Raw genomic sequence first — 115,343 nt, forward strand, 5'->3', positions numbered from 1 at the left:
ACTCTGTTAGAAGACATTGACCTAGAGATGGCCTTGTCCTATCTTTCCTTACCCCGTACCCTAGGAGAACATCCAGAGACGGGAAAGCCTGTTAAAGCAAGTCTGGGGCGCTTTGGAGCTTATGTAGTTCATGATCAAGGTAAAGACGGTAAAGATTATCGCTCCCTCAAAAAAGAAGACGATCTTTTAACTATTTCTTTTGAAAGGGCTTTAGAACTTTTGGCTCAACCAAAAAGAGGTAGGGGACGCAGTGCAGGAAGTACAAAAAAACCATTAAGAGAATTGGGCAACCATCCCGATGATGAACAACCCATTAATATTTATGATGGCCCTTATGGGGTGTATTTCAAACATGGCAAAACCAACGTCAAGTTACCTGAAGGGGAAACTGCTGAAAGTATGAGTTTAGATAAGGCTTTGTTATTACTCAAGGATAAAGCCCCCGCCAAAAAGAAAACTACCACGAGGAAAAAGGCTACTACCAAAAAAACTACGGCGAAAAAAACCACTACCCGCAGAAAGAAAACAGAAGACAGTTAAAGAATATGATTCCTGACTGAATCCCCCAATTATGGGGGAAATAAATGGAAAAAATTCAAAAGTTCATAGATAAGGGCGATCGCACTTTATACTTTTACCAAAGGTGAGATCAATCTAAATCCTTCAATTATCCCTTGTGATAAGATGAGGTTAAATAGTCAATGCTGGAATGATGAGCAATATATATAAGCTACCACTAATCTTAGAACCGCAACCAGAAGGAGGTTATACCGTAACTTGCCCTTTGTTACCTGATTTAATCACCGAAGCCGATACATTAGATGAAGTTATTCCCCATGTTTCTGATGCTTTATCAGCATTAATTGAAGCCTATCAAGAGTTAAATAAACCTTTACCTTCTTTCTTAAATCCTATTATGGAATCTAGTCTTATTTGGACGGAAACTTTAATTCCGACTTCGGCTTGATGAAATATAAAGAAGTTATCAAAAAATTAAAACAGATGGGATGTGAAGAAATTCCCAGAAAGGGAGGAGGTTCTCATCGTAAATGGTACAATCCTAGTAATAAAGTCGTAGTATCAATTCCTGATTGGGGAAATAAAGATTTGAAATTAGGCACTTTAAGAAAAATTATTCGCCAACTTGATCTTGATTGGGAAGAGTTTAAAAATTTATAAATAAGGGCGATCGCACTTTATACTTGTAACAAAAGTGCAAAAAGATAAAAAACCCCGCCTATGATAGGTAAAACGGGGTAATTTACTTAAACAGAACCAAAACTAGCCTAAAACCACATTAGAGAACTGATACTCAGTAGTTACAGGCTCACCATTTTCCTCAGTGGTAATAGTGCGATTAGTTAAAACATAATAACCATCAACATTTTCAAAAGTATCATTAAAGATAGTTTTAGCCCCTCTTGGTTGTAAAGTTTCTGCATCTAAATAAACAGAATCATACCCAGTGGAAAGATAACCGTGATCGGTGTTTAATAAACCAAAGGTATTAATAGCAACAATGCCCTTACCCATGCGACGATACACAAAGCAAACATTGTTATCTTTTACCTTGTAGCGGTTGCCCTCGGATGCACCACCCACTAAAATTTCCACTGCACCATTTTCATCTTTTTCTCCAAAGGTGAAAGTATTGTCACCATGACTTTTTTCAAAACTATGGTTAACACGGTGAATGGTAATCTCCCATAACTGTTGTTCCATGGCTTTTTTGACAGTCTCATTTTCGATGCCAGAGATTTCAAATTTGAGATCTGCCCCAATCTTTGCCTGAGCGGTGAAAGTACCTTCTTTGGATTTTAAAGTAATATCACAGGTATATCCAGGGAAATCACTGTCCCAAGTGTAGCGGTTTTCATAAGCTGAACGAAAAAGATTTTCTGCAGTTAATGTCTGAGTCATTTTTTATTCTAAATGTGGTTTAAATTACTATTTTCTTTATTGTACTATAGCTATATTATTGAGATTATTTTTTATTAAAATCTAACAAAATAGCAAATATTACTCAATGGCTAATCATGTTATAAGTATAACAAGGGGTTTAAACCCCTTGCCGTGGAAATACAATTTACCTTTACCTCAGAAATATAACTTATCTTTGGTTTTAGGAAAGATTTTTAATAGTAGTTTCCTACTTTGCGATGGTGTACCGCTGTTAAAGCGTCAGATTTAGAAACCCTGCCTGTGGTCACTTTACTATAGACAATCCAATGATCTCCACAATCCATACGACTAACCACTTCACACTCAAGATATGCGAGCGCATCTACTAGAATAGGAGATTTGTTGGTGGCGACGGTGGTTTTCACCCCTTCAAAGCGATCTGCACCAGGGGGAAATCTTTTGAGAAAGTGTTTCATTAAGTTTTGATATTTACCTTCTTCAAGGATATTTAAAACAAAAGTATCTTCTACCTGTAATAAAGATTCGATCGCCCTGTCTTTTGCCACAGCAACGGTAAATCCGGGGGGTTCAAAACTGGCTTGACTCACCCACGATGCCAACATTGCCCCTTTGGTTTCTTCTCCTTTTTGGGCTGTGATAATGTATAACCCCCCGCTCAAACGTCCCATAGCCTTATCTAAATCAACGTCTAAGGCTTTTCTTTTACTAATTTTGGTCTTTTTAGTCAAAACTTGCCCTAAATCCACCCCTGACTCTTCACAGGTTTGATAAGTGATTTCGTGGGGAGTTTCTTTGATACGGATGGGTGCAAAAATTTGATTTAAGCCCAAGTCCGATAGTTTGGAGGAAAAGGTGTCAATGGGTTCGTCATCTCCGCCATAGGACTCGTATAAGCCAAAAATTTGCTTACTATTGATGGTGGCAAGGATAGCCCCCACTTTGTTGGCAATGTCGCCGTTGTCGCTGAGGGGAGGCATTCCGAGGACGATTCCCGCACTACGCCCCACTATTTCGGGTATTTCGTGGATGTCGGTGCCGTTGATGTCGATCATTTCTACGGTAACGCCTGTTTTGGTGATACCCTTAGCAATGGACTGGGAAAGGCGATCGCTATAACCGTAATCAGAGATATAGAATACAGCGACAGTTTTTTCTCCCTTGCTTTGTTCGCTACTCCAACGCTGATAACGATCTAATAATTCTTGAACGTTATGTTTTAAGATAGGTCCATGACCATTGGCGACCATTTTGATTTCCCCAAGGGCAGACATTCTTTTCATGGCAGAAAGAACAGACCTTGCATTAGGTCCCATCAAACATTCATAATAAAAACGATAGTCTGGGGAAATAGCATCTAAATCCTGATCGTATATATCAGCGCTGCAATAGTGCAAACCAAAGGCATCACAGGTAAAAAGAGTATTTGTACCATGATCATAGCTAAAAATAGTATCAGGCCAGTGAAGGTTAGGAGCGTTGATAAACTCAAAAATATGTCCGTTACCGATGTCTAACTGATCACCATTTTTAACAATTTGTCGTTTAAAGTCTTTGTGAACAAAGCCCTCTAAAAATTGGATGGCAACCTTGGAAGCAACGACGGTAATATCAGGGGCTATTTCTAATAAATCTTTGACTAAACCACTGTGATCTGGCTCGGTATGGGAGATAATTAAATAATCGATAGTTTGAGGATCAATTACTTTTTTTAGCTCATCAAAATAAAGATGTTTAAATTTGGCGTGAGAGGTATCTACTAAAGCGTTTTTTTCTCCTTTTACCACATAGGAGTTATAGGTAGTTCCATTTTGTAAACCAAATTCTATATCAAAACGATCTCTATCCCAATCAAGGGAGCGGATGGTAGTGGTGTCAGGGGCGATGTTTTCCACCTGAGTTGTTAAGCGTTTTGCGGTTTTTATGGGAGTTGCAACCATTAAGAAAATCCCCCTTAATAAATTTTTTATATTATGGCTCTCTCCATTATAGTCACCGACGGGAGTTCGTCGAGGGATGAACTATTTTTGCATTTCTTAACATAAAAAGTTTTATAAAAGGTTATAATAAGAAGTTGGTTATTTTTACCGTTAAATCTGCTATGCTTCCTATTGTTGCCGTAATCGGGCGCCCCAATGTGGGTAAGTCTGCCCTTGTGAATCGTTTATCGGGGGAACAAGATGCGATCGTCTTTGATGAGCCGGGTATTACTAGAGATCGTACCTATCGCCCCGGATTTTGGCAAGATAGAGAATTTCAGATTGTAGATACGGGAGGATTAGTATTTGATGATGATACGGAATTTTTACCCTACATCAGAGAACAAGCCCAAGCAGCCCTTAGTGAAGCTGTAGCGGCTATTTTTGTTGTTGATGGTAAGTTTGGTTTGACGGCAGGGGACGAGGAAATCGCTTCATGGTTAAGAACTCAAAATGTTCCTATTGTCTTGGTTGTTAATAAATGTGAATCGGAAAATCAGGGACTAGCCCAAGCGGCGGAGTTTTGGAATTTGGGATTAGGTGAGCCTTATCCTATCTCTGCAATCCATGGTAATGGTACAGGAGAAATGTTAGACCAGTTGATCAAACATATTCCCCCTGTGGATGAAATTGACCAAGAAGAAGAAATTAAGGTGGCGATTATTGGTCGTCCCAATGTGGGTAAGTCTAGTTTACTAAATGCTCTCACTGGAGAGAGTAGAGCCATTGTCAGCCCTGTATCTGGTACCACCCGAGATGCGATCGATATGATAGTACGTCGGGGCGAAACAACCTATCGTCTCATTGATACCGCAGGAGTCAGACGTAAGAAAAACGTTGATTATGGAGCAGAATTTTTCGGCATTAACCGAGCTTTTAAAGCCATCAAAAGGGCGGATGTGGTTCTTTTTGTCATTGATATATTAGATGGTGTCACCGAGCAAGATTTAAAGCTAGCAGGAAGAATCATTGAGGAAGGAAGAGCCGCTATTATCGTGGCGAATAAATGGGATGCGGTGGAAAAAGATTCCCATACCATCTATGAATATCAAAAAATGTTAGACGATCGCCTTTTCTTCATGGATTGGGCGGAAAGAATTTTTGTCTCTGCCATGACAGGAAAAAGGGTAGAAAATATCCTCGATTTGGTAGATAAAGCCGCCGAAGGACATCGTAAAAGGGTTAGTACCTCTGTTATTAATGAAGTCATTGAAGAAGCAGTTAAATGGCATTCTCCTCCCACTAGCCGACAAGGTAAGCAGGGCAGAATCTATTATGGTACTCAGGTAACGGTTAAGCCTCCCAGTATAGCTTTATTCGTCAATGATCCTAAACGTTTGGATGAAGGCTATCGTCGTTATATGGAGAAACAATTCCGTCAACAATTGGGCTTCAAAGGAACTCCCCTCAGATTATTTTGGCGTGGTAAACGTCTGCGGGAAGGGGAAAACATGGGTGCAAACAGAGCTACGAAAGTATAGGTCTATTAATAAGTATAGGTCTATTAATAAGTATAGGTCTATTAATAATAGTTACGCTTTAATGGAATACATTGTTTTTCCATCCCCAAAATATCCCCCAGACTCAGTTTTGATTAAATACCAATAATACAACCCCTCTGCCTGACGGCATCTCCCCTTAAAAGGGGAGAAAAGGGGAATTTTAACGTAGTTAATTATCCGAATTGTTCAGAAATTTCGAGGTTAAATAGGGTTTGTAAAGTGTTTAAAGCCTTCCGTCGGGCTTCAATGTCCTGTTGCGCTCTTAGTTGTACCATAGGATCATGGAGAATTTTATTAACAATACCTCTGGTAAGAGCTTCGATAACTTCTTGGTGTTTTTCTCCAAACTCACTACCCAAACGAGAAAGGGCTTTTTCTAATTCCTGTTCCCTGATACCTTCAATTTTGGTGCGTAAACAACTGATGGTAGGTACGGTTTCTAAGGATTGCCACCATAGTTCAAAAGATTCAATCTCTTCTTCTAATAAGGCTTCGGCTTCCCTTGCCATTTCTCGACGAGAAGCATGATTTTGGGCTACAACGGCTTTTAAGTCATCTACATTATAAGATTTAACAAAGTCCAATTCTTCTACATCGCCAGCGACATTCAAAGGCACGGAAATATCTACTAACATCAGAGAATTATTCACATTGAGGGGGGATAAATTCTCTTTGGTTAAAATAGGCTCAGTTGCCCCTGTGCTGGTAAATACTAAATCAGAAGTCTCTACCACTGCCATCATTTCATCAAGGTGATAAATAGCTAAATCCACTTGAGGGAACTTTTGGGCTAATTCTTTGGCTCGATTTGCCGAGCGATTAACAATATTGATGGCGTTGACACCTTTTGAAGCGAGATGTTGCACTAAAAGACGAGACATTTTACCAGCGCCTATGATGGTAATTTTAAAGTCTGCTAAATTGTCAACTTTGGTATCAACTAATTCTACCGCAGCCGAACTAATGGACACAGCCCCTGTACCGATGTTAGTTTCGGTGCGTACTCTTTTTCCGGCACTGATGGCTTGTTTAAATAGTCTATCGAGTAGTCGGCCCATGCCCTTGTATTTATTGGCAAGTTTGTGGGTAGTCTTAACTTGGGCAAGAATTTGTCCTTCACCTAGTACAAGACTTTCTAATCCTGCGGATACTCGCATTAGGTGACGAATAGCGTCTTGGTGTAACAAAATAAAGAGGTGACGGCGTAATTCTGGTAAGGATATATGTCCTGTTTCAGCGAGGAATTGAGTAATTTCTTTTACTCCTTGCTCTGTTTCTAATACCGTTGCATAGATTTCCATACGGTTACAGGTGCTGATAATAGCTACTTCCTCGATGTGAGGGTAACTCAGCAGTTGCTGTATGGATTCTTCAATTTTTGCTTCCGGAATACTCAATTTTTCTCTTATTTCTACGGCGGCTGTCTTGTGGGAAAGACCAACTACTACAATATTCATTTTTTGTTTATAAAATTTGAGAACGGATTAGTATAAATGCTTTTAAACACTATTGATCATTACTGAAGTTGCCGATTTTGGCAATTTATTCTTTACCTTTTGCAATAAAACTTTATTTTATGGATAGGGAAGAAGGTTGAGTAATTGATGGGAAATTTCAATATTAGGATGGTCTTGGGCTTATTCATTGTAGTCTTTTTTGGTTTGAGCGGTGGAATGGAGAATTTTTGATCTTCCCTAATCGGTTAAAATTGTGAAGGTAAAAAAATAGTTTGTGATGGAGCAGTTGAGCTTGGATATTGATGATTTAATTGAAATTGGCACTATTGTTGGTGTTTCTGGATTGAAAGGAGAGGTTAGGGTAAATATTACTACGGATTTTCCTGAAAGGTTTGAAAATCCCGGGCAAAGATGGTTAATTATAAATAGTCACTCATCTCCCCAAGCGGTTGAGTTAATTAAATCAAGAAAAGTTCCAGGTAAAAATATTTATGTAGTAAAACTCGAGGATATTAACGATCGCACTCAGGCGGAAAATTTAAAAGGTGCTATACTTTCGGTACATAAGGGCGATCGCCCCAAACTAAAAGAAAACGAATATCACGTTGCCGACTTAATCGGTATGGAAGTATATAACCAACAAGATGGCGAAAATATAGGGGTTGTCATCGATATTTTTAGTGCCGCCCACGAAATTTTAGAAGTCAGACTCCACAAACAACCAACCCCAGAAACCAAAGCCCCCGTTAATCCTGAAACCATTAGCCGCATTTCTCGGCGCAAAAAAGTAAAAGAGAAAAAACCCAAAGAATTAACCGTTTTAATTCCCTTTGTTTCAGAAATTGTCCCCATTGTGGACTTAACCCATAAAAAAATAGAAATTAATCCCCCCCTTGGGTTACTAGAGAATTAAAAATTAATTCCCCCATTGCCATATTTTTCTATCACTCCATCAACTTATCTCCATTACAATGTTCAAATCCCTTATAATTGCTGAAACTATTACCGAATTTGACATTGAATCCTTACCTGTCCAAAATGCTGACATTACGGGATTAGTAAATGCTCTAATTATCTTACTGCTCATTGCCACCGTTGTCGCCCTAGTGAGCAGAAAATTAAAAATCCCCTATGTGGTGGGATTAGTTTTAGCTGGTTTAATCGTCACTCAGGGGACATTACCCGATTTTGTCAGCCTAAATCCTGATGTTATTCTCAATCTATTTTTACCCATTCTCATTTTTGAGGCTGCCATCAATACTGATATTAGTCGTCTCAAAAGCACCATCAAACCTATTGCCGTCTTGGCAGTGCCAGGGGTGTTAATTGCTGCTACCATCACCGCTGTTTTTTATCAAGTAGCCATGGGTTTACCTTGGATTACCGTGGCAGCTATGGCGGTTATTCTCACTATTACCGATACAGTGTCGGTGATTGTCGCTTTTCGTACGGTATCTGTACCTTCTCGACTAGCCACTATCGTAGAGGGAGAAAGTTTATTTAATGATGGGGTTGCCCTTGTCTTACTAAATATTATCGCTGGAATACATTTACAGGGTTCTTTTTCTGTGGGGGATGGTATTACTCAAGTTTTAATTGCCTTCCTCGGTGGGGGTTTATTGGGTTGGGGTTTGGGTTATTTATGTGTGGGTTTATTTCAACAGTTGGATGATGCCCTTAGTGGTATATTATTGACGGTAGCAGTTTCTTTAGTTACTTTTCAAATTGGTCAACTGTTAGAGGTATCAAGTGCGATCGCAGTGGTAATTGCGGGACTGGTTATCGGCGATTCAGGATTCAAAAAAATATCTGCCACTACCAAAGTAACTTTGCTCAACTTTTGGGAATATGCTGGATTTGGAGTAAATACTTTTATTTTCCTTTTGGTGGGTATAGTCATCGAACCCCGAACCCTAATCTCCACCTTACCCCTAGCCATTCTAGCTATCATTGGCTATCAGATGGGGAGGGTGTTATCTATTTATCCTCTCCTATCTTTACTAAAAAGATTAGATCGTCCTATTCCGATAAAATGGCAACACGTCTTAATTTTAGGCAATGTCAAAGGCTCTTTATCCATGGCTCTTGCCATTAGTTTACCTTTCACCTTACCAGAAAGAACCCAAGTAATTGCCATTGTTTTTAGTACCGTATTAATATCCCTCATCGGGCAAGGTTTGAGTTTACCTTGGCTCGTGAATAAACTAGAACTTTCTAAACCTTCTCCCCTCAAAAAAACTATCGAAAATCTACAGCTAACTCTCATTGCCTCTAAAGCAGCTCAAAAGGAGTTAAATAATCTACTAGAATCGGGCAGTCTTTCTCGCTCTCTCTATGAAGAAATTTTTGCCAGTTATCAAGCCAAGATTGCCCAAGGGGAGAGGGAATTAAGGGATATTTACAACCAGCGTGGCAAAAGCATCACTGAGGATAAATATATTAATAGCTTGAAAAGAAGGCTCTATTTAGCTGAGCAAGGAGCCATAACGGATGCTCTGAGAAAGGGGATTTTGGAAGAAAATTCCGCTCAAGTATATCTTGCAACTATTAACGAACAATTGTTGTCTTTGAAGGACGAAAATTAAGTTTTTTTTGATAAAAATAGAGCGAATAGTAGTTTAATATTTACTTTTTCATGGCATGGATAAAATTTAAAACGAATTTTTCAAACTCAGGAACTGAAATCGGCATACTCAGCCATCGTCCCTGAATAATATCGCAGTGAAATTCTTTTAAAATATTAAGTTGTACTTCTGTTTCTACTCCTTCTGCCACTACTTGCATATTGTAGCCTTTACCAAGGGTAATTACCGCATCAATTAAAGCTCTATCTTGTTGATTGACTGTTAAATCTCGAATAAAAGATTGGTCAATTTTGATAGTATGAAAAGGGAATTTTTTCAAATAACTTAAAGATGAATAACCAGTGCCAAAGTCATCTAGGGAAAATTTTACTCCCAGTTCGGACAATTCATCGATAATTAAAGCTGTTTTACCCCTATCCTGCATTAAAATACTTTCGGTTACTTCTAACTCTAAATATTTTGCTTCTAGGTTGACATCTTCCAAGACATCTTTAACTACTTCCACAAAGTTTTCTTGCCGAAATTGCTTCACAGAAATATTTACGGCGATGGTGTCTAGTCCATAACCTGAGTCCATCCATTTTTTAGCTTGAAGACAAGCGGTTTTTAATACCCATTCCCCTATGGGGATAATTAGCCCTGTTTCTTCTGCTAGGGGAATAAATTTGCCGGGGGAGATAATGCCAAGGGTGGGATGTTTCCATCTTACAAGGGCTTCTGCACTGTCAATTTTGTTGGTGGCGAGGTTTAATTTTGGTTGATAGTTTAAGTATAATTCGTTATGGGCGATCGCATCATAAAGACTGGTTTCCAACTCAAACAAGAGCATTTGCTCTTCATTCAATCGAGTAGTATAAAATTGGGAATTATTTTTACCCATTTGTTTTGCCCGAGAAAGGGCAATATCAGCATTTTTGATCAGTTGCTCTTGATTATTTCCATCTTGGGGAAATACCGCAATGCCGATACTACAAGTAACATAGATGGTATAGTTATCGATCAAAAAAGGATTCTTGAGACTATCCATAATAACTTTGACCGTATCATTGATCATCTTAGTCTGATTTTCTGGATTTTTCAGAGGTACTCCCAAGATAAACTCATCTCCTCCCCACCGAGAAAAAATACAGTCCGTAGAAAGACAAGACAGAATACGAAAAGAAAAACTTTCTAATAATTTATCCCCCGTGGAATGATTAAGAGTATCATTAATATTTTTAAATCGATCTATGTCGATAAATAAAATTGCTAAATCTTCTCCCTTTTCCTTTACTTCCCTGAGACGATTATTTAGTTGCCAATGGAAATAGTCACGATTACCAATGCCCGTCAAAGAATCATGAAAGGCTTGATACTGTAACTTTGCTTCCGAGATTTTGCGCTCGGTAATATCAAAAATATAACTTCTAATCACATTATATTTAGAGAGATAATGAATATATTGTTCAAAGTGGCGATCGTTAGAACTAACTTCCCTTTGTTCTAATTGACTATAGGTTTTATCTTGAGGAATATTAATACCCATCATCAAAGGATGTTTCCCATTATTTTCATCATCATCATCTGATAAATCAGGAAAACTCAACTTAGCAGAAGGATTCATATAAGTAATCCTACTTTGAAAGTCTATTTCAATAATCGGATGGGGAGATAATTCAGGAAAAGAAGCTAATCTTTTAATCTCTTCACTCTGTAAATTACCTGATAAATTTTGCTCCGACAGAATCAGAGTATTTTGTAACTCCTCCCTTGCCGAATTAGTGCGATTTTTTTCTATGCGCCAATTATCATTTTTTTCTACATTACGATTAACTTGCGCCTCAGACTCCAAATAATATATTCCTTTAATATCCTCTCCACCAAATAAAATTTGATCTCCATCTTGAAGACGACGACGAATAATTTTTTTGCCATTGACTAGGATACCATTTTGACTTCTATGACCTTTAAAATCGCCATCAATTAGGGTGTAAGCATATTCATCATCCCCCAAGTGATCTCTGATAATGGTACCGTGATGTCGAGATACTGGGGCTGAGTTTAGTTTTATATCACTACTTGAATGTCTCCCAATAGAATAGACCTCGGATTCAAGGGTAAAAAATCTCTGAGTGTTGAGTTCTTCTACCACCAGAATGTGATTTAATTTGGTCTTATGATTACTCATTTAGTGGGGAATATGATAGATAAATGATGAATAATTTATGATAAAGTGAGACTTTGGGTTGGATTGGCGAGAAAATTGGTTGTATCACCCATTTTTAATGGTTCTGTCAACAAATTGCCCTGTATCTCCTCACATCCTAATTCTAATAAAAGAGCTAGTTGTTCTTTGGATTCTATTCCTTCAGCCACTACAGCTATATTAAAGTTTTTTCCTACCCCAATTATAGCTGATACAATGGCCAAGTCTTGAGAATTATTCTCTAGGTTTTGGACAATATCTTTATCAATTTTGATGGTATCAATTTGAAATTTCTTTAGATAGCCTAAAGCAGACATTCCTTTACCAAAATCATCTAAGCATATTTTTACTCCCATTTGCTTTAATTCTGAGATAGTTTTTTCTGCCAAATCTAGCTCTTGGGCAATGGTTTCTTCGGTGATTTCTAGTTCTAAAAAGTGTGCAGGTAAGTCTGTTTGTTCTAAGATATTGGCGATGGCATTTGTAAAGTTAGGTTGTTGGAATTGATAACCAGAAATGTTAATGCTAATGGGTTGTTTAATCACATTATTTTGTAACCAAATTTTATGTTGAAAACAGGCGGTTTCCAATACCCATTCTCCTATGTCCATAATTAATCCTGTCTCTTCGGCTAAGGGTAAAAATTGCCCGGGGTACATACATCCTAATTCGGGGTGATTCCACCGCAAAAAGGCTTCTACCCCCGTTATTTGTTTATTTTCTACTCTAATGCGGGGCTGGTAGTGGAGGGATAATTCCTTTTTTTCGAGGGCAGAGTTTAAAAGTTTTTCTAGCTTTAAAAGTCTTTCTATTTCTGCTTGAATGTTGGATTGGATAAATTTATAGTTATTACTGCCTAATTCTTGGCTTTTTTTTAATGCTTTTTGGGCATTTGCCAAAATTGTTTCTGTCGTATTATTTTCCTCATCATAAACCGCTATGCCCATGCTGGTTTTGATATGGATTTTTTGATGTTCTAAGAAAAAAGGTGGTTTTAAGGTTTCTAAAATTCGGTGACATACTTTGCCAATGTCTCGAATACTTCTGACTTGAGGTAATAAACACACAAATTGGTTTCCTTGCCACCTAGCAACGGTATCACCACCGCGCAAAGAGGATCTTAATCTTTTGGAAAAGCCTTCTAATAATGTTAATTGAATTTTATTATTTATTTTTTCTTTTAAGTTTTTCGGTAATTCTAGCTCTACGAAAATTACACATAACAGTTGTTCTAAACGATAACTATTGGCGATCGCAGTGTTCAACTGTTCCAAAAATAACTGACTATTAGGTAAATTTGTTTCCAAATCAAATAAACCCTGTTCCTGAATTATCGTCTCAGTCCCCACACTTTGACTAACAGGATGTACCGTAAAAGAAACAATTTTCTGATCCCCATAACTAATAATAGAATGACTAGACTCCAACTCCAATAAAAAACCATTTTTACGACGGTAACTTAAAGTTTCAGAGCCAGAATTAGGATTATTTAACCAAAAATCTATTTTCTGTTCCACTTCTCCAGGACTCAAAAATAATACATCATTCAAACTCAAACAATGCAAATCATCCAAACCATAACCCAAGAGATTAGCCAACGCACTGTTAGCTTCCAAAACTTTTTTACTTCCAGCATCCACCAGAAAAATTCCCTCTTGAATCTGATTTAAAACAGCTTTATATCTTTGCTCACTCTCATTAACCTGAGTTGCAGTAACTCTTCTCCCCGTAAAATCAAAAATATAACATCTAACTAATTTCTGCTCTGACAGGTAATGAATATACTGCTCAAAAACCTGATTTTTGATCGTTATTTCCCGAACAAATAAATTAGAACTAGCACTATTTTTCTTGATACCCTGAACTAAACCCTCTAAAACAGGATGACTCGAATTAGTTTCATTTAACCTCAGAGTAGGGAACTTAGTTGTCGCTGAAGGATTTAAATAAGTTACCCTTCCAGACCAATCAATCTCTATAATAGGATTAGGACTCCATTCTGGAAAGGAAGCTAAGCGACTCAACTCATCAGACTGAACCTCAGAGGCATCCGCAGAACTAGCATTACTGCTATTCTCCTCAAAAGACTCTACGGTGGGTTCCGATATAAACAAGGTATCAGAGCTACTAATGATTGTCGGAGTATTCTCCCGATCATAATCTATGGAATTATGAATTTTATTTTCATCTGACCTTTTAGTATTGGCAACCCCCCCACCTTGATGAGAATCAAAATCTTCCTCTCTCAAACTTTCTAATTGGTTGACATCAGAAAGAATATGATATTCTCCTTCCACTTCCATGCCCAATGTAATAACATCACCATGTTTTAATTCTTGAACCAAACATCTTTTATCATTAATAAATATCCCATTGGTACTACGATTACCCATCAAATCACCATCTAACAGCCAATAGGAAAAAGTTTTGTGTTGAGCATCTTCCCTACGAAGGATAGTCCCATGAATACGAGATACTTTTTTCGATTTGATAGGAATATTATTTCGGGGATCTCTGCCCAGAGTATATCTTTGATCTTCCAGTAGAATGGTATGACGAGAAGTTTTATCCTTCAGCACCAAAACATGGAGTAAATTTCGCAATTGACTATTAAAGACTGTGGCCGTGTAATCGCTATTCATAGTTAATAAAAAGTATTTTTATTTAATCATAAAAGACTATTATTTTATAGTTATCAAAATTATAAAGTTACTCTCATAACTGAAGAATAACCTTAACGGCTATTATTTTATTAATAAAGTGTAAACACATCTTCAAATACTCAAGAAGGAATATAAAAACTACCCTTTTCCAAGAATGCAGTAGCATCCTGAGTGGGTAAAGGACTACTAAATAAATTACCTTGAATTTGCAAACAGTTTAGACTTTTTAACAATTCTAATTGTGCAGGTTTTTCTACCCCCACAGCAATAACTTTCAAATTGTAACCTTCACTAAAGGAAACGATCGCCCTTATAAATGAATTAAAAGCCTGATTAGATTCTAACTTACTAATGACCGTTGGGCTAATTTTTACAGTATTAAAAGGAAATTGTTGCAAATGACCCAAAGACGAACCCCCCACCCCAAAATTATCAAGACATAAACGTACTTTTAACTCTGACAATTGCTGTAAACTTTGAGCCGCAAAACTAGGATTTTGTAATAAAGAATTTTCAGTAATTTCTAACTCCAACTGTTGAGGGGGTAAACCTGTTTCCTGAAGAATAGTAGCCACTAAATCCACAAAACTATCTTGATTAAACTGACGACTAGAAATATTAACTGTCACAGGAAATGTAGAGAAACCCTGACTTGTCCATTGTTTCATCTGAGCCACTGCCGTCTGTAAAATCCACACCCCCAAAGGCAACATAAAATCAGTTTCCTCCGCCAATCTCAAAAAATGTTTAGGGGTAATTTTGCCCAACTCAGGATGATTCCAACGAAGTAACGTCTCCATGCCCGTTAAACTATTAGTGGGAAGACTTAATTGAGGTTGATAACACAGATAAAACTGTTTTTCTTGGATAGCACTACCAATCAAATTTTCCAACCTAAGTAAACTAGCTGTTTTGGGGCTAATCTTAAATCCACTCCAACTAACAACTCCAGACTCATCATGACTAGATTGTTCTAAAGATACCAAAGCACTTTGGATTAAATGCTCAGTATTATCCCCATCGAGGGGATACACCACCATACCAATATTTAAATCTAAGTCAGTATTGCCCTTTTGTTGTTGAATATACTGCTCAAAAACCGTAGCCATCCTTTTCGCAATTTTAGCAGGATCTCTAGGTCCCCTAATACGGGAAAATAAAGCAATAAATCTATTATCATCCCATCTGGCGGCCAAATCAAAGCTACGTAAACAGGACTCAAAAGTTTGAGCAAAATTTTGTAAAAATTTATTAGTTTCCTCTTCTCCTCTGATTTTTTTAAATCCATCTAATCCTTTTATTTCTAATACAATTAGACCAAGAAAATGTTGGTAACGTTTAGCTGATAAAAGGGCAAAATCTAGTTGTTTTTCTAATAAAGTTTTATTAGCTAAATTGGTCAAACTATCATAAAAATGATAATAACTAGACTTGTTAGCAGTGTGGGTAGCTTCAGGAACATTTTTCACCACAATAGAAAAAATGTCTTTATTTTGATAACTAATAACACTAATATTAGATTCTAAATTAAGTAAAGTTCCATCTTTACAGCGATGGATATACTGAGCAAGGGTATCTTGTTTTCTTTCGGCGATTCTGGCCAAATCTTGGTTAAATAACTGTAAGTCACTAGCAATGAGATTATAAAGAGTCATCTCTTTCATTTCTTCTGTGCCATAGCCTATCATCTTGGCATAGGCTCCATTTACTTCAATAATTTTTTTATTGTGGGCATAGGCAAGAATGATACCCTCAGAAGTTTGGCGTAATATAGCCCTATAACGAGCCTCACTTTCTTTTAGTTGGGCTTCGGCTTGTTTTCTTTTAGTAAAGTCGAAAATATAACTTCTAATGAGTTTTTTTTCGGAAAGGTAGTGAACATATTGCTCAAATACTTCTGCCCCTATTTTTACTTCCCGTAGGAAAAGATTTCCCTGACGATTATTTGATTCTATTAATAAATCTGCAAGGATAGGATGACTTAGTTTTTCTTCATAAAGATTTTCAAATTTGATACTGGCAGCGGGGTTAAGATAAGTAATATTACCCTCCCAGTCCACCTCGATAATAGGATGGGGAGACAATTCAGGGAAGGATGCAAGACGTATTAATTCTTCTTGGTCTTGAGGATTTTCTGCTTCTTCCTGCTTGGAAATCATTGTTTGGGTAGTGGGGCTGGTGAGGGTACTTCTGGAGTTTAGATTTCCTAAGTCGTCGGGATTAAAAAGGTCAATACCTGATTCTGTGGCGATAATGTAATAGTTAGCTTTGGCTTCGTTAGCAAAACGAATTGAATCCCCATGTTTTAATTCATGGGAAAGGGTGGCGTGTCCATTTACTAAAATCCCGTTGGTGCTTCTTTTGCCCTGCAAGTCTCCGTCCACTATGCGATAGGTGCTTCCTTGGGCGTCTTCTTTTTTTTCTAAAGTTGCATGGGTGCGAGACACTTGATAGTCATAGATGACGATGGGGTTATTGGAGTCTCTTCCGAGGGTGTAGTTGTTGTCTTCTAAGGATATAATTCTTCTTCCTTTGCGATCTTCTATGACTAATATATGACGGAATTCTTGAGTTTCACTCATGGACTTGCACCTATACAGCTTTTCTATATGATAAACGAATTTTTGCACATAAAATTAAGGGGGAAATATGTATTTATATTAAAAATATTAAAAGGTTATTTCTATGGATACAAAATACTTTAATGGTGCAATAAAAAATACTCTGCTTAATGCGCATACTTTTTCATTAAGTAGGTAGGCGATGAAAAATCGAGTTAAATGAAGAAATATAAATAGGAAGACAAGGGAGGAAAATAGATGGGAGCAAGATTAAGAGTATTTCTGCTCAAAGAAGAAGAAAGAACTCTCAAAGAAATACAACAAGCACAAAATCTAAACAAAAGAGAAAGACAACGAGGAGAAGCAATCAGGTTAAGTCACCATGGTTGGTACGTAGAGAAAATAGCAGCTTATTTAGGTTGGACAGAAGAAACAGTGAGAAAAACCCTGAGAAATTGGCAAAGTAAAGGATTGGGAGCAATATATGAGAAAAAAAGACCAGGAAGAGAAAAAAAATGGGTTGAAGAAGACATGATATACATAGAAAAAACAATCAGAGAAGATGAACGACGATATAATAGTAAACAATTAGCACAGAAGTTAAAAAGAGAACGAAAAGTAAACTTAAGTAGCGACCGTTTGCGTCGAATACTAAAAAAAAGGGAATCGTCTGGAAGCGAACCAGACAAAGTCATAGACAAAAACAAGACCCAAGAAAACGGCTAAACAAACAGGCAGACTTAGAAATGTTAAACATAAGTGCTGCGACAGGAGAGATAGACCTTTTATATGGAGATGAATCAGGATTTTGTCAGTGGAGCGAACAAGGATATAGTTATTATTTTCAGGGAGAGCAGAAACGACAAGAGCAAACAAAAAGAAGAGGAAAAAGATTGAGCATCATAGGATTGTGGCAACCGTTAGTTCAATTCTTCTATAGTCTGGTGATAGGAAGTTTTAAGAGTGATGACTTTATCAATTTAATGGACGAACAATCAAAAATAGCTTCAGAATCAGGGCGAATGCGTGTAATAGTACTTGATAACGGCTCAATTCATACAAGTAAAATAGCCAAAGAAAAATACTCACAGTGGGAGGAAAAAGGACTATTTTTGTTTTTCTTGCCACCCTATTGTTCCGAGATGAATAATATCGAGTTGGAATGGCAGCATTTAAAGCGAGACCAATTAGCTGGTCAAATGTTCGAGACAGAAAAAGAATTAGCTTGTCATGTAATATGGGGGTTAGAACATAGAGGAGAAAAAGGACAATATTCTGTTGATTTTGTCAATGTTCGTCCTCATTTACATTCTTTTACATAGCTTGGTTTTCTTTCGCCTACCTACTTACACCCTATATGAAATTAAGATATAAAATTTACGAAGATACTGCTTGACCGATACGGGGTTCTTTTCCTGACATCAACCGTTGAATGTTGCTACGGTGGCGGATGATGACATATGCTCCTGCGAGGAAGGCGAAGGTTAGGTAGGGTAAGGAGGGGTTGAATATTGCCATAAATACGCTTACGGCGATCGCACCGCTGAGGGAGCTAAGGGAAACGATACGAGAAAGATACAATACTATGAGGAAGGTTGCCAATGTTCCTAAACCGACAAAGGGATTCATTACGAGCAATACCCCAAGACTGATGGCTGCGGATTTCCCCCCTGAAAAGTTGAGCCAGATAGATTTACTATGACCCAATACTGCCAATAGGGCGCTTATCATTACTAACCATTCTTTCCACCCTAGGGGTAGTACATCAATGCCTACATAATTGTAGGTTACTTTAATAAGGGCGATCGCCATCATTCCTTTCAACATATCCACCAATAAAACCCCCACAGCGGCTCCTTTACCCACAGTTCGTAACACATTGGTAGCACCCGTAGAACCTGAACCATGTTCTCGAATATCGATTCCTTTGAGGATACGACCAGCGAGATAACCTGTGGGAATTGAACCGAGTAAATAAGCGGACAGGATCAAGGCAAAACCAATGAAAATAGAGAAACTCATCATTTATCCTCATAGACACTGGATCTATTATTAGGGATAAGATGTATATTGTTAAGGGGTTTTTAATGTAAATTTAGAAAAATATTTTTGGCTTCCTAAAAGCGAGGTTGCGAGGGTCAATTTTATGAACCACATCCTCGAGTTTTTTACTGGAAAAATGTCTGCCAAAACTATCTACTTGATAAATCATGGACTCATTTAACTCTAGGGCGGTTAACTTACCGTATCCATGGTGATAAGCTCCCGTATCAATGCCTATCCAGCCATTTCCTTGGGCTATTTGCCCCGGTTTTACCCCTGGAAAAGTAAAGGTGATAGTATGACCAATCACAATGGTTTTATCCTTAAAATAAGGCTCAGGGGTGCTATGAAACTCACTTCTAATCCAGCAAAATTGGTCAGAATTTTGTTTTTGGTGAGGTAAACGGGGATCAACCCCTGCATGGACTAACCAGTAATCTCCTAAATCTATGTGGAGAGGTAGTTGACGCATCCATTCTAGGTGTTCGGGGGGAATTTTGTTTTTATAACTGGTAATGGTGGAGTAACCGCCGTTTTGGAGCCATGACTGAAAGGACATGTGATTTAGACCTTTCGGAGTAAATGATTGGAGGAGCATAACTTCATGGTTGCCCAAAATACATTGGTAGTTATTTTCCATCACAAAATCAACGACTTTGGCACTGTCTGCCCCCCTGTCGATTAAGTCTCCTAAAAAATAAATTTCATCCTCTGGAGTAGGTGCGATCGCCTCTAATAAGCCCATAAGAGCTTGATAATGACCATGAACATCACCTATCACAAACCGTCTATTTGTCTTTGCTGTCATTTACTTTTAATCTCTAAACAGCCCACTAATACTAATATTGTAACCTGAATCAATCATCAATCGTCCATTTGCCATGGCTCTGTTAAATTATTCTCATCTAATATTCTCCGAGGCTTAAGAATTACTAATAGTCTGCCCAAAATTTGCTCATTACCTTGGGTGGGTAGCCAAGAAAACCTAATTTCCCCGCCATCATCCACTAAAAAATAATATTGTGAACTCCATTCCCTATTATCTGCATCAACCACTACTAAAATAGGTTCATTTTTTTCATCCTGTTGTTGAGGTAAATCATGGGTATGGGCTGTAATTACCACGGGTTTTTTTGCCTGTAATACCACTTGCCATGTGGGGATGGAAACCAATGACATGGTTTGAGATACTTCTACTATATCAAAAGGTTTTTGGGGTGAAAGGGTAGGAATATTTGCAAAGGGTGATGAAGCCAAGGGAAATGAGCCAACCACAGGCAGAATACAGGGAATTTGTTCTTCTTCCTCTAGGCGATATACAGGTAATAAAGGAGTTTTGGTTACGGTGTCTGCGGTAGCAACATCGGTTAATAGTTGTTGAATTTTATTTCTTGCCCCTTCCGAATGGGCATATTTCAAACCTTCGGCAATGAGACGGGTTTTATCGGCGAGAGTTTTCTTTTGTCTGGCACTTTTCCACAGTTGATAAGCCACGGTATCTCCTGGGTGATTGGTGAAGCCTTCGGGGGGTTGAGAGATACGGGCAAATAGTTTCATATTTTTTGCCACTTCTTTTGCCCCGTCCACGTCTAGTTTTTTGTTTTCAGAATACAGGGCGGCTTGTTTTCTTTCTTGGTGGTTTAATACCCTTAATTCGTATAATACGTCGCTGCGAGGCCCTTGATAATATTGGAGGGTACTTTCTTCTACTTCGGTATTAACTAAACTGTCATATACTTGGGAGGCGACAATGACGAGGTTTTGTTGGCTGTTTTGTAATCCTGTTTTCTCAAAAATTTCTTGGGAGTCAACCCCTGCTTTTTGCAGTTGTTGGCATTTTTTGCCCCAATCCACCCAACACCCTTCTTTGTGTAAGAGCGATCGCATTAATTCCTGTTTTTCGGACTCAGACAATATTGGAGGATTATTAATAATATTTTCTACCATTTATTTTTACTATATTACATTTCAAAACTATTTTTTATAAAAAAACCCCTCTAACCATGAGGGGTAAACATCAAAAGAATTAACAGTTATACTTTTACCGTCTCTTTTCCTGTTTTATCATTATTATCTTGTGAAGAAGGATAGTGAGGATTATTAAATGATTTAGTCATCAAATTTTTCTCCGTAATTTCCCCAGTAATTAACCTTGCACCCCTACCACGGGTAAGATAATTCCAACCCCATTGAAGCATTACGGTTAACTTATTATCAAACTCGATGAGATAGTAGATATGGGCAAATACCCATACCAACCAGGCAAGTAAACCAGAGAGCTTCACAAATCCTAAATCCACCACCGCATGATTATCACCAATTACCGCCAAACTTCCTTTATCTACATATTTAAAAGGAACAACGGGTTTACCTTTGATTTCATCCTTAATGGATTTTGCCATATATTTACCCTGTGCCATGGCAACGGGGGCAATACCTGGAAGGGGTTTATCTCCTTGGTGGGCAAAGTGGGCTAAATCTCCCACTACATATATATCAGGACATTCTGCCAAACTTAGATTTGGTTCTACCATAATTCTACCAGCGCGATCAGTTTCGGCGTTAGTTCTTTCGGCGATGGTTTTAGCCACTCCCGATGCTTTTACCCCTGCGGCCCAAAGGATAGTACGAGCTTTTATTTCTTCTGTTTCTTCTCCATGGCACATGGTGAGGGTGTTATTTTCGATGTTATTTACCATGCGTTTGGTTAACACAGTTACCCCTAATTCTTCTAAAGATTCCTGTGCTTTTTGGGATAAATCGGGGGAGTAGGGAGGTAAAACCCTATCCATTCCCTCAATCAAGAGAATTTTTGCCTTGGTGGTATCAATTTCCTGGAAGTCATTTTTAATAATTTTGTGGGCAATTTCTGCGATCGCCCCTGCCAACTCAACCCCCGTAGGGCCACCACCCACAATGGCAAAAGTTAACCATTCCTGTTTTTCTTCGGGAGAAGATACCTTTTCTGCCTCCTCAAAAGCGAGGAAAATTTTGCGACGAATATCGAGGGCATTTTCAATACTTTTCAAACCAGGGGCTTCTTCTTCCCATTGATCATTACCAAAATAATGGTGACTTACCCCAGTACCGATAATCAACTTATCATAGTCCAATACTCCCTCTCTCATGATGACCTGTTTTTTCTCAGGGTCAACATCTACCACTTCATCCAAAACAACACGGGTATTAGGATTTCTACCCACCACTAAGCGCAAAGGAGAGCAAATTTCAGCGGGGGATAAACTACCCGTTGCCACCTGATATAACAAGGGCTGAAATAAATGGAAATTACGTTTATCCACAAGGGTAACTTTTACCGGAGCCTTGCCCAACTCTTTAGCGGCATATAAACCAGCAAAGCCACCACCGACTATAACGATGTGGGGAATTTTGTTTGCTGAGGGGTTGTTATTCATGATGATTTTAGGGTTTTTAATCTTGTATCTAGTTTACAGGTTATCGGATATGTTCAATTTTGGCGGTGTTAAATCATACATTCTACACTGGGATGAGTATTTTTGCTTAAAGATTTTTCTTTTTTTTCTGCACTAACGATTAATTTCCCTTTGATGACGCAAACAAAAGGGCGTAAAAACTAATTACGCCCTCTCGATAAATCGATATGTTATGGTGCTGTTTTCATCCAGCAAGTAAATTTAGAAACGGAAAGTAGTACGTAAAGCACCCACATAGACAGTATCATTGGCACTGTCATGGTTAGGATTAAATACTGCATATAGCCCAGGAGTAACAATGATATTACGGTTAATGGGATAACGATATTGTAGCTCTACCATATAAGAAGTATCCGTTTCAAATTGAGAGCGAGGAGGCATACCACCACCAAGGGAAAGGATAGCTCCTTCTTTACCTACATCCAAAAAGGAAACGTTAGCCGCCCATGTCCACAACTCCGCATCATCTCTGTTCGTGGCGGCTCCTAAAATTCCACTACGATTTAAATTATTCGCAGATACATAACTACCTGATGCACTCAAGTTTACCCGAGGCGAAATACGGAAATTTCCTTGTAAGCCGAAGCGGTCCGAACTAGCACCACGTCCATCAAAGGGGTTAGCGGTTGTTCCCGTACTGGTGCCACTAGCAAGGTTTACAGAGTTGTCAGGTTCATATGTTCTTAGATAAGCGAAGGCAAGGGCTAGATTAGAAGAGGGATTATAACTTAGCTGAGCCCCTGTACTAAATCCCCCATCGAATAAGCCATTACCCCTCGTTGGATCATTAGCATCACTGGCAAGGTAAAGAGCGTTTAATTTTAAGCTGTCACTGAGTTTGATATTAACTCCCGCTCCTGCGCCCCCAGGTCCTCTGAGGGTGAGAGGATCTCGGCGTAATAATCTGGTTAATGATCCCGTGCTACCACCACTTAAAAAAGGATTGTGAACATCAAAGATACCGTCAACGTCTAGGGAGTTAGTTCCTACATGAGCGGTAATAGCATCACCCACGGGGAAACGATAGGCTAATGTGTCAAGTTCAAAGCTATTATCTGTATTAGTGTCATGACCTAAACGCAACATATTACTATTACCAAAACGCTCAAAGTTCGCAGCTTGTAGACGAACTCGGAGACGATCATTTCCTGTAAAACTGGTATCGAAGTTAAGACGCGCTCGATTGGCAAACATGGTTTGATCTCTATCTACTCCTGTGCCTTGGAAACTGTCGGAGTTGTTATCAAAGGCATTGGCAAGGGTGAAGATTACTTCTCCACTTAATTTGGTGGTGGTAGAGAATTGATGATCTTCTAGGAAGGCGACTCTTCCTTCGAGGTTGTCAACCCTTGCTCCTAGGGTTGCCAGTTCGGTTTCAAATTCTGCGATTAGTCTTCTGAGGGCAGCAATATCTTCATCACCTACTCCACCAGTACCGATTAAACGCTCAATAGATTGCATACAGGCGTTTAAACCAGCGGCAAATTCATAACGGCTTAAGGCTCTGTTGCCACGGAAAGTGCGATCGGGATAACCGACAATACAACCGTAACGCTCTACTAGACTTCTGAGAGCTTCGTAAGCCCAATCGGTGGGGGATACGTCACTTAGTTGATTAACAGAAGTTACTTGTCCTAGTTGATTATCTGTTGGTGATAAAAAATTAACACTATTTTCATTAGTATCTAATGAGTTTATCTGATATATATTTTCATTACCTCTTGCTTCTCCTGCCACAGCAAGACTGAGGGAAGAGGCTAGGGCGATCATAAAATGACACTGCGTGATCGCATTTAGTTTTTGCCAAGATTTTACGGACATTGATAGTTAATCTCCTTCACACGCTATTTAAGAATAATACTCAATAAGTATAAAAGAAAAGTAGGTATTATTGCAAATAATGTTGAATAAGTTGTAAAAAAAAAGTTTTTTCGATGATATTGAGATAAGATGTGTAAAACAAATTGAAAGACAAATAAAGCGGTGTTATGGGTGTGGAACAAAAAAAAATTCCTGTATCTGTTCTGATTCCTGCCAAAAATGAAGAAAAGAACATTCAGGCGTGTATGGATAGTGTTGCTGATGCTGATGAAGTTTTTTTAGTTGATTCTCAAAGTAGCGATCGCACCGTTGCCATTGCCGAAGAAAAAGGAGCGAAAGTAGTACAGTTTCATTACAATGGTAAATCCCCAAAGAAAAAAAATTGGTCATTGGAAAACTTACCTTTTAAAAACGATTGGGTATTAATTGTTGATTGTGACGAGAGAATTACCCCCGAACTTTGGGCAGAAATTGCTGAAAAGATAAAAGATGATACTTACCAAGGATATTACCTAAACAGAAAAGTGTTTTTCCTTGGTAAGTGGATTCGACACGGTGGCAAATATCCCGATTGGAATTTACGGTTATTCAGGCATAAATTAGGACGTTACGAAAACCTAAACACCGAAGAAATAAAAAACACAGGGGATAACGAAGTCCACGAACACGTTATTTTAGACGGTAAAACTGGATATTTAGACAATGATATGCTCCATATCGATTTTCGAGATATTTATGAATGGTTAGCCCGTCACAATCGTTATTCTAACTGGGAAGCAAGGGTATATTACAACTTTCTCACTGGGCAAAATGATGATGGCACCATCGGAGCAAATTTATTTGGTGATGCTGTACAAAGAAAGCGTTTTCTCAAAAAAATATGGGTAAGATTACCTTTTAAGCCATTATTGCGTTTTATTCTCTTTTATATTATCCGCCTAGGATTTCTTGATGGCAAAGCGGGTTATATTTATGGACGTTTACTCAGTCAATATGAATATCAAATTGGGGTTAAACTTTATGAGTTGATGAAGTTTAAAGGAAGTTTAAATAATTAAGAATCATAGCTAGAACAAAATAATTAACTACCCATTAGCCATTACCAGTAGCGTTATATTATAAGTAAGAAAGTATTGTTATATTAAAATTATTATGGATAAGGTAGTTGTAGGCTTGTCTGGGGGGGTAGATAGTTCCGTTGCGGCGGCAACCTTACACCATCAAGGCTATCATGTGGAAGGGTTAACCCTATGGCTGATGAAAGGTAAGGGGCAATGTTGCTCAGAGGGCATGGTGGATGCTGCTTCTATATGTGAACAGTTAGAAATTCCCCATCATGTGGTAGATACCCGTGATTTATTTCAAACTCATATTATTGATTATGTAATATCTGGTTATGAGGATGGTGTTACACCTCTTCCTTGTTCCCAGTGTAATCGCACGGTGAAATTTCCGCCCATGTTGGCATATGCAAAGGAAACCCTTGGTATTGATAAAATTGCCACGGGACATTATGCTAGGATTCAGTATGACAGTAAGGGCGATCGCTTTCAACTCCTCAAAGCCGTTGATGATAATAAAGATCAATCCTATTTTCTTTATGACTTAACCCAAGAATTGTTAGCCCATTTAATATTTCCCCTCGGTAATCAGACTAAAACTCAGACAAGGGAAATGGCGAGTAAATTTAACCTGAGTACTGCCGAAAAACCTGAGAGTCAGGATTTATGTTTGATAGAAGCCCATGGCTCGATGAAAGACTTTTTAGACCAATATATCAAACCCAAACAAGGGGAGATAGTCGATCTTAGGGGTAATATTTTAGGAGAACATGATGGAGTACATCACTATACCATCGGGCAGAGAAAAGGCTTAGGGGTCGCTTATTCTGAACCTTTGTACGTAGTGAAGCTAGACACCGTAATGAATCGTGTCATAGTGGCTACCCGTGACGAGGGGGGTAAAAAAGAATGTACTGTTGCTCGTATGAATTGGGTATCCATTGCCCAACCTTCTGCACCCATTCAAGCAGAAGCCAAAATTCGTTATCGTAGCACCCCTGAATCTGTGAATGTAGTACCCTTGGACAATGACAGAGTTAAACTGATATTTCCTGAGCCTCAATTTGGCATTACTCCAGGACAAGCAGCGGTTTTATACCATGGAGATATGCTCTTGGGGGGAGGAATTATTGAGAAGGATAGCGAATAATATGATGGGTAATCAGCTGCTGGTTTAAAAATAATTAATGGTGGGCAATGCCCACTCTAAAAGTCTATATTGGTAAACGTGTTAGGCAAGGGCTAAGGATTGGGCAAGGGGCTAAGGATGGGATGGGGCAAGGGGCTTAAGCCCCTTGTTTAAAAAATTAAACCCTTTTATAAAACTCTGATCATACTGGGTATTTTTTCGATCGCCTCTAACTCTTGTATCTTTTTGATAGCACTACGGAAATTACCTTCCCTCACATTATGGGTGACTACGACAATTTCCGCTAAATTATCTTGAAAACCAATCTGCACCACAGAGGCAAGACTTACCCCAAAATCGCCAAATACAGTACCTAAATGACCTATTACCCCCGGTACATCAGCACAGAGGAAACGGGCATAAAAACGGGTAGAAACATCATCAATGGGTGCAATGCTTGCAGACTGGGAGGGAGAACAACTGAGAAGGGGATCTAAGGAGTGCGCCCCGTGGTTACTTTGTAAGACTCCGACAATGTTGAGAATGTCGGCCACAACAGCGCTAGCGGTAGGTCCTGAACCAGCACCAGGCCCATAAAACATAACTTGTCCGAGGGGTTGTCCTTCCACAAGAATGGCGTTAAATACCCCATTAACGTTGGCTAGGGGATGGGATTTTTCGACGAGGGTGGGATGAACTCTTAGTTCGAGGTTTTCTTGATTTTCTGTGGATTTCTGGGCGATCGCCAATAACTTGATCACATAACCGAGTTTATCGGCATAGTCAATGTCACTGCTGGTAATGGAGGTAATACCTTCACTGTAAACATCCTCCCTTTTAACCTGACGATCAAAGGCAAGGGAAGCTAGGATGGATATTTTATCCGCCGCATCATAACCCTCTACATCGGCAGTGGGATCAGCTTCCGCATAACCAAGGGCTTGAGCCTCTTGTAATACATCTTTGAAATCTGACCCTTTTTCGGTCATTTCCGTGAGGATATAGTTAGTAGTACCGTTGATGATGCCGATGATGGTTTCAAGGCGGTTTGCCCCAAGGGATTGCTTGAGAGGTTCAATGATGGGAATACCACCGCCCACGGCTGCTTCTAATAATACATATACCTTAGCTTGTTTCGCCGCTTCAAAAATTTCTTGACCATAACGGGCGATAACTGCTTTGTTGGCGGTGACAACGTGCTTTCCAGAGGCGATCGCCTTTAAAATAAGACTTCTAGCAGGTTCTAAACCCCCAATCAACTCCACAACAAGATCAATTTCAGGATCGCTAACTATAGATTCTAAATCTGTGGTGAGAACTTCTGGGGCTATGTCAATAGTTCGTTGTTTATCTAAAGATTTGACCCCTATTTTGGCAATAGTAATGTCATTTAGGAGGGGATGTCTTCCTTGGGGATTATATATAATTTCTGCAGTACCAGTTCCGACAGTACCTAGTCCTAATAAACCGATTTTAAACGCCACAATATCTATCCTTCACAATATAATCTGTTGACTTCGCGCCCACCCCGAACAACTTAGCCTTCTGACTCCTCATCATTAGAGGTAAAAACTAAGTTTTAGGAGAGTCACTTCCTTGAGTATTGTAAGCATATTATAGCAACCGAGGCAATAAGTAATGAAGAATTACAGGGGGGAATGTTAAAATGTAAATGACTCTTTACACTATTATTTTTCTTTCCCAATGGCAAACCCCAGACTGAAAATTTTATATTCTTATCTAAAACCCTACAGTAAAATGATGTACTTGGGTATGTTTGCCCTTTTTGCGGTGAATGTAGTCGGGGTCTCCATACCTTGGTTAATTCGTAATATTTTTGATGATTTGCAAGAAAGTTTTACCTTTAATCAATTAATCACTTATGTAATTATATTAGTGATTTTAGCCTGTGTGATGTGGGGTATGAGAATGTATTCCCGCATGATGATATTTGGTATTGGCCGACAGGTAGAATTTGATTTAAAGCAAAGAATTTTTGAACATCTTCTCAAATTGGAGCCTTCTTATTTTAGTACCAACACATCAGGGGATTTGATTAGCCGTGCCACTAGCGATGTAGATAATATTCGCCGTTTGGTGGGGTTTGCTATTTTAAGTTTGGTTAATACTATTTTTGCCTATGGTTTGACTCTCCCTGCTATGTTGTTGATTAACGTTAAATTAACGCTAGTGGCGATCGCCGTTTATCCCCTCATGTTAATCACCGTACAACTGTTTAGTCGTAAACTAGCCCAAGAGCAACTCCATGTCCAAGAAAGTTTATCAGATATTAGCGAGCTAATCCAAGAGGATATGAGCGGTATTGCCCTCATCAAAATTTATGCTCAAGAGGAAAACGAAAGAAGGGCTTTTGGGGAAAAAAATCGTAATTTACTCAAAGCAAATTTGGGGTTAGCGAGAACCAGAAATATCTTATTTCCCGTCATTCAAGGTATCGCCAGTATCAGTTTATTAATGTTACTTTGGTTAGGTACGAGCGATATTAATGCAGGATTAATCACCGTGGGTGACTTTATCGCCCTTATCATTTATGTAGAAAGGTTAGTATTTCCCACCGCCCTCCTGGGTTTTACCATTACCACTTATCAAAGGGGTGAAGTAAGTATCGAGCGTTTAGAAGTTATTTTACAAGCGGAACCAAAAATTCAAACCGATGCCGATGCTGTTTCCATGGATGCGCAAACCATGAGGGGAGACATTGAAGCGGTTAATCTTACTTATACTTATCCAGAGGCTAATTTTTCCGCCCTTGATAACCTCAATTTCAAAATTCAGGGGGGTGAAACCATTGCCATTGTCGGTTTAATCGGCTCTGGAAAATCTACCCTTGCCAATGCTATTCCTCGTCTTTTGGAAATTGAAGAAGGACAGTTATTTATTGATGGGGTTGATATTACTAAAATTAATTTAACAGATTTGCGCAGGGCGATCGCCTATGTACCCCAAGAAAGTTTCCTATTTTCTAGCACCATCCAAGACAACATCTCCTATAGTAACCCCATTGGTGAAATGCCAGAGATTGAATATGCCGCTAAACAGGCTCAAATTCATCCTGAAATCATCACCTTCCCCCAACAATACCAAACCCTAGTAGGAGAGAGAGGTATTACCCTATCAGGAGGGCAACGCCAAAGAAGTTCGTTAGCTAGGGCATTATTTGCCGAATCAAAAATATTAATCTTAGATGATGCCCTTTCCAGTGTTGATAACAAAACCGCCACTCAAATTCTCGAAAATCTGAAACAAGAAGAAGGTAAAACCGTTATCTTTATTACCCACCAACTAGCCGCCGTGCAAAATGCCGATCGCATTTTTGTTATGGATAGGGGGAAAATCGTTCAAACAGGCACTCACCTAGAACTTTTTAACCAAAAAGGATTGTATAAAACCCTCTGGCAACAACATCAACTCAAAGAGATTTTGGCCTAAAAAAATCTCCTTTTTTCCTATGGGAGAGGGTAAATTAGAAAACATCGAGGGAGTTGGCGTTATAAGCCATAGACAATTATTTTCTTTTGTCTCTATCCATTATCAATTATTAACCATGAATATCGGCACAGAAACAGGTTTTATTAAAATCAGAGAATTTGAACACTATTACGAATGGATAAAACAGGGAGATAATAACCCTAAACCCGTAATGGTTTTTATTCATGGATGGGGTGGTTCTTGTCGTTACTGGCGTACTACAGCAAGGGCGATCGCACCTTATTTTGACTGCTTATTATATGATATGAGGGGATTTGGTCAATCTCAGGGAGAAAACCCCCATAATAACCCCCAATCCTACGAATTAGAGGAATATGCCCAAGACTTACTCGCCCTATTAGAAGCCTTTAACCTCGAAAAAGTATATCTCAACTCCCACTCCCTGGGCGCATCTATAGTCACTCTTTTCCTTTCCATGGCACCTGAAAAAGTAGAAAAAGCCATTCTTACTTGTAATGGTATTTTTACTTACAATGCCCTCGCCTTCTTCATTTTTCATCAAGTAGGAGGATATGTAGTTAAATTCCGTTTCAACTGGTTTTTAAAATTTCCCCTCGCCGAAAAATTTTTTATGGCAAGATTTTTACATCGCCCCATTGCCAAAGAAATGAGCATTGCTTTTTTAGAAGACTTCTTGATGGCAGACTACCAAGCTGCCCTGAATACCATCTATACTTCTGTTAGTAAAAAATCCGTAGAAACCATACCCCTAGCCTATAAAAATATTTCTGTACCCACCCTATTAATATCAGGGGAAAAAGATCAAATAATTCCTGCTAATATGGGCAAAGCCGCCGCTCTTCTTAATCCTGAAAATATTAAATATTACTCCATAAAAGCTACTGGACATTTTCCCATGTTAGAAGATAGCGTCACTTATTTAAAAGTAATGGAAGATTTTTTAGAGTTAAATAAACTTTCTTAAAAGTGACAAAATAAGTAATAAGATACTGGTAATAAATACACTTATTAATGCACTAATAGGGGGTAAGATAAATAGAGCTAATAAGGGTAAATTAAACAGGGTAAATAATGAACTATGAAGCAAGGGCATAAAGTAAACTAGAGCCATACTAGCTGCTGCTACAAATAGTAAATCCCATTTTTCGATAACTTTTTTCCAGAGTAAAAGAATTAATAAACCCATTATTCCGCCTAAAACTCCTGTTTGTACTCCTATAGAAAAAGTACCTAATGCACTAGTAATGGCGATCGCCACTAATACCCCCTCAAAAGCCCAAAAACTTACCCCTCTTAGGATAGAAGCTACAGGTAAGGGCGCTCGGGGTTTTTTCTCCTTGACAGGTTTTGGTGGTTTTTCCGCAGATTCAATACCCTGTTTTGTCGGGTTTATAGGCTCAATATTGACAGGTTTTGGTTCTAATGGGGGGGGAGTTTGTTTTGGCGTAGCAGGGGGCTTAATGACAGGCTGAGAGGCAACAGAGGGAACATTCACGGCTCTTTGTCCTTGGGGGTCAATAATTTTAAGAGCATCCGTGGCACTTTGAAACCTTTTTGCGGGGTTATGTTGCAACATTTTCTCTAAAGTCAGCGCGAGGCGATCGCCAACTGTAACATACTTGCGCCACTGCCATGTATTACTATAAGCATCATATAAATCCGTCGTTGGTTTTGCCGTCAAAAGACTAACACAAGTTACCGCCAAAGCATATAAATCCGTAGAAGGAAACACCTGTGCCCCTGCCATTTGCTCAGGGGGTGCAAAACCCATAGAATAGATACCAGTGGATTTTGACTGAGGATTAGGAGTGTGATTCGTTACCATCTTCACCGCCCCAAAATCAAGGAGATAAAGCAATCCTTGACGATTACGCATGATATTTGATGGTTTTATATCACGATGAATCGAGCCATTCTCATGGACAAAGGTTAATATTTTGAGAACTTCTTTTAAAATTTCCGTAATTTCCTGTTCAGAAAAAGCACCCTTTTGTAATAATTCTTGTTCCAAATCTTGCCCATCAATATACTCCTGCACCAAGTAAAAATACTGCTCTTCTCCTTGTTTTTTACCATTAACAGTACCCGGTACAATTAAAGGAAAATAAGCAAATAAATCAGGAATTTGGGGGTGACGATTACCCAAATTATCTAACACAAGGGCTTCCCTATCAAACAATTCCAAAGCCACTGCCAACTCAGCCTCTCCAAAGTCTCCCTCTGGCTGAAACTGCTTCACCACACATTTTCTCATGGTGGGGCTATATCTATCCACCGCCAAGTATGCCGCCCCAAATCCTCCTTTTCCAAGTAATCTTGTCGGTAAATATCTTCCTGCCAAAATCAATGGCATACCGCAACTAATACAATATTTTTGTTGTACTGTTTTTAGTAGAGAGGCATTTTTTAATTCGCCAAAACTATTTATCGGATGTTTACAATAAGGGCGAGTACAGGTGATATTCATGGAATAAAATAGATTTTGTATGGAGAATTCCACTTTTCATTATAATTAGATTTTGCCTACAATAATGATCAATGAATAAAAAAGACACTAATCTTTAAACTGTATCTAAATAAAGTTTATCTGGATAAATACAGGATATTATTTTAATGATTATCTGAGCAGATTATAATTATATAGGTAATAAAAACGTTAAGTAATATCCAGTAATAACAAATAATTGACAAATGGGGTGGTAGTGACAGAAAAATGGATAATAGTTTTATTCTTCAGGAGCAACAAAAAGATTTCTGTCATCGTTTAAAAATAGATTCTCTTTGTGCCTGTCAATCTGATAATTGCTATACAGAAATTGACACAATAAGGAGTTTTCATACTACGACGATTGTTAATAAATTAGAAGTTTTACTTAAGGATAAAAAAAATAATTCTGACTATCATAATGTCTTGTCTAAACATTTTCTTGATAGATTAGGAGAAAATTTTTTACAACATCGTTATCACGATTTAATAGTATCAGAAAAACGTAGTAATAGTTTACAAGTAATTAATAATATTTTTGTAATCCAAGGTAATTCTAATTTTAATATTTTAGTAAAAACTGCCTTAAAAAGTGATGATATTCACTGGTTTCTAACTCAAGAGGAAGTTAATAATTATGAATTAATTGTATTTTTTGTTTCTGTGTATGATTTTCAGTCTGATATAAAAGATTATCCCTTGATATTAGCTGGTTTTTTGCCTCAAGAATATATAAAAAAATATATCACAAAAGATTATATTTCCATTTCTGATTTATTTTACGGTGGAGGTTTAAAAGGATATTTACTCTGGGCAAAGAAAAAACAAATAAGTAAATATACGAGATTAGGTACTTTTCATGATCAAAAAGGGGAGTTTGATTTGGCTATTCATGCTTATAATCAAGCCTTAACTCTTGGGGAAGCTACCCCTAATTTATATTTTTTACGGGGTGTTGCACTATGGAAACAAGGGCATTATCGTCGGGCAATGGATGATTTTTCGGCAGTTATTAAACTTAATTCTAATCATTTTTTAGCCCATCATTGGCGTGGTTTTGCTCATACTTATTTTCAGGAATATGAGTTGGCATTACAAGATTATGAGGAGGAGGTGAGAATTAATCCTGTTAGTTTTTTGGGTTACTATAAACGAGCTTTTATCAAGACACAATTAGGAAATTTTTTAGGGGCTTTAGATGATTATCGAATTTGTATAACAATCAATCCTAGCTTTTTTTTAGCCTATTATAATCGAGGGTTTGTTTACCTGAAGTTAAAGGATTATGAAGATGCTATAGATGATTATTCTCAGGCTTTAGGGCTTAATCCTAATCTATATCAAGCTTATTATAATCTTGGTTATATTCATCAAACTTTGGGGAATCATTCTGAATGTATTACTGCTTATAAAAATTGTCTTCGCTTGAAGCCAGACTATGAAAAACCTTATTTCAATTTAGCTATTTTACAAGCCGATTTGGGTTATTTACAAAAGGCGATCGCCTTGTATGATAAATTATTAACAATAAATCCTAATTTTATTCAAGCCCAATATAACAGAGATGCTTTATTTTTTATTAGGGAAAATGAAGGCAAACTATTAGGAGAATATACAGAGTATAACAAAAATAAAAATAAAAAAATTCCTTATCTTGTAGATATACCAACATATAATTCCTTAATTAAAAACAAAAAAATAAGTGATCAATAAATTACTAAATATTTTTTCTGATACAAAAAATGAACAATTGTTCAGGATTATCTAAGTATATTTTAGAAAAAGAGTAGCGAATTATTTTCTGTTATAATAATAGTTTAATTGCTGATATTTTTAAGACTATGACAACTAACTTATCGATGCCTTTCCAAGAATCAATACCCCTCGATGAAATTGCCTACAACGAAAAAGGATTAGTAGCGGCGATCGCACAGGATCATTTAGATGGTACAGTATTGATGATGGCATGGATGAATAGAGAATCTTTACAAAAAACCCTCCATACTGGGGAAGCATGGTATTGGAGTCGCTCTCGTCAAGAATTATGGCACAAAGGCGCTACCTCTGGACATATTCAAAAAATAAAAGCCATCCGTTATGACTGTGATAGTGACGCTTTACTACTTACCATCGAACAAATTGGCGATGTAGCCTGTCATACAGGGGAAAGAAGTTGTTTTCACCAAGTTGATCATAGCAAATCTGCACCCCCTGCCGATACCCTTACAGAATTATACAAGGTGATTTGCGATCGCAAAAATAACCCCTCAGAAAAATCCTATACCTGTAGCCTATTCCAAGGGGGAGATAATAAAATCCTCAAAAAAATTGGTGAAGAAACCGCCGAAGTAGTCATGGCTTTTAAAGACGACAACCCCGCCGAAATAGCAGGGGAAGTCAGCGATTTGTTGTACCATACCCTCGTCGCCCTCGCCCATCACAATGTTGATATTAGGGAAGTTTATAAAAAACTAGACGAAAGAAGAAAATAATTAGAGTTTCTAAAAAAGTATTTTGATGGGAAAACAAAAGGCAAAGGGGAATAAATTTTTATCTCCCTATTTCCCCATCACCTCATACCTTATCCAGCCCACCCTCATTATTTAAGGGTTAAAATAACAGCGGTTTCCACGTGGGTAGTTTGGGGGAAAAAGTCCGCAGATTTTACCTTCTCAATATGATAATCCCCATTTTCACATAGCAACTTCAAATCTCTGGCAAGGGTGGCAGGATGACAACTAATATAAACTATCTTGGCTGGTTTCATCTTCCCTAAACTTTCTATTACCTCTGGTTGACAACCCTTGCGGGGAGGATCTAAAATCACTACATCCGCAGTAATAGTTAATTCAGGAAAAATCACCTCCGATTTACCCACCACAAATCGGGCATTCTCAATGTCATTGATAGTAGCATTGTGATTAGCTAACTCAATGGCAACTTTATCAAACTCAATACCAATTACATTATTTACTTTTTTGGCAATGGGTAAAGTAAGAGTACCAATACCACAATATAAATCAATTACTGTCTCATTTCCCTGAAAATCGAGGGTATCAATTACCCACTCAAAAAGTGATTCGGCTACATTAGTATTAACTTGGAAAAAAGTTTCCGTGCGTAGAGTAAAAGTCAACCCTGCAAATTCTTCTTTAAGATATAATCGCCCTGCTAATAATTCGGTTTCTTCACCAAAAATCACATTATTAGGTTTAGGATTATAATTCAATGTTACCCCTACTACATTAGGATAACGCTCTAACCATAAAGGGGCTTGTTCTGCTAATTTAAAGTTACTGGGTTTACTGATGACAATGGTAATGAGGATTTCTCCTGTGTTTTTACCGATGCGAAAACAAAGATGGCGGAGGATACCTTTTCTAGTATTTTCATCATAGACAGGAATTCCCAACTCTTGTAAATCTTGTTTAATTTCTGCAAGAAGGGGGTTTAGTCTTTCATCTTGGATAGGGCATTGATTGAGGTTAACTATTTGATGGCTACCTTCTCGGTAATAACCTGCTTTCAGAGTGCCGTTTTGGGATACTCCAAAGGGATAACTAGCTTTGTTACGATAGGCTAATTCTGTATCTGCCAAAATGTCTTCTACTTCAAAATCAGTAAAACCGCCAATACGAGTAAGGGTTTCTTTTACTTGATTTTTTTTTATTTCTAACTGATGTTGATAATCTATATGTTGCCATTTACAACCGCCACATTTATCCGCCACGATGCAACGGGGGCGAATACGATGTTGTGAAGGAGTGATAACTTTTTCTAGTCTTCCTTCTGCATATTTTTTCTTTACTTTTATTAGTTTAGCCGAAATGCGATCGCCCGTAACCGTATGAGGAATAAAAACAACCTGAGAATCAATTTTTCCTACCCCATTACCATCACTACTAACATCTTCTATATCAATCTCTACCAACTCACCTTGTCTAATCATTGAAGCTATTTTTTATCATTACAATACTTTGATCATATCAATAAATGGGGGGTAGGTGTTGAGAGGTGGTAAGCATTATTAATTATCCATTATCAATTCCCTTAGACGGTTTTCCCGATAACGATCATATTTTCTTCAACTATAATTAAAATGTAAAGAAATATTGAGCAAAAATGAGTATAGTTAATTTACAGGAAATATCGGATAACCTAGAAAGTAGTAATTCAAAGGATCGTTTATTGGCACTGGCTTCCCTAAGACAGGTGGATGCCGAGGATGCTGTACCTTTAATTAAAAAAGTCCTTGATGATGAAGTGTTGCCCGTGCGCTCGATGGCTGTATTTGCCTTGGGGGTAAAGAAAACTGAGGAATGTTACCCTATTCTAGTCAAATTATTAGAAAGTGATCCTGATTACGGTATCAGGGCGGATGCGGCAGGCGCTTTAGGCTACCTTAATGACATCAGGGCTTTTGATGCTTTGGTAAGGGCTTTTTATGAAGATACCCAATGGCTAGTAAGGTTTAGTGCAGCGGTATCCTTGGGCAATTTGGGAGATATTCGGGCAAAACAAGTATTATTGGCAGCCCTCAGAAGTGGGGAAACGGTATTACAACAAGCCGCAATTTCCGCTTTAGGAGAAATTAAAGCCGAAGATTGTGTGGGAGACATTTTAGATTTTGCTCAATCGGAAGACTGGTTAATTCGTCAAAGATTGGCTGAATCTTTAGGTAATTTTAATACAGAAAAGAGCATTTCTGCCCTAAAATATTTAGCGAAAGATGCCCATCAACAAGTATCTCAGGCTGCTAATTATTCCTTACAAAAACTAGGAGAAAATAGTTAATTGTTATAGTTTGATTGCTATTATTTTATCTTCGATTTATATTATAAAAAATCTTGCTTTTATGGTCTATTTATTATTTTGAGCAAGATTTTCTCATTTCACATCATGGTCATGGGAACATGGTACAGGGTCATATCCCCCAGGGTGAAAAGGATGACATTTCAAGATCCTTTTTATGGCTAAATAACTCCCCTTAATTGTACCATGAAGGGCGATCGCCTCCAGGGCATAAGCAGAGCAAGTGGGCTGAAAACGACAACTAGGGGGAAACAAAGGGGAAATAAAACCACGATACCCCTTAATAAGTAAAATCAAAAAATGTTTCATCTTAACCAAGAAGGGCAAAAAAGCTATCATCTAAATCATAGCCAAAAATTTGAGCCATGGCCTTTAACCGAGAATTACCAGTCACTCCCTGAGATTTTAACCATTGATGGAGAGTAAAAACCTTACCCATTATAAAAATATCCAACGCCTCAGGATTATATTGTATTCCCTCTGTCCGTTTAAACTCGTGGGGTACAACCATAGCAGTATAACGGGCTAATTCCCCCTCACGCCAATTGAGAAGGATAGGAAACCAAGGATAACGGGCATTGAGGGCAATAAACCAAAGGCGAATTTCAGGAATTTCGGATAACTCCCTAGGGTCATTTTCAGGCAAGGTATAATTGATTTTAAATTGAATTTGTTGCTCAGCGGATAATATACCCTCTCCTTTTTCTAACCCTTCCACAACCTCTGTAACGGCTGATAAATCTAGGGTTTCAATCTGTTGGTTACCGATGGCAATATCAATGGTCATATTTAGTAATTCATAATTGATTCTCTTTCTAATATCAACTGTGAATAGCTCGACTGTCAACAATATATAAATTAACCGATAAAATATAAGGAAAGATAACTTACTACGTAATGTTTTAAATAGCTTTAAGGAGAGATGCTGAAAGCAGAGGGGTGGGGATTTAGGGCGCTAAATGGCAATCTTGTTCACAACTGATTACATTATCAAATTATTCATTAATTTACTTTTTTATAAAAATGAAATCAAAATTTATTCCCGTAATTTTGGCAGGGGGAAAGGGTGAGCGTTTTTGGCCTTTGAGTCGTCGCACTCGCCCCAAGCAGTTTTTATGTCTTGATGGCAGTGGTATCAGTCTTTTACAAGCTACAGCTAACCGTCTTTTGCCTTTGGTGGATGGTTGGGATAATTTGATGGTGATTACTTCGGCTTTGGTGGCGGAGAATGTAAGGCAACAGTTACCTTTATTACCTGAAAAAAATATTTTAGTGGAGCCTGAAGGTAAGGATACCGCCCCCGCTGTGGCTTGGGCTAGTCTTGAGGTACAACGGCTTTTCGGTGATGGTGCGATCGCAGGTTTTTTTCCGGCCGACCATTGGATTAACTCCCCAGAGGGTTTCATCAAAACTATTTTAGCAGGTATCGAGTTTGCCAAAAGCCAAAGTGCGATCGTTACCCTTGGTATTAATCCTAACTATCCTTCTACGGGTTACGGCTATATCCAACAGGGGGAAAAGCAAAGGGAAATAAACGGTTTACCCGTATATAAAGTAACTCGTTTTACGGAAAAACCAGATCAAGAAACCGCCTCTAAATTCATCGCTACGGGAGATTATAGCTGGAATAGTGGGATGTTTATTTTTGAGGTAAGTTTTGTATTACAAGAGTTGGAAAAGTTTGCCCCTCAAATATTGAAACCTCTACGGGAAAAGGGAGAACAGGGATATTTTGAGTTAGAAAAAATTAGCATTGACTATGCTTTAATGGAAAAAACTGCCTCGGCTTATGTGTTACCTGCGGATTTCCCTTGGGATGACTTGGGAGATTGGAATGCCCTAGAAAGGTTGTTATCGAAAACTGATGATAATGTGACTAATACTAATAGTGTTAATTATCAGACTAAAAATTCCATTATTTATAGTAGTCAAAATGATGAAATAATTATGACTATTGGTTTAGAAGATGTGGTCATTGTTCGTGATGGTAATGCTACTTTAGTGGTTAATAAAAATCAAACTCAGGATATTAAAAAAGCATTGAAGTCATTACAAAATCAAAATAATAGTCAAGAGTTTTTATAATGAAATCTTGACATTTAATTACTTATTAATACCTACCTAAATCAAGAATCTTTCTGTCTAATTCAGATTTTAAAATGTTATCTGAGGTGGCACTTAAAAATTTAAGGATTTGTTGCCCTACACATTGGGGAGATAAATAATGAAAAAAATGACTACTTTGATTGATTAAACAGAGATAATCTTCTTTTTTTAGGTAAGGTTGCCATTGTTCCATATCTTGGGGGGAAACAATAGCATCCTCTGAGCTACCGCACACCATTAGGGGTTTATCTATCCCTCCTTTGAGAATGTTTGAGGTTTGGTAAAGAGAATGGGGTGAGAGGGAGTAAAGTAGGGCTTTATCGAGAATATTGATAAAGGCTTTTTGATAGTAATGGTTTTGATAATGAAAGAGATGGTGGGATAGACGGGTTAGGATAATTTCTCGACGACAAGGAAAATTTTTGCGCAAATTGTAATAATACTCTACCCAATCGCTACTGGGGTTTGCCCCTACTCCTAAAAGAGTTAAGGATTTGATTTTTTCTGGATATTTACGGGCATACAATAAACCTAGCACCCCTGCTGTGCTGTGACCAATTAAATGTACTGGTTTTTTGACCATGGTTAAATAATCGTCTAAAAGTGCGATCGCACCTTCTAAGGAACACCCTTCATCCTGATTTTGTTCATATTCCCATTGCCCAATGGACACTTGACGGGATAGGTATTTGATAATGGGTAGGTTAAACCGCTTGAAATAGGTATTTGTATTTAACCATAAAACATCAGGATGCTTGAACATAATTCTCAATTATAATGACAATAGATTTACAATATGAAAAAAGTTTTAAGCAAGATCTTTGATCCTGCCCAAAACAAGTAACCGATTCATCTAGCTTCCTGTTTATTGAAGCTAAACTTAGCTTATCCTATTTAAATCATTACTGCAAGTAATTATCATTAATTGTTAGATGTAAAGCCATGGTTTATTTGAAGTAGAAACAAAAAACCCTAAAACCTTAATTAGTAAACTGCCCCTCAAAACCTCTTGATGAAACTGTGACAATGACTACAATCAAGAAAAGAGATATTAAGTTATATTGTATTTAGGACTAAATATTAATGACGAGAATAGGTATTTATGGCAATGTCAACTATTTCGAGTGGTTTAGGCAAAGATCAAGAAATTTGGAACAATCTTAAAAAGGCGATCGCCAAAAGCTCTGGTTTTAAACAGTGGCAACAAGAGAAGAAATCTAGCCAAGAACAAACTGACGAGCAAGTAAGGGAATATTTACGCTCTACCCTAGAAACCCTTGCCTACTAATAATTTCCTTTTCCCACCATTAGAGAGTGGGATTTTTTTTATTCGGTTGACATATATAAGGTAAGAAACCTAGAATATAATTCATCTATTCAGAAATAAAAAACTTATTTATATATCCTGTGTATCAATTATCTACCGCCAAAGAAACCTTAGATCTAGCATCCGTTAACAGCCATTTAGTTGATTATAGTGCAGAGGCGATCGTTGACTGGGCAAATCAGGAATTTGGGGAACATTTGGTAATGAGTACCAGTTTTGGGATTCAATCCGCAGTGATGTTACACCTTGTCACCCAAGTTGTTCCCAATGTGCCTATCATTTGGATTGACACAGGATATTTACCCAAAGAAACCTACGTCTTCGCCGAAGAATTAACCAACCGATTAAACCTCAACCTAAAAGTATATCAATCAGAAATGAGTCCTGCCAGAATGGAAGCCCTTCATGGTAAACTTTGGCAAGATAAAAGCGTTGAATCTCTAAACTTGTATGATCGCATCAGGAAAGTAGAACCCATGCAAAGAGCCTTAAAAGAACTAAAAGCCGAGGCATGGTTAGCAGGTTTAAGACAAAATCAAACCAAATTCCGTCAACAATTAGAATACGTCAACAAACAAGGGGAACACTACAAGATTTTACCTATTCTGAAATGGAGTTCCCGTGATATTTACGAATATTTAACAAAGCATGATTTACCCTATCATCCCTACTTCGATAAAGGTTACGTATCCGTAGGAGATTGGCATTCTAGCCGTCCATTAAGTGCCACTGATGGAGATGAAAGAGATACCCGTTTCCATGGGGTAAAACAAGAGTGTGGGTTACATTTACCCCTAAGCAACGATGAAGCCCAAAGTCTTGATTCTAGTCAATTGTAAATTAGGGAAATGAGGAAACGATTAGTTTTTGGTTTATTTTACCAACTTTGAACTGTTTAAACCAATAGCCGAGAATTAATAACCCTCCCGAGTTGCAAACATCAACCCATCAATAAACATACATCATAAAGGATAAATTTAGTATCAATAGTTATAATCGTTAATTGTTCTATAAGAGCTTGAGCAATTAACATTCTATCAAAAGGATCTTTGTGGTGTAACGGTAATTCTGTTACGCTTAATCCATGCTCTGCTGTAATATTTAATACAGTAAAATTATTATCATTTAGCTTTTCTAATAAATTATTTGGTACAGATAACTTACCCAAAGACTTTTTTATTGACATTTCCCACACTGTCGCAGAGCTAATAAAGATAATATTTTCAGGATTACTGATAACTGATCTTATTTTGGGAGGTAATCTATTATCATTCCCTAACCACCACAAGAGAATATGAGTGTCTAACAAAAACCTCATTCATCCTCCCCGTAAAACATGGCATTAATTTCAGGTGAATCATCATTAAAATCGTCCGCTATCCAAATTTTTCCATCCCATCCTCCAGGACTGCGTGGTTTTAAACCCTTACTCTTATAATCTGTAGTGACATTTTCATCTGGTGAAGGAAAAGGTAAAACTTTAGCAAATGGTACACCATCACGAGTTAAAGTCACTTCTTCTTGATTGTGAATAGCAGACAATAACTCAGATAAACTATTCTTCAATGAATTGACATCAAAATTCTTGTTTAACATGAGCAAAATTAGAGCTTTGGTATAACTTTAATTATACGAAGACAAAAAATTATGGTACTCACTGACAAATAATATTGAGATTCTGTCGGGTGGGCAATGCCCACCATTTGAAACTTTGAGATAACGTTGGTAATTGACACTCCCACGCCTTAACTACTGTATTTTTGTCGTATTGCCTAGCTTTATTTAAACTGCTTCATCAGAGTAGCCATTTCAATGGCATTCATAGCATAACTCCAACCATGGTTACTCTTAATACCTGCCCTTTCCAAAGCCTGTTGCATGGTGTCGGTGGTTAAAACACCAAAAATAATTGGTACTCCCGTTTGCACAGAAGCCGAAGCAACCCCTTTGGCTACCTCACTAGAAACATAGTCAAAGTGGGGGGTATCTCCTCTGATTACAGCACCTAAACAGATGATGGCATCATATTTTTTTGTTTCTGCCAATTTACGGGAGACGAGGGGAATTTCAAAGCTACCCGGTACCCAAGCATAGTCCACCTGTTCTCCTTCTGGGTTTACATCAATGCCATGTCTTTTTAAACAATCTTGACAGGCGGCTAATAATTTATTGCTGATTAAATCATTAAAACGCCCAATAACCAATGCAAAGCGAAGATTGGGGATGTCTTGGGTAAAATTACCTTCAAAAACTGCCATATTTAAAAATAAAAAGTTACTTATTGCTAGAAAAATAATAGGGCTTATCTAAAAGCCCCTTTTGATCAAAAAAATTGTTGTTTATTCTGTTCAGAAATTCTTGAATAAATGTTAATTTTTGTTAAGAAGTTTTGAACTTATACCACGAAAAAGTTGAGTACGGCGACGGCAACTACTAAGGCTATCCATAAACCAGAGCCGATATAGAGAATAGATTTAGACTGTTCCCAGTTTTGGGGAGAGGCGTAGGCAACGGGTACATAAACAATCATGATAAAGGAAAAAAGAACCAATGCTGTTAAAAGTAATTGGAATATAGCTCCCATGTTTTTTTATCTCCTTGAATATATTTTTTTTACTAAACAAACTTTCTTCAAATAGTTTATGCTAATTTGGGACATTTTGGGAAATAAGCAATGGGCAATAGGCAATGGGCAATGGGTAATGGGCAATGGGTAATGAGTAATCAATTATCCATTATCGTCTGATGTTCACCCAAGAAGTGCTATATAATTATGGGCATAGGCATTAAGTTTGTGTAAAAAATCGATATTAATAACCTTTTATGACTGATATGGTATTAGGAAGTGCTATAGTTACTCCGACGAAGTCTGAACAAACTGTCCGCAAACCTTACCCTCATTACAAGGTTATCGTTTTGGATGATGATTTTAATACCTTTGACCATGTGGCTAGTTGTTTGATGCGTCATATCCCCAAGATGACGGAGGAGTTGGCGTGGAATTTGACTAATCAGGTACATTTTCAAGGTCAGGCGATGGTTTGGGCAGGGCCTTTGGAACAGGCGGAGTTGTATCATCAACAGTTAAGGAGAGAGGGTTTGACCATGGCACCATTGGAGGCATCATGAGTAAGTCGTCGGAAGGACGCATTGTTTGGAATCATTCTACCCATTTGGATGGTTTAATTCCCATTTTAGAAAAGTTAGTGGTTTATGATGGGATTCGCACCATTACCCCTGCGGTTTTGAGTCGTTCGCGCAGTCACATTCCCCATCTGAAATTAAAGGTTTCTGTACCTATTCGGGGGGGGTTTAAGCTCATTGCCCGTCAGGGGAAAAGTGTGCAGGAGGTTTTCATTATTACGGATTTGACTCAGGATGAGTTGGAAGGGGCGATCGCCAATATCCTTTCATAGACAGTAGAATGATTTTTGTCATGGTGGTGGATCTGGGGTGATACTATAGCTTATAGTATCTTTACAATTATTTATATATGGCAAGTATCAACGATAATTATTTAAAATTAAAAGCTGGTTATTTATTCCCCGAAATTGGTAGAAGGGTAAGCGCTTTTGCTCAGGATAACCCCGAGGCAAATATTATTAAGTTGGGCATTGGTGATGTTACCGAACCCTTACCCCAAGCCTGTCGTGATGCGATGAGTAAGGCCATTGAGGATATGGGCGATCGCACTTCATTTAAAGGATATGGCCCTGAACAAGGATACGGCTGGTTAAGGGAAAAAATTGCCCAGAACGATTTTCAGGCTCTTGGGTGTGATGTATCCCCCGAAGAAATCTTCATCTCCGATGGTTCTAAGTGCGACTGTGGTAATATTTTAGACATTTTTGGCAAAAACAACAAAATTGCCGTTACTGACCCCGTATATCCCGTTTACGTGGATACGAATGTAATGGCAGGACACACAGGAGACGCTAACGAGAAGGGAGAATATGAAGGTTTAGTGTATCTTCCCATCAGTGCCGATAATGATTTTACTGCTGAAATTCCCTCCGAGGCAGTGGATTTGATTTATCTTTGTTTCCCCAACAACCCCACGGGCGCCACCGCCACCAAGGAATATTTACAAAAATGGGTGAACTACGCCAGAAAAAATGGCTCTATTATTCTTTTTGATGCTGCCTATGAGGCTTTTATTACTGATCCTAGTTTACCTCGTTCTATCTTTGAAATTGAAGGGGCGAGAGAATGTGCGATCGAATTTCGTTCTTTTTCCAAAAATGCAGGGTTTACAGGAACCCGTTGCGCCTTTACCGTAGTACCCAAAACCCTCAAAGGAAAAGCCAGTGATGGCTCAGAAGTAGAACTATGGAAACTTTGGAATCGTCGTCAATCCACTAAATTTAACGGTGTATCCTACATTGTGCAAAGAGGGGCCGAAGCGGTATATTCCCCCGAAGGAAAAGCCGAAATTAGTGAGTTAGTTAATTTCTACCTCGAAAATGCCAGTATCATTCGCCAAGAGTTAACCAAAGCAGGTTTAACTGTCTATGGTGGTGTAAATGCCCCCTATGTGTGGGTAAAAACCCCCGATGGTTTATCTAGCTGGGATTTCTTTGATAAACTACTCCATAACGTCCATATCGTTGGTACCCCTGGTTCTGGATTTGGGGCAGCTGGGGAAGGTTATTTTCGTCTTAGTGCGTTTAATAGTCGTGAAAATGTCATTGAAGCGATGAAGCGTATCACCACAACTTTTAATTTTGCTTAATTGTTTTTAAACCAGAATAATTGGGGTAAATCTTTTCTTTGGGAAGATTTGCCCTTTTTTAGTTTTTTAAACTACAGTAATTAAGCAACTTGTAAACTTCTTTGGGGCAACACACAAAACAGATTTGATAAGACTCTCAATTCTTCAGGATAGCAAGGTTTGGGATATTCCTCTAACCAAATGGGAGGTACAAGCATAGCATCATATTCTTGTACATAATAGATTTTTCCTCCATTTTGCTTAAATTGAACTGGTGTGCCGGGCTGATATGCTCTAGCTTCTTCCTGTTCCCATGTTGTCCAATTCATAGGATTCTCCTATTGTTACTTCTGTATAAGATTATACCAAATTATAAGAATATGTCAGGATAACTTAACATTTGTTCAGCAAATCTTAAATTTCTTTGACTTTGATCGGTGAGATAGAATAAACATGTAAGTGAAACTTTGACATAATATTAATCATGAAAACTTTATACGAAAAATTAGGCGGAAAAGAAGCTGTAGATACCGCTGTGGATATGTTTTATGAAAAGGTATTAAATGATGAAAGGGTAAAACACTTTTTTGTTAATACTGATATGAAACAGCAAAAAAATCATCAAAAGGCTTTTATGACCTATGCTTTCGGTGGTACTGAGAAGTTCACTGGTCGTAATATGAGGGATGCCCATAAGGATTTAGTGGAGAAAATGGGCTTGACAGATCTTCATTTTGATGCGATCGCCCAAAACCTCGTAGAAACCCTCCACGAGTTGAATGTATCTCAAGAAAACATTGATGAAGTCGTTACCATTGTTGGAGCAGTGGAACATCGTAACGATGTTTTAAACCGTTAATAACAATACTTTAACCTATGTAGCTGAAAGGGTTAAAAGAAAACAAAGGTTATCAGTAAGTAGCACTTAGGGCATGGGGTGCATTACTGGGCATCACCACAAAAACTCCTTTTTCTAACTTAATTTCTTCCCTTTCTAAGGTTAAAATTCCTTTTCCTTCAATAACGTTAACCGTTGCATTACGAGGGGATGTATGTTCAGAAATTTCTGTGCCTTTAGCTAGAAAGAATAGGTTCTATATTATGTTGATTTTGTCAATGTTCGTTCTCATTTGAATTCTTTTACATAGTTTCGTTTTCTTTCGCCTACCTAGCCAACAAGTCAAATTGATATATATGTCTAACCAAAACTTAATTTAAAGTTAATCTAAAATTAAACAAAATATATTAGAAAAATAATTAAAAATAAATTTTTAAAATATTTAATTAAAAATCAAAAAAAAAGTCAATTGTTTTGTTGCCTATATTACATTATTGTCTTGACTTAAAAAGGTTTTAGGATTTAAGATCAGCAAGTTTAATAGCTCAAAAAACATATTTAATTAATTAATTTTATACAATATATAGCTGTTAAATATGAAGATAATCTTCTCTTAACCTCCTAATAAAACTGAATAAATCAGAGAAAAAATGCCAACAATTAACTTAACTGGTTTGAACTATGACCAGAATTTTGATACTCTCGCCAACAGTGGTGAGCCCAGTAATGTTTTGCCCCTAGGGTGGTTTTTTTTAGAAACTGGTAATAATGCGAACGAAACCTATGGTATTAGCGATGGCAGTAGTAACTCTGGAAATACCTACAGTTACGGCTCAACAGATGCCACTGACAGAGCTTTTGGTGCTTTATTATCTGGCTCATTAAATTCAATGATTGGAGCAGGTTTTACCAATAATTCTGGTTCTACCGTTACAGAATTAGAAATTAGCTATCAGGGCGAACAATGGCGACTAGGAACTTCTGACCGAAGTACTCCAGACCGTTTAGACTTTCAATATAGTTTGGATGCAACTTCCCTTGATTCAGGTACTTGGATTGATGTGGATTCTTTAGATTTTATTGCCCCTATCACTACGGGAGATGTAGGAGCAAAGGATGGTAATGAAAATGCTGTAGAAATTGCTAATACCATTTCAGAGCTAGAAATTGAAGACGGAGAAACGTTTTGGATTCGCTGGACTGATTTTAATGCATCTGGGGCCGATGATGGTTTAGGTATTGATGATTTCTCTTTAACCCTGTTAGATGGTGAAGTAATTGTAGATGAGCCTGGAGAGGATGAAGATACGGATCCAGAAATTCCCCCAGAGCCTGAAATTACTAAAATTCATACCATTCAAGGTGAAGGTATGGTATCCCCCCTTGTGGATGAAATTGTAACTGTAGAGGCGATCGTTGTTGGTGATTTTCAATCTTTTGATGATAATACTGGTAGTAATCTACGGGGTTTTTATGTTCAAGAGGAAGATAGTGACATTGACGATAACTCTTTGACCTCCGAAGGTTTATTCATCTTTGATGATAACTTTGGGGTTGACGTTAATGTCGGTGATTTAGTTCGGGTAACTGGTACTGTGGCTGAGTTTACTTCTGGTAGCAGTAGTTTAACTCAATTACGCAGTGTTAGCGATGTCACTGTGGTTAGTGAAAATAATGCTTTACCCACCCCTGTAGAAGTTTCATTTCCTCTCAATAATCCTAGTGATTTAGAGGCTTTTGAGGGAATGCTGATCACAATTCCGAATACTTTAAGCGTAACGGAACATTTTCAATTAGGTCGCTTTGGTCAAGTGGTTTTATCCTCTGATGGTGACACTAATCAACCTGATACTGATGGACGTTTAGACCAGTTTACTCAATTTAATGCTCCTAGTGTGGATGGTTTCAGTGCCTATCAAGAAGAGTTAGCAAAGCGTCGCATTGTGGTTGATGATGGTTTAACGGTTCAAAATCCAGATCCCATTATCAATGGTAGAGAAGAAATGCCATTGAGTCCTACGAATACCTTCCGTGGTGGTGATACGGTGATGGGTTTGACTGGTATTCTTGATGATCGTTTTGGTGCATCTAATATTGGTAATTATCGGATTCAACCTACTGCCCCCATTGATTTTCAAGCTACAAATTCTCGTCCCACGGAAGTTCCTGATGTTGGTGGACGGTTAAAGGTTGCTAGTTTTAATGTTCTCAATTATTTTAATGGTGATGGTGCAGGGGATTTTTCTGGTTCTGAGCAAAGGGGGGCTGATAATCCTGAAGAGTTTGAACGTCAGAGAGATAAAATCATTTCAGCTATTGTCGGTTTAGATGCTGATGTGGTTGGTCTTGTGGAGATTGAAAATGACGGTTACGGGAATGATAGTGCCATTCAAGATCTCATTGATGGTTTAAACGCTGTGGAGGGAGAGGGTACTTATGCTTTTGTCGATCCTGGTACTCCTACTTTGGGACTTGATGCGATCGCAGTGGGCTTTATTTACAAAACTAATTCGGTGAAAGTCGCTGATGAAAGTAGTGTCGCAATTTTAGAAACAGGGGCATTTGACCCTGTTAATGTCGCCCGTCATCGTGTACCTTTGGCGGTAACGTTTGAAGAATTAGCAACAGGAGAACAGTTTACAGCCGTTAACAATCACTTTAAATCTAAAGGTTCATCAGGACTGAATAATGAAAATGATCCTAATTTTGATCAAGGGGACGGACAAGGATTCTGGAATGATACTCGCACCCAAGCATCTCAAGATTTAGCCAATTGGTTGGCTACTAATCCCACAGGAATTAATGACAGTGATGTGGTTATTTTAGGGGATTTAAATGCTTATGCTCAAGAGGATCCTATCATAACCCTACAGAATGCAGGTTATCAAAATTTAGTTCCTCAAAGCAGTTATTCCTTTGTTTTTGACGGTCAATGGGGTACCCTAGACTATGCTTTAGCTACGGGTAGTATGCGTAACCAAGTTACAGGAGCCACAAAATGGCATATCAACGCCGACGAACCCAATGCTTTAGACTACAATACTAATTTTAAATCTGAAAATCAAGTTATTAGTCTTTATGATGATAGCCCTTTTCGTTCTTCAGATCATGACCCTGTTATTGTTGGCTTGAATTTGAGTAGCTCTGTTCCAGATACTGGCAGTAGCGGAGGTGGAAGTGGTTTTACTCCCCCAATTATCCCTCCTGTACAGACTCCTGACACCTCGACTCCCCCAAGAAATTCTCTTATTGAAAGAGTTTTAACGTTTAGTGAAAATAATGTGCAAATCCTCTATATTCCCTTAACAGGAAGACCTGGAGATCCTACAGGGTTAGGATTCTGGAAAAATGCCATTACTGAAAATAACATTAGTTATTCCCCTTTTAATGGTGATACTCTAGCTAATTTCCCTGAGGAGCAGAGAATTGGTTATCAAAATATTATCAATGATTTTGCTGCTTCTTCAGAAATCGTCAGATTATTTGGTCAAAATGATAGTCTATTTGCTATTAACCTAGTTTACAATAACGCCTTTAACCGCCCGGCTGAAGAAGAAGGATTAAATTACTGGAATAATGCCTTAGAAATAGGGGATGTTACTCTTGCTAACCTTGCTCTGGAGATTTCTTTGGGTGCCATTGGTTCTGATGTTAGTATTTTGAGTAATAAGGTTGTTAGTGCAGAATTATTCCTAGAGCGTTTACAATCTCTTGGTATGAGTTCAAGATATGTTGGAGAAGAAGCAGAAGTGATTGCTTCTGAGTTTTTATCTTCTGTGGGTAACACTATAGCTACTCAGAGTGAGATTGATAATGTTATTAACCGTCTTCCTGTAATGTAAGAATTATTGTATCAAATTTGGATAAATACTCGTCATAAAAATCCCCCTTTTGGGGGATCAAGGGGATAAAATCGAAGAAACGGAAAAATTTTATAAATATGGAAGCCTTTGCCCGTAGCGCCCCAGAGTGGACTTATAAAGCCACCCATGCCCTCAGTTTTTGTTGCCCCCGTTGTGGTGCATCCTCTCGACAAGCTACTAAAGTATGGCTTAATCGTTATGCCCCTGTGATGACGGAAAACTATGAACGCAAATGGCAAGAATTTTATACTTGTGAGTGTGAGCAGGTTTGGTGGGCTTGGAGTTGCGATCGCCCTAACTAAACACAGTAAATTAATTCAAACTCAAGTTAATTAGGTACTAGGAAGAAAGTTAGTTTTAGATAAATTACTGCATTTCACTCGTGTAATTTTCCTTCTAATTCTTTGGTCAGAAAATAGTTTAATACGGTACGAACGATAGCAATTATAACCAGTTTACCAAGGGAGGTAAAATCTGAGCTTAGGGTGGTGGCAACTATATCCGCCCCCAATTGAAATTCTAGGGCAAGGACTAACCACATACCAAATTCTAATCGAACTTTTGTAAATCGGTTTTGGCGGTGATGGGATTTGTAATTAAGGGACAGTTGTAGGGTTTTAATTAATCCCCATAATATACACAAAAGGGCGATCGCCTCTAGTACTAATTTAAAAAGATTAGCAAAAATATATAATCCTGCTTCGATAAATTCTATTAGTTCCATTTTTCAATATCATTAACTATTGTTTGATGGATTTTTTTTTTGCTTTCTCTGGCGTCAATTTTCAATATTTTATGGGAATAATTAGCAAATATTTCTGTAAATCTTTCCCTAACTTTAGTTAATTTTTCTTGGGTTTCATATATTTCTTTTGAAGGGCGATCGCACATTCTTTCTAATGCTATATTTACGGGAAGATCAAGATAAATAACTAAATCTGGAGGAGGAAATTTTTGATTTAAAATACTTACAAAATCATAATCTTTTTCTGTTTTTCCATTATAAGCAAGGGAAGAAAAATAATATCTGGTACTAATTACATGGATATTTTCTTTGGTTAAACTATAAACTCCATCCACATTATTATATAAATGGTAATGGCGATCGGCCGCAAACAAATAAGCCATTTGTTGATCGTATAAATCCTGACTATTAAAATCATTTTTCCCTGCTAAAAAAGTTCTTAATAACTTTCCAATGGGGCCAGCAGAAGGCTCTGGACTAACAATAGATTGTTGCCCTCTGTGAGTAAAATAATCCCGTAACATTTGAGCTTGAGTTGAACTCCCTGCACCATCAACTCCTTCAAAAACAATAAATAATCCCTTTGACATTTTAATTTTTTCTTAAAATACTCACAAAGAATATAATCATACTAAATTCTTCAACAAAAGTAAACATCAATAGGTCTTAAACTTTGAGCTTTAGGTTGTTGTTGATTACTCTTTAATTAAGAATCAAAAGTATTATTTATCAAAGGTTTGATCATAATATAAGTACCAAAAAATAATTGACAATTACCATTATCAATTATCCATTCTCTCGTTTTTCTTCAAACCCTACTTAATACCCTGAATATCTAATTGCACAGTTTTTTCTCCTCGCCACTCATTGATAGATAGTTTATAAGCAACATCAATATTAGGAGGTAGGGGATAATAATGACTTTTTTGCCAAGCAATACATTTTAATTTTGCCCCTGACTCATCCTGAAGGGTTAATTGTAAATGTTCCCCTGTTTTAGTTAACTTCTGCGAAATGACCGTTACATCAGGAGTCCAAAAGATAGGTGGATCATTTTCTATACCCCAAGGATAAAGACTTTCTATTTCTTTTATTAGATCAAAATCAGCATCATAAAAACTAATCTGACTATCAACTTTAAGTAAAGGTTTAAGATGTTCTAGGGATAGTGATTGATGGCTAAATTCTCTTAATCTATCTTTTATTAAATCAAGATTTTTTGTCTCAAAACCAAAGCCTCCTGCGGCTTTATGACCTCCATATTTTAATAATAAATCATCACAAGATTGAAGGGCTTTAAAAATATTATATTCCTCTGTACCCCTTGCGGAACCTCGAATATGTTTTTTTTCTTCGTCTTCATAGGTGGCAATAAATACAGGCACTCCATAACGCTCCACTAAACGAGAGCCAACAATACCAATTACTCCATGGTGCCAGTGTTCTCCTAATAGTAGTAAAAAGCGATCGCCCTTATAATCAATTTTCCCCTCCTCAATGAAAGCAATGGCATCCTTCGTAATTTGATTACACAACTCCTGCCTTTTTTGATTAACGCTGTGGCACTCAGAAGCCCTGTGGAGAGCGATGGACTCGTCCTCGGTGGTAAGAAGTTCAATAACAATTTGAGGATCACTAATACGTCCAATAGCGTTGATTCTTGGGCCAAGTTTAAAGCCTATATCATCGGAACTGAGGGTTTTTTTCTTCTTATCCACCCCTCCCACTTTAATTAAGGCTTGAATGCCCAAAATTTGGGGTTTAGCCAACAATTTTAAACCCCGTTTAAGCCAACGACGATTAACCCCCGTCAGAGGTGCTAAATCGGCAATGGTACCGAGGGTATAAAGTTCTAGCAATTGCCTGGTTAAGCCCTCCAGTTGCCCTTGTTTTTGAGCCAGAGTAACCCCTAATACATAAGCGACTCCCACTCCAGCTAAGCCACGATAGGGAGAGCTAGGGGGTAATAATTTGGGATTGAGAATGCCATCGGCAGGGGGCAATTGGGCAGGCAAATCATGGTGATCGGTTATGATTACCTTTAAGCCTAATTCTTTCGCCAATGCAATGGGTTCGTAGGCGGAAATGCCGTTATCTACGGTGAGAATTAAACTTATCCCTTCCTCTTTAAATTCCTTGACAATGCGATTGTTAATGCCATAACCATCTTGCATACGGCTAGGAATAGCATAATCAGCTTTTGCCCCTAAATGTCTCAAAGCTCGAATCAGTAGGGCGGTGCTGGTCATCCCATCAGCATCATAATCTCCACAGATAGCTATTTTAGAGCCAAGGGCGATCGCCTCTGTCAACAGATCCAGACATTTTGGTAAATCAGGAAATTCGGTGAGGGGAGAGGGCAGGGTTTGGGCTTCAGGGTTGATATAAATTTCGGCATCTTCGGTACAGTGCAAACCACGATTGATAATCACCTCCGCCATAATTCGAGATAATCCCAAAGATTGGGAAAATAACTCTACCAATTGAGGGTTAGGTTGACCAAATCGCCACCGTTGTGCTGGTAAATTTGATGTCATCAAAATTTCCTTAACTCTACAGCATTTCTACCATCCACGGACTCTAAATAGACCTTAACTTTTTCGTCCTTGGCCGTGGGCAACACTTTACCCACAAAGTCGGGGTGAATGGGTAATTGACGATGTCCTCTATCTACCAGTGCCAAAAGTTTAACAATTTCCGGTCTGCCATACTCTGCCACGGCATTAAGAGCAGCCCGAATGGTGCGTCCACTATAAATGACATCATCCACCAAAATAACGGTTTTTCCTGTCAAATCCACGGGAATTTCAGTTCTTTCGGGGGTTCTCATCTGAATTTTGTCTAAATCATCTCGATAAAAAGTAATATCGATCGCCCCTACCGTTACTTCTTGTTGTTCGATATGTTTAATTTGGGTAGCCAATTGTTGGGCAAGGGGTACCCCTCTTGTATAGATACCCAACAGCACCACCGACGATAAATCTGGGGCTTCTTCAACTACTTGGGAAGCTAATCGATTTAGGGTACGGCGTATTTCATCGGCGGAGAGGATTTCAATAATTTGATTAATCATAGAATAATAATTGAGAATGGATAATTAACTTTCTGGGAAATTTAGACGATGGGGGTTAATTAACACTTGCTACCAATTACCTATTCTTCTTCATCTTTTGTTTCTGAAACCTTTAGGATATTATCATCATGGTCTTTTGCTTCGGTAGTAACGTCTTCTAAATCGTCAACTTTGATTAAAACCACGGTAACGTTATCAGAACCACCATTGTTTTTTGCTTCGGTAACGAGGCTATCGGCAACTTTATCTAAATCATCTCCATCCCCCAAAAGTTTGGAAATAATGGGATCAGTAACTTCTTCTGTTAAACCATCACTACAGAGCAAGAAGCGATCGCCCTTATCCATAGTATCAATCTTGTGGATGTCAATACCTTCATACAAATCTCTACGTCCCAAACACTGAGATAACACATGGCGCCAAGGGTGATGTTTCGCATCCTCAAGGGTAATTTCTCCCGCTCTAATGGCTTGACCAATCCAAGTATGATCCGAGGTGACTTGAATTAACATCTCATCCTGAAGCTGATAGAGACGAGAATCGCCAATGTGCGCTCGCCAAGTTTCTCCATTACGGAAGATTAAAACCACTACGGTAGTACCCATATCACCCCGTTCTGGGTGATTATCTTGATCCTCAAGAATCCCCTCATTTGCTTGTAAAACGGCTTTTTCGAGAAGGTCATAGGAATCCATGGGAGCTTCCCAATTTTCTTCCAAATATTCCTTAATAACCTCCACCGCAATTTTACTGGCTTGTTCTCCACCGGCATGACCACCCATACCGTCAGCGAGGATAAAAAATCTTCCAGATGTATCAGTATAAAAATTATCTTGATTATACGACCTTACCAGTCCTGGATCACTCAAGCCAGCGAATGCACATTTCATATGACTAATTTACCTTGATTGGGATTAAACATTAATTGCCTTAACAAATTTAGAGGACGGATACCCCACCGTCCCATTATCTCTTAAATTTATCAGATTATTTAAAACAGACTCATTATTTAAGTATATTAAATTTTACCATAACCTGATCAGTTATTTTAACCGTATTACACCCTAGAATTTGCGGTCTAATTTCTTGATTTGTTTTAATAATTTGAATAGAGCCACCGTGGGTAAAACGGCCACCACTCCAAGGGCGATCGCCACTTGCCATAAACTATTAACCACCAAAATAGTCGCCGACAAAACTAGGGTACTAATAATTAAAGTGTAATTAGTCGCCATCTGGGTACTACTAATACGGCGCAATAGTCGTTCTGCCTCAAGGGAACGTACCCTCAAGCGAATATCACCCCGATCTAGTTTATCAATGGTATCATCCAAACGAGCGGGTAAACCAAAGGCAGTGTTACCTACCTGCATTGCCTGACGGCTAAACTCATCTAAAATAGATTTACCATTATCCGCATTAAATTGACTCATAACATTTAGGGCAAAAGGTTGTGCAACTTCCATAAAATTAAAATCTGGATCTAAACCCTTCCCAACCCCTTCTAGGGTAGAAAAAGCCCTCATCACAAAGGTAAAAGTAGCAGGAAAACGAAACGGTTGATCATAGGCAATCTCATAAAGATCTTCACTAATCTGACCGATGGATTGTTCCTCAAAAGGCTTATCCATAAAGTTATCGAGCAAAAACTGTACAGAGCGCCTAATAGGGCCTGGGTCGTCCATGGGGGCCAAAGCCCCTAATTCCACCAACGAATCCACCACTCGCTCCGCATTTTTCTCGGTGACACCAAAAAGCATTTCCAATAACTTCTCTTTGATGTTGGGCTGTAATTGCCCCATCATACCAAAATCATAAAAGATTAGAGAACCATCAACATCTACCGCCAAGTTACCTGGATGGGGATCTGCATGGAAAAAACCATCATTTAAAAGTTGAATTAAATAAGCCCTTGCTCCCAACTTTGCCAGCTCCTTACGGTCTAATCCTGCGGCCTCTAGGGCATCGTAATGGCTAATTTTGATCCCCGGCATATATTCCAGAGTTAACACCCTAGGAGAGCTATAACGCCAAAATACCCTTGGTACTTTGACCCAGCTTTCATCCCGAAAATTACGGCGAAAAGTGTCAGCGCTGGTGCCTTCCAATAGATAATCGGTTTCTTGCCAGAGAATGCGACAACATTCTTCATAAATTCCCATCCAGTCCCGATTTTTGCCCCAACGGGGATGATTTTGAAAGTAACGGGCAATTTGTTTAAGGATACCTAAATCAATGTCAAATAATTTGGGTAATCCGGGGCGCTGGATTTTTACCACCACTTCCTCCCCCGTGATTAATTGGGCTTTATGAACTTGCCCTAAACTAGCGGCAGCTAGGGGGGTGGGGTCAAAGTTGAGGAATAGTTGATTTAGGGGTTTATTAAAATCTTTTTGGATGATGGCACATACCTGCTCATAACTAAAAGCGGGTACTCTGTCTTGTAGTTTGGATAATTCTTCAACGTATTCTTCAGGAAATAAGTCCGCACGGGTAGAAAATAACTGCCCTACTTTAATAAATGTGGGGCCTAGTTCGAGAAGATTTTCCCTAATCCATCCAGCTTGAATGCGACGACGGGCGACTAATTTTTCTTCGGTAAAGCCATCGGAATAACTCCATTTTTTGCCGTTACGCCATAGTTTGAAAAGTAGTAAAAGAACAAATGTCCAAATATCTATACGGCGACGGAGGGGGGAATAATTTTCGCTATTCCAACGATAGACTTTTTTCCCGGGTTCTGGTTTACGGGTGGGGATGACTTTAGGAATCTCGGAGGAGGGTTCCAAATATTTACTGGTGTTGGGATAGGCTGATGACACTTTTATTTTATGATGATAAATTGGTCTGATGATTTTGGTTGTTAAGCAATTGTTATCTTTGACAAGGTTAATGGTTGCTTATTTTTGACGATACTTGTTTAGTTCTGCTTTCAATCTAGCAATTTCTGCCCGTAGTTCGTCTAGTAGTTCTTGTAAATCGACACTGGTATCGACTTCTACGGTTATGGTGGTGTTGGTGCGATCGTGATCGGATTGTTGTTTGGCAATGTCGGCTCTTAGTCTTACTTCTTCGGCAAATTGTCTTAGTCTTTCTCTGGTTTCAGCGTCAAATTTACCAAATTCACTGAGGGTGTTGGTAAGGGTGTCTTCTACTTTTTCTGTCAAGACTTCCGCTAGGGCTTTACCAAAGAAGAATGCTTCTGTTACTGGATTACTCATTTGCAATATTTCTTAACGCTTTTGTTACAAATTATATCTTTATTTCTCAGAATCTGGATCGGTTTGTAGGGTAATTGATAATTGAGAATGAATAATTGATAATTAATTTTTTATATGGGGGATAATTTTTTACAAAAAAACTCCCTTGGGGCAAAGGAGTAAAAAAGTTACGTAGGATGGGGTGGAGATGTAAAGATTGAGAGTTATTAATTTTCTGAGGCAGGTTCTAGTTTTTGGGGGGAGGGTAGTTTGAAGGAGACGAGCGCGGCGACGAGGACAAAGAAGCTGGAAATCCAGAGACAGCCAACAATGCCAAATAGTTGGTAACTGATACCTGATGTAATGGTACCTAGTAGTCTTCCCCCTGAGTTTGCCATGTAATAAAAGCCTACGTTTAAAGCCACGTCATCGTCTTCAGTATAGGCTAAAACAAGGTAAGAATGGACGGCGGAGTTGAAGGCAAAAACGATACCAAAGATAATTAAACCCCCTGTAATGACCCATTGGGGATCTAATCCTGCCATGAAGCTAAGGGCGATCGCCACTGGTACAATGGTTAAAACTGATGTCCAAATCTGGATAGTCTTGGCTTGGGGAGCAGTACTTTTTTTGTTTTGTCCGAGGATGGCAGGGGAGAAAGACTGAATAAACCCATAACCAATTACCCAACAGGCCATATAAGTACCTACCTGAATAAAAGTCCAATTCAACTCACTTTGGAAAAACACGGGCAACGCCACCACAAACCAAATATCCCTAGCACCAAATAGGAAAAATCTGGCAAGAGATAAAATATTAATAGCTTTACTCTTAGAAAATAGCTGTTTAAATTTAATTTTGGCTTTGATTTTACCCATATTCTTGGGCAATAATCGACCTGTCAAAAAGATGATAAATAATACCCCTGCTTGGATAAATAAAGCATTGGTAAACCCTGTTAATTCTAATAGGGCTGCACCGACAAAAAATCCTAAACCCTTGAGGGCATTTTTAGAACCCGTGAGAATGGCAACCCATTTAAATAACTTGGATTCCGCTTCTTTTGGTACTACCAAACGCACAGCACTTTTGGAACTCATCTTGGTTAAATCCTTGGCGACTCCTGAGAAGGCTTGGGATGTCATGACGTATAACACCTGAAACCATACCGCCCATTCTGGGTTGAGAAAACCAAGCATTACGAGGGCAAAAATTTGTAAACCAATACCTCCGTAAAGGGTTAATCGTAAGCCAAATTGTGAACCAATCCAGCCTCCAAAAAAGTTGGTGACAACGCCAAAGATTTCGTAAAAGAGGAATAAAAAGGCGATTTCGATGGGGGTATAACCAAGTTGGTTAAAGTGTAATAATACGAGCATTCTTAATGCTCCATCGGTGATGGTATAGCCCCAGTAGGCGGCGGTAACTAGGCAATAATTTCTTAGGTTTTTGTCCATTTTTTTATATGTGTAAATAAAGTTTTGATCTCCCTAGTCCCCCGGATTTGGAGGAAATTTAATTATTTTTAGTTAGTTTTGATCCCCCCTAGCCCCCCTTAATAAGGGGGAAATTGAATCGTTAATTGTTAATTGATAAAGCGATTTTGGCGACTAATTCTGCCATGCGGTTGGAGTAGCCCCATTCGTTGTCGTACCAAGCAAGGATTTTTACTTGAGTTTCATCAATTACCATGGTGGAGGGGGCGTCAACGATGGATGAGCGGGGATCATCTTTGTAGTCGATGGATACGAGGGGGCGTTCTTCGTAACCCAAGATGCCTTTGAGGGGAGTAGTATTTGATGCTTCTTTGAGCAGTTGGTTGACTTCTTCTACGGTGGTTTTACGATTTACCTCAAAAACGCAGTCTGTAAGAGAAGCGTTGAGCATGGGGACTCTAACAGCGACTCCGTTAAGTTTTCCTTTTAGTTCTGGATAAATAAGGGCGATCGCACTGGCGGACCCTGTAGTCGTTGGTACAAGCGACTGTAAACAAGATCTAGCCCTTCTCAAGTCTTTGTGAGGAGCGTCGACCACAATCTGAGTATTTGTTACATCGTGAATGGTGGTAATAACTCCGTGTTTGATGCCCAAACCCTCTTGAATAACTTTTACTACGGGAGCTAAACAGTTGGTGGTACAAGAAGCAGCAGTTAAGACATGGTGTTTTTCTGGGTCATATAAATGGTCATTGACTCCCACCACTACATTTAAAGCCTCTTCTTTAACGGGAGCAGCCACCACCACTTTTTTAACTCCACATTCAAAATATGGATTTAAAGTGTCAGGGGTGCGAAATTTCCCAGAACTTTCGATGACTATGTCCACCCCATAATCTGACCATGGTACTTGTTGGGGGGTAGGAAATTCGGAAAAAGTGATTTCTTTTCCTTCAATTACTAAGTTATTTTCTTGGACATTAATATTTTTATCCCACTTACCATGGACGGAGTCAAATTCTAATAAGTGAGCAGCGCACTCTACTCCCCCTTTAATCTCATTGATATGGACAAACTCAATGGCAGAATTATCCCACCCCGCACGAAGAGATAACCTGCCGATTCTACCAAAGCCATTAATTCCTACTCTTATCGTCATATTTACTTATATACCAAAAAATATTGTTTTATTTATGTAAATTAATCTTAGCATCAAAAAAACTTAGTAGATATGTTTCCAAATTTATCTTTTGGTCTAAAACCTTAGAGGTAAGTAAAGAAAGATTTTAAGTTGGAAATTTATCATCCTGGTAAGTTTTTGAGACACGTAACCATAAAAACAATATAAGGTAGCTAAATTAAGAGATGATTAAGGAACTTATGATAACGAAATCAATTTTTATTGTTTAGTCATGAGTCAAGAGGTTTAATTCTTTTGTCAGTCATGGGTGAAATGCGAACTTACAATAGCTTAGTGATTGCTATAATTATCGAAATATTTATGATGTGAGGTTTTAGTAATGAGATTGTTTAAGGCATTATCCAAATCAATTATCAAGTACCGTTTTTCAATACTATTAATTGTTTTAATTCCTCTTATAATTACAAGTTCTTTTTTGACCCAAGATTCTCAGGCACAATCTGGAGGAGTGAGAAGTTATGGTAAATTAATCGGACAATGGCGATCGCAAGTACAATTTACCACAGGAGGATTTGCGGAGGTCAAAGACCTAGAATTTATGTACAGCTTCAACTTAGGGGGAACTATGACCGAATCATCAAACTATGATGCTGCCCCCCCTGTCCCTCCTGCTTACGGTATTTGGCGACAAGTAGATACTAATAAATTTGAAGCAAAATATGAATACTATGCCACCACGCGCCCAGAAAACGCCAGTTTAGAGAATATTTGGAGTGGTTGGCTACCTGCTACAAGGGGAGTATTGACCGAAAATATTACCCTAGATAGTGAGGGTGATTCATTTACGTCCACAATCACCTATGAAGCATTTGATAAAGATAATAATTTGATAGTTGATGGAGGCGGAATAGCCACTGGAAAAGCCGTTAAACTTCAATTTGACTAAATATAATCTTTGGGAAGAATATAATAAAAATCAAGTTTAAATATTCACTATCTATTATTGATTATTCATTCTAACCCTCTTTTATGGGGTAAGATTAAGACTGAAAAAAATACCATTCAGTGAACTTTTAAGTCTGTTTGAGGGTCAAAAAACCCATGGACAGGATAAAATAAACCCCATGGATCATCAGATATATAGTGCTTTAACCTTATTTATAAGTCTGTTAGTAGAGGCCATGCCCTTTTTGTTGTTTGGGGTACTCCTTTCTAGTAGTTTAATTGTTTTTCTCGATGAGGGTAAATTAATCGAGATGTTACCGTCAAACCCCATTTTAGGAGCGTTTATCGGTAGTTTTTTTGGCTTTTGTTTTCCTGTCTGTGAATGTGGTAATGTTCCTGTGGCCCGACGTTTTCTTTTGCAGGGTTTACCTACTTCTGTGGCAATTTCTTTCCTTTTAGCAGCCCCCACCATTAATCCTGTGGTTTTGTGGTCAACTTATGTGGCTTTTCGGGGGCAACCAGAGGTTTTTTGGTTGAGGATTATTTTTTCTTTGACCATTGCCATGACTTTGGGCTGTTTATTTAGTTTACAAAAAGATTGTCGTCCGTTGCTTAAACCTTCCCTTGCTAAGCGTTTGACGGTGTTATTAGATGCTAAGGCTCAAGCCAAATCTAAACCTGTTAATAATCTTTCTAATAGTTATAGTTTGTTACAATCAGGGAGTTTTATTCTGGGGCAACCAGGGCAGGTAATCAAGATGGATGATGCTTTGTTGAAAGCGGAGGAGGAAAAACAAAAAAAGGAAGCATTGGGGCGCAAGTTTAATCTTTTTATTGAAAATGTTACCCAAGAGTTACGGGATTTGGGCGGTGTATTGATTTTGGGCAGTGCGATCGCCTCTACCATCCAAGTATTTATACCTAGGGAAATTATTTTAAACATTGGACAAGACACGGTCACATCAATTATTGCCATGATGGTATTAGCCTCGGTAGTGTCTATTTGTTCTACCGTAGATTCATTTTTTGTGTTGTCCTTTTCTTCCACATTTACTACCGCTTCTTTAGTGGCATTCTTAGTATTTGGCCCCATGATTGACATTAAAGCCATGGGTTTGATGTTATCTATTTTTAAACCTCGGATGATCTTTTATTTAATGGTAATTATTGCCCAATTTACCTTTATTTTTACTCTTTCCTACAGTTATTTTTTCTAGTGAAATAATTAGTTATATATTGAAACTCCATAATGAAGACTATTAAGAAAAACCTGTTATTTTTTCCATTATTAGACTTTTCTGCCTTCTTCTTTTGGGGGTTATTACTTTTTAAATATTGGGCAACGGGAGAATTAAATAGATTAATCCATCCTAATTATTTCCTATTGGTTTTCATCGCCAGTGTTGTATTATTCATCATTTCTTCTCTCAAAGTCCTACAGATTTACCTGAGATACTACCGTAAAAAAGCATATATGAGGAGTGATAATCAAAACTCCATTCTATTATTACCAAAAGGATGGGGAAGTTCTCTTTTAATCGCTGTAGCGGTATTTGGTTTAGTTACAAAGCCGATTATTTTAAATAGTCAAAGTGCTATCCAAAGGGGGCTAGTGGACTCTTTACCCCCCGTTACCCTACAACTAGAATCCTTTGGGACAGGGACCAAACCCGAAGAAAGAACTATTATTGAATGGGTGCGTACTTTACACGTATATCCTGAGCCTGATACTTATAAGGGGCAAAAAGCGAACATTACAGGGTTTGTGGTGCATTTAGATTCTTTGCCCGATGATTATGTTTATTTATCCCGTTTTATTATTACCTGTTGTGCGGTGGATGCTTACCCCGTAGGAATACCCGTTAAGTTACCTGAATCGAGGGAAAATTATCCCCCTGATACTTGGTTAACGATACAAGGAGAAATGATAACTCAAATTTTGCCACCTTTGGATGCTACGGTTACAGATACCCGAAGAAAGGTAAGACACTTGGTTTTGAATGCTTCGGATGTGGAGGTAATTCCTACTCCTGCTGATCCTTATGGCTATTAATCTGTAGTTTAGACTAAGAAAAAATTGTAAGAGAATAAGTAAGCTAACAAAGATTAGCTCAAAAACGCTATAAATGAATTTAATAATGGCTTAAAAGTTATTTTTTTGGTCTTTTTTTAGTCTTAGATAAACGCTTTTTAACCGTAGGATAAACTTTAGCTTTGTTTCTTTTTCGACCTTTAGGCCAGCCATGGGATTTTCCCCGACTTTTAGGAGAAAGGGTAGGACTTCCAATGTCCATCAATAATGAAGTCATAGACAGAGCCACTCTTCCGGGGGTTAAATTCTGTTGAGGTTTTTGCCATGGCAGATGATATTCTTTGACTAAATCCTTGGATAACCATAACTGCCAAGTAATATTGACAATTAAATTGCTCCACCTTTGACAACTCTCAGGGGTGCGAAAATGGGGTAACGTCCAATGTAATCTTTGCTTGGCGAAACGATACCAGTGGTCCACACCAAATCGTCGGCTGTATTGAATCCAAATATTGGAAGAAGATAAAAATTGCTCTCCCACCCAGATTAACCACAGTGGGCGATGTAAAGCACCAGTTTTTTTCTGCTTCAATCGTTCAATTTTAAACAGGGTTAGCTTTTGTGAAGGGGCATTGTAGAAATGAAGTTCTTTCCATTTACTCATCCGTATTGTTCCTAGGGATGAGTCTTCCATTTCTAATATTTCATGGGCATGGGGAAAATGGTCACATTGATTTAATTTCAACTTTGCCCCATGTTTTTTCGGTCTGCCTCTACCGCTATAGGCTGGAGGATTACCATAAAGACATAGATTAGAACGTACTCTAATCAACTTACTGATTTCAATATCTGCGGTTTGCTTAATAAATTTGCCATTGCCATACTCACAATCCAACACCACCAATTTCGGTTTATTTTCTGGCAATTTTCTACACACTTGCCTTAGTTGCCATGTTGCTTTACCCAGAGGATTTTCAAAGGATGTGATTCTTTCATGTCTTAAAGGTAATGCCCAACTTCCTTTCTCATTCAATGGTGGTAACCAAGCGATGGTGCTATATCCTTGTCCTATGACCGATGAATTGATGGATGACGAAGAATATTGATAACCTCTATCTTTCATGGTGGGACTATCTTCAAACTTCCACTGAGTATGATCTATACCTAGTAATGTATATTCTAAGGTGTCTATTTCTTGAATATATCGTTTCATCAATTTGTTGCTGTTCGGACGACAATCTTTTATGGCTTCATAGGTACTACACCATTGCCGATGGAAAAAAGGTGATAAAGAAAAATCTGCCAAACTACGAGCATTTTCCGTGGTCATAACACTATCCATCAATTGAAAAGTGGCATCTTTACCTTTGACTAACATTTCATAGGTGTCATGACGGAAATTTTCCAGTCTGCTATATTTGTTCATAGAGAGAAGATTTTATTTTTGCTTATTTATATTTTCTCTCTATTTTTCTTTTATGTCTTGTCCTTACCTTGCTCCACTTTCCATTTAGTCTAAACTACAGATTAATAATAGTTGATAATTAAACTTTTATTCCCCATTGCCAAGGGGCGGTATGCGGAGTTTTCTTACGTACTTTATATACCTCGTCATTCCCTATCTAAACTAAAAATCGTACCTAAATTCAGCAATTCAAAAAAAGAATATAGAAAAATTAAAAATTAAAGTCCCCCAAAATTGGGGGATAACCCTTATTTAAAGTTTTGTTTCTATGTCTTCTACCGAGAGGGTTTCTTGTTTACCCGTATCGAGATATTTTAGTTGGATGGTGTTGTTTTCTACTTCACTATCACCTAAGACTAAACACATTTTAGCACCAGTGCGATCGCCCCTTTTAAACTGTTTACCAAAATTGCTACCTGTTAAATCAAGCTCAACTTTATAACCCTTTTGTCTCAAATCTTGGGCAATGATAAGGGCTTTATTTTCGGCTTTTTGTCCCCTCGAAACAAAGTAAATATCAGGGCTAGAAGGGAAAAGGGGTTGTAATTCCTTGAGCAAGAGAATTAAGCGCTCCATCCCCATAGCCCAACCGATGGCGGGGGTATCACCGCCCCCTAATTGAGACACTAAGCCGTCATATCTTCCTCCTCCGCACACCGTCGCCTGAGCGCCTAAATCAGCGGATTGGATTTCAAAGGCGGTATCGGTATAGTAATCTAGCCCCCTCACCAAACGAGAATTGAGGTGATAGGTAATATTAAGATCATTTAGTAGTTGACAAACTTGATCAAAATGTGCTTTTGATTCTGTACCAAGATAGTCCAAAATAGAGGGGGCATTCTCCGCAATCTCTTGGGTTTTCTTGTCTTTACTGTCTAAAATACGGAGGGGATTACGCTCAAGGCGATCTTGGGAATCTTGATCTAAATCGTCTTTGTAGGGGGTGAGGTATGCCACCAAGGCATCACGATAGTTTTGTCTATCTTCCCCACTACCCACGGAGTTGAGTTGTAAACTGAGATTTTTTAACCCCAAGGCTTTTAAAATGTCAGTGGCGATCGCAATTACTTCCACATCAGCCCGAGGGGCTTTTACTCCCAACAACTCCAAGCCGATTTGGTGAAATTGCCTTTGTCTTCCTGCCTGGGGGCGCTCGTACCTAAACATCGCTCCCGTGTACCACAATCGTTGAATACCATTACTAGCCAACTTGTTTTGAATATAAGCCCGTACCGCCCCCGCTGTGCCTTCTGGACGTAGGGTTAAAGTGCGATCGCCCCTATCAGTAAAAGTGTACATCTCCTTACCTACCACATCCGTCGCCTCTCCAATGCCCCGCTCAAACAAAGGAGTTGGCTCAAAAATAGGAGTCCTAATTTCCTGATAACAAGCCCGAGACAAAACCTCAAAAGCAGTCCTTTCCAAAAACTGCCAATAAATAGCCTCATCAGGCAAAATATCCCTAGTACCACGAATTGCTTGAATTTGTTCCATCAAAACTTAGTTCCTAAAAAATAAACACAAAAAAACTTTAATAATTAAACCTAAAAATTGTCAACAAAAAGTCTAACTTCTTTCAAAAACTCTTTCGTTGACTCATAGGGCAAAACATTACGACCACTAATTTTTTTACCTTCCAAATTAGCAATATTTTTACCATACAATTCAATTCTTTGATCAGGACTTTCCTTAAAACCATCCTTGCTAACACTACTAGCACTTTCACCCATCAACAGTAAAATTTTCTGGTCTAATTTTCGCATTAACTTAGTATAATCTTTACGCCAAAAACCAGCCAAAAAAGAAAATACAGCATAGCGATTTTTAGGATCTATAGCACCCTTTTCCAACATATCCAACCACTCAGCATCTACCCCATCAGCATTAGCAAACAACTGCTTAATAGAAAAAGACTCAATAAATTTTCTTCTTTGGGCATACTTATAAAACAAAGAACCCACAAAAGAATCAAAAAATAAATTCCAAACAATATCGCTAATTTTACTATTACCCCCATTAGTCATAATATTCCAAGCAGGAGGTCCAGACAAAATTAAACCCTTAATTAAATCACACTTTAAATCCCCTGCTGCCATATAAACAGAGATAGGAAAAGAAGCCCCTTGCACTACTAAAATACAAGGTTTTTTGACCACATTTTCTAAAAAGATATTTAGCTGATTAGCCCAATCTTTTGGATCATAAGCAATACGAGGTAAATCACTCTCACCACAGCCCAACAAGTCGGGATTATAAACCTTATAATTACCATCACAATCAGTAATAGCCTTTAAAAAACGATGCCAAAATATCCCCGACAAGCCCACCCCAATAGGATGAATTAACACTAAAGGTAAAGATTGTGAATCATTATCAGAACCATATTCAGTATAAGCACATTGATATTTTTTCCAAGAATAAAACTTAGTTTCAGGTAAAATAAACATAATATAAAAAATTATCTTAATACAATAAATCTGAGTTACAATAGCATTATCAAAGTGCTAAACATAATTCTTAAAGGCTAACTTTAAATTAACTAACATCTAATCATAATTATTAACTTTTAAGTTATACATTTTCATTCCCAAAGGAAAAAAAATTCCTCCTTGGCGATCGTTCATATATGATTAGTAACGATAGTTGCCACTCACCGATGGCTAATTATCAAAAAAACTCTGCCTTTTGTAGTGTAATAGATAATGAACCATTAATGGTCAAATAATAAAGGATTGAATGACTTTTGAAAGCTGTTAAACAAATATCTTTTGTTGTACCCAGTGACTTACTCTGTTTAGGGGAAGTTTTAGGGAAATATGAGGAAGTAAAACCAGAATCTATTAATCAAAGAGTTTGGCTAGAATGTCAGTTGGCTTTGGCAGAAGGTTTTACCAATGCTGTGCGTCATGCCCACAAAAATCTCCCCCCAGAAACCATCATCGAAATAGAGATTATCATTAACCCTTCAAATTTGGAAATTAAAATTTGGGATCAAGGTAATCCTTTTAATTTAATATCTTCACAAGAATCAAACAGTAAGGATAACCAGTTGAAGACAGGGGGAAGGGGTATTGAAATCTTAGAAAAAGTTGCCGATGAATTGAAATATGAACATCATCCTAACAATCGAAATTGTCTAACTATTAAAAGAAATTTTGGTGTGAAGATATAATAAAAAACAAAAACCACGCTCAAAGAAGCGTGGCAGAGTTTCATTTTAATTTAGATGACTATTATTTGTTTATTTTGTCATCATCATTATCATCAAGTAAAGAATCAAGGTCAAATTCAGCTATATCATCATCATTAGATTCAGAATTATCTAACTCAAAAGGATTAACTTCAGCACTATCAGAGTCATTAGATTCATCCACCAAAGCACCTAAATCAAACTCATCATTATCATCATCCCCAGATAAATCTAAATCTAAATTAAAGTCATCGTCAGAAGAAGAAGTTTCATCCTCAATTCCCAATTCAGAGAAATTTAACTCATCATCATCACCAGATAAATCTAAATCATCGCTAGACAACTGATAATCATTATCTTGCCCATCATTAGCGTCATCAGGGCTATCAAAGGATTCAAAGTCAATTACTTCCTCATCATCAGACAATTCGGTGTCAATTTCGGCGAAAATTTCATCATCACCTTCACTAATATCCACAGTGGCAACTTCTTCAGATTCTTCCTCATCAAAAATGGAAATATCAAAGTCATCGGAATCATCATCAGAGATTTCTTCCTCAGAAGATTCTTCTCCCATAATATTATCCATCACCTCGGACAATTGTTCTCCCATTCCTTCTAGGGTTGCAGAAACTCCCTCTCCTAATTCATCTAATGATGCAGGAGCATCTTCTGCCATTTCTCCTATCCAATCTTGGGCTTCTTCGGTAAATTCTTCGACATTGGCGGTAAATTCATCTAGAGATTCTTGGGTATTTTCTGTTACCTCACCCATCCAATCATCGTTTTCACCGGTAAATTCTTCGCCCTCTTGAGCAAATCCTTCTAAAGATTCCTGAGTGTCTTGGGCTACCTCACCAATCCAGTCTTCAGTGTCTTCGGCTAATTCCTCTGCATTGTCCGTCAATTCCTGTAAAGATTCTTGAGTATCCTCTGTTATTTGTTCACCGAATTCTTGAACTTGTTCTACGGAAGAAGATTCTTCTTCGGATTGATAATCATCGGCTAGTTGTTGGATGTAGTCTCCTGGAATAACCGCAGCACCAATATTTTCTGGTTGTAAGTCTAGTTGAGTTTCGGGTAATTCTTCTTGATTTTCATATTCTTCCCTTACTGCTCTAATTTGGTTATCTAACTCTTGTTGATAGTTATTAACTAATTCTTCGATGTGAGCTTGGTAACTTTGTTCTAGGGTTTGTTTTTCTTCTTCTAATTGAGAGCTTCTCTGTCGTAGGGATTCTATTTCGGACTCTAGGGGTTGTAGTTGGGCAATTTGGGCTTCTAGGGACTCAATTTGGCTTTTGGCGGAGTCTAGTTCGCTGGTATCGGCGGAAGTCTCTTGAGCTTCGTTGAGGGCGTTTTGTAGTTGAGTTTTTTGGTCTTCTAGGTCGATTAGTTGAGCGTTTAGGCTCTGGATTTGGTTTTCATAGGTATCTTTTTGTAAGGCAATGGTTTGGGCAGATTCGGCTTCATATTCCTGCCTTAAGGATGCGATTAATTCTTGTTTTCTAGTTTCAAAATTTTGTTCGGCTTGTTTGAGGGCTTTTTGCTTTTCTTTTTCGATTTCTTCGGGATTTACTTTACCTTTATTAATTAAAAACAATACTACTGCACCAATGATGATGCCTATTATTACGCCAATAGCTATTTGCATTTCTTATGCCTCCGCATTTATATTATTTTTTATTTGTTATGAACTATTTTTTATTTTTAGTCTAAAAGTATTATATTGATAAAATTTATTTAAGAATCTTATTTTATCATTTTAAGTATTTTTACTTACTTGTGTTGTAGGCTTCATAAACTCCTTGGACGTTGTACCAATTAAGGAAGATTCGGGCTATTTCTAGGGCTAGTTGGGGTTTTCCTTGGTCAATGAGCCATTGTAATAAGGGTTTCATGGTTTTTTCGTTTAATCTTCCCCCTAGGGATAGGATGCCCCACAGTAGGCGATGAATCCAGGTCATTTGAATCATCATTTTTACTTCGTAGGTGGGGTGTTTTTGATAAAATATTACGCCCATTTTTCCCCGTTGAATTTCTTGCTCGATGAGTTTGGGTATTTGTTGGAGATTGAAGGGGGGATGCCAATGGTAGCCAACGGCTTCGGGAGTTTTGATTAGTTTTAGTCCTAATTTTTTTAGTCTGACTCCTAATTCTAGGTCTTCCCAACCATATTGCCGAAAGTTGGGGTCAAATTTTCCTGCTTTTTCTAACCATTTTTTGGCGATCGCCACGTTGCCCGTCGCAAAATAAGCGGCGGAGTAGTCAGTAATTTTGTAGGGTTCTGAGGTAGGATTATCAAAGTTAGCGGTGTTAATTACTGCTCCATAGGTAAAAGTGCGATCGTGACCTAGTTTTTCTTGGGCTTTGATTAGGCTTTGGGCGTGAGCATTCAGAAAACTGGGAGTGACGACTAAATCACTATCAATAAAAATAATCGTGTCTCCTTGGGCTTTCTCTATGCCTAGGTTACGTGCGATCGCAGCTCCTTGATGATTTTGTAGGAAAAGACTAACATGGTGAAGGTGGGCTTTTTGTTGCTCAATCCAGCCAATAGTATCATCCGTAGAACCATCATCCACCACCACAATTTCATAACCATCAATCAAACCAGAATCATAATCCTGTTGCTCGAGCGCCCTTAAGCACTTCTGCAAAATCGGCAGACGATTATAAGTAGGAATAACGACACTAAAAAACACTCTTTTGACCCAAAATAAATTACCTATGATTTTACCCTAGATCTCGTCTAACCATATCCTTTTTGAGATAATTAATACAAAAAAACACTATCAAAGGGTTAAATGAGAAAAGTCAAAAAAATCTTATAACCCTTGAATTATAAGCAAATAAAACCATTAGAAACGAAATTTTACTTATAATTTCTTATCAACCTGAAAACTATCGACACAATTTTTGGTCAACATACATATTACCATGGTGATCAAAAGCAATTTTAAATTATCGATATTTTATAAAAGTAACAAAGGTGCAATTTTTAAAAGAAATTATTGGGCGTTGGTGGTCAGAATTTACCCTACAAACAAAGTTGATGGCAACAGCTACCCTCGTTGTCTCCCTTGTCATGAGTAGTTTAACTTTTTGGGCAGTAAACTCCATTCAACAAGAAGCACAAATCAACGACACTCGTTTTGGCAGGGATTTAGGGCTTTTGTTGGCAAGTAATGTTGCCCCTTTGATTGCTGAAGATAACTTGACGGAGGTAGCTCGTTTTTCGGGCAGATTTTACAACAGTACCTCTAGCGTCAGATATATCATCTATGCAGACCAAGAAGGAAGTATTTTTTTCGGTATTCCCTTTTCTCAAAGTGAAGTCAAAAACTCCCTCACCATTCAAAGAAAACTAGAACTTCCCGAAGACTATAATCACGACATAAGACTTCCCATGGTACGACAACATACCACCCCCGATGGGCAAGTAACAGACGTATTCGTTCCCCTGGTGGATGATAATCAACCTCTAGGCACCCTCGCCATCGGCATTAACCCCAACCCAACCCTCGTGGCCTCCTCCAATCTTACAAGGGATGTAACCATCGCTGTATTTATTTCCATCTGGGCTATGGTTATTTTGGGAGGAGTATTTAATGCTTTAACCATTACCCAACCCATTAAAGAACTATTGTTGGGGGTTAAAAACATCGCAGCGGGAAACTTTAAACAAAGAATTGATTTACCCCTAGGGGGAGAATTAGGGGAATTAATCCTTAGTTTTAATGAGATGGCTGAAAGGTTAGAAACATTTGAAGAACAAAATATTGAGGAATTAACCGCCGAAAAAGCAAAATTAGAAACCCTAGTTTCCACCATTGCCGACGGCGCCATTCTTCTTGATTCTCAACTAAAATTAGTGTTAGTAAATCCCACTGCTAATAAAATGTTTGGTTGGGATGATAAGCAAATAATAGGTAAATATTTATTAGATTTTTTACCCTCAGAAATCGGGCAACAACTACAAAAACCATTAAAGAATATTTCTGTAGAAGAAGGGCATACAGAAAATGATCAAGATTATCATATTTCTCCCACCAGAGGGGAATTTAGAGTTAGTTTAAGAGAACCGAATCAACATACTTTTAGAATTTTAATTACTCAGGTTTTAGACCAAAATAAAGAGAATTTAAAAGGTATTGTTATGACAGTTCAAGACATTACTAGGGAAGTAGAATTAAATGAAGCTAAAAGTCAATTTATTAGTAATGTTTCCCACGAATTAAGAACCCCTTTATTCAACATAAAATCTTTTATTGAAACCTTGGCGGAATATGGAGATGATTTGACAGAAACCGAAAAAGTAGAGTTTTTACAAACTGCCAATAGTGAAACCGATAGATTAACCCGTTTAGTTAATGATGTGTTGGATTTATCTCGCTTAGAGTCATCAAGAAGTTACCAATTCCAAGCCCTTGATTTAGAGCAACCCATAGAACAAACTTTGAGGACTTATCAACTATATGCTAGGGATAAGAAAATCGAATTGATTAGGGACGTTGAGCCTTTATTGCCCCCTGTGTGGGGTCATTATGACTTACTGTTACAAGTGTTTACTAACTTGGTGGGTAATGCCCTTAAGTTTACCCTTGAAGATGGTAATATCACTATTCGTGCCTATGGGGTAAGAAATAATCCTGAGCAACCAGAAGAAATATCCCATGTGCGAGTGGAAGTGAAAGATACAGGTATTGGCATTGCTAAAGAAGACCAAGAAGCCATTTTTGATCGTTTTTTCCGAGTAGAAAATAGGGTTCATACCCTTGAGGGAACTGGGTTAGGACTATCTATTGTTAAAAATATTGCTGATAAACACCACACCAAGGTTAATTTGCTTAGTGAGGTGGGAGTAGGTACTACTTTTTGGTTTGATTTACAGGTTTTTCAAGAACAAAAAGTTCCAGTGACTCATTGATTAAGTGGGGTTTTATGAACAAGTGATTTAGGTGGTGAAGGACGTAGAATGCTACGTCCCTAGAAGGATTAAGTAAAAATACTTGTCAATGGTATTGTTAATCTGTTTCTTTTTCCATGGTGATGGGAGCAGATTCTACTGTGGTGTCAGTATTGTCTTCTTTTCCTTTGAGTTTTAAATCCTCTAACCGACCTTCCGCATAGTTCAAGAAAAAGCAAGAATACTACAAAAAAAGTGATAAAAAAGATGAAGTGGAATAGAGTAAATTAGTTTTAATAGAGTAATGATAAGTCTAGGAAAATGTATGAATCAATAAACATTGAAATAGAAAATATTGATCATTTAGGTATAATAGCTGGAATAGTAGACGAGGTAGGCATTGTAGAGATTGTAAACCAAAAACTACCATCCTATGCTACAGAAAAAATTAGTAAAGGATTAGTAGTCAAGGCAATGATTCTCAATGCCTTGGGTTTTGTGTCTCAGCCATTGTACCTATTTTCAGAGTTTTTTAACGACAAAGCAATAGAAAAATTACTAGGAAAAGAAGTAAAAAAAGAATACTTAAATGATGACAAATTAGGGAGAAGTTTAGATGAACTATACGAATATGGACTAAGTAATTTGTTCATAGAAATAGTCATAGAAGTAATAAAAAAATATCAAATAAAAAGTAATTATCACCACTTAGACTCCACATCATTTCATGTGGATGGTAAATATGAAAATGAGGAAGAAGAAAATAGAAAAACCATCAAAATATGTCATGGGTATTCAAAAGATAATCGTCCAGATTTAAAACAATGTGTATTAAATTTAATAGTATCAGGGGACGGAGAAATACCATTATGGATGAAATCAGGACAGGGAAATCAAAGTGATAAAAAAGAATTTGTCAAGATAGTAAAAGAGTATAAGAAAAGTATAGAAACAGAGAGTATAACAGTATGTGATAGTGCCTTATATAGTCAAGAGAATATCCAATTACTAGGGGAAATGAAATGGATAACAAGAGTGCCATTAACAGTAAAAAAAGGGAGAGAATTAGTAGAAAACGAAGAAATATTATGGACAGAGATAGAAAATGAGCAAGAACAAGAATTGAAAGAAAGAGGTTATGAATGGAAAGTAATCAAGGAAAACTATGGGGGAATAAACCAGAGATGGTTAGTAGTAGAAAATAAAAAAAGAAAAGAAAGCGATCTAAAAAAAATAAAAAAAGCAATTCCCCTAGAAAAAGAGGAAGTAGAAAAAGAGAAAAAGAAAATATCTAGAAAATTGTGGTGCGATAACAAAGAATGTGAACGAGAAATAAAGAAAAAGAATAAAAGGTTTAAATATTATGAGTTAGAGATAGAAGACATTAGAAAGCAAGAGAAAGGAAAATATGAAGTAAGTGTAGTGGTAAGAGAGAAGGAAGAAGAAATAGAAAAAAAGAAAAATCAAGCAGGAAGATTTATCTTAGCAACCAATGTAATGGAGGAAGAAAGATTAAAACCATGGGAAATACTATGGGAATATAAACAACAACAAAAAGTAGAAAGAGGATTTAGATTTTTAAAGAATCCCTTATTTTTTACCGAGAGTTTTTATGTAAAAAAGGTGGAGAGGTTGGAAGGGATATTATGGTTAATGTCCTTGAGCTTATTGATATATAACCTAGCTCAAAGAGAAATGAGAAAAGAATTAAAAAGAAGAAAAGTAGGATTGAGAAACCAAGTAGGAAAAAGAACAGAAAAAGTAACAATGAGATGGATATTCCAATGCTTTCAAGGAATCTATCTGGCAAAAATAAATGAAGAAGAAAGAATCGTAAATATGAATAAAGATAGAGAAGAAATATTAGAATATTTACCAGCAAAATGTCGTGAATATTATCAATAAAAAACCTTGATAGTTAGGAAAACATCAACAAAAATAAGAGCCATTACAACATAAAATAAAAAAATTGATGGCATAGGTTTGTGGTGGGAAAATATAGAAATAGTCCAAGAGTAAAATAGCAGAGAAAAAGACATTAAAGATAATTTTTACTCAAACCATTACAAATAGCTCATCTTCTTTATGTCGTTTTATTTGTGACAAAATGAAGTGCGGAAAGTCGGCTCTAAAGTTTGCTCGTAATCATCTTGAATAAAATCTTTAACTTTTCCAAAAGTTTGTCCTAATCCTCGACTATATTGGGGGGCATTTTCTATGGCTTGATTGTCAGCAATAACCCGTTTATTCGTAAGACTAACTACGTCCTCTGGTGCGATCGCATATACTCCTTCTTTAATACCTTTCCAACCGCTAGAACTAAATAAATAGTTAATAACTTTGCCTGTCTGTGGGGAAATAGTATAGTCAACGATGTTACCAGCTTTATCTCCTGAGTTTGTCCATAATTCAGCCCCTATTAAAAAAGTTCCCCATTCATTTAGTTGTATTTCGACTTCTTGATCATAGTGAACAATAATGCTATCTTTGCCAATGCTTTCTATTTGTTGCCAAGAAAAACCATGCTTGTCTCTACCTAATAAACCAGCTTTTGATATTATTCCTTTGGCTTGGTGGCTTTCTAATTCTAAGACGATATTGTCTAATTTGCCTACATTTTCGGTAGTGGAATAATTGATAATTAAACGGTCAATTAACTCACTGCGTTTTAATTCTAGCTTGGACATGATTATAAAAATATTTAATAGTTAAAATATATGGTCATTATAACTGAAGATCATTTAACTATTGATGCTTTAGTCTTGCCAAAGATTACTTAGAGCAAGGAAAATAAAACCGATTGCCGCTATACTTTTTAATAATTTAACTGGTAAAAATTCTCCCATACCAACCCCGACAATTACCCCCAAGAAACTAGCAAGAATAAGGGCGACCACAGAGCCAAGAAAGACAGCTTGGGGTGATTTAGAACTACCGCTAAGGGCGATCGCCGCTAACTGACTCTTATCACCTATCTCGGCAACAAAAACCGTAATAAAAGTCAAACTTAAAATATCCCAATTCATATAAGATGATAACTATTTAGTTAATAAAAAATAAATGAAAAAAACCCAATTCAAAAAAATATAAATAAAAAATAAAAATTGGCAAAAATCAAGATAACAGCTAAAATTATATAACAAATTGAAATGATTATAAATAATTAAATGAAAATTTTAGTTACAGGGGGTGCCGGATTCATTGGCTCTCACCTCATCGACTCCCTCATGAATCAAGGTCATGAAATATTATGCCTCGATAACTTCTACACAGGGGAAAAAACCAATGTAGATCATTGGCTAGACCATCATAACTTTGAATTGATTCGCCATGACATCACTGAACCCATCCGTTTAGAAGTAGATCAAATTTATCATCTTGCCTGTCCAGCCTCCCCCGTTCATTATCAATTTAACCCCGTCAAAACCATCAAAACCAATGTGATGGGAACATTGAATATGTTAGGTTTAGCAAAAAGAGTAAAAGCCAGATTTTTACTCGCTTCCACCTCCGAAGTATATGGAGATCCTACCGTTCATCCTCAAACTGAAGAATATCGGGGTAATGTAAATTGTATCGGGCCTCGCTCCTGTTATGACGAAGGAAAAAGAGTTGCTGAAACTCTAGCGTTTGACTACTACCGAGAGCATAAAGTTGATATTAGGGTGGCTCGCATCTTCAACACCTATGGGCCAAGAATGTTGGAAAAAGATGGTCGGGTAGTTAGTAATTTTATTGCTCAAGCCATTAGGGGAATTCCGCTGACAGTTTATGGCGATGGCAGTCAAACCCGTAGTTTCTGCTATGTATCTGACCTTGTAGCGGGGTTAATTGCTCTTATGGAAGGGGATTATATCGGGCCTGTGAACTTGGGAAATCCTGGAGAATATACAATTCTCGAATTAGCTAAAACCATACAAGAAATGATCAAACCTGATAGTGAGTTGGTTTATAAACCTCTACCAGAAGATGATCCCCTTCAGCGTCAGCCCAATATTACTAAGGCGAAGCAGTATCTCCATTGGGAGCCTACTATTGATTTAAAGGATGGCTTAACCTTAACCATTGAGGATTTTAAACAACGAATCAAGGGATAAATTTTTTAATGGTATAGAGTAACGGACAAGGAATTTTAATAATTCTTTGTCTTTTTTTTGTTTTTATTTTTACGAATTCATTCTTAGAAAGAGAGCAGAATAGTGTTTTTTGTTATAAACTTCCATAATATGAAAGCCTTTTAAAAATATATATTTATTTACTATGAAAGTTTGTGTTATTGGTACTGGTTATGTTGGTTTGGTAACAGGAGTTTGTTTGGCCCATATTGGTCATGATGTTATCTGTATTGATAATAATGAGAATAAAGTTAATTTAATGAAACAGGGGCAGTCCCCCATTTATGAACCAGGTTTATCAGAATTAATGCGCTCTTCGATGGATTCGGGGCGGTTGTCTTTTTCTACGGATTTGGGAGCAGGGGTAAACCATGGTGAAATTTTATTTATCGCTGTAGGTACTCCTCCTTTACCCACTGGGGAAAGTGATACTCGTTATGTAGAAGCTGTCGCCAAGGGTATTGGGGCGAATTTGAATGGTGGTTATAAGGTTATTGTTAATAAATCTACTGTGCCTATCGGTTCGGGGGATTGGGTTCGTATGATTGTTTTAGATGGGCTAAAGGAAAGGTCTGGGGTTTCTCAGGGAGAAGGGTTTACCATGAGGGAAGAAGCGGAGGCTTGTTTTGATGTGGTGAGTAATCCTGAATTTTTGCGCGAGGGTAGTGCAGTATATGATACTTTTAATCCCGATCGCATTGTACTGGGTGGTTCTAGCGATCAGGCGATCGCCCTGATGACGCAATTATATCAACCTTTAATTAATCATGAATTTTCGCGGAATAAATCTTTGCCCCCTGTACCTGTGGTGGTAACGGATTTAAATTCTGCGGAGATGATTAAATATGCCGCCAATGCTTTCTTGGCTACTAAGATTAGTTTTATTAATGAAGTGGCGAATGTGTGCGATCGTGTAGGGGCAGATGTTACTCAGGTTGCCAAGGGTATTGGTTTAGATTCTCGCATTGGTAGCAAATTTCTCCAAGCTGGTATTGGTTGGGGTGGCTCTTGCTTTCCCAAGGATGTATCCGCCCTTATCCACACTGCGGAGGACTATGGTTATAACACGGAATTACTTAATGCTGCCGTTAATGTAAATAAAAGGCAACGGGTAATGGCCATCGAGAAATTGCAACAAGAGTTAAAAATCCTTAAGGGAAAGGTTGTGGGTTTGCTGGGTTTAACTTTTAAGCCCGATACCGACGACATGAGAGATGCTCCTGCTTTAAATATTATTGAGGAGTTAAATCGCCTCGGGGCTAAGGTTAAAGCCTATGATCCCATTGTTTCTCAAACGGGTATTAGTCACGGTTTATCGGGGGTAATCATCGAAAGTGATGCTTCTATGTTGGCCGATGGTTGCGATGCTCTGGTGTTAGTCACCGATTGGCAAGAGTTTTTAGAACTTGATTTTGAGAAGATGGCTAAGGTTATGAAACAGCCTTTAATCATCGACGGGCGTAATTTCCTTGATAAAAGGGCGATCGAGGAACTCGGCTTCCGCTATGTGGGCATGGGCAGATAATTATGGGGTGATAAGTGTTAGGGAAAATTTAAATATTAAAATAATTAGGAACATAAGGACATTAGTCTTTTATTCCTATCAAAATGAAATTAATTGAAGTTTCATAGTCAATTATTCAGTGGTGAATTTTACTTGATATGGAACTTAACCATATTATTACAAAACTTTAAGTTTCCTATAACGACTCTTAATTTGGTAAAGTAGATCACGACAAATCTAACTATACTTAGACGAGCTAGTTTTTTTAGTATGGCAACCAGAAAAAAATTAGCAATCATAAGTAAAACACAAGATTTAAAATTAAAAATTTAGAAAAAAATCAAAAGAGAGGTCAAATCATGAGGTTTCGTAACCTATTAGTAGCTTTCTTGATTGTATGCTTAGGGTTTTTAGGAGCTTGTAGTGATGGACAAGCCAAAGCATATGATCCCAAAACAATCACCTATGATGAAATTGTTAATACTGGATTGGCAAATAAATGTCCCCAAATTAATGAGTTTACCCGTGGTTCCATTGATATTAGCCCCGATCAGCCCCTAGCGGTGGTTGATATGTGTTTAGAGCCTGAAGAATATTTTGTCAAAGAAGAGCCTGTTAACAAAAGAAAAGAGGCTGAATATATTCAAGCAAAAGTATTGACTAGAGATACCACCAGCTTAGAACAAATCAGAGGTAGTATTGTTGCTGATGAGGAAGGAGTTTTAACCTTCAAAGAATTTGATGGTATTGATTTCCAAATTATTACTGTTTTATTACCTGGTGGAGATCAAGTTCCTTTCTTCTTTACCATTAAAAAGTTAACGGCTCAAACTGAACCTGGTTTTACTTCTGTTAATAGTTCTACGGATTTTAAAGGTGATTTTAAAGTTCCTTCTTATCGTGGGGCTTCTTTCTTAGATCCTAAAGGACGTGGTTTAACTAGCGGTTATGATAATGCGGTTGCTCTTCCTGCTGGTGCAGATAATTCTGAATATACCCGTAGTAACCTCAAACAAGCAGACATCATGAATGGTGAAATGTCTTTACAAATTACCAAGGTTGACGCTGAAACTGGTGAGATTGCCGGTATTTTTGAAAGTGAACAGCCTTCTTCCACTGATTTAGGTGCTGAGGAGCCTGAAGATGTTAAAATTCGTGGTTCTTTCTATGCTCGTTTAGAACCTCAAATTTAGTTTGAATCTGTCTTTAAAAATATAGGTATAAAAAAAGTTGGGTTTTTTATTAATTAAACCCAACTTTTTGGTTATGTTATCTAAAATTTATTAGCTAATATTTAGATTTTTTCTTCTACGTCAAGGTTAGCTCCAGAGGTTTCGTACACTTCGCTTTGTCTGTTTCTGACTGTTGCTAGTCCTTGTTGTAGGGCATAAAGGCGATCGCCCATCCAATTGTGAGCAGGAATTAATCCAGCCAAACCCAATTTTTCAAGACGATTTTTAACCTTACCTGTCGCCCCCACAATAATCACCTCATTATTTTGGTCAATAGCTTCTTTGATGGCATTTTCGAGGGCAAGGGAAGATGTCACCCCCAAAATAGGAACTTCAGATAAATCAACAATCAACACATCATAATTGTTAACTGCATTGTGTTCTCGCTCAATCGCCTTTGCCACCCCAAAAATCATCGGGCCACTGAGATGGAAAAGCAACATTCTACCCCCAGCCAAATCCAAAACCTGTTTTTCTTCAGTATTCAAAACAATTTGGTCATCCGCATCACTGACCATTTTCACAGACTTAGAACGAAACTCAGATAACTTCTCAATGGTCATCACATTGGCAATAAATATTCCCACACCCACAGCTACCATCAAATCAACCAATACCGTTAAAAGAATTACTCCATAGACAATCCCTGCGGCCTTCCAAGAAATTTTGTGAACCCTTTTCAAGAATCCCCAGTCCATAATATTAAGACCTACCTTAAAAGCAATCCCTGCCAATACCGCCAAAGGAATATTCGCCGTCAAAGGAGCAGCCCACACCACCACAATGAATAAAATAGAGGCTCTCGCAATACCCGATAAAGCAGTTCTACCCCCAGTTTGAATATTTACCACAGTTCCCATGGTTGCCCCAGCCCCAGCGATACCACCAAATAGACCAGAAAACAAATTACCTAAACCCTGCCCAATCAACTCCTTATTAGAATTATGCTCGGTACGAGTCAAACTATCTGCTACCACGGAAGTAAGAAGCGCATCAATACAACCCAACATCCCCAATACCATGGCATCAATGACCATTACTCTTAATTGATCAGCGGCAAAGGTTGGTACTTGTAAACTGGGTAAACCTGTGGGAATTTCTCCGATACGACGAATATCCACATCTCCGAAAAATACTAAAGAAACCACTGTTCCTGCCACAAGAGCCAAAAGTTGGGGAGGACAATATTGACGATAACGACGAGGTACTACATACAAAAGAATGACTGTCATTACTGCCAAAACAGTCTCTAAAGGATTGATACCACCGATGAGATCTGGAATATTTTGAAGAGTACCAATGACCCCTCCAGAGGGTGTTCCCTGCCCTAAAAAAGGAGCGATTTGCAAAATGACCAGAATCAGTCCGATACCTGTCATAAACCCAGAAATCACCGTGTAGGGCATCATGGTGACGTATTTTCCGAGCTTTAGTAAACCAAATATAATTTGAAAAACCCCTGCCAACATTACCACGGTAAAAGCCATGGCCATGCCGTTTTCAGGGTCACTAGCGGTTAAACTAGCAATAACGGCGGTCATGATAACTGTCATCGGGCCCGTAGGCTCGGAAATTAGGGTAGGAGTACCACCAAAAAGGGCGGCAAAAAACCCTACCAAGACTGCTCCCCATAACCCCGCACTTGCCCCAGCCCCCGAAGCGATACCAAAAGCAAGAGCCATGGGTAAAGCAATGACGGCAGCGGTTAAACCTCCTAATAAGTCTCCCCTTACATTGCGAAAATGTATTTGATTAGTAATTTGCATCCACTTGTTTCCTTTTTATCCTTAGTGTGCTATAGAGTTATATCTATGATTTTAAACTTAAATATATTATCATTGCTATGATAATAGAGTTTAAGCACAATAACAAATAAGTTTGACTTATCTCTTAGTACAGGATAAACAAAGAAGTTTTAGCGGTGCCGAAGAAGTGGACCTGTTATTTTGTTGTGTTAGAAAATAATAGCTTTTTATTATAATATTAAAAGTAATCAAAGCCTTCGTTCTGGAAACAAAATCTCACTTTGATATACGGTATTGGTCTGCAGATAAAGGAAGCAACAGCAGACCGTAAACCGTCTCGACTCATCCTCCCATAAAGGCCTGGGCAAGTCCGATATATAGGGGAATGCCTATGGCGATCGCAACGGGAGTACCCACCGCAGTAGAAGATCCGATGTAGGCGGAAGGGTTAGCGGAAGGAATACCTGCCCGTAAAGTGGGAGGGCCAGAAATATCTGAACTAGAAGAAGCAATAACCGCTAAGATAACCACACCACCAAGACTGAATCCCGTAATTTCATGGGCAATCATACCAAAACCAAATGCGATGAGTCCATGGAGTAAAGGGGCAACTAAACCATATACAGCGTACCATTGAGCAACTTTGCGCAATTCCCCAAGTCTTGCGGTGGCTTCCATACCCATTACCAACATTAAGATTGAAAGCAGACCACGGAAAAGGGGATTAAAGAAACTCTCATAAACGCTTTCAGGTCGAGTTAATAAGCCTAGAGCCAAGCCCAGTAACAAAGCAGATAGAGCAGAGCCTTGGAGACTTTCTTTGACGATGGGCCATATTTCTACCCGTTTATTTGAGCTACTACGTTGTTGAGTAAGATATTCTTGTCTGGTGCTAGGATAATCAGCATTACCACTAGAATAATCACCAGCCGCCACGGGCTGTTTTTGAGGATACTCATCTGCTAGGATGGCACGTTGCTTTTTGGTATATATACTAGCCAATACGATGGCGCCCACTAAAGCGGGGATGTCCATAAACGGATAGAGTGCGGCTGCCCATGCTTCATATTCGATGCCTTGCTCTTCTAATAGAGTTAATGCGGCCGCTAAGGTAGAGCCACTCACCGCACCAAATAAACCTGCAGTCGCGATCGCATCTACTACTTTAACATTGGGTAACTTAGCAAGAGTATAACGCCCGATAAAGACGATAATCAGTCCTATGGCCACCGCAAATATTGCGGGTAAAATCATCTCCCCTAGATTGGCGTTACGGATAGCAATGCCACCACTAAGCCCCACTTTGATGAGTAGCATAAAAACAATAAATTTATATACTGCATCTGGAATTTGAAGTTGGCTATTGAGCGCCGCTACCACCATACCACCAATGAGAAAACCGAGGGTTGGAGACTGTAACTGCGATAGAAAGCCTGAAAAAAAACCTGATAAAAAATCCACTTTATAATTCCTCCTGAGATTTGATATTAAATACTGGAGAGTGAAACCGTAAACAAGGGAATTCCCTCAAAATATAAATAATGTCTTTTTTCTTAAATATTTTATATAGAGTTAAATCTATTGTTAAAGAAAAGACCATATACCAAAGTATATCGAAAAAAAACTTCAAATGTAAGACTTTGGGGTATAAATCAGCTAAGTAATATTAAATTTAAATCATAAGTTTTATTTATGTTTTGCTCCTATAAATTTAAGATTAATTATTGTAATCATGGCAAAAACCATAGAAAACAAGGGTTTTGGTTTGTGCCTTGCTGACAATCTGATAATGAATAGTGTGTGCAAAAATAAGGTCATAAGTATTTTTTATAAAATGCTTCTTGAAATTTGATCGATGTTTTCCCATGGATAGTAGTGGATTTTGAGAAGACTAACATATACTAAAAAGTATGATTGTGGACAAAAGCATAGATTATTGTCTTTAATCATTTAAAAAATATATATCAAGAGGTAATCCATATGACCCAAAAAGCTAGTAAGCTCGTCATTGTCACAGAAAAATTATTACTTAAACAAATCGCTAAAATTATCGATAAAGTAGGAGCCACTGGTTATACGGTGGTGGCTGCAGGTGGTAAAGGTAGTCGTAATGTGCGATCGTCTGGACAACCCACGGTTTCTGATACCTACTCCAATATCAAGTTTGAGATACTGACCCCTAGTAGGGAAATGGCTCTCAAAATTTCCGATGAGGTTGCAGACCAATTTTTTGAGGATTATTCAGGTATTATTTATCTTTGTGATGCAGAAGTATTACACGCACATATATTCTAAATCAACAATCTTTCCTGATTCAAAAATCCCTGTTTAAAGCCTAATCATTAAAATTTTTCCACCTTGGAGAGCTTGACAGGGACAGTAGAGTGAGAATGGGTGGAACTCACTCGCTGATAATACCTTTATACTGATTAGGGTGAGGAACAGGGAACGGGGAATAGGCAACAGATAGTAATTGTTTATTGTCCATTGTTACAGGGTGAACAATAGGATTTGGTATTAGAGCCTCTATGATAGTCTGAGTTACATAAAAAAAGTCTATATCACAGAAGTTTTCAAGTGGTTTTGAATGCAAACCATATAATTTGCCGTGATTCATAATAAAAGGAGAGTAATTATGAGTTTTTTATGAAACAAAAAATGAGTTTGGGTACAAGGCTTTTTTTATCTCACTTGGCAGTAATGGTTGTGGGTTTAAGTACTTTTATTGTTATAGCAAAGGTGTCTTCTCCTCAGTTTTTTGTGGTGAGGTTGGAACAGTTAGAAAGGAAGGGATTTTTGACCGTGAGATCGGCTAAAACGTATCTAATTGATGGTTTTCAAACAGCGTGGAATCGTAGCGCTACTTGGTCTTTAATTTTGGGTGGGTTAACAGCGGGGGGGTTGAGTTACTATCTGAGTCGGCGAATTATGAAACCCCTTAAGCAAATAGAAAATATCACTCATAATTTTGCGGCGGGCCATTGGGAGCAAAGAATACCCGAGAGCGAGATTCCTGAGTTAAATCAGTTGAGTGTTAGTTTTAATCACATGGCGAGTAGTTTGGAGGATGTGGAAAGAAGGCGGAGAGATTTGGTGGGAGATTTAACCCATGAGTTGCGTACTCCTTTGACGGTGGTAAGGGGTTATTTGGAGGAGTTGGCTTCGGGGGATATTGAGGCTTCTCCTCAGTTGTATGTCAATTTAATCAGGGAAACAAGGCGGTTGGAAAATTTGACCCGTGATTTACAGGAGTTGTCGAAGGCGGAAGCTGGTTATTTATCCATTGATGTTAAACCCATTAATCTTTTGCCTCTTTTGAGGGGGTTGGTGACGAGGTTTCGGGATCAACTTTTGGATGATGGCCCAGTGTTAAAGTTATCATGTCCTGATAGTTTACCTTTGGTGATGGCTGATAGCGATCGCACTGAGCAAATTTTAGTTAATCTATTGGGTAATGCCATTCGTTATACAGAGATAGGCTCTATCGAAATATCTACAAAGGTAGTCAATAAATATTTATGGATAACGGTACAGGATACGGGGGTGGGTATTGCCCCAGAAGATTTACCCCATGTATTTGAGAGATTTTGGCGGGGCGATCGCTCTCGGAACAGTTATTCTGGGGGTAGTGGTATTGGGTTAGCTATCACCAAAAAATTAGTAGAATTACAGGTAGGGGTGATCGAGGTTACAAGCCAACTCCACCAAGGTACTACTTTTCGCTTTTCCTTACCCCTAGCCAAAAGTTAGTTAGAAGGTGGGACGTAGGAAATGGAAAGTGGGAAAATTTAGATATATAATTCATAACTGACGTTACGCACTCATTTATAAGTTAAGTTTTAACAAGGGGCCTCGCGCGCCTTGCCCAACTCCTAGCCCCCTAAGCAGAACGTGTACAAACAGAATATGAACATCCAAATTTTTTACCATCTTAAACTAATTATATTTTTGCGTAACATCAGATTCATAATTTTTCCAGTGTCTCAAAACTGATAATATAGAAAAACCCCTCAAAATATATTGTTTCTGGATGAAAAGTGATGAATCAAATGATTAATAGACAGTGGTGGGTAGAAAAATGGTTAGAATTATTAGACTCCTACCGCTTCAAAAAAAGACTAGAAAGAGCGCGCAACTATGCCAGAGAAGGAAACGTTTTAAATATTGAATTTAAACAAAATCATCTTATATCCGAAGTACAAGGAAGCGAATCTCAACCCTATCGAGTAACCCTTTCCCTCGAAGCATTTTCCGACGAAGACTGGGGATATGTCATTGAAACCATGTCAGAAAAAGCACTTTTAGCCGCTCAGTTGCTAGTGGGGGAAATGCCTTCAGAAATCGAACAAGTATTTATCAAAAATGGCTTAAGTCTATTCCCCTTTAACCTAACCGATGTCAAATCCCGTTGTACTTGCCCAGACAAAGCTAACCCCTGTAAACACATTGGCGCAGTTTATTATCAACTAGCGGATCGTTTTAGTGAAGACCCTTTTATCATATTTCAGCTTCGGGGTAGAAGTAAAGAACAAATTTTAGAAGCCTTGAGGGTTTGTCGTGGTATCAAATTGTCAGGAAAAGAGCCAAAGCCTGAGATGTTGGGCAAAATTAAATCCTTACCAAAAAGGAAGGCTAAGGCAAATAAAACTTCTGTACCCTTAAGTATCGATAGCTTTTGGGAATATAACGAACCATTAGACTCCTCTTTGGTGGTAATTACTCCTCCCACGGATAATAAAAATATTTTGGATGTATTGGGGGCAATTCCTCTTCCTTATAATGATTCTCAGGCGGTGATGCAGTATTTACAACAGGTGTATAACGCCGTGCCTATGAAAGTGATGGAAATTGCCCTTACAGAAAATAATTAGATAGGAAAACGCTTCATCTTAGCAAAAGCATCCCTTGCGGTGTCGGCAAGTTGAGCATTAACCCCCGGCACTTGAGGAATTTGCCATAAAACATCTACGGTGCGCCGTAAAATACGGACAATATCTCCTTCGTCAAGGGTAGTATTAGAACAAAGTTCATCCCATGTCACTCCCATACACCAAGCCTCTGATAAACCGATGACATCCCTTTCTAAATAAACGGGCATGGTAATATCTTTTTTGGTTTGGGCTTGATATAGTTTACGTCGTGTTTCTGTCAACTGCTCTTCTGGATTATATTCATCATCTATTTTCACTAAACCCAAAGCATCTAAAACCTGTACTGAGGGTTGATAAGCCACCCAAGTATCAAACCTCGGAGGATCAGTAATTAGGGCTGTAATGGCAGGGGCGAGGTAGTGGGGGGGCAAAAAGTCTAAATGTCCAGAGGTGAGGGCTAGGGCTAACCATAGCTCGTTTTCTCCTCGGATTACAGCGGCGGCTTCCCCTAGAATAGTGGGTTCAAATTGTTTTAAGGCACCAAATTCTCGTAAAATTTCCACCAGGGCAAGGAATTCTTGCCAATAATAGGAACTATGGGATTTTACTTTTTGATATTGATTTTGGATGGTGGTTAATTCTTGTTTGAGGGTTTGTCGTTTACTGTTGTTGCGCATCAACTGCCCGATTTTTTCTACTTTGTCGAGGGGATGTTGTTTAACTAGGTTTTCTACTGCTTCGATGCGTTTCTCTTGGGCAAGTATTTCTTCGTTGACGGGGGTATATTCTTTTTCATGTTCGCTAATTAAATCGGTAATTGCTTGGCTGGTGGCATCCCCTGCGCACAGTTGCCCGGCACAGATATTTTCTATTTCTGGTAAATAGAGGTTTTCCACTAGGTTGAGGGGCATTTTCCCTGAGTTAATATCAATGATGTCACTGATGGAGGCTATATACCAATGGTTGTCTTTGCCAAGACAGAGGAAAAATTCTTGGTTGTTGTTGGATATTTTGGCTATCATCACCCCTTCTGCGACGTAGGCGTTTTTCTTGCCCTGACGGTTAAGGCTGAGGATATTTCCAGGAATAAGATTGGCTATGGAGGGTTTTAGGGCTTCAACTCTTTGTTGGCGCCAGTTTTTGTGGAATAGTTTGAGAATTTTTTTCTCTTGTTTTAGTCTTTCTTTTAGTTTTTCGTAGGCGCTTAAGTCTTTGCTGTTATAACCTGCTAATCCTACATCTAATCTAGTTATTTCTCTAGTATAAGATGCGATCGCCTCTTCTTGGGGATTTAATTGTACTTGGGCTAAATATTCCGCAAAACTTAATTCTAGTAATTGTTTAGCTTCTTCGATACTATGTTTTTGTAAAAGGTTCAACACCATACCATAACTAGGGGTAAACCAACTGCGCAAGGCTTCTGGCTCTGCTTTTGCCAATTTAGAGGCTATTAATACCCCTTCATAGGGAGTTTGCACAGTGACAACATAACCCACTTCATCCATACCTCGGCGCCCTGCCCTTCCTGCAATTTGTAAAAATTCTGAGGGGGTAAGGGTGCGAATACCATCATCACCCCTTTTGCGTAGGGCAGAAATAACGGTGGTACGGGCTGGCATATTTATCCCTGCAGCGAGGGTAGCTGTAGCAAAGACAATTTTAATTAAGCCTTTTTCAAATAAACGCTCTACCAATTCTTTCCAAGCTGGTAAAATCCCTGCATGGTGGGCTGCAATACCTCTGGTGAGAGGCTCAATTTGACTACTTCTGACTAATTCGCTGTTATCTCCTAAAAAGCGTAAAATTCGCTCTTTTAATAAGGGCTTTTCGGTCAAAAATTCAATTAATTCTACTTCTCCGCCTTCTTTTTTAGTGATAAAACTAATGATTTTATCATAGGTAATTTCATGTTCTTTTCTAGCAAATTCAACTATTTTATCTTGTAATTCAATACTTTCTAAAAGTAAAAAACGTAATAAATAAGATAATATCTTTTTGCTCTCATCTACGGAGACTAAATTGACATAGTTTAATGATTCTACCGCTTGATCACAACCTTTACGACTAAATATTATGTATATCGCAGGAAGCATATTTTGATTGTTTAGCTGTTGGGTTAAACCTTTAACAGTAGGGCAAGTTTTGCGATCAAATCTTCCTCTTTTATTGGGTCTTAAAAGGCTTTTTAATTGTGGGTTGATTTTATCGCTTTTATCTTTAAATAAATTTTGTAATCCTTTACTATGACTAAAATAAAATTTAAGGGGTACGGGGCGAAAATCAGAGTTAACTAACTCACAACGGCTAAAATTTCCCTGTTGAAAATGACAACGGCGCACATAGTTTACCCAGTCGCATAGTTGTTGAGGGTTGCCCACGGTAGCGGAAAGGGCAACTAATTGGATATGGGGGGGGCAATAGATAATTGATTCTTCCCACACTGTCCCCCTCCCCGGATCATTGATATAATGACATTCATCAAGAACAACACTTTGCACATTACGAACAGATGTACCCACCTCCCCAATGGGGGTACTATAGAGCATATTACGAAAAATCTCCGTCGTCATCACCACGATAGGGGCTTCGGGGTTGATAGATACATCCCCTGTAATTAAGCCGATTTCTGCGTATAAACCTGATTCGGGAACAAGAGTTTGACCAAATTTTTCTTGAAAGTCTCTAAATTTTTGGTTAGAAAGGGCTTTTAGGGGGGTAGTATAAAATACCCTTTGCCCACTGTTTAAGGCTCTATAGATGGCATACTCCCCGATGAGTGTTTTTCCTGAACCCGTTGGCGCAGTTACTAAGACGGATTTTCCTGCATCTAAAAGTGCGATCGCTTCTACCTGAAAATCATCTAATTGGTAAGGAAAAACGGTTTTAAAATCTAAATTCAAGGGAGGCATTATGATTGCTTGACTATGCTGTATATAATGATTCTAACGACTTTTTTCCGTAAAATGGAAAACAATTATTATTTTCTACACTTTTAGCCAAACAAAAAAAACACCCCTACCATATTACTGGGGGGCTTAGGGATAAATAAGAAACAATTAATTGCCCTCAAAACGACAATCAATTGCTTCCCCTACCAAAAAAATTACTTAGTACAAGTCTTCTTCTTTGTGGGTTTCGATTTTACAATCAGAAGTAGGATAAGCAACACAGGTTAAAACATATCCCGCTTCAATTTGATCATCATCTAAGAAAGACTGATCAGATTGATCGATGGTACCAGAAACGAGTTTACCAGCACAAGTAGAACAAGCACCAGCACGACAGGAGTAAGGTAAGTCAATACCTTGTTCTTCAGCTACATCAAGGATATACTCATCATCGGGTACTTCAATAGTTTGTTCGCCGTCTTCAGTTACTAGGGTAACGTTATAAGTTGCCATATTTTGTTTCCTTTAATAAATAGTTTGCAAATGCTATTTCTTACTATAAAAGTAAGCCTATTATGAATAGTAAAGGATAAATGTAAATTATGCTCCACACATTAGCAATGAAATTCTTATCCTCAAAAAATATAAGTTTTTTTTATATTATAATTTGAGTCTCCATAGGAACAATAAATATATTTGTTTTTCTAATAAAGTACGGTATATAGGGATTTACAGGTTCGGTTATCCCTATGAATTGCTTTTTTAGTTGTTAATGCTATACATTAGTTTTTTTTATTGATTATGATAGTTTGGGTTAATAGTTTGCCATGGAGCGGTGGTATTTTAATTGTCTGCGACTAATTGTTTGGGTTGCTTTCTGGGCAAGACTTTTTCCACCGCCATCTTGATGACAATATAAAGAATGGGAACCACAAATAAACTCAAGAAAGTAGCTACTAACATCCCCCCAAATACTGCCGTACCAAGGGATTGACGACTACCAGCCCCTGCCCCTGAGGCAATGACGAGGGGGAAAATACCAGTGAGGGTAGAAATAGCGGTCATAAGGATAGGGCGTAGCCTTTGTTTAGAGGCTTCGATGGCCGCTTTAACCGTGGACATACCTTCATCCCGTAGTTGATTAGCAAATTCCACAATCAGGATGGAGTTTTTACTGGCTAAACCAATCAACATAACTAAACCAATTTGACAATAAATATCGTTGCTAAAACCCCTCAAACTTTGAGCCAATAAAGCCCCCAATATAGCTAAGGGTACAGCCAAAATGATGATGAAAGGATCCACATAATTTTCATACTGAGCAGATAAAACAAGGAAAACTAAAACGATACCTAGGCTAAAAATAATGATTGCCAAATTTCCCGCACTAATTTCCTCCAAAGAAATGCCCGTCCATTCATAGCCAAAGCCCACAGGTAGGACTTGAGAGGCGATCGCCCCTACTGCTTCAATGGCATTTCCCGAACTATAACCAGGGGCAGGGGAACCATTGATTTCAATGGAACGAAATAAATTATAGTGATTAATGGTTTGCGCCCCCACCGTAGGGGTAATGGTAACAAGGTTTGATAAAGGAATCATCTCACCGCCCCCAGAGCGCACGAAAAAGTTGTCCATACTTTCAGGATTCGCTCTAAACTCCTTATCTCCTTGTACATACACTCGGTAAGACCGTTGTTGCATAGTAAAATCATTGACATAAGAACCACCCATCATGGTTGCCATGGTACTAAAAACATCATCCAAATTCACATCCAACACCTTCGCCCTTTCTCGATTCACCTCCACAATTAATTGAGGACTGTTAGCGGCAAACTGAGTAAAAACAGCACTTAGAGCTTCATCCTGATTTGCTGCTCCTAAAAATTGTCCCATGACTTCCACCATCGATTGTAAATCGGGATTAATGCGCCGATCCTGTAAATTGAAGGTAAAACCCCCAAAAGCTCCTAAACCTTGAATCGCAGGGGGATTGATGGGAATAATTCTCGCTTCAGGAATCATGGCGAACTTGGGAAATAGTTGTCCGATAATGCCTTGCACAGACTGACTGGCGTTGGGGCGATCGCCCCAGGGTTTCAAGGGAGTAAAAATGATCCCCTGATTAGGAGTACTACCCCCAAAAGAAAAACCACCAATGGCAAAAGTCCCTAACACATCAGGAATCTCCAAAATTTCTTCCTCCACCTGACGCATTACATCGCTGGTATATTGTAGCGAAACCCCTTCAGGAGCTTGAATAATGGTAATAAAATAACCCTGATCCTCTTCGGGTACAAAAGCCGTTGGCACCACCGTATATAACCATCCCGTCAAAGCAATCAAAACTACAAATATTCCCACCACAAATAACTTAAAACGGGCAAGAAATGTTAAAAACCCCTCATACTTTAGAGTTAACCAATCCAAGATCGAATTAAATCGATTAAAAAAAGGCTGTATCCAATCAGGGGGATGTTGCCCCGATTTTAACAATAAAGCACACAGAGAAGGTGTCAAGGTTAAAGCCAAGAAAGTAGAAATTACAATGGAAAAAGCGATGGTTAAAGCAAACTCCCTATATAAAGCCCCCGTGGTGCCTGGGAAAAAAGTTACAGGAATAAACACCGCCATCAACACCAACGAAGTAGCAATAACAGCCCCCGTCAACTGCTTCATCGACTCACTAGCCGCTCGATGGGATTCCATATTACGATCTTGAATATAACGGTAAATTTGTTCTACCACCACGATCGCATCGTCCACCACCAACCCCGTCGCCAGAGTCAAACCAAAAAGAGTAAGAGTATTGATCGAAAAATCAAAAGCCCTCACAAAAGCAAAAGTTCCTACCAAAGACAAAGGAATAGTTAACGAAGGAATCAGAGTAGTACGCCAATCCTGCAAAAATACCAAAATGATTAGGACTACCAACGCCACCGACATAAATAAAGTTATGATGACCTCGTCCAAAGACTCCTCAATAAAACCCGTAGTATCAAAAGCCAGTTGAATATTAATCCCATCTGGAAACTGCTCTGCCAACTCAGCCATCTGGGTTTTTACATTTTGTGCAACCTCTAGGGCATTGGAACCAGGCAACTGATAAATCCCCACTCCCACCGCCTCGACTCCTCGAAAACGCACAAAAGAATCATAATTCTGCGCCCCCAATTCAACCCTACCCACATCCCGAAAACGAATTAAAGAACCCGTCTGCTCATCACTTCGTAAAATTATATCTTCAAACTCCTCTGGCTCCGTCAACTGGCTTACCGCCCGTAAAGAAATTTGGAACTCCTGACCTTCAATGGCAGGTTCAGCACCCACGGCACCAACCCCCACCTGAACATTTTGTTCTCGCAGAGCATTTTCCACATCCATCGGGGTTAAACCACGGCTACTTAGACGATTCGGATCAACCCATAGGCGCATAGCATAACGTCTTTCTCCAAATACTGTAACATCAGCCACCCCCTCAATTCTTTTTAGGGCATCAACCAAAAACCTTTCTGCATAATTACTAAGAAAGTCATTATCATATTGTCCATCTTCACTAAACATCCCAAAACCCATTAAAATGTTGTTGGACTGTTGAGTCACCGTAACCCCTGTCCTCTGCACAACATCGGGCAATTGCCCTTCCACCACAGAAATTTGATTTTGAATATCAACGGCCGCTAAGTCCTTATTCCTTGAAGCATCAAAAGTGGCAGTAATACTACTGGTTCCTGAGTTGGTACTACTCGAAGAAATGTATCTTAATCCTTCTACTCCATTAATTTGTCTTTCGAGGATGTTGGTAACGGTGTTTTCCACTACCTCGGCATCTGCCCCCGTATAGTTAGCGGTAATTTGGATTTGAGTCGGCGCAATATCGGGAAAACGAGCAATGGGTAAGGTAACAATACTGACGGTACCCACCAAAAGGATGATCAGGGCGCAAACGCTAGAAAATACTGGTCTTCGGATAAAAAAATCAACGAACATCTTTTATTAATGGATAATTGATAATGGGTAATTAATAATAAATAAACAAATTAACTTAGGGGTTATTGGGGCATCTCTCCATTTTCTTCGGGGGGTAAAGGGGCAATGGGAGCACCATCACGGAGGTTCAAAATTCCTGCACTGACGATTTGTTCCCCTTCTTCTAAACCGCCTAAGACTTCGTAGTTGTTACCCTGTAGGCTTCCTAATTCTATGGAGCGTTGTTCGGCTATTAAGGATGGTTCATCTCCTTCGCCATTTTCTGCTGGTTGAGCCACAAAAACAAAGTTATTACCCCCCATCCTTGATACTGCGGAAGAAGGAACAACAATACCGGGGCTTTCTTGCCAAATAATTCTTGCTCGAATGGAAGTTTGATTAAAAAGACTAGCTCCCGAGGAGTTGAGGGTTGCTTTGGTTAACACTAATTGACTGTCGGGACTAACTTGGGGAGAGATAAAACTTATTTCTCCTGTGGTCAGTATTTCTCCTTGACTGTCGAGAATTTCCACGGGTAAACCTAGCCTTAGTCTTTCACTTTGTTCTAAGGGTAAGGAAAAATTTGCTTCTAGGACATCATTTTCGGTGATGGTGGTTAGTTCATCCCCAGAGTTAATAAAGTCTCCTACTTTGATGGGAATATCTCCAATGATTCCTGTGAAGGGGGCAACTATTTGGGCTTTGTCAATTTGTACTTCTATGGTGTTCACCCTGGCGGTGGCTTGGGATACTTCGGCTTCGGCTTGGTCTATTTCTTCTCTCCTTGTGCCGTTTCTGAGTAGTTGCAGATTTTGTCGGGCTTGTTCTACGGCCGCTTCTAGTTCGTTTAGATCGGAGGTTCTGCCTTTGGTTTGAGCGTCTAAACGTCTTTGGGCTTGGGTAACGGCGGAGGAGGCTTGACGTTCGATGGTTACAAATTCATCAAATTCGTCTTGGGAAATGGCTCCTTCTTCAGATAATACCCGATACCTTCTGGTTCTTTCTTGGGCTAGTTCTAGCTCTGCCCTGGCGGATTCTAGTTCGGCTCTTGTTTGGGCTATTTCTTCGGGACGGGCGCCTTGTCTGGCGTTGTTTAACCGTGCGATCGCCCCTGTTAACTGAGCTTGGGCTTGGGCTATTTCTTCGGGACGATTCCCTGCCCTGAGTAAGGCTAAACGGGCGCGGGCGCTATCTAATTGGGCTTGAGCTTGGTTTAATTCCGCTTCTAATTGGTCACTGTCCACCCTAGCAATTATCTGTCCTACGGTAACTCTTTCTCCTTCTGTTCTTAAAATACTTCTAATTCTGCCGTCAATTTCTGACCTGACGGTAACAGCCCTAGGAGCATCTAATCTACCGACAATGGTGGTAGTATCTTGTACTATTTCTAGTTCTAATGTACTCAATTTTACGGGGGAGGGTTGACCTTGCCCTGCCATGGCCCCTGATGGATCATTACCACTTTCATTGTTATTGAATAACAGCATCCCCCCACCCCCAAGAATGGCTAAAAAGGCTACTGCACCAAGGATCCACCAAGGGGAAAATGATTTTTTCTTGGATTGTGCCTTAGGGGCGATCGCACTTATTTCCTCTTCGTCAACATTGGAGGTTTCACTGGGGGCAGAGTTAGGATTAATCATATCGGGTAGAGATTAATTAACGTTGATGGTAAAGTTTTATTAAGTTTACATTATATCAATAAAATATATCAATCTGATATAAAAAAAATTGAAAAAAAAGAAATATGTTAGAGTTAGCCACCCTTGGTTTATTACAAAAAGAGCCTTTACATGGTTATTTGCTCAAAAAACAGATGGAATTGTTTATGAGTGGTTGTATTAGTGTTAATTATGGAGCTATTTATCCTTTATTGAGGCGGCTATTGGATAAGGGATTGATTATGGAGGAAGAAGATGGCAATAATAATCGCAAAATGTACAGTATCACCTCGGCAGGAAGAGCCATATGGTTAGAGAAAATGCTAGAACATCCTCACGAAAGTTGGGTTAATGCTCGTTCTCGTTTTATGATTAAGTTTTTCTTTTTTAGTTACCTCGAATCTATAGATCGACTACATTTACTAGAGCATCGTTTGAGAGTGTGTCAATTACAATTGGATGATCAAGATTTACAGATAGTTTATGATGATCGTTTTCAAGCCATGGCTTTAGAGCGTTACAAATCAGATATTAACCGTGAGATTGATTGGTTAATGAAACAGTTAGCCATGGAGAAGGAAATGGAAATGGAATTATCAAAAAATTAAATCCTTGAACCTTAGATTTCAAAATTTGATAAAAGGTGCAGATAACCGTATTAGCACTCAAGCTCGAAGAGTGCTAAATTTATTTATGGAGAAAAAATATATGCTCATGAGAATTATTATTTATGTCTAAAATTGTATCTTTTAGAGAAGAATCCAGAAGAGCCTTGGAGGAAGGAGTTAACGCTTTAGCTAATGCCGTTAAAGTAACCTTAGGCCCCAAGGGTAGAAATGTATTATTAGAAAGAAAGTTTGGCGCTCCTGAGATTGTTAAAGATGGTATCTCTGTAGCCAAAGAAGTAGAGTTAGAAAATCCTTTACAAAATGCAGGGGCAAGGTTAGTTAGAGAAGTGGCTTCCAAAACTAACGATGTGGCTGGAGATGGTACTACCACCGCTACGGTTATCGCTCAGGCTATGATCCATGAAGGTTTGAAAAACGTCACCGCGGGAGCTAATCCTGTGGCTTTACGTCGTGGGATGGATAAGGCGATCGCCATTGCCGTTAAAGAAATCTCTGACATGGCCCAACCTGTACAGGGGGATGTAATCGCCCAAGTAGCTGCTGTTTCTGCGGGTAATGACCAAGAAATTGGTGATATGATTGCCCATGCCATGGATAAGGTAACCAAAGATGGAGTTATCACCGTCGAAGAATCCAAGTCCTTAGCCACTGAATTGGAAGTGGTAGAAGGGATGCAACTAGACAGGGGTTATATGTCTCCTTACTTTATCACTGACCAAGAAAAGCAAATTGTTGAGCTAGAAAATGCTTTAGTCTTAGTTACTGATAAAAAAATAAATGCGATCGCAGATCTCGTTCCTGTGTTAGAAGAAGTTGCCCGTGCCGGTGCTCCTTTACTAATTATCGCCGAAGACATCGAAGGGGAAGCCCTTGCCACCCTAGTAGTTAACAAAGCCAGAGGCGTGTTGAATGTAGCCGCTATTAAAGCTCCTAGTTTTGGCGATCGCCGCAAAGCCATGTTAGAAGACATTGCCATCCTCACAGGAGGAAGAGTAATCTCCGAAGACATCGGTTTAAGTTTAGACACCGTCAAACTTGACGAACTAGGAAAAGCTCGTAAAATAACCATTGAAAAAGACAACACCACCATCGTTACAGACTCTGGTAACACTGGCGATGTCCAAAAAAGAGTTGCTCAAATTCGTAAACAACTCGAAGAAACCGATTCTGAATATGACGCAGAAAAATTACAAGAGCGTATCGCCAAATTAGCTGGTGGTGTAGCCGTAATCAAAGTAGGTGCTGCCACCGAAACCGACTTAAAAGAACGCAAATTACGCATCGAAGACGCTCTTAACGCTACTAAAGCAGCCGTAGAAGAAGGTATCGTACCAGGGGGAGGTTCAACCCTCATTCACATGGCAAGTAAAATCTCTACCTTCAAAGAGACTTTAAGCGATGTAGAAGAAAAAGTAGGGGCAGAAATTGTTATCAAAGCCCTAGAAGCACCCTTACGTCAAATTGCTACCAACGCAGGGGTTGAAGGCTCTGTGGTAGTGGAAAAAGTGAGAGAATCTGCGGCCAATATCGGTTACAACGCCCTTACGGGAGTTTATGAAGACTTAATTGCTGCGGGAATTGTTGATCCTGCCAAAGTGGTTCGCTCTTCCTTACAAAACGCTGCTTCCATTGCTGGAATGGTATTAACCACCGAAGCATTAGTGGTAGAAAGACCAGCCCCTGAAGCCCCCGCTCCCGATATGGGCGGTATGGGTGGCATGGGCGGCATGGGAATGCCTGGAATGGGTGGCATGGGAATGCCCGGCATGATGTAATCCAAGACCAATTTAATTTAATTTTTTGGGTGTACTACGGTACGCCCTTTTTTATTTTTTATTAGAAATTATGTAAAAATAAAATCTAATTCTATCTGATATTCTTTAGAATTTTCGAGGTTAGGGATAATATAAATTCGCTCAATAAATTCTCTCAGATAAAATCTTGTTTCCTGTTCTGAAAGGTCATACCAAAACTGTTTTAAAGATAAATTATCAATCATTTCTTTTAAGTTATTTGGGGGTAAACTATTTATTTGATTATTTAGTTGAGAAATCTCATTTTCTATTTTTAATTTTCTAATTTTGGCTGTTTCTTCGTCTAAAATATTGCTTGAGATTAGATCCTCTAAGCTGTTAATTATTTTTTGTTTCTCTTTAATTAAATTTTCTGTTTGCTCAATGATAATATCTATATTAGGACTATTAATATTATTAACAATTGCGGGTAAATCAAAACAAATTTTTTCAATGGTTTCTTTTAAGATTTGTTGGTAATTCCAAGAAGAGCAGGATTTTTTTTGAGGGCAATTCACAGGGGTAATGTATAAATATTTTGTTTTTTTTCTTCTTTGGGTAACGGAGGTTATTTTGGAGGAAGAATGGCACATTTTACACTTTACTAAGCCTGAAAGACAATGGGAAGAACTGGCACTACGGGAAGGAATGCGACGATGACTTTTTAATAAACGGTCAATTTGCGCGGCTTCTTCTCTGGAAATAATGGGGGTGTGGGTATTAGAAATAATATAGTTATTTTTATAGGCTAAATCTCCTCGATACACAGGATTTTTTAACCATTGTAGAGCGGTAGAATGGGAAATTTTTTTATTATATTTTTCTTTTAAATATCTCACACTATCTCGCAAAGAAGCATATCTAAGATAGTATTCAAAAAAATCTTTGACGATGGGGGCCGTACTACGGTTAATGATATATCCTTCTTTTCCTTTCTGATAGCCGTAGGGGCTTCTACCAGGGGGCGGAAGATTTTTTAGGCGGTTTTTACCATGACCTTTTTGTAATTTTCTTTGATAAATTATTTTTTCTATTTGTTGCCAAATGTGGTGTAATTTGTCGGCATCAATGGGATTGTCAATAACTTTAAATTTACTAGAATTATATGGCTGATCTATGGCAATTATTTCAATATTTAAGGATTCTATAAGGGCGATCGCCCTTAGTATTTCAGCAAAACTATCTCCAAATTCATGTAAACTGCGAATTAAAACATAACTAGAACTATCATTTTGACAATCATTAAATAACTGATTTAGTTTATTTCTACTGTCAATATCTTGGTAACTTTTATCAACTTCTAAACCCCAAATAAAAGACTCAGGAACATCATCAATAATTGAATCGGTGTAGCTATAGGTGACAATAAAAGCCATAGAAATAATTAACAATTAGCCATTAATATTAAAGCAATAGACAATAATTTTTTATATTTTATAATCAAAAAAAATTCTTGAGCAACTAAGAACAAGTAGAACAAATATGAACTTTAATTATTCATTATCAATTCTCAATTATCCATTATTGTGAATTACTTTCCTAACACTTCCTTGCCCACTGCCGCATAATTTTTCCATGCCTGTTTAGCACGAAAATCGCCATAATCCCTCACCGTTAAACCCTGTTGAGAAGCCTTTTCAAACGCCACAAGGAGAGGAATTTCCGTCTTGAAACTAGGTAACTGATGCTCCTCCAAAAACTTCTTGGCATTTCTGCCATTAACCGTACGAGAATCAACCTTAGTTAAAAGAATTTTATAATTTGTTCCTAAATCCTTCAATATATCCACCGCCTTAACCGTGGCATCCAAATCAAGGTGATTGGGCGTAGTGGGCAAAATTATTAAATCGCTACCCTGAGCCAATTCTTTCAAATCATCAACTTCAGGACGGGCTTTCATGTCTGTGATAACGTGCTTAAACTTACCTACCAAAGGGGCAGAACCAGCCTGAGAAGCCACTGTAAAAGGTAATTTCTCATCCCTAGCCCATACTAGCGCCGAACGGTTGCGATCAGCATCAATGAGTAAAGTGCGATCGTGTTCCTGTAAATAAGTGGATAAATGGATGGCGGTAGTTGTCTTACCCACTCCACCCTTCAAAGAAATAATTGCTATAAACATTTCAAAAATCAGTTTTTAAATTCCCATAACGTTGTAATTATATTACTTTCGAGGTCTATCGACAAAACAATCAGAAATACAAACCTAATATATATTTACATTTGTCTCTGTAGGTTGTTATTTTTCCCTAGCAAGGGGTTTCAACCCCTTGCTTAATAGTAAAAAATATGGATATTTTATCTAATTAATAATAGGTTCAATTTTGTCAACCACTTCCAGACTACCATCAGAATTTACCTGCCAAACATCATAAACTCCGACAACATCACCATTTTCATCAATATCAACATTACCACTAGCACCCTGATAATTAATAGCCTCCCCATTGCGAATCAATTCCATCGCCTCACAGGGATCTGTTACCTCTACACCATCACCCCCAGCAACCGCTAAAAGGTTATCTTTGATGACTTCACCGCTATTACTTCCCCCAACTTCCGCCGCCAACATTAATAACACCGTAGCATCCCAAGTATGAGGCACAAAAGCAGTTAATTCAGAGCCTACTTCCTCTTGCCACAGAGTTCTTAAACTATCCAAAGCCAGACCATCAGCCCCCGGCACCGTACCCAAAGCCCCTGCAATGATAGAGCTACCATCAGTGGTGGTGCCTACCTGTTTAGTAAAGTCTTCAGAATAAACCCCATCGGTTAAAAGAATAGTAACACCATCGGTTAAACCTTGTTGGAAAGCCGACTGCAGTAATAAACTACCTGTTTCAGCATATAAAATGGCTGCCACAGCGTCTGGACTATTACCAAAAGCCGCCGCCGCTTCACTATCAAGGGTTGTGGCTCTAGGATCATATCTTACCCCTTGTTCTTGATTTAGCACAGTACCCCCCAAATCGGTGAAGGATTCGTTAAACTGTCTTTCAAATCCTACTCCATAATCATTGTTAATCACCACCGTCGAAACATTGTTAAATCCTCTTTGTCTAGCAAGGGCGGCAAGGGCTTGAGCTTGATAGGTGTCGGGGGGAGCGGTACGCGCCCAAAACCCATTAAATTCACCATTAGCGGCTCTTTCGGTAAATACGGGGCTGGTACTTCCTGGGGAAATCATCATCACCTGATTTCTCACGGCTACATCAAGGGCAGCGGTGGAAACACTACTGGCAAAAGAACCTACTACGGCATGGACTCGATCTACTTCCGTTAGTTTTGTCATGGCGGCACTACCAGCGGCGGGATCGGTTTGATCGTCTTCATTGATAAGGGTTACAGGCTCACCGTTTACCCCCCCACAGGCGTTGATAGTATCTACGGCTAGTCGAGCGGCTACGGGCATATTTTGACCAATGGAGGCCAAATCTCCTGTGGTGGGAAAAAGAGAACCTAATCTTAAGCCACCTTCTTGGGATACGGGAGTTTGAGGGGAAGTTTCTCCATTGTCCACGGGGGCTTCGGTGGTGCCAAAAATTCCGCAACCCACGGTGAACCAATTTAAGCTAATGGCAAGGGTTAAAAATAGTTTTATTTTACTGTTTTTCATATTTGTTTTTTATAGTGGTTAAGATTTAGTTAAAATTTTATCCCTAAATGTGATTTTATGAACATTTCCAAGGTAGGGGTTTAAATCTCTTGTTAAATGATAGGTGTATTTGTTTTTACTATTGTTAAAAATTTGACAAAAAACAAAGAGTTATTGTGATTTGTTAATTAGTTTTTCTTTGTCTTTGATTCTGGGTGCTTGGTTTAGGTTAAAGTTTTGATAACGAACTCTCAAGTCACTGAGGTTAATGGTCATATTTGCTTGTACTAATGGTTCTTTTTCTGTGTCGAATTGGGCTACGTTTAAGTAACCTATCTGGGGAATATTAAAGTAAAATCTAATTAGGGTTGCTCCTTCCATTCTGCCGATGGTACGACTGGCACAACCTTCATATAACCTTAGTAGGGTAGGTAAGTTATCTAGTTCGTTAATGTGTACTAAAAAACTTTTTTCAAATACTTTTCCTACAGGACAGTTTTTTTGACAAATTTGTTTAATTATCTCTAAATTTCTAAGACTAATTAACATTTCATCTGCTAAAAAACAAGCGGCTTGATAGTTGCCAAATAGAGCTTTTATATCTTCTTTTAGGGGGGCTGATAGTTGTCTGATGGTTGGTCTTTTTTCAAATCTACTTAGGGCTAAATATAGTAATATGTCTTGTCGGCGTTGATCGGCGATCGCCTCCCATTCCTCCTCTTGAGTTACTTGTAAAATCACCTTAAAAGCCCGTTTAAATGAGCCAAATTCCTCCTTAATTGCCCCTTCTTGAGAAATTTCCCCCTTAACGGGCGATCGCCCTCTTAGAGCGTAAAATTCCATGAGAGGTTGTAATAACTCTTGGAAGTCAGCAAATTTTTTGAGGGGGGACAAAACTCGAGGCGCTCTTACCCTAGAATGAAAACGGGAAGCTCGAAAACTGTTGGCCTTAGTAGCATCTCTAAACACGAAATAAACCCCCAAACCAGCGGGAATTGCCTCTGTTTTCAAGATTTGTTCGATATATATTTTTAATTCTTCCTGCTCATAATATTTCTGAAAGGTGTTACGCTCGGTGATAATACCATCAGCATAGGCCATAAAACCCCGTTGACGATCATCTACCAACACTTGGGCAGAAACAATCAAGATTTCCTTAGTTAACTGCCATGCTTTTACTAAAGATTCTCGTCTTTCTTGTAAATTTTCAATGACATTAATAATATAACCAAGGTTGACAATATCAGCAGGTTTTACCTCATTTGTTGGTTGATAATAAGGATCCCATCCTGCACTTTGAAATCCATATTTTGCCATTACCTCTACATCTTTTCCATGACCACAACCATAATCAAAAAAAGTATATTCAGACAAAAATAAACCAGCTTCAAGAGCTAATCTAACAGGGCGAGAAAATCTATTCCTCACCATAGCGGCTCGATGACGGTCAACTTTATATAAATCTTCTTCTGTTTTGTTTAACAAACAAACTAAATTGTGGTCAATAAATGAAAGATTATGATCTCTTAATAAATTTTGCCATTCTTTCTGAGTACCTATATATTTTGAGTTGTCTAGGAGTCCTAGTCTTTCCTCTATATTTGTTAAATGAGCGAAGGTTTGATAATAAGGATATTCTGTTGTAACAAAAGTTTCTTTTCTATGTAAAATTGCTGGATTTTGTGAAGAGTTATAGTTATATATTTTGCTAGTTTTTTCTTGTAAATTGATTAAAATACTTTTCTTAATAGGAGGATGGGGATTTATATCGAAATCAGGATAAAAAAGATAAGATATTTTTGGTTCTTGAAGATTAAATTTAACCAAAGTAAAATTATCTATATTATTAATAATTTCTCTTGCCTTTTTTTCGTATTCTTGTAAATTAATATCGAGGAATTGTAGAGCCGAAATATGGACATAAAGATGATTCGGTAAGTGTTTACCGATCGCACTTTGACGAGCTAATTGAGTTATTTTGACAAAATCATTAACCCAATCTAAAGACAGATTAATTGTCATAATACTTTAAGATGTGACCTGTTATATTTTTTTTAGGCTAAAATAAAAGATTGATTCTAAAACATTAATTTTTATAAACAGTCTTTAAAAATGCCCTACGCTAGAACTATTAGTACAATAATTGCGATCATCCTTGCCCTTATCATGATTATTGTAGGCGGATGGTACTTTACCATAGCCTTCGGCGTAATGGTATTTTTAGCACAACTAGAATATTTTAAGCTAGTAAAAGCAAAAGGCATCGAACCTGCAGTAAAAACAACCCTCGTAGTTTCTCAACTACTTATTATTACCGCCACAGTTGTACCCAGTTTAACAGATGCCGTATTCGCCCTAGCAGGGGGATTAATTTGTTTTTATCTCCTCTTTCAACCCAAACTCGCCACCATCGCCGACATTTCCACCTCCATACTAGGCTTATTCTATGCAGGATACCTTCCTAGCTACTGGATTCGTCTTCGAGTGAGTCTAGGAGAAAACCCCGCCTACGCCCATACCATCCCCAACATTCATAACCTTCCCCTCGATGGTTATTTTCCCCTCAATCCCCTCGACTTAAATAGTTTTCCCGATGCCCTTAAAATTACCTTCATCGCCATGGCTTGTATTTGGGCCGCAGACATCGGTGCCTATCTCATTGGTAAAAACTTCGGTAAAACAAAATTATCCCCCATTAGTCCTAAAAAAACCGTGGAAGGAAGTCTTTTCGGAGTAACAGGCAGTATCCTAGTAGGAATATCAGGGGCATGGTTTTTACATTGGAGTCATTGGATTTTAACAGGCATTATCCTAGGGCTTCTCATCGGTGTCGTAAGTCTCTTGGGTGACTTGATGGAATCTATGATGAAAAGAGACGCAGGAGTAAAAGATTCAGGAGAATTAATCCCCGGTCATGGTGGTATCCTAGATCGTACTGACAGTTATATTTTCACAGCCCCAGTAGTTTATTATTTCATTACCTTATTTTTACCCTTCTTTAGTCAGTGGCAAGGATAATTTGTTCTCAAATTCTCTCTTTAGTTCTAAAAATAGGCAATATTGCATGGCTACCTTGCATCATCCCTTTCCAAAATTGGTGGTTTTAGGGGGCTAAAAGTCATTTCTAAATTCAGTAACGCTTTAATTTGATAGCATAGAAGAAGAAATTTTAACAAAAGTTAATACAATCAATTTTCAACAATTATGACTGCTAAAGTAAAAAAAACCGATGCTGAGTGGAAAGAAATTCTTACTCCCGAACAATTTGAAGTAACCAGAAAACACGGTACAGAAAGAGCTTTTACGGGTAAATACCACGACAATAAAGAAAAAGGAATCTATAAATGTGTCTGTTGTGGCACAGAGTTATTTTCCTCCGACACTAAATACGATTCTGGCACAGGTTGGCCTAGTTTCTGGCAGCCTTCTACCGAAGAAAATATCGCCTACAAAAGTGATGTTAGTTTTTTCATGAGACGCACGGAGGTATTATGTGCCAATTGTGACGCTCATTTAGGTCATGTTTTTAATGATGGCCCAGCGCCCACAGGCAAGAGATACTGTATGAATTCAGCCTCCTTAGACTTTGTCAAAGCTGAGTAATGCAACAAGGTGGGTAGTTCATGCCCACCCCACAAAAATGAATTAATTATTGCTTTTTTTTATTCTATGTGTTAACATAGTCAACTGATGTTCAATCATCAAGGGTGCGTAGCTCAGTTGGATAGAGCAACTGCCTTCTAAGCAGTCGGCCACAGGTTCGAATCCTGTCGCACCCGTTTAATCCATGGGTAATAAAAGGGTAAAGCAACTTCCTTTGCCTATGTCAGAAGTGAAGGTTATATCTCCGCCGTGCAGTTTAGCCAATTCCTGAGAAATAACTAAACCTAACCCTGTGCCTTTTTCTTGATCATGGATACAGGTTTTTATTTGAGCAAAGGGCTGAAATAATTTATCATGGTCTTCTGGTTTTATTCCTATGCCTGTATCAATTACAGAGAATTTAATATTTTTATTTTCTGAGGATACTTTTAGAGTAACGGAACCTTGTGTGGTAAATTTAACCGCATTGGAAAGTAAGTTAATTAATATTTGCTTAACCTTTCTTTCATCAGCATAAATATAATTAATATTGTCTTCTATAATTAATTGAAAGTCTAAGTTTTTATGTAGTATTTTGACATGGATAAAGGATAAACAAGATTGACATAAATTTTTGACAAGTAATTTTTCTAGGTACAATTTTTCTTTATTGGCCTCTAGTTTTGCTATGTCTAATAAGTCAATGACTAATTCTAAAAGATAATTAGCTGATTCATAAATGGCATTTGCGTATTGTAGCTGTTTTGGGTTTAATTCTCCGTATATTTGTTGTTTAAGCATTTTTGAGAATCCTATAACCGAAGCAATAGGAGTTCTAATTTCATGATTTATTTTTGATAAATAGTTATTTTGAGTCTCTTTTTCTTTGATTAAGTTTTCTTGTTTTTTCTGAATATCAAGATTGATAAATAATAGGGCTAAATTTTGAAAAATTACTTTTATTAACTTACTGTTATTAAATAAAGATAATTCTTCTTTAGGTATTTCTACATAAATTATTGAAATTATTTGACTTCGATAAAAAATAGGGAATAGGTAAAGTTTATTAGTTTTTTCTTGATAAAATGATGATAGTTTATTAAGAGAAATTTCTTGATATGTTTTCTCTATACTTAGGTTATAAAGATATTGTTTTACAGTAGGACATTGATGAATATTTGTGATAATTTCTTGGTTATAAACAACATTGTCGCCATAAACTAATTCATCATCAAGGTGTTTAAATCCTTGACTACAGTAGGTGGTAATTATAAAAGTTTTTAAGGAGTATTGTTGGGCTATTAAACCATGAATATATTTATAAAATATCTCTGGTTTATCCCCTTCTAAGGCTAAAAATAATTTTTCTTGAATTTCGCTGAAGTCGCTGTATGGAGGTTGCAATTAACTTTCTCTAATTTCTCAAAATTGTCGGCGGGAAAAAATTGTAATGCTGATGGTGAGTAGCAATACTATATATAACAACGCATAAATTAAACTGTTTATTAATTCTCCTGTGGGCGGTAGGATGTTATAAACGGCTTCATTTTTTAGGTTAAGTCTTTCTAAATCTGGCAAAATTAGAAATAAGGTACGAGTTAAATTTTCAATACTCTCATTTTCTGTAATTTTACCCAATTCTAGTAAGTCTCGGCTCAAATGCCCCATGATGTACACCCCGAAACTAAGGAGAGTCGCTAAGATTGAGCTAGTGAAAACCCCAAAAGTTATGGCGACGGCGGTTAATAGGGATAATTCTAAGACGATATAAACTAGGGCAATTAATAAACTACCAAGAGGATATTCTACCCCAGAAATTGTCATGATGCCTAGATATAATATAGTCATGATGGCGACAAGAATAGTTAAGACTGCCACTAAACCTATATGTTTGCCGATGATAAATTCGGCGGTGTTGATGGGTTTTGGTACTAGGATGAGGACAGTTTTTTTCTCTATTTCTTTGTTAATTAATCCTGTGCCGACAAATATGGCGACGATAACTCCGAGTAAGTTTATAGCCCCAATGCCTAAGTCTAATAATATTTTTTTATCGGCACTGACGGCGATGGATGGTAGGATGCGGGAGGCGAGTAGTAATAGTAAGGCAAAAAAACCGATAACATATAATATACGATCTCTAATTACTTCTCTAAAACCGTTATGGGCGATCGCAATTATTCTAGTTATATTCATATTTCGATAATAATAATAAATTTTACCGATTAGTAGATGATAAATAAAAGAAAAGAATTTGTCTCTCAATAGATAATAATAGTAAATTTTGGCACATACTTAACCATAAATTAGTAAACTCACTCAGATTTAACCATAAAAAATAAATTTTCGTCAAAATCAAAGAATTATCTTGCCTTATCAAGTTCAGGGATTCGGGGTACAATGTCAGTAAATGTAAGATCTATTCCCCTGTCACTTTTGATTCATAATCCCTAGAACTTAAATAACTAAAATTAACCTCAGTTATATTACTAAAAATATAATGACGAAAAAGTTCAAGGAATAACCTGAAATTAAGTATCAATAAATTAGTTGAGGGCAAAAAGTAAACAAATTATTACAAAAAATTACCATGAATATTCAAACCCCAAATTGGGTAAAAGATGCGGTTTTTTATCAAATATTTCCCGATAGATTTGCCGTCGGTAAACCAGAAAAACCATACCCCAATTATTGGCAATCATCGAATCTTCAACCATGGAAAACCCCTCCCACGCTACAAAAATACAAAGGGGGAAACTTTTGGGGAGTGATTGATAAGTTAGATTATTTACAAGATTTGGGCATAAATGCCATCTATTTTACCCCCGTATTTCAATCTACTTGTAATCATCGTTATCATACCCATGACTATTATCAAATAGATCCTCTTTTGGGAGGAAATTATGCTTTTCAAGAGTTTTTAAACCAAGCCCATAAACGTAATATAAAAGTGGTTTTAGATGGTGTTTTTAACCATGTAGGAAGAGGTTTTTTCTTCTTTAATGATATTTTAGAAAATGGGCCTCATTCCCCTTGGTTAGATTGGTTTAAGGTGGAAAAATGGCCTATTTCTGCTTACAATGGTGCTTTTCCTGCTAATTATGCTTCTTGGGTAAATAATCGAGCGTTGCCCCAGTTTAATCATAGTAATCCTGAAGTGAAAGAATATATCATGCAGGTGGCGGAATATTGGCTTCATGAGGGCATTGATGGATGGCGTTTGGATGTGCCTAATGAGATTGAGGAGGAGGGTTTTTGGCAAGAATTTAGGACTAGGGTAAAAGCCGTGAATCCCGATGCTTATATTGTTGGGGAAATTTGGACAGATGCTCGTCAGTGGCTTGATGGTAGTCAATTTGATGGGGTGATGAATTATTTGTTTACCGCACCGACAATGGCTTTTTGTGGAGGCGATCGCATTTTACGAGAATATGTAGAAATACCCTGTTATGAGCCTTATCCTGCCATCAAAGCCGAAGAATATCAGAGCAAAATGGAAAAATTATTGGAGATGTATGACTGGGAAATAAACTTAACCCAACTAAATCTCCTTGCTAGTCATGACACCGCCCGACTACTAACCATTGCAGGAGACGACAAAAAAACCGTTGAATTATGCACCCTATTACTACTTACATTTCCTGGCGCTCCCAGTATTTATTATGGCGATGAAGTGGGCTTACCTGGTGGATTTGATCCCGATTCCCGTAGAGGCTTTCCCGATGAAGACTTATGGGACAAAAATCTTTTAAATTACCACCAAGAATTAATTAAACTACGCCATCAATATCCAGCCCTGAGAAGAGGTAAATATCAAGTTTTATTTGCCCAAGAAGATATTTATATCTTTAGTCGTACCTTGGATGAGCAAAGCATAGTGGTAGCCATCAATAATAGTACCCAAGCCCAAACCACCACCATTGAAATAAATCATCAAATTGATAAAATTCTATTTGGAGACGGCACATTTTCCTGTGAACAAGAAAACCAGAAATACCATTTAACCGTTGCTCTCAACGCGCGTAGTGGTTTAATTTTGATTTAATGGGTTTTTAGGCAAGGGGTTTAAACCCCTTGTTAATAATGTTTTTAACCATCAATTAAGCCTTTAGAAATTAATAGACGCTCTCTTTTTTTCCGAGCAATTTCTTGTAAATTAATCGTTTTATCAGTTTCATCCACAATATCCCCCGTTAAGACTTCTAAAACATCCTCAAGGGAAACCACCCCTGCTACTCCCCCATATTCATCAATTACCACCACTAAATGCTGTCTAATATCTTGAAATTTTTTCAGTAAATAATCAGCTTTGATGGTTTCTGGGACAAAATTGGCAGGACGTGCCAACTGAGCAATGGTTTGATCTTTTTTTCCCTCAATAATAGCCGTAAGAAGTTCTTGTTTAAGGGCTGTACCAATTACATTGTCAATGTTTTCTTGAATGATCAAAATACGGGTATGTTCAGAATTAATAATAAAGTCTTGACATTCTCCCAGTGTTAAATCCCCTTTTAGATAAGTAAGCAAAATGCGAGGAGTCATTAAATCCGATGCCGATAAGTCATTGAGATGAAAAACTCGGTGTATCATCTCCGCTTCATCCGCTTCGATAACTCCTTCAGTCCTACCAATGCGGGTTAAAAACCTAATTTCTGTTTCATTGGTGGTGGGTAAAACCTGCCCTTTGGTGAGGGGTTGAGTCGCTTTTTCCAGTAACCAAACTATGGGGCTAAGGATAAGGGTTAGATACCTAATCGGTATGGCAAGGAATAAAGACAATGGCTCTGCGTATCTTTGTCCTAGGGTTTTGGGTACTATTTCTCCAAAGATAATAATTAAGAAGGTTAAGAAACCAGAAAAAACTCCTAACCATTGATCTCCTAATTGCTGAGTAACCGTACCACCAATGACAATACTACCAACAATATTAAAGACGTTATTTAAGATAACGATGGTGGCAATGGGACGATTTATTTTTTGCTTGATTCTTAGCAGGGCTAATGCTGGGGGCTTTTTAGATTGAGCCCATTGTTTTACTTTGAGTTCGGATACTGATAGTAGCACCGTTTCAGATAATGAACAAATGGCCGAACCTAGTAAGACGATTAAAACGACAAATATAAGAGTGAGCATTCCTTAAACTTTAGTCTCTAAGGATTTTAGATACTCGGTATTAACCCCCGACTCCCTTGTCAGGGCAATTTTTCCAGTGCGAGAAATTTCTTTAATCCCAAATTTACTGACCATGGAAATGATGGCAACCATTTTTCCCGGATCTCCTACTACTTCTAAGGTTAAGCTATCTTCTGCTATATCTACAACTCTGGCTCTAAATACTTGAGCCACTTGTAATAGTTCGCCCCTGTTGTTGCTGTTGGTGCTAACTTTTACTAACATCAATTCTCTTTCTACACAGGGAATTTTGGTAATGTCGGTAACTTTGATGACGTTAATTAATTTGTGGAGTTGTTTGGTTAGTTGTTCGATGGTGTCGTCATCCCCTGGTACTACCATGATAATTCTTGATACCCCTACTTGTTCGGTGGGGCCTACGGCTAGACTTTCTATGTTAAAACCACGTCTGGCAAATAATCCTGCAATTCTGGTCAATACTCCGGCTTCATCTTCTACTAAGACAGAAATGGTATGCTTCATTATTGATGTTTATAACTCTTGACAATAAACGACACTTTTTGTTTTGGTGGACAGGTTGTTTCTTAATATGTCCTGACATCCCTATTATTTTACCGTAGTTTTTGTTTCTGGGGGGAGGTGTGTTACTAATTGGGACATAGGGGGCCTGGGCAAATACATAATACATTGGGGGGACAATCTACACTTTGTCTTTCATAGGTTTGAGTCCAATCTTCTATGAGGGTATTTGCTTCTTGGTAATGGGGATTCTGAGGGGGAATTGCTTGGATAATGGCGATCGCCCTTTGATAATCTTCCTGTTGAGCTTGTTGTTTAGCATATCCAAGGCGACACTGGCCAATATATTCATCCAAAACAGAAGGAGAAATTTTATCGGCTATATTTGACTCTGTAAGCTCAATACACTCTTGAAAATTTTGATTAACCAGAGAAAATTGCAGTTTATCTATAGTCGCCTCCACTCGACGACTGCCATAATAAAAAAATCCTCCCCCAATAATGCCAAACACAAGAAACAACAAAAACCCAAGACTCAAAGAATACCCCTGAGTCACAGTTTTAAGAATTGTCGGATTTTTGGTAAGGAAAAAATTTGTTGTTAATTGATGCTGATCAATCTCAACGCCATCCTCTAACATTAAATTACCCTTGTGGTCTTTCAAGGTTTCATACCAACGAATATACTGTCGTAAATCTTGCAAAACTAGGTGTGCAGAATGATAACGCTTCGTATAATCAGTGCGTACCATCTGAGCTAGAATATCTCCCAAATAGGAATGAACATCAGCAAACTGCCTCCAAATAATCTCCGTACTTTGTTCATCTTCCTTCAAACTAATGGGATTTTTACCCGTGAGGGCTTGAATGGCAATCATTCCTAAACTATAAATATCGCTATTTTTACGGGGTTTTCCTCTCGCTTGTTCACTAGGCATATAACCATGGGTACCAATAGCAACCGTAGGATTAATAATATGACTTTGTTCGACATTAAAATGTTTTACCGCCCCAAAATCAATTAAAACAATTTTTTGGTCATCTTGACGACGAATAAAATTATCAGGCTTTATATCTCGGTGAATTACCCCCTGACGGTGGATATAATCAAGAATTTCTAATCCTTGCTCCAAAAACTCCAATACCTTTGTTTCAGTCCAAGGCTTATGCCCCCTAAGTTCTAAACTCAGAGTTTCCCCCGCAACATACTCCTGTACCAAATAAAAATCTTGATCCCCATCACAAAAATCAATCAGTCTAGGAATTTGAGGATGATCCAACTTTTCTAAAATCTTGATTTCTTCATAAAACAAACGCTTGACAATATCCGCATTTTCAAGGTCAGAATGAAGTTGTTTAATGACACAATGCTGATTCGTTTTTTTATCTTTCGCCAAATAAACTACCCCAAAACCACCCTCTCCCAACTTATGGAGAAGCTGATAACGAGAATTAACAATAACTAGATTATCACTCATCTTGAAAAGCTAAAACATCTTACATTGGTTGTAGTATAAAAGAGAGAAAGGCTAAAACATTAATATGATAGCCGTCCTAGCTATTCCTAATAATACCCACAATCAGTATCTAATCTGACTTTCATTCTTAAATTCTTATGATTAATAGTCGCCTAATTCTCAAAGAAAAACTACTTTCAACCATCAAAAATACAGCCTTAGATATTGACATTAATCCCGAATATCCTATAACCGACACCATGATAAAGGAAGAGGAAGCTCGAATTATTGAAAACCTAACAACCAACCTCGAAACCTTCAATCCCTTTCCTAATCCCCTACAATTCGCCACCAACTTACTCAATGGCATCTGGCAACTGCAATACTCATCCGCACGAGAAATACGCTCCCTCAATAAACTTCCCCTCGGCTTTCAACTTAGACAGGTATATCAAATAATTAACATCCAAGACGTATCTTTTTTTAACATCGCCTTTGTGGAACATAGCTCTAAAATGGTTAACGGTTATGTAAAAGTTACCGCTAGTTTTACTCCTAAAATTGCTCCCGACAAAAGCCTACCCACCAACACCATCAATGTCAACTTTGAAAAAAGATATTTATCTATCAAAAAAATTGGACCAATAAAAACTCCCATGTTAGATCCTATCAAAGAATTTGATGCCCGTAACCCTCAAGGAAGAGTCCCCAGTTTAGCAATTACCTATATTGATAAAGATTTAAGAATTGGCAGGGGAGGAGACGGCAGTTTGTTTATTTTGTCAAGACGAGAAAAAATGAGTGAAAATTAGTTTAAACTTTGTTTTAGCAAATATTTATTTCCAGCGACGAGGTTTTTTATTAGAAGTATTCATAAAATGATTGAAAGGATAATAAAGTAGTGGTGTCCATAAACTGGTAATTATGGCTGAAGCGAGGGAATTTTGTTGATATTTTAACCAAATATCGCTCAAAGGAATAGATGTTTGTAGGCTATATTGAAGGGCGGTAATGGTGTCACTGATAATGGCCATACCAAAGACAATGATAACGATAGAAATAACATCTTCTTTGATGTATTCGTCTTCATAAACATTACTGGTAAGAAGGGCAACTACCGCTAATCCTAAAATGTGGGTAGGAAAGTCTCCACTCATGCCATCCCAAATTAAACCCAAGGAAACCCCTGCCACCATACTCTGCCACAAGTTTCTTTTTACACTCCACACTACTAACCAAATTAGTAGCCAATTGGGGGTAACTCCTACTAATTCCATTCCAGGGATTCGCCACATTAGTAGTAGGCAAGAGCTAAAAATGGAGATGGAAATGACGAGGATAGGTTGAATTATTTTAGTTTTGAGAATCATTGAATTGTGGGCTGAGGGGAAAATTAATTATTGACGATGACAAAATAATATTACTTGGTTGCGCGTAGCTCAATGGTAAATTGTTATTGGTTTACTTATTTATGATGGGCGATTATGTCTGAAGTTAGAAACGCAGTTCAAAAATTATATAATATTTATCCTTTTCCTCCTGATCCTCTTTTGGATGAGCCACCTCCAGGGTATAATTGGCGATGGCATTATCAATCAGCCTATAGTTTTTGTAAGGGTAGAAAGCCTCATAAAAAACAGGTTAGAATATTGGATGCTGGTTGTGGTACTGGTTCGAGTACAGAATATTTAGTTTTACACAACCCCACGGCAGATATTTTGGCGGTGGATATTAGTGAGAATGCTTTGGCTACTGCCCAAAGACGCTTGGAGAAGTCTGGAGTTTTAAAAGATTTTCAGGGTAGTATTGAGTTTCGCCAGTTTAATTTGGAAAATGCAAGGGAGTTGGAAGGCTCGTTTGATTTTATTAATTCGGTGGGGGTTTTGCATCATTTACCTAATCCAGTCATTGGGATTCAAGCCTTGGCGGATAAGTTGGGAGATGATGGTTTATTCCACATTTTTGTCTATGGGGAGTTGGGTAGATGGGAGATTTTGTTGATGCAAAGGGCGATCGCCCTTATCCAAGGAGATAAAATAGGAGATTATCGAGATGGTGTGGCGGTAGGTAGGGAATTATTTGCAGGATTACCTGAATATAGCCGTATTTTACAACGGGAAAAGGAACGTTGGGCTTTGGAAAATCAACGGGATGAATGTTTTGCAGATATGTATGTTCACCCCAATGAGTTTGATTACAATATTGATAGTCTTTTTGAGTTTATCCATACTTCTGGTTTAGAATTTGTAGATTTTTCTAACCGTGACTTTTGGCAGGTAGAAAGGGTGATAAAAAGTGAGGATTTATTGCAACGGGTAAAACAATTAACTACCCAAGAACGTTATCGTTTGATAGAATTATTAGACCCTTCCAATGTCACTCATTATGAATTTTTCCTTGCTAAACCCCCCCATCATCGGGAAACATGGCAAGATGATCAATTATTATTAGCGGCTAAACCAGAGTTAAACCCCTGTATGTTGGGCTGGGAAAGTAATAGTTTACTTGATTATAACTATCAACCCGTTACTCTCAATGATACGGAGTTTGAGATTATGAAGTTTGCTTCCCAAAATCCTAGTCAAGATTTGACAGTACAAGACATTCTTTCTCAGGTTAATTCTACCTTGGATGAGGTGCGATCGCTCATTAATCGTCAACTGATTATGATGGGATAAGCCATAATATAACAAGGGGTTTTAACCCCTTGCCCCATCAAACTTCATTCCCCTCCCCTCAAAAAGTCAACGCACCATTTAGTTGAAAAAAAAGTTATTTTCGTTACAAAACTACACAATCTTTGTTACAGTATGTTAAGATTTAGTTAAGAGAACAAAAACACTTTAAGAACGACACACCCATAAACACCATGACTACTCAAATACAACACCTGAAAATGTTAACCTCTGTTCATGAATGGAACTTTTGGCGTAAAGCTAACCCTGACATTATCCCAGAATTAAGGGCAGTTGATTTGAGTCATCGTAACCTAGACGGTATCAACCTTAAAGGAGTAAACTTAAGAGAAGCCAACCTCACAGGGGCAAGTCTTAATAATGCTAACTGCACTGGGGCTAACTTTCACCGTGCTAACTTAAGCAAATTAACCATGAAAGATGCGGAAGCACACAAAGCATCATTCAATGATACCAACCTCTATCAAGCGGTGTTAAATGGTAGTGATTTGAGTCAGGCAACTATTCGTAACTCTAATTTGGTAGAGGCAAAGATGGTGGGATGTTACTTTATAAAAACTAATTTCACTGACTCCAAATTAAACGAAGCCGATTTAAGTAATTCTTATCTTACCGAAGCGATTCTAATCGGTACGAAATTTATTGATGCTAATTTAACTCAGGTTGATTTGAGTAGTGTTAATGCAACTTCTGCCCAATTCACTGGGGCAAATCTAACGGGGGCAAACATCGAAGATTGGATTATTGATGAGACAACCCACATAGATAGAGTTTTCTGTGACTATTTCTATGCTAAAGTTCATGAAAAGGTTGACTTAAGTGATTGTAACTCCTATACTCTCAATGATGTTGTCAGTTCACCAGATGGCAGTAATATGGACGGAAATATTGTTCCTAACTCTTTTGTAAACTCTAGTCTTCCTAGTGTAAATGGTTTTAATAATATTAGACAAACCCAAAACTGTTTTGAGTTAGCTATCAAAAAATCTCAACAAGTTTGAAATATTTAATATAAACCTGTTAACCTATAAGGTGGTTTAAAAAATTGTAGGGATAATTAGTGATGACAATAATGGGATTTATTAACCTCCACAAGCCCAAGGGGTTTTCGTCCCATGATTGTGTTGCTAGGGTGAGAAGGATATTAAACACAAAAAAAGTAGGTCATGGTGGTACATTAGATCCCCTCGCTACGGGGGTTCTACCCATTGCAGTAGGTAGGGCAACTCGTTTATTACAGTTTTTACCTACCAAAAAGGCATATCGGGCAAAGGTTAGATTTGGGTTAACTACCACCACCGACGATTTAGAAGGAGAGATAATTACCCAAGAAAAATGTCCTGATTTAAGTGTAGAAATAATTTCTAATTTTATTCCTAATTTTATCGGCAATATAGAACAAATACCGCCCATTTATAGTGCCATTAAGCAAAATGGTAAGAAGTTATATGAATTGGCAAGGCAAGGGAAAGAGGTTGATATTCCTAGTAGAAAAGTAGAAATATTTGATATAAAAATTCTTAGTTGGCAGTCAGGGGATTATCCAGAATTAGATTTATACATCATCTGCGGGGCTGGTACTTATATAAGGGCGATCGCCCGTGACCTTGGGCAAAAAGTAAGTACAGGGGCAACTTTAGCCAAATTAGAAAGGACATTAAGTTGTAACTTAGAGATAAAAAATAGTATTAATTTAGAGTTATTAGAGGAGCAAAAAAATAATAATCAACTAACCTTAATTCCCCCCGATTTACTCCTACAAAATTTACCCATCATAAACCTAAATGATCAAGAAAGTTGGAGATGGCAACAAGGACAAAAATTAAGCTATCAAGGAGAAGATA

100 protein-coding genes and 1 tRNA gene (2 of these 101 only partly in view) are annotated in these 115,343 nt (G+C 38.1%); 46 read left to right on the forward strand and 55 right to left on the reverse strand.

All coding sequences use genetic code 11. The features are described 5' to 3' along the window. The 3 genes from topA to A5482_RS13205 form a co-directional block, all read left to right on the forward strand. A protein-coding gene (gene topA, locus A5482_RS13195; protein WP_069791646.1) for a type I DNA topoisomerase crosses the window boundary here: on the forward strand, positions 1–540 show its end. 2,106 nt of this gene lie to the left of the window's left edge; the window shows 540 of its 2,646 coding nt (coding positions 2,107–2,646); its start codon lies beyond the left edge, outside the window; its stop codon occupies positions 538–540. Positions 541–709: 169 nt separating this feature from the next. After that, entirely contained in the window at positions 710–967 is a 258-nt protein-coding gene (locus A5482_RS13200; protein ID WP_242412013.1) for a type II toxin-antitoxin system HicB family antitoxin, read from the forward strand. Continuing rightward, positions 967–1,179 (forward strand): type II toxin-antitoxin system HicA family toxin, encoded by a 213-nt coding sequence (locus A5482_RS13205; RefSeq protein ID WP_069791644.1) that lies wholly within the window; start codon positions 967–969, stop codon positions 1,177–1,179. Before A5482_RS13200 ends, A5482_RS13205 begins: the two co-directional genes overlap by 1 nt. Before the next feature lie 102 nt (positions 1,180–1,281). On the opposite strand, the gene A5482_RS13210 is transcribed toward A5482_RS13205, so the two are convergent. Both A5482_RS13210 and A5482_RS13215 read right to left on the reverse strand, forming a co-directional pair. Then, complete coding sequence (locus A5482_RS13210; RefSeq protein WP_069791643.1) at positions 1,282–1,920, reverse strand: DUF3386 domain-containing protein; 639 nt, start codon at positions 1,918–1,920, stop codon at positions 1,282–1,284. 215 nt (positions 1,921–2,135) lie between these two features. Then, complete coding sequence (locus A5482_RS13215; RefSeq protein ID WP_069791642.1) at positions 2,136–3,860, reverse strand: diflavin flavoprotein; 1,725 nt, start codon at positions 3,858–3,860, stop codon at positions 2,136–2,138. Positions 3,861–4,021: 161 nt separating this feature from the next. Between A5482_RS13215 and der the strand changes: the two genes are divergently transcribed. Then, positions 4,022–5,380 (forward strand): ribosome biogenesis GTPase Der, encoded by a 1,359-nt coding sequence (gene der, locus A5482_RS13220; RefSeq protein WP_069791641.1) that lies wholly within the window; start codon positions 4,022–4,024, stop codon positions 5,378–5,380. A gap of 194 nt (positions 5,381–5,574) precedes the next feature. On the opposite strand, the gene A5482_RS13225 is transcribed toward der, so the two are convergent. Beyond that, positions 5,575–6,858 (reverse strand): glutamyl-tRNA reductase, encoded by a 1,284-nt coding sequence (locus A5482_RS13225; protein WP_069791640.1) that lies wholly within the window; start codon positions 6,856–6,858, stop codon positions 5,575–5,577. Positions 6,859–7,135: 277 nt separating this feature from the next. On the opposite strand from A5482_RS13225, the gene rimM reads away from it, so the two are divergent. Together rimM and A5482_RS13235 are read left to right on the forward strand one after the other, a co-directional pair. Then, the gene (gene rimM, locus A5482_RS13230; protein WP_069791639.1) at positions 7,136–7,771 is read left to right on the forward strand and encodes a ribosome maturation factor RimM; all 636 of its coding nucleotides are present in this window, start codon (positions 7,136–7,138) and stop codon (positions 7,769–7,771) included. Positions 7,772–7,829: 58 nt separating this feature from the next. Then, complete coding sequence (locus A5482_RS13235) at positions 7,830–9,443, forward strand: cation:proton antiporter (protein ID WP_069791638.1); 1,614 nt, start codon at positions 7,830–7,832, stop codon at positions 9,441–9,443. Between the two features lie 40 nt (positions 9,444–9,483). On the opposite strand, the gene A5482_RS13240 is transcribed toward A5482_RS13235, so the two are convergent. The 3 genes from A5482_RS13240 to A5482_RS13250 form a co-directional block, all read right to left on the reverse strand. Then, entirely contained in the window at positions 9,484–11,610 is a 2,127-nt protein-coding gene (locus A5482_RS13240; RefSeq protein ID WP_069791637.1) for an EAL domain-containing protein, read from the reverse strand. 35 nt (positions 11,611–11,645) lie between these two features. After that, positions 11,646–14,270: an EAL domain-containing protein gene (locus A5482_RS13245; protein ID WP_069791636.1), complete on the reverse strand. Its 2,625-nt coding sequence runs from the start codon at positions 14,268–14,270 to the stop codon at positions 11,646–11,648. Positions 14,271–14,410: 140 nt separating this feature from the next. Continuing rightward, on the reverse strand, positions 14,411–16,873 hold the full coding sequence (locus A5482_RS13250) for an EAL domain-containing protein (RefSeq protein WP_069791635.1): 2,463 nt from the start codon (positions 16,871–16,873) through the stop codon (positions 14,411–14,413). A gap of 237 nt (positions 16,874–17,110) precedes the next feature. Between A5482_RS13250 and A5482_RS13255 the strand changes: the two genes are divergently transcribed. Both A5482_RS13255 and A5482_RS13260 read left to right on the forward strand, forming a co-directional pair. Then, positions 17,111–17,578, forward strand: coding sequence for a helix-turn-helix domain-containing protein (locus A5482_RS13255; protein ID WP_069791634.1), 468 nt, complete (start codon positions 17,111–17,113; stop codon positions 17,576–17,578). Then, positions 17,518–18,174 carry an IS630 family transposase gene (locus A5482_RS13260; RefSeq protein ID WP_446684832.1) on the forward strand — a complete coding sequence of 219 codons (657 nt, stop codon included), beginning with the start codon at positions 17,518–17,520 and terminating at the stop codon, positions 18,172–18,174. The genes A5482_RS13255 and A5482_RS13260 overlap by 61 nt, the downstream gene beginning before the upstream one ends. A 55-nt stretch (positions 18,175–18,229) precedes the next feature. Here A5482_RS13260 and plsY read toward each other — a convergent pair whose 3' ends face one another. The 5 genes from plsY to A5482_RS13285 form a co-directional block, all read right to left on the reverse strand. After that, positions 18,230–18,874: a glycerol-3-phosphate 1-O-acyltransferase PlsY gene (plsY, locus tag A5482_RS13265; RefSeq protein WP_069790403.1), complete on the reverse strand. Its 645-nt coding sequence runs from the start codon at positions 18,872–18,874 to the stop codon at positions 18,230–18,232. A 73-nt stretch (positions 18,875–18,947) separates the two neighbouring features. Further along, complete coding sequence (locus A5482_RS13270; protein ID WP_069790402.1) at positions 18,948–19,703, reverse strand: metallophosphoesterase family protein; 756 nt, start codon at positions 19,701–19,703, stop codon at positions 18,948–18,950. A 56-nt stretch (positions 19,704–19,759) separates the two neighbouring features. After that, complete coding sequence (locus tag A5482_RS13275) at positions 19,760–20,842, reverse strand: RuBisCO accumulation factor 1 (RefSeq protein WP_069790401.1); 1,083 nt, start codon at positions 20,840–20,842, stop codon at positions 19,760–19,762. Between the two features lie 86 nt (positions 20,843–20,928). Then, positions 20,929–22,311, reverse strand: a complete 1,383-nt coding sequence (locus A5482_RS13280; RefSeq protein ID WP_069790400.1) for an NAD(P)/FAD-dependent oxidoreductase — start codon at positions 22,309–22,311, stop codon at positions 20,929–20,931. Positions 22,312–22,551: 240 nt separating this feature from the next. After that, positions 22,552–24,171: an iron uptake porin gene (locus A5482_RS13285; protein ID WP_083260406.1), complete on the reverse strand. Its 1,620-nt coding sequence runs from the start codon at positions 24,169–24,171 to the stop codon at positions 22,552–22,554. Positions 24,172–24,338: 167 nt separating this feature from the next. Between A5482_RS13285 and A5482_RS13290 the strand changes: the two genes are divergently transcribed. Then, positions 24,339–25,229, forward strand: coding sequence for a glycosyltransferase family 2 protein (locus A5482_RS13290; RefSeq protein WP_069790399.1), 891 nt, complete (start codon positions 24,339–24,341; stop codon positions 25,227–25,229). A gap of 94 nt (positions 25,230–25,323) precedes the next feature. Then, complete coding sequence (mnmA, locus tag A5482_RS13295) at positions 25,324–26,382, forward strand: tRNA 2-thiouridine(34) synthase MnmA (protein ID WP_069790398.1); 1,059 nt, start codon at positions 25,324–25,326, stop codon at positions 26,380–26,382. Between the two features lie 167 nt (positions 26,383–26,549). Here the strand turns inward: mnmA and A5482_RS13300 are convergent, their stop codons facing one another. Beyond that, the gene (locus A5482_RS13300; protein ID WP_069790397.1) at positions 26,550–27,845 is read right to left on the reverse strand and encodes a homoserine dehydrogenase; all 1,296 of its coding nucleotides are present in this window, start codon (positions 27,843–27,845) and stop codon (positions 26,550–26,552) included. 220 nt (positions 27,846–28,065) lie between these two features. Here A5482_RS13300 and A5482_RS13305 point away from each other — a divergent pair, with 220 nt between their 5' ends. Together A5482_RS13305 and A5482_RS13310 are read left to right on the forward strand one after the other, a co-directional pair. Next, entirely contained in the window at positions 28,066–29,811 is a 1,746-nt protein-coding gene (locus A5482_RS13305) for an ABC transporter ATP-binding protein (RefSeq protein WP_069790396.1), read from the forward strand. Positions 29,812–29,926: 115 nt separating this feature from the next. Continuing rightward, positions 29,927–30,796 carry an alpha/beta fold hydrolase gene (locus tag A5482_RS13310; protein ID WP_069790406.1) on the forward strand — a complete coding sequence of 290 codons (870 nt, stop codon included), beginning with the start codon at positions 29,927–29,929 and terminating at the stop codon, positions 30,794–30,796. Here the strand turns inward: A5482_RS13310 and A5482_RS13315 are convergent. Further along, complete coding sequence (locus A5482_RS13315) at positions 30,779–32,299, reverse strand: serine/threonine-protein kinase (protein ID WP_069790395.1); 1,521 nt, start codon at positions 32,297–32,299, stop codon at positions 30,779–30,781. The genes A5482_RS13310 and A5482_RS13315 overlap by 18 nt on opposite strands. Positions 32,300–32,545: 246 nt before the next feature. Between A5482_RS13315 and A5482_RS13320 the strand changes: the two genes are divergently transcribed. Continuing rightward, positions 32,546–34,030, forward strand: a complete 1,485-nt coding sequence (locus tag A5482_RS13320; RefSeq protein ID WP_069790394.1) for a tetratricopeptide repeat protein — start codon at positions 32,546–32,548, stop codon at positions 34,028–34,030. A 146-nt stretch (positions 34,031–34,176) separates the two neighbouring features. Beyond that, positions 34,177–34,809, forward strand: a complete 633-nt coding sequence (gene hisIE, locus A5482_RS13325; RefSeq protein ID WP_369816721.1) for a bifunctional phosphoribosyl-AMP cyclohydrolase/phosphoribosyl-ATP diphosphatase HisIE — start codon at positions 34,177–34,179, stop codon at positions 34,807–34,809. Between the two features lie 107 nt (positions 34,810–34,916). On the opposite strand, the gene rlmD is transcribed toward hisIE, so the two are convergent. Then, the gene (gene rlmD / locus A5482_RS13330) at positions 34,917–36,266 is read right to left on the reverse strand and encodes a 23S rRNA (uracil(1939)-C(5))-methyltransferase RlmD (RefSeq protein ID WP_083260405.1); all 1,350 of its coding nucleotides are present in this window, start codon (positions 36,264–36,266) and stop codon (positions 34,917–34,919) included. 173 nt (positions 36,267–36,439) lie between these two features. Here rlmD and A5482_RS13335 point away from each other — a divergent pair, with 173 nt between their 5' ends. Next, positions 36,440–37,111: a HEAT repeat domain-containing protein gene (locus A5482_RS13335; RefSeq protein WP_069790392.1), complete on the forward strand. Its 672-nt coding sequence runs from the start codon at positions 36,440–36,442 to the stop codon at positions 37,109–37,111. Between the two features lie 93 nt (positions 37,112–37,204). On the opposite strand, the gene yidD is transcribed toward A5482_RS13335, so the two are convergent. Together yidD and A5482_RS13345 are read right to left on the reverse strand one after the other, a co-directional pair. After that, positions 37,205–37,438: a membrane protein insertion efficiency factor YidD gene (gene yidD, locus A5482_RS13340; RefSeq protein ID WP_069790391.1), complete on the reverse strand. Its 234-nt coding sequence runs from the start codon at positions 37,436–37,438 to the stop codon at positions 37,205–37,207. 1 nt (position 37,439) lies between these two features. After that, positions 37,440–37,916 (reverse strand): CRR6 family NdhI maturation factor, encoded by a 477-nt coding sequence (locus A5482_RS13345; RefSeq protein WP_069790390.1) that lies wholly within the window; start codon positions 37,914–37,916, stop codon positions 37,440–37,442. Positions 37,917–38,152: 236 nt separating this feature from the next. Between A5482_RS13345 and A5482_RS13350 the strand changes: the two genes are divergently transcribed. Beyond that, positions 38,153–39,214 (forward strand): mannose-1-phosphate guanylyltransferase, encoded by a 1,062-nt coding sequence (locus A5482_RS13350; protein ID WP_069790389.1) that lies wholly within the window; start codon positions 38,153–38,155, stop codon positions 39,212–39,214. Between the two features lie 25 nt (positions 39,215–39,239). On the opposite strand, the gene A5482_RS13355 is transcribed toward A5482_RS13350, so the two are convergent. Next, positions 39,240–39,998 carry an alpha/beta fold hydrolase gene (locus A5482_RS13355; protein ID WP_069790388.1) on the reverse strand — a complete coding sequence of 253 codons (759 nt, stop codon included), beginning with the start codon at positions 39,996–39,998 and terminating at the stop codon, positions 39,240–39,242. A 345-nt stretch (positions 39,999–40,343) separates the two neighbouring features. On the opposite strand from A5482_RS13355, the gene A5482_RS13360 reads away from it, so the two are divergent. Both A5482_RS13360 and A5482_RS13365 read left to right on the forward strand, forming a co-directional pair. After that, a complete protein-coding gene (locus A5482_RS13360) occupies positions 40,344–40,523 on the forward strand; it encodes a hypothetical protein (RefSeq protein ID WP_369816719.1) in 180 nt (59 codons plus the stop codon). A 119-nt stretch (positions 40,524–40,642) separates the two neighbouring features. After that, positions 40,643–41,401 (forward strand): phosphoadenylyl-sulfate reductase, encoded by a 759-nt coding sequence (locus A5482_RS13365; RefSeq protein WP_141712669.1) that lies wholly within the window; start codon positions 40,643–40,645, stop codon positions 41,399–41,401. 101 nt (positions 41,402–41,502) lie between these two features. On the opposite strand, the gene A5482_RS13370 is transcribed toward A5482_RS13365, so the two are convergent. From A5482_RS13370 to psbZ, 4 genes are all read right to left on the reverse strand, one after another. Then, the gene (locus A5482_RS13370; RefSeq protein ID WP_069790385.1) at positions 41,503–41,880 is read right to left on the reverse strand and encodes a type II toxin-antitoxin system VapC family toxin; all 378 of its coding nucleotides are present in this window, start codon (positions 41,878–41,880) and stop codon (positions 41,503–41,505) included. Next, positions 41,877–42,158 (reverse strand): type II toxin-antitoxin system Phd/YefM family antitoxin, encoded by a 282-nt coding sequence (locus A5482_RS13375; protein WP_069790384.1) that lies wholly within the window; start codon positions 42,156–42,158, stop codon positions 41,877–41,879. The genes A5482_RS13370 and A5482_RS13375 overlap by 4 nt, the downstream gene beginning before the upstream one ends. A gap of 182 nt (positions 42,159–42,340) precedes the next feature. Further along, a complete protein-coding gene (gene ribH / locus A5482_RS13380; RefSeq protein WP_069790383.1) occupies positions 42,341–42,820 on the reverse strand; it encodes a 6,7-dimethyl-8-ribityllumazine synthase in 480 nt (159 codons plus the stop codon). A gap of 137 nt (positions 42,821–42,957) precedes the next feature. Beyond that, positions 42,958–43,146: a photosystem II reaction center protein PsbZ gene (psbZ, locus tag A5482_RS13385; protein WP_069790382.1), complete on the reverse strand. Its 189-nt coding sequence runs from the start codon at positions 43,144–43,146 to the stop codon at positions 42,958–42,960. Between the two features lie 248 nt (positions 43,147–43,394). Between psbZ and clpS the strand changes: the two genes are divergently transcribed. The 3 genes from clpS (at position 43,395) to A5482_RS13400 (ending at position 45,294) form a co-directional block, all read left to right on the forward strand. After that, positions 43,395–43,691: an ATP-dependent Clp protease adapter ClpS gene (gene clpS / locus A5482_RS13390; RefSeq protein ID WP_369816720.1), complete on the forward strand. Its 297-nt coding sequence runs from the start codon at positions 43,395–43,397 to the stop codon at positions 43,689–43,691. Beyond that, positions 43,688–43,978 carry a DUF2103 domain-containing protein gene (locus A5482_RS13395; protein ID WP_069790380.1) on the forward strand — a complete coding sequence of 97 codons (291 nt, stop codon included), beginning with the start codon at positions 43,688–43,690 and terminating at the stop codon, positions 43,976–43,978. Before clpS ends, A5482_RS13395 begins: the two co-directional genes overlap by 4 nt. Positions 43,979–44,055: 77 nt before the next feature. After that, positions 44,056–45,294, forward strand: coding sequence for an LL-diaminopimelate aminotransferase (locus A5482_RS13400; RefSeq protein ID WP_069790379.1), 1,239 nt, complete (start codon positions 44,056–44,058; stop codon positions 45,292–45,294). 80 nt (positions 45,295–45,374) lie between these two features. Here A5482_RS13400 and A5482_RS13405 read toward each other — a convergent pair whose 3' ends face one another. After that, positions 45,375–45,602 carry a hypothetical protein gene (locus A5482_RS13405; protein ID WP_069790378.1) on the reverse strand — a complete coding sequence of 76 codons (228 nt, stop codon included), beginning with the start codon at positions 45,600–45,602 and terminating at the stop codon, positions 45,375–45,377. Positions 45,603–45,757: 155 nt separating this feature from the next. Here A5482_RS13405 and A5482_RS13410 point away from each other — a divergent pair, with 155 nt between their 5' ends. Further along, positions 45,758–46,132, forward strand: a complete 375-nt coding sequence (locus A5482_RS13410) for a group I truncated hemoglobin (protein WP_069790377.1) — start codon at positions 45,758–45,760, stop codon at positions 46,130–46,132. Between the two features lie 52 nt (positions 46,133–46,184). On the opposite strand, the gene A5482_RS13415 is transcribed toward A5482_RS13410, so the two are convergent. Next, positions 46,185–46,337 (reverse strand): cupin domain-containing protein, encoded by a 153-nt coding sequence (locus A5482_RS13415; protein WP_304440886.1) that lies wholly within the window; start codon positions 46,335–46,337, stop codon positions 46,185–46,187. 424 nt (positions 46,338–46,761) lie between these two features. Here A5482_RS13415 and A5482_RS13420 point away from each other — a divergent pair, with 424 nt between their 5' ends. Continuing rightward, positions 46,762–49,953 (forward strand): ExeM/NucH family extracellular endonuclease, encoded by a 3,192-nt coding sequence (locus A5482_RS13420; RefSeq protein WP_069790376.1) that lies wholly within the window; start codon positions 46,762–46,764, stop codon positions 49,951–49,953. A 98-nt stretch (positions 49,954–50,051) separates the two neighbouring features. After that, complete coding sequence (locus tag A5482_RS13425) at positions 50,052–50,276, forward strand: hypothetical protein (protein WP_069790375.1); 225 nt, start codon at positions 50,052–50,054, stop codon at positions 50,274–50,276. A 74-nt stretch (positions 50,277–50,350) separates the two neighbouring features. Here A5482_RS13425 and A5482_RS13430 read toward each other — a convergent pair whose 3' ends face one another. The 9 genes from A5482_RS13430 to A5482_RS13470 form a co-directional block, all read right to left on the reverse strand. Continuing rightward, complete coding sequence (locus A5482_RS13430) at positions 50,351–50,698, reverse strand: DUF1622 domain-containing protein (RefSeq protein WP_069790374.1); 348 nt, start codon at positions 50,696–50,698, stop codon at positions 50,351–50,353. Further along, entirely contained in the window at positions 50,689–51,309 is a 621-nt protein-coding gene (gene tmk, locus A5482_RS13435) for a dTMP kinase (protein WP_069790373.1), read from the reverse strand. The genes A5482_RS13430 and tmk overlap by 10 nt, the downstream gene beginning before the upstream one ends. 225 nt (positions 51,310–51,534) lie before the next feature. Further along, positions 51,535–53,256: a single-stranded-DNA-specific exonuclease RecJ gene (recJ, locus tag A5482_RS13440; RefSeq protein ID WP_069790372.1), complete on the reverse strand. Its 1,722-nt coding sequence runs from the start codon at positions 53,254–53,256 to the stop codon at positions 51,535–51,537. After that, the gene (gene pyrR / locus A5482_RS13445) at positions 53,256–53,792 is read right to left on the reverse strand and encodes a bifunctional pyr operon transcriptional regulator/uracil phosphoribosyltransferase PyrR (protein WP_069790371.1); all 537 of its coding nucleotides are present in this window, start codon (positions 53,790–53,792) and stop codon (positions 53,256–53,258) included. The genes recJ and pyrR overlap by 1 nt, the downstream gene beginning before the upstream one ends. Before the next feature lie 80 nt (positions 53,793–53,872). Beyond that, positions 53,873–54,682 carry a PP2C family protein-serine/threonine phosphatase gene (locus A5482_RS13450; protein WP_083260404.1) on the reverse strand — a complete coding sequence of 270 codons (810 nt, stop codon included), beginning with the start codon at positions 54,680–54,682 and terminating at the stop codon, positions 53,873–53,875. A gap of 174 nt (positions 54,683–54,856) precedes the next feature. Then, the gene (locus A5482_RS13455) at positions 54,857–56,563 is read right to left on the reverse strand and encodes an ABC1 kinase family protein (protein ID WP_242411919.1); all 1,707 of its coding nucleotides are present in this window, start codon (positions 56,561–56,563) and stop codon (positions 54,857–54,859) included. Between the two features lie 129 nt (positions 56,564–56,692). Further along, positions 56,693–57,013 carry a DUF6825 family protein gene (locus A5482_RS13460; protein WP_069790370.1) on the reverse strand — a complete coding sequence of 107 codons (321 nt, stop codon included), beginning with the start codon at positions 57,011–57,013 and terminating at the stop codon, positions 56,693–56,695. 206 nt (positions 57,014–57,219) lie between these two features. Further along, a complete protein-coding gene (gene arsJ / locus A5482_RS13465; protein ID WP_069790369.1) occupies positions 57,220–58,449 on the reverse strand; it encodes an organoarsenical effux MFS transporter ArsJ in 1,230 nt (409 codons plus the stop codon). A gap of 121 nt (positions 58,450–58,570) precedes the next feature. Continuing rightward, positions 58,571–59,587, reverse strand: a complete 1,017-nt coding sequence (locus A5482_RS13470) for an ArsJ-associated glyceraldehyde-3-phosphate dehydrogenase (protein WP_069790368.1) — start codon at positions 59,585–59,587, stop codon at positions 58,571–58,573. A gap of 457 nt (positions 59,588–60,044) precedes the next feature. Between A5482_RS13470 and A5482_RS13475 the strand changes: the two genes are divergently transcribed. The 3 genes from A5482_RS13475 (at position 60,045) to A5482_RS13485 (ending at position 62,567) form a co-directional block, all read left to right on the forward strand. Next, positions 60,045–60,515, forward strand: coding sequence for a hypothetical protein (locus tag A5482_RS13475; RefSeq protein ID WP_141712667.1), 471 nt, complete (start codon positions 60,045–60,047; stop codon positions 60,513–60,515). A gap of 178 nt (positions 60,516–60,693) precedes the next feature. Continuing rightward, positions 60,694–61,731, forward strand: a complete 1,038-nt coding sequence (locus A5482_RS13480) for a permease (RefSeq protein WP_069790366.1) — start codon at positions 60,694–60,696, stop codon at positions 61,729–61,731. Positions 61,732–61,763: 32 nt separating this feature from the next. Further along, positions 61,764–62,567: a TIGR03943 family putative permease subunit gene (locus A5482_RS13485; protein ID WP_069790365.1), complete on the forward strand. Its 804-nt coding sequence runs from the start codon at positions 61,764–61,766 to the stop codon at positions 62,565–62,567. Between the two features lie 97 nt (positions 62,568–62,664). On the opposite strand, the gene A5482_RS13490 is transcribed toward A5482_RS13485, so the two are convergent. From A5482_RS13490 to A5482_RS13500, 3 genes are all read right to left on the reverse strand, one after another. Beyond that, on the reverse strand, positions 62,665–63,972 hold the full coding sequence (locus A5482_RS13490) for an NF041680 family putative transposase (protein ID WP_446684748.1): 1,308 nt from the start codon (positions 63,970–63,972) through the stop codon (positions 62,665–62,667). 291 nt (positions 63,973–64,263) lie between these two features. Beyond that, positions 64,264–65,505, reverse strand: a complete 1,242-nt coding sequence (hisS, locus tag A5482_RS13495; protein ID WP_069791584.1) for a histidine--tRNA ligase — start codon at positions 65,503–65,505, stop codon at positions 64,264–64,266. A 50-nt stretch (positions 65,506–65,555) separates the two neighbouring features. Next, positions 65,556–66,458, reverse strand: a complete 903-nt coding sequence (locus A5482_RS13500; RefSeq protein ID WP_069791585.1) for an alpha/beta fold hydrolase — start codon at positions 66,456–66,458, stop codon at positions 65,556–65,558. A 296-nt stretch (positions 66,459–66,754) separates the two neighbouring features. Here A5482_RS13500 and A5482_RS13505 point away from each other — a divergent pair, with 296 nt between their 5' ends. Then, a complete protein-coding gene (locus A5482_RS13505; RefSeq protein ID WP_069791586.1) occupies positions 66,755–67,183 on the forward strand; it encodes an ATP-binding protein in 429 nt (142 codons plus the stop codon). Between the two features lie 61 nt (positions 67,184–67,244). Here the strand turns inward: A5482_RS13505 and A5482_RS13510 are convergent, their stop codons facing one another. Next, complete coding sequence (locus A5482_RS13510; protein ID WP_069791587.1) at positions 67,245–68,855, reverse strand: hypothetical protein; 1,611 nt, start codon at positions 68,853–68,855, stop codon at positions 67,245–67,247. Between the two features lie 121 nt (positions 68,856–68,976). Beyond that, entirely contained in the window at positions 68,977–69,906 is a 930-nt protein-coding gene (locus A5482_RS13515) for a glycosyltransferase family 2 protein (RefSeq protein ID WP_069791588.1), read from the reverse strand. A gap of 287 nt (positions 69,907–70,193) precedes the next feature. Between A5482_RS13515 and nblS the strand changes: the two genes are divergently transcribed. Both nblS and A5482_RS13525 read left to right on the forward strand, forming a co-directional pair. Beyond that, complete coding sequence (gene nblS / locus A5482_RS13520) at positions 70,194–72,131, forward strand: two-component system sensor histidine kinase NblS (protein ID WP_069791589.1); 1,938 nt, start codon at positions 70,194–70,196, stop codon at positions 72,129–72,131. 300 nt (positions 72,132–72,431) lie between these two features. Then, positions 72,432–74,015: an IS1634 family transposase gene (locus tag A5482_RS13525; protein ID WP_069791669.1), complete on the forward strand. Its 1,584-nt coding sequence runs from the start codon at positions 72,432–72,434 to the stop codon at positions 74,013–74,015. A 188-nt stretch (positions 74,016–74,203) separates the two neighbouring features. On the opposite strand, the gene A5482_RS13530 is transcribed toward A5482_RS13525, so the two are convergent. Further along, a complete protein-coding gene (locus A5482_RS13530; protein WP_069790513.1) occupies positions 74,204–74,797 on the reverse strand; it encodes a PRC-barrel domain-containing protein in 594 nt (197 codons plus the stop codon). Between the two features lie 69 nt (positions 74,798–74,866). Then, complete coding sequence (locus A5482_RS13535) at positions 74,867–75,136, reverse strand: TMEM165/GDT1 family protein (protein ID WP_069790512.1); 270 nt, start codon at positions 75,134–75,136, stop codon at positions 74,867–74,869. 141 nt (positions 75,137–75,277) lie between these two features. Between A5482_RS13535 and A5482_RS13540 the strand changes: the two genes are divergently transcribed. From A5482_RS13540 to psbO, 3 genes are all read left to right on the forward strand, one after another. After that, positions 75,278–76,207: a UDP-glucuronic acid decarboxylase family protein gene (locus tag A5482_RS13540; RefSeq protein ID WP_069790511.1), complete on the forward strand. Its 930-nt coding sequence runs from the start codon at positions 75,278–75,280 to the stop codon at positions 76,205–76,207. Between the two features lie 163 nt (positions 76,208–76,370). Next, on the forward strand, positions 76,371–77,750 hold the full coding sequence (locus tag A5482_RS13545) for a UDP-glucose dehydrogenase family protein (protein ID WP_069790510.1): 1,380 nt from the start codon (positions 76,371–76,373) through the stop codon (positions 77,748–77,750). A 338-nt stretch (positions 77,751–78,088) separates the two neighbouring features. Then, entirely contained in the window at positions 78,089–78,922 is an 834-nt protein-coding gene (psbO, locus tag A5482_RS13550; RefSeq protein WP_069790509.1) for a photosystem II manganese-stabilizing polypeptide, read from the forward strand. A gap of 101 nt (positions 78,923–79,023) precedes the next feature. Here psbO and bicA read toward each other — a convergent pair whose 3' ends face one another. Both bicA and A5482_RS13560 read right to left on the reverse strand, forming a co-directional pair. Beyond that, positions 79,024–80,727: a bicarbonate transporter BicA gene (gene bicA, locus A5482_RS13555; protein WP_069790508.1), complete on the reverse strand. Its 1,704-nt coding sequence runs from the start codon at positions 80,725–80,727 to the stop codon at positions 79,024–79,026. A 321-nt stretch (positions 80,728–81,048) separates the two neighbouring features. Then, positions 81,049–82,167: a sodium-dependent bicarbonate transport family permease gene (locus tag A5482_RS13560; protein WP_069790507.1), complete on the reverse strand. Its 1,119-nt coding sequence runs from the start codon at positions 82,165–82,167 to the stop codon at positions 81,049–81,051. Between the two features lie 519 nt (positions 82,168–82,686). Here A5482_RS13560 and A5482_RS13565 point away from each other — a divergent pair. The 3 genes from A5482_RS13565 to A5482_RS13575 all read left to right on the forward strand — a co-directional run bounded on the left by A5482_RS13565 (position 82,687) and on the right by A5482_RS13575 (position 85,577). Then, a complete protein-coding gene (locus tag A5482_RS13565; RefSeq protein ID WP_069790506.1) occupies positions 82,687–83,001 on the forward strand; it encodes a P-II family nitrogen regulator in 315 nt (104 codons plus the stop codon). A 351-nt stretch (positions 83,002–83,352) separates the two neighbouring features. Next, complete coding sequence (locus A5482_RS13570) at positions 83,353–84,456, forward strand: sensor histidine kinase (RefSeq protein WP_069790505.1); 1,104 nt, start codon at positions 83,353–83,355, stop codon at positions 84,454–84,456. Positions 84,457–84,755: 299 nt separating this feature from the next. Further along, positions 84,756–85,577: an SWIM zinc finger family protein gene (locus tag A5482_RS13575; RefSeq protein ID WP_201150051.1), complete on the forward strand. Its 822-nt coding sequence runs from the start codon at positions 84,756–84,758 to the stop codon at positions 85,575–85,577. Here the strand turns inward: A5482_RS13575 and A5482_RS13580 are convergent. The 4 genes from A5482_RS13580 to A5482_RS13595 all read right to left on the reverse strand — a co-directional run bounded on the left by A5482_RS13580 (position 85,574) and on the right by A5482_RS13595 (position 94,077). Beyond that, the gene (locus A5482_RS13580; RefSeq protein ID WP_069790503.1) at positions 85,574–88,486 is read right to left on the reverse strand and encodes a DEAD/DEAH box helicase; all 2,913 of its coding nucleotides are present in this window, start codon (positions 88,484–88,486) and stop codon (positions 85,574–85,576) included. The two genes, A5482_RS13575 and A5482_RS13580, sit on opposite strands and share 4 nt — an antisense overlap. Before the next feature lie 198 nt (positions 88,487–88,684). Further along, positions 88,685–88,978, reverse strand: a complete 294-nt coding sequence (locus tag A5482_RS13585; protein WP_015221325.1) for a ferredoxin — start codon at positions 88,976–88,978, stop codon at positions 88,685–88,687. A gap of 330 nt (positions 88,979–89,308) precedes the next feature. Next, complete coding sequence (locus A5482_RS13590) at positions 89,309–92,455, reverse strand: efflux RND transporter permease subunit (RefSeq protein ID WP_069790502.1); 3,147 nt, start codon at positions 92,453–92,455, stop codon at positions 89,309–89,311. A 62-nt stretch (positions 92,456–92,517) separates the two neighbouring features. Beyond that, the gene (locus tag A5482_RS13595) at positions 92,518–94,077 is read right to left on the reverse strand and encodes an efflux RND transporter periplasmic adaptor subunit (RefSeq protein ID WP_069790501.1); all 1,560 of its coding nucleotides are present in this window, start codon (positions 94,075–94,077) and stop codon (positions 92,518–92,520) included. 104 nt (positions 94,078–94,181) lie between these two features. On the opposite strand from A5482_RS13595, the gene A5482_RS13600 reads away from it, so the two are divergent. After that, positions 94,182–94,703 carry a PadR family transcriptional regulator gene (locus A5482_RS13600; protein WP_069790500.1) on the forward strand — a complete coding sequence of 174 codons (522 nt, stop codon included), beginning with the start codon at positions 94,182–94,184 and terminating at the stop codon, positions 94,701–94,703. 122 nt (positions 94,704–94,825) lie between these two features. Beyond that, complete coding sequence (gene groL / locus A5482_RS13605; protein ID WP_069790499.1) at positions 94,826–96,499, forward strand: chaperonin GroEL; 1,674 nt, start codon at positions 94,826–94,828, stop codon at positions 96,497–96,499. Between the two features lie 68 nt (positions 96,500–96,567). Here the strand turns inward: groL and A5482_RS13610 are convergent, their stop codons facing one another. The 4 genes from A5482_RS13610 to A5482_RS13625 all read right to left on the reverse strand — a co-directional run bounded on the left by A5482_RS13610 (position 96,568) and on the right by A5482_RS13625 (position 102,134). After that, positions 96,568–97,893, reverse strand: a complete 1,326-nt coding sequence (locus tag A5482_RS13610) for a recombinase family protein (protein WP_446684775.1) — start codon at positions 97,891–97,893, stop codon at positions 96,568–96,570. 155 nt (positions 97,894–98,048) lie between these two features. Further along, a complete protein-coding gene (locus A5482_RS13615; RefSeq protein ID WP_069790498.1) occupies positions 98,049–98,639 on the reverse strand; it encodes a ParA family protein in 591 nt (196 codons plus the stop codon). 180 nt (positions 98,640–98,819) lie between these two features. After that, entirely contained in the window at positions 98,820–100,133 is a 1,314-nt protein-coding gene (locus A5482_RS13620; protein WP_069790497.1) for an ABC transporter substrate-binding protein, read from the reverse strand. 150 nt (positions 100,134–100,283) lie between these two features. Beyond that, positions 100,284–102,134 (reverse strand): DNA phosphorothioation-associated putative methyltransferase, encoded by a 1,851-nt coding sequence (locus A5482_RS13625; protein ID WP_069790496.1) that lies wholly within the window; start codon positions 102,132–102,134, stop codon positions 100,284–100,286. A 90-nt stretch (positions 102,135–102,224) separates the two neighbouring features. On the opposite strand from A5482_RS13625, the gene A5482_RS13630 reads away from it, so the two are divergent. The 3 genes from A5482_RS13630 to A5482_RS13640 all read left to right on the forward strand — a co-directional run bounded on the left by A5482_RS13630 (position 102,225) and on the right by A5482_RS13640 (position 103,891). Beyond that, the gene (locus A5482_RS13630) at positions 102,225–103,130 is read left to right on the forward strand and encodes a phosphatidate cytidylyltransferase (protein WP_069790495.1); all 906 of its coding nucleotides are present in this window, start codon (positions 102,225–102,227) and stop codon (positions 103,128–103,130) included. Positions 103,131–103,316: 186 nt separating this feature from the next. Further along, positions 103,317–103,715: a peptide-methionine (R)-S-oxide reductase MsrB gene (msrB, locus tag A5482_RS13635; protein WP_069790494.1), complete on the forward strand. Its 399-nt coding sequence runs from the start codon at positions 103,317–103,319 to the stop codon at positions 103,713–103,715. 102 nt (positions 103,716–103,817) lie between these two features. Then, positions 103,818–103,891: transfer RNA gene (locus A5482_RS13640), tRNA-Arg, on the forward strand. Between the two features lies 1 nt (position 103,892). On the opposite strand, the gene A5482_RS13645 is transcribed toward A5482_RS13640, so the two are convergent. After that, positions 103,893–105,098, reverse strand: coding sequence for a sensor histidine kinase (locus A5482_RS13645; RefSeq protein ID WP_069790493.1), 1,206 nt, complete (start codon positions 105,096–105,098; stop codon positions 103,893–103,895). 18 nt (positions 105,099–105,116) lie between these two features. Then, the gene (locus tag A5482_RS13650; protein ID WP_069790492.1) at positions 105,117–105,890 is read right to left on the reverse strand and encodes an ABC transporter permease; all 774 of its coding nucleotides are present in this window, start codon (positions 105,888–105,890) and stop codon (positions 105,117–105,119) included. A gap of 394 nt (positions 105,891–106,284) precedes the next feature. Between A5482_RS13650 and A5482_RS13655 the strand changes: the two genes are divergently transcribed. After that, positions 106,285–107,739 carry a glycoside hydrolase family 13 protein gene (locus A5482_RS13655; protein ID WP_069790491.1) on the forward strand — a complete coding sequence of 485 codons (1,455 nt, stop codon included), beginning with the start codon at positions 106,285–106,287 and terminating at the stop codon, positions 107,737–107,739. Between the two features lie 44 nt (positions 107,740–107,783). On the opposite strand, the gene A5482_RS13660 is transcribed toward A5482_RS13655, so the two are convergent. From A5482_RS13660 to A5482_RS13670, 3 genes are all read right to left on the reverse strand, one after another. Then, complete coding sequence (locus tag A5482_RS13660) at positions 107,784–108,827, reverse strand: hemolysin family protein (RefSeq protein ID WP_069790490.1); 1,044 nt, start codon at positions 108,825–108,827, stop codon at positions 107,784–107,786. Positions 108,828–108,830: 3 nt separating this feature from the next. After that, entirely contained in the window at positions 108,831–109,349 is a 519-nt protein-coding gene (gene ilvN, locus A5482_RS13665; protein WP_069790489.1) for an acetolactate synthase small subunit, read from the reverse strand. A gap of 125 nt (positions 109,350–109,474) precedes the next feature. Beyond that, positions 109,475–110,824, reverse strand: a complete 1,350-nt coding sequence (locus A5482_RS13670) for a serine/threonine protein kinase (protein ID WP_069790488.1) — start codon at positions 110,822–110,824, stop codon at positions 109,475–109,477. Positions 110,825–110,961: 137 nt separating this feature from the next. Here A5482_RS13670 and A5482_RS13675 point away from each other — a divergent pair, with 137 nt between their 5' ends. Continuing rightward, complete coding sequence (locus A5482_RS13675) at positions 110,962–111,615, forward strand: PAP/fibrillin family protein (protein WP_083260414.1); 654 nt, start codon at positions 110,962–110,964, stop codon at positions 111,613–111,615. Positions 111,616–111,639: 24 nt separating this feature from the next. Here A5482_RS13675 and mreD read toward each other — a convergent pair whose 3' ends face one another. Next, complete coding sequence (gene mreD / locus A5482_RS13680; protein ID WP_069790487.1) at positions 111,640–112,173, reverse strand: rod shape-determining protein MreD; 534 nt, start codon at positions 112,171–112,173, stop codon at positions 111,640–111,642. A 114-nt stretch (positions 112,174–112,287) separates the two neighbouring features. On the opposite strand from mreD, the gene A5482_RS13685 reads away from it, so the two are divergent. From A5482_RS13685 to truB, 3 genes are all read left to right on the forward strand, one after another. Continuing rightward, positions 112,288–113,481, forward strand: coding sequence for a class I SAM-dependent methyltransferase (locus A5482_RS13685; protein WP_446684776.1), 1,194 nt, complete (start codon positions 112,288–112,290; stop codon positions 113,479–113,481). A 191-nt stretch (positions 113,482–113,672) separates the two neighbouring features. Beyond that, positions 113,673–114,500 carry a pentapeptide repeat-containing protein gene (locus A5482_RS13690; RefSeq protein ID WP_069790486.1) on the forward strand — a complete coding sequence of 276 codons (828 nt, stop codon included), beginning with the start codon at positions 113,673–113,675 and terminating at the stop codon, positions 114,498–114,500. 68 nt (positions 114,501–114,568) lie between these two features. Then, positions 114,569–115,343 carry the 5' portion of a tRNA pseudouridine(55) synthase TruB gene (gene truB, locus A5482_RS13695; RefSeq protein WP_069790514.1) on the forward strand. Its footprint extends 122 nt past the window's final position, so only the first 775 of its 897 coding nucleotides appear in the window; it begins with the start codon at positions 114,569–114,571; its stop codon lies beyond the right edge, outside the window.

Source organism: Cyanobacterium sp. IPPAS B-1200 (genome assembly GCF_001747005.2).
Lineage (GTDB): Bacteria > Cyanobacteriota > Cyanobacteriia > Cyanobacteriales > Cyanobacteriaceae > Cyanobacterium.

Bases quoted from the DNA above. Each gene is read 5' to 3' on its own strand.
- A5482_RS13200 (WP_242412013.1), top strand. From the start codon at position 710: ATGATGAGCAATATATATAAGCTACCACTAATCTTAGAACCGCAACCA.
- A5482_RS13205 (WP_069791644.1), top strand. From the start codon at position 967: ATGAAATATAAAGAAGTTATCAAAAAATTAAAACAGATGGGATGTGAA.
- A5482_RS13210 (WP_069791643.1), bottom strand. From the start codon at position 1,920: ATGACTCAGACATTAACTGCAGAAAATCTTTTTCGTTCAGCTTATGAA.
- A5482_RS13215 (WP_069791642.1), bottom strand. From the start codon at position 3,860: ATGGTTGCAACTCCCATAAAAACCGCAAAACGCTTAACAACTCAGGTG.
- der (WP_069791641.1), top strand. From the start codon at position 4,022: ATGCTTCCTATTGTTGCCGTAATCGGGCGCCCCAATGTGGGTAAGTCT.
- A5482_RS13225 (WP_069791640.1), bottom strand. From the start codon at position 6,858: ATGAATATTGTAGTAGTTGGTCTTTCCCACAAGACAGCCGCCGTAGAA.
- rimM (WP_069791639.1), top strand. From the start codon at position 7,136: ATGGAGCAGTTGAGCTTGGATATTGATGATTTAATTGAAATTGGCACT.
- A5482_RS13235 (WP_069791638.1), top strand. From the start codon at position 7,830: ATGTTCAAATCCCTTATAATTGCTGAAACTATTACCGAATTTGACATT.
- A5482_RS13240 (WP_069791637.1), bottom strand. From the start codon at position 11,610: ATGAGTAATCATAAGACCAAATTAAATCACATTCTGGTGGTAGAAGAA.
- A5482_RS13245 (WP_069791636.1), bottom strand. From the start codon at position 14,270: ATGAATAGCGATTACACGGCCACAGTCTTTAATAGTCAATTGCGAAAT.
- A5482_RS13250 (WP_069791635.1), bottom strand. From the start codon at position 16,873: ATGAGTGAAACTCAAGAATTCCGTCATATATTAGTCATAGAAGATCGC.
- A5482_RS13255 (WP_069791634.1), top strand. From the start codon at position 17,111: ATGGGAGCAAGATTAAGAGTATTTCTGCTCAAAGAAGAAGAAAGAACT.
- plsY (WP_069790403.1), bottom strand. From the start codon at position 18,874: ATGAGTTTCTCTATTTTCATTGGTTTTGCCTTGATCCTGTCCGCTTAT.
- A5482_RS13270 (WP_069790402.1), bottom strand. From the start codon at position 19,703: ATGACAGCAAAGACAAATAGACGGTTTGTGATAGGTGATGTTCATGGT.
- A5482_RS13275 (WP_069790401.1), bottom strand. From the start codon at position 20,842: ATGGTAGAAAATATTATTAATAATCCTCCAATATTGTCTGAGTCCGAA.
- A5482_RS13280 (WP_069790400.1), bottom strand. From the start codon at position 22,311: ATGAATAACAACCCCTCAGCAAACAAAATTCCCCACATCGTTATAGTC.
- A5482_RS13285 (WP_083260406.1), bottom strand. From the start codon at position 24,171: ATGTCCGTAAAATCTTGGCAAAAACTAAATGCGATCACGCAGTGTCAT.
- A5482_RS13290 (WP_069790399.1), top strand. From the start codon at position 24,339: ATGGGTGTGGAACAAAAAAAAATTCCTGTATCTGTTCTGATTCCTGCC.
- mnmA (WP_069790398.1), top strand. From the start codon at position 25,324: ATGGATAAGGTAGTTGTAGGCTTGTCTGGGGGGGTAGATAGTTCCGTT.
- A5482_RS13305 (WP_069790396.1), top strand. From the start codon at position 28,066: ATGGCAAACCCCAGACTGAAAATTTTATATTCTTATCTAAAACCCTAC.
- A5482_RS13310 (WP_069790406.1), top strand. From the start codon at position 29,927: ATGAATATCGGCACAGAAACAGGTTTTATTAAAATCAGAGAATTTGAA.
- A5482_RS13315 (WP_069790395.1), bottom strand. From the start codon at position 32,299: ATGAATATCACCTGTACTCGCCCTTATTGTAAACATCCGATAAATAGT.
- A5482_RS13320 (WP_069790394.1), top strand. From the start codon at position 32,546: ATGGATAATAGTTTTATTCTTCAGGAGCAACAAAAAGATTTCTGTCAT.
- hisIE (WP_369816721.1), top strand. From the start codon at position 34,177: ATGCCTTTCCAAGAATCAATACCCCTCGATGAAATTGCCTACAACGAA.
- rlmD (WP_083260405.1), bottom strand. From the start codon at position 36,266: ATGATTAGACAAGGTGAGTTGGTAGAGATTGATATAGAAGATGTTAGT.
- A5482_RS13335 (WP_069790392.1), top strand. From the start codon at position 36,440: ATGAGTATAGTTAATTTACAGGAAATATCGGATAACCTAGAAAGTAGT.
- yidD (WP_069790391.1), bottom strand. From the start codon at position 37,438: ATGAAACATTTTTTGATTTTACTTATTAAGGGGTATCGTGGTTTTATT.
- A5482_RS13345 (WP_069790390.1), bottom strand. From the start codon at position 37,916: ATGACCATTGATATTGCCATCGGTAACCAACAGATTGAAACCCTAGAT.
- A5482_RS13350 (WP_069790389.1), top strand. From the start codon at position 38,153: ATGAAATCAAAATTTATTCCCGTAATTTTGGCAGGGGGAAAGGGTGAG.
- A5482_RS13355 (WP_069790388.1), bottom strand. From the start codon at position 39,998: ATGTTCAAGCATCCTGATGTTTTATGGTTAAATACAAATACCTATTTC.
- A5482_RS13360 (WP_369816719.1), top strand. From the start codon at position 40,344: ATGTCAACTATTTCGAGTGGTTTAGGCAAAGATCAAGAAATTTGGAAC.
- A5482_RS13370 (WP_069790385.1), bottom strand. From the start codon at position 41,880: ATGAGGTTTTTGTTAGACACTCATATTCTCTTGTGGTGGTTAGGGAAT.
- A5482_RS13375 (WP_069790384.1), bottom strand. From the start codon at position 42,158: ATGTTAAACAAGAATTTTGATGTCAATTCATTGAAGAATAGTTTATCT.
- ribH (WP_069790383.1), bottom strand. From the start codon at position 42,820: ATGGCAGTTTTTGAAGGTAATTTTACCCAAGACATCCCCAATCTTCGC.
- psbZ (WP_069790382.1), bottom strand. From the start codon at position 43,146: ATGGGAGCTATATTCCAATTACTTTTAACAGCATTGGTTCTTTTTTCC.
- clpS (WP_369816720.1), top strand. From the start codon at position 43,395: ATGGTATTAGGAAGTGCTATAGTTACTCCGACGAAGTCTGAACAAACT.
- A5482_RS13395 (WP_069790380.1), top strand. From the start codon at position 43,688: ATGAGTAAGTCGTCGGAAGGACGCATTGTTTGGAATCATTCTACCCAT.
- A5482_RS13400 (WP_069790379.1), top strand. From the start codon at position 44,056: ATGGCAAGTATCAACGATAATTATTTAAAATTAAAAGCTGGTTATTTA.
- A5482_RS13405 (WP_069790378.1), bottom strand. From the start codon at position 45,602: ATGAATTGGACAACATGGGAACAGGAAGAAGCTAGAGCATATCAGCCC.
- A5482_RS13410 (WP_069790377.1), top strand. From the start codon at position 45,758: ATGAAAACTTTATACGAAAAATTAGGCGGAAAAGAAGCTGTAGATACC.
- A5482_RS13420 (WP_069790376.1), top strand. From the start codon at position 46,762: ATGCCAACAATTAACTTAACTGGTTTGAACTATGACCAGAATTTTGAT.
- A5482_RS13425 (WP_069790375.1), top strand. From the start codon at position 50,052: ATGGAAGCCTTTGCCCGTAGCGCCCCAGAGTGGACTTATAAAGCCACC.
- A5482_RS13430 (WP_069790374.1), bottom strand. From the start codon at position 50,698: ATGGAACTAATAGAATTTATCGAAGCAGGATTATATATTTTTGCTAAT.
- tmk (WP_069790373.1), bottom strand. From the start codon at position 51,309: ATGTCAAAGGGATTATTTATTGTTTTTGAAGGAGTTGATGGTGCAGGG.
- recJ (WP_069790372.1), bottom strand. From the start codon at position 53,256: ATGACATCAAATTTACCAGCACAACGGTGGCGATTTGGTCAACCTAAC.
- pyrR (WP_069790371.1), bottom strand. From the start codon at position 53,792: ATGATTAATCAAATTATTGAAATCCTCTCCGCCGATGAAATACGCCGT.
- A5482_RS13450 (WP_083260404.1), bottom strand. From the start codon at position 54,682: ATGAAATGTGCATTCGCTGGCTTGAGTGATCCAGGACTGGTAAGGTCG.
- A5482_RS13460 (WP_069790370.1), bottom strand. From the start codon at position 57,013: ATGAGTAATCCAGTAACAGAAGCATTCTTCTTTGGTAAAGCCCTAGCG.
- arsJ (WP_069790369.1), bottom strand. From the start codon at position 58,449: ATGGACAAAAACCTAAGAAATTATTGCCTAGTTACCGCCGCCTACTGG.
- A5482_RS13470 (WP_069790368.1), bottom strand. From the start codon at position 59,587: ATGACGATAAGAGTAGGAATTAATGGCTTTGGTAGAATCGGCAGGTTA.
- A5482_RS13480 (WP_069790366.1), top strand. From the start codon at position 60,694: ATGGATCATCAGATATATAGTGCTTTAACCTTATTTATAAGTCTGTTA.
- A5482_RS13485 (WP_069790365.1), top strand. From the start codon at position 61,764: ATGAAGACTATTAAGAAAAACCTGTTATTTTTTCCATTATTAGACTTT.
- A5482_RS13490 (WP_446684748.1), bottom strand. From the start codon at position 63,972: ATGAACAAATATAGCAGACTGGAAAATTTCCGTCATGACACCTATGAA.
- hisS (WP_069791584.1), bottom strand. From the start codon at position 65,505: ATGGAACAAATTCAAGCAATTCGTGGTACTAGGGATATTTTGCCTGAT.
- A5482_RS13500 (WP_069791585.1), bottom strand. From the start codon at position 66,458: ATGTTTATTTTACCTGAAACTAAGTTTTATTCTTGGAAAAAATATCAA.
- A5482_RS13510 (WP_069791587.1), bottom strand. From the start codon at position 68,855: ATGCAAATAGCTATTGGCGTAATAATAGGCATCATCATTGGTGCAGTA.
- A5482_RS13525 (WP_069791669.1), top strand. From the start codon at position 72,432: ATGTATGAATCAATAAACATTGAAATAGAAAATATTGATCATTTAGGT.
- A5482_RS13530 (WP_069790513.1), bottom strand. From the start codon at position 74,797: ATGTCCAAGCTAGAATTAAAACGCAGTGAGTTAATTGACCGTTTAATT.
- A5482_RS13535 (WP_069790512.1), bottom strand. From the start codon at position 75,136: ATGAATTGGGATATTTTAAGTTTGACTTTTATTACGGTTTTTGTTGCC.
- A5482_RS13540 (WP_069790511.1), top strand. From the start codon at position 75,278: ATGAAAATTTTAGTTACAGGGGGTGCCGGATTCATTGGCTCTCACCTC.
- A5482_RS13545 (WP_069790510.1), top strand. From the start codon at position 76,371: ATGAAAGTTTGTGTTATTGGTACTGGTTATGTTGGTTTGGTAACAGGA.
- psbO (WP_069790509.1), top strand. From the start codon at position 78,089: ATGAGGTTTCGTAACCTATTAGTAGCTTTCTTGATTGTATGCTTAGGG.
- bicA (WP_069790508.1), bottom strand. From the start codon at position 80,727: ATGCAAATTACTAATCAAATACATTTTCGCAATGTAAGGGGAGACTTA.
- A5482_RS13565 (WP_069790506.1), top strand. From the start codon at position 82,687: ATGACCCAAAAAGCTAGTAAGCTCGTCATTGTCACAGAAAAATTATTA.
- A5482_RS13570 (WP_069790505.1), top strand. From the start codon at position 83,353: ATGAAACAAAAAATGAGTTTGGGTACAAGGCTTTTTTTATCTCACTTG.
- A5482_RS13575 (WP_201150051.1), top strand. From the start codon at position 84,756: ATGATTAATAGACAGTGGTGGGTAGAAAAATGGTTAGAATTATTAGAC.
- A5482_RS13580 (WP_069790503.1), bottom strand. From the start codon at position 88,486: ATGCCTCCCTTGAATTTAGATTTTAAAACCGTTTTTCCTTACCAATTA.
- A5482_RS13585 (WP_015221325.1), bottom strand. From the start codon at position 88,978: ATGGCAACTTATAACGTTACCCTAGTAACTGAAGACGGCGAACAAACT.
- A5482_RS13590 (WP_069790502.1), bottom strand. From the start codon at position 92,455: ATGTTCGTTGATTTTTTTATCCGAAGACCAGTATTTTCTAGCGTTTGC.
- A5482_RS13595 (WP_069790501.1), bottom strand. From the start codon at position 94,077: ATGATTAATCCTAACTCTGCCCCCAGTGAAACCTCCAATGTTGACGAA.
- A5482_RS13600 (WP_069790500.1), top strand. From the start codon at position 94,182: ATGTTAGAGTTAGCCACCCTTGGTTTATTACAAAAAGAGCCTTTACAT.
- groL (WP_069790499.1), top strand. From the start codon at position 94,826: ATGTCTAAAATTGTATCTTTTAGAGAAGAATCCAGAAGAGCCTTGGAG.
- A5482_RS13610 (WP_446684775.1), bottom strand. From the start codon at position 97,893: ATGGCTTTTATTGTCACCTATAGCTACACCGATTCAATTATTGATGAT.
- A5482_RS13615 (WP_069790498.1), bottom strand. From the start codon at position 98,639: ATGTTTATAGCAATTATTTCTTTGAAGGGTGGAGTGGGTAAGACAACT.
- A5482_RS13620 (WP_069790497.1), bottom strand. From the start codon at position 100,133: ATGAAAAACAGTAAAATAAAACTATTTTTAACCCTTGCCATTAGCTTA.
- A5482_RS13625 (WP_069790496.1), bottom strand. From the start codon at position 102,134: ATGACAATTAATCTGTCTTTAGATTGGGTTAATGATTTTGTCAAAATA.
- A5482_RS13630 (WP_069790495.1), top strand. From the start codon at position 102,225: ATGCCCTACGCTAGAACTATTAGTACAATAATTGCGATCATCCTTGCC.
- msrB (WP_069790494.1), top strand. From the start codon at position 103,317: ATGACTGCTAAAGTAAAAAAAACCGATGCTGAGTGGAAAGAAATTCTT.
- A5482_RS13650 (WP_069790492.1), bottom strand. From the start codon at position 105,890: ATGAATATAACTAGAATAATTGCGATCGCCCATAACGGTTTTAGAGAA.
- A5482_RS13655 (WP_069790491.1), top strand. From the start codon at position 106,285: ATGAATATTCAAACCCCAAATTGGGTAAAAGATGCGGTTTTTTATCAA.
- A5482_RS13660 (WP_069790490.1), bottom strand. From the start codon at position 108,827: ATGCTCACTCTTATATTTGTCGTTTTAATCGTCTTACTAGGTTCGGCC.
- ilvN (WP_069790489.1), bottom strand. From the start codon at position 109,349: ATGAAGCATACCATTTCTGTCTTAGTAGAAGATGAAGCCGGAGTATTG.
- A5482_RS13670 (WP_069790488.1), bottom strand. From the start codon at position 110,824: ATGAGTGATAATCTAGTTATTGTTAATTCTCGTTATCAGCTTCTCCAT.
- A5482_RS13675 (WP_083260414.1), top strand. From the start codon at position 110,962: ATGATTAATAGTCGCCTAATTCTCAAAGAAAAACTACTTTCAACCATC.
- mreD (WP_069790487.1), bottom strand. From the start codon at position 112,173: ATGATTCTCAAAACTAAAATAATTCAACCTATCCTCGTCATTTCCATC.
- A5482_RS13685 (WP_446684776.1), top strand. From the start codon at position 112,288: ATGTCTGAAGTTAGAAACGCAGTTCAAAAATTATATAATATTTATCCT.
- A5482_RS13690 (WP_069790486.1), top strand. From the start codon at position 113,673: ATGACTACTCAAATACAACACCTGAAAATGTTAACCTCTGTTCATGAA.